Raw genomic sequence first — 109,434 nt, forward strand, 5'->3', positions numbered from 1 at the left:
AACGATGCAGGCGGTCTTTTACCTCATCCCATAGGGCTGCTGAGGTCAGCGCCCACTCGATAATGTCATCGCGTTGCCGCTTGGGTAGGCGATGCTGTAAACGCAAGCCAAAAGCGACGTTTTCATAGATCGACATGGGAAACGGATTGGGCGTTTGAAACACCATGCCTACCCGGCGGCGTAGCTCGGTCACGTTCATCTGCGCGGCGTAAATATCCTGCCCTTCAAGCTGAATATGCCCACTGTGTTCCACGCTCTCGTTAAGATCATGTAACCGGTTAATGGCACGTAGCAGTGTTGACTTGCCACAGCCAGAAGGCCCAATAAAGGCCGTTACCCGGTGGCGTGGCACACTCAACGTTAAATTACGCAACGCCGATTTCCCCGCATAGGCGAGGTTAAATTGGTCGATACTCAAGGCGCAGTGCTCGGATGAAAAGTGCGTCACCGGCGCCTGTGGGGCATTGGCTATATCTAATGACGCTAGCATTCGCTTCCTCGTTGGCGCCTAAAATAATGACGCAGAAATATGGCAGTTAGGTTAAGCACCAAAATAATAACCACTAAAAGAAGCGCCGTGGCGTAAACCAGAGGCATAGCGGCCTGTACATCTTCGCCATGAAAAGCAGTATCAAATAGATGATAGCCAAGATGCATAAATTTGCGCTCCAGGTGCACATAAGGAAACTCACCGTCGACCGGCATTTGCGGAGCTAACTTGGCAACCCCCACCAGCATAAGCGGAGCGACTTCGCCTGCGGCGCGGGCGATAGCGAGAATAACGCCAGTTAGCATGGCAGGAGTAGCCATGGGCAGGACAATACGCGTTAGCATTTCCAGACGGGTGGCCCCCAGCGCTACTGCCCCCTCACGCTGGGCATCGGGAATGCGAGCAAGCCCTTCCTCGGTGGCCACAATCACGACAGGAAGCGTCAATAGCGCGAGCGTTAAAGAGGCCCATAAAAGACCGCCGGTGCCGAACGTTGGCGAAGGCAGTGTATCGCTGAAGAACCAGCTATCCAGCGTGCCGCCAATGCCGTAAACGAATACGCCAAGGCCGAATACGCCGTACACAATGGAGGGAACGCCCGCCAAATTGCGTACGCCAATGCGCACTAACCGGGTAAGTCGGTTTTGATGAGCAATTTCATTAAGATAAATAGCGGCCAGTACGCCAAAGGGGGTGACGATTACGGACATTAAAATGACCATCAGTACAGTACCGAAAATAGCCGGCCATACGCCGCCACTGGTATTGGCCGCACGCGGGCCCTCGCTTAAAAACTGCCAAACGTTAGTGCCCCAAGTGTGCGTTTTTTGCCACCAGGACATGGCATTAGGCGCCAGTGCCTGGCTGACGCTGTCCAGAGGTTGGCGTAACGTCTCGCCCTGTGCCGTGACCAGCAGCAGCTGCCCCGGCGGGCGCTGATTAGCCGGTAGGGTAAGTGCATTGTTTAAATAGTCCCACGCTTCGCGGCCATGCAGCGATTGCTGGTCAGTTTCTACTGCGGCCAAGCGACCAATAAAACTGCCCCACGGAGCACGTTCCAGGCGGATCAGGTCGTGCGGTGTTGTACGTGAGGTAATATCGTCGATATCTACCCAGTGCCAGCTGACGCCGTCTACATCACGGTTACCTTTAAAATAGAGGCGCTCAACCCCGGCTTCCTGAGGCAGCGGCGTTTCGCGAATAGCTTGCCCTGCAACAACGCTACCCGAGCGTAGTGTTATCTCTTCAAGCGTGGCGGGCCAAAAATGGCCTAACCCACGAACAAGCAATAGTGTAAGTAACGCGCTTAACATTAAAAGTGATAAGGCAACGCTAGCGGCGCATAGCCACGGCCATAGTTTATCGAGCCGATGCCTGGGAGCGGCGGCGAATAGGCGGCTCATTAGTAATGCCCTGCTTTATGGTAGCGGCGGCGCATACGTAAGCGCACTGCCTCGGCTAGGGTATTTACCAAAAACGTAAATAGAAACAGCACCAGCGCCGCTAGAATCAGGTGATGATAGGTAAACCCGCCGTGGGAGGCTTCAGGGAGCTCAATCGCAATGGCGGAGGCCATTGAGCGCATGCCTTCAAAGGGGCTGGCGCTCAGCAGAGCGGTATTGCCGCTGGCCATTAACACAATCATGGTTTCACCTACCGCACGACCCATGCCTATCATCACTGCAGAAAAGATGCCCGGTCCCGCCGCCGGTAGCGCGACTTTCCATAGCGCCTGCCAGCGGCTGGCCCCGAGCGCTTGGGCGCCTTCCATCATGGAGAGCGGGACGTCGGCAAGGGCATCTTCGGCAAGAGAGTAAATGCTGGGTATTACTGCAAAACCCATGGCGATGCCTACAATCAGCGCATTGCGAGTGGCATAGTCCATGCCCCAGCGCTGTTCTAACCAGCGGCGCAGATCGCCGCCCAGAAAGAGTTGCTCCAGCAAGGGCGTAAACCACACTGCCAGCGCCACCATGCCGACAAGCCAGGGTACAAGCCATAGCCCGGCCCAGGAAAACGGCAGCCGCCGATGCCAGCGAGACGAGGCCATGTGCCAGAGTACGCCCGCAAGCCCCGCGCTGATTGGTAGCCATACCAGCAGCACCAGCGTACTGGCCAGGTTTCGCTCCACCCATGGAGCAAGTACTAAACCGGCAATAAATCCCACTACCACGCCGGGCATTGCCTCCATCATCTCAAGAGTCGGCTTAATCCGGCTGCGCAAGCGTGCTGACATGAATAACGCCGAGTACATGGCGGCGCCTAAGGCGATAGGTAGCGCGAAGAGCATCGCCGCCAAGGCCGCTTTAAGCGTTCCCCATACCAGTGGCGAGAGCTTATCGAAGGCAAAGGTCTTATCCAATGCCAACAGCGGCAGCGTTTCCCAAAATAGAAACACGCCAATCGCCAGAATCGCGAGCAGCACCGCGATGCCTCCCGCCGTAATAAGGCCGGTGGCGACACGATTTTTAAACTGGCGTAGCGGCTGATAAGAAGCAGGAACGCGAGGTGGGATCATATCAACATCATAGGGAAGGCATGGCCGTCGCGAAGATGGGTTGCATGGTGAGTTCTCCTTACTCTAAGACACTTTTATGACAATTGGATGATAGTGAGCTACCAGTGTTGCTGATTTGCGAGTTCATCATCGGGCAGCGGTACAAAACCCGCCGCGCGGGCAATTTGCTGGCCTTCTTCCGATAAAATAAACGCTAAAAATGCCTGCTCGGCGGCGGGTAGTGACTCATCTGGCGGTAAATTAACGTAGAGGTAAAGATCGCGTGATAGCGGGTACTCGTTACGCTGAACAGCCTGCTCGCTGGGCGCGATTTCTTCCCCCTCCTCGGTAACAAAGTGCAGCGCATGTACCATCGGTGTCAGGTGATTATATCCGGCATATCCCATGGCGTTGGGCGACTCACCCACGGCCGCGACAACAGCAGAAGAGCCCGGGTGCTCGCTGATGTCGCGGCGGAAGTGGCCATCACACAGCACCTCGTCCTGAAACAACCCATAGGTGCCCGATGCCAGGTTGCGCCCATGTAGGGCGATATTTCCATAGGGCCACTCGTGTGTGGCGGCTAATTCGCTCCAGCGTCTTATCGGCTTATCGGCGCCGCACGCTTGGCCGGTGGAAAAAATGGCATCGGCCTGTTGGCGCGTAATGGCCCGCAAGGGGTTATGACGATGAACGACCAGAATAAGCGCATCTCTGGCCACCTTAAGCTCTAGCGGTGGATAACCGTAGCGATCGATAAACGCTTGTCGCTCTTGGTCATTCATGGGGCGTGACATGGGGCCAAGCCGTGCAGTGCCCGCCGTAAGCGCTGGCGGTACGCTGGCCGAGCCAGTAGCCTGAAACTGCACATTAATCTCTGGATAGCGCACGGCTAGCGCCTCGCCCCAGCGCAATATGAGTCCGGCCATGGTGTCGGAGCCAATCGCACTCAGGGTGCCGCTAACCGGTTGTGGTTGCCCCCAGGCAACTGATGCGAATAGCATTAGTACCGTGGTAAGCGTAAAACACAGGCGATTTTTCTTCCCTGACGACCAACCAATGCGCTTCAAACGTATGCCCTCGTATGATTAACTAATGCCTTATATTGCCATGCAGCAACCACACAACAATAACCCTATTAAGCGACCGACTTATGACACTTTTAGAAACCGACCTGGATGATGCTCCGGCCCCTCAAGGTCTGCTCACACTCAAATTACTGGCTTCTCGACAGGATACCAACCTTTACGGCGATATTTCGGGCGGGTGGCTGGTTAATCACATGGATCAGGCGGCAGAACTGGCAGCCGGTCGTGAGGCCGGCGGGCGTACTGCGACAGTGGCCATCGAATCGATGGATTTCTTAAGCCCTGTGCGCGTGGGTTCCATGGTGAGTGTTTACACTCATGTACAGGAAATTGGCCGCAGCTCTCTTAAGATCGATGTCGAAGTATGGGTGCGTATCCCTCATGGGCGGCGCCTTGAAGAGCGCCAAAAAGTCACTGAGGCGCGTTTCGTCATGGTCGCTCTGGACGATAATGGTCGTATCCGTGCCGTGCATGGTTAAGGCCTGCTGACCCTTCATAAGATGGCACAATGGTTTGCAAAAAAAGGGCGCCTGGGCGCCCTTTTTATCAACCGTGGGTAGCGATTAACCGCCAACGGCATCACGACCTTTCAGGTAGGCATACTCGCCGATATCACTAAACGGGCGGATAAGATTCTGGAAGTTAGCGTACGACTCATAAATGCGCCGTGAGTCTTCATCGCCCTCGACCTGGTTTTGGATCACGGTTTGCGAGGATTCGTAGAGTGCCTGAACAACATCGTCGGGGAATTCGCGTAGCTGAACGTTATGTTCATCAACCAGAGTCTCTAGCGCCTGCGCGTTGCGGTAAGCGAACTCTGTGTACATGGCCAGGTTGGATGCGCGTGCTGCTTCGCGAATAACGTCCTGCAGATCTTCTGGCAAGGCATTCCAGGCATCCAGATTGATCATCGTCTCGACGGTTGCGGTCGGCTCGTTCCACACCGTGGTGTAGTAGTAGTCGGCCACTTGATGCAGACCAAACGCCATATCATTGTAAGGGCCTACCCAGTCGGCGGCATCCAGAACACCCGTTTGCATCGAGGTGAAAATCTCAGAGCCTGGCATATTCACGGTGCTGACACCGATGCCGTTCATGGCTTCACCGGCAAGTCCTGGCAAACGCAGTTTAAGGCCCTGCATGTCATCCAGCGAGTTGATCTCTTTCTTGAACCAGCCCGCCATTTGAGGGCCAGTGTTACCCACTGCGAACGGCTTAAGATTATGCTTGGCGTAAACCTCGTCCCACAGCTCCTGACCACCGCCGTGATACAGCCACGCATTCATCTCAGTCGTTGACATACCAAAGGGCACGGCGGTAAAGAACTGGGCAGCCGGGAGCTTGCCACGCCAGTAATAGGGCGTGGAGTGGCCCATCTCTGCCGTTCCAGCCGATACCGCATCAAACACTTCCAATGCAGGTACCAGCTCGCCTGCGCCGTGTACGCGGATTTTCATACGGCCGTTGGAAAGCTGCTCAACGCGGCGAGCGAAGTCGTTGGCGCCCGTGCCTAACGCCGGGAAGTTCTTCGGCCAAGAGGTCACCATGTCCCAGGTATACGTTTCATCTGCATGCGCGGTCGCTACAAAGGGGGCGGCAGCGACACCGGCAGCACCTAAGCCAGCGGTTTTTAAGAATTGGCGGCGTTGCATGGCGGCTATAACTCCGAATAAATACGATTATTATTGCGTTACGCGTGAGCGTACGTGTCCGCTCGCCAGTATGCGCTAACCCGGTTTTATTGGGCAACCTGTTAAGACACTTCCCCTTAACATAGGCGTTACAGCGGGATTAGCTTGGCAAACCCCAGCACTAGCCACTTAACGCCCTCGCCTTCAAAGCTCACTTGTACTCTGGCGCGTGCGCCTTCGCCTTCGGCATTAAGAATAATGCCTTCACCGAAGACGGCGTGGCCAACACGTTGGCCCACATGCAGGGCAGGTAAGTCGCCATCGCTTTCAACACGCTGCTGCGCAAAGCTTGTGCGGGCGGCGGTTACCGGGCGTGAGATATGGCCGCGCAGGCGAACCTCTTCAAGCAGGTGCGGCGGTAATTCACGCAAGAAGCGCGAGGGGCGAGGAAACACCTCTTTGCCGTGTAAGCGGCGAGTTTCTGCGTGGGTCAGGTAGAGTTTTTGCATGGCGCGGGTAACGCCCACGTAGCAGAGCCTGCGCTCTTCTTCCAAACGCCCCGGCTCTTCGAGCGACATTTTATGCGGGAACAGACCCTCTTCCACACCGGCAATAAATACCACCGGAAACTCGAGGCCTTTGGCAGAGTGAAGCGTCATTAACTGTACGCTATCTTCAAACTCTTCAGCTTCATGGTCGCCCGCGTTAAGCGCCGCCTCGGAAAGAAATGCCTCTAGAGCGGCCATGCCTTCGCCCGCCTCGGGCGTTTCAAACGCATCACCCTGGGTAAAGGCTCGGGCAGCGGTGACCAGTTCTTCGAGGTTTTCGACCCGCGCCTGGCCTTTCTCTCCGCGCTCACTCTTATGGTGCTCAATCAGGCCCGTGTGCTCGGTGACGTGATCGATAATTTCGTAAAGGGTTAAGCCTGCCGCGTCGTTATCCAACTGCTCTATCAGGTTGGCAAACGTTTGTACCGCGTTGGCCGCACGGCCCTTTAACGTACCGTCCTGAAGGGCATCATGCAGCGCCTGCCAAAGTGAAATACTCTGTTCGCGTGCACGCAGGCGCAGAATTTCCACGGTACGCGTGCCAATGCCGCGGGTCGGCACGTTGATCACGCGTTCAAGCGAGGCATCGTCATCGCGATTAAGCAGTAAACGTAAATAGGCGAGGGCGTTCTTGATTTCCAGGCGCTCGTAGAAGCGATGGCCGCCGTAAATGCGATAAGGCATGCCTTGACGAATCAGCGTCTCTTCCAACAGTCGCGACTGAGCATTGGAGCGGTAGAGAATCGCAATATCACGGCGGTTAACGCCTTCATCGACCTTCTCTTTGATAGTGTCGACGATATAGCGCGCCTCTTCCAGGTCGTTAAACCCGGCATAGACGGAAATAGGCTCGCCCTCGATACCATCGGTCCACAGGTTCTTGCCCAGCCGGTCACTGTTATGACTGATCAGCGCATTGGCAGCATCCAGAATGGCACTGGTTGAACGGTAGTTCTGCTCAAGGCGCACCGTCTGCGTTTGTGGGAACTCCTCCTCAAACCGGCGAATATTCTCGACCTTGGCGCCGCGCCAGCCATAAATGGATTGGTCGTCATCGCCCACTGCAGTCATGGGGGTTTGCATGCCGCTCAGCAGCTTTAGCCAGGCATACTGCAAGGTGTTGGTGTCCTGAAACTCATCCACCAATATGTGCCCAAAGCGCTCACGATAATGATTTAAAAGCGCCGGGTTATCCCGCAGCAGTTCCAGACTTCTAAGCAGTAGTTCACCGAAATCCACCAGCCCGCCGCGTTCACAGGTCAATTGATAGCGCTCGTAAAGCTCGACCATTTGCGCCATATAGGCATCGCCGTCCACGTTCACCTGGTGCGGGCGCAAGCCCTCTTCCTTGCAGCTTGAGATGAACCCCTGGACCTGACGCGGCGGAAAGCGCTCATCGTCAATGGCGTAATCTTTGAGCAGCCGCTTCACCAGCCGGAGCTGGTCATCGGAGTCAATGATCTGGAAGTTTTGCGGTAGCCGAGCGTCTTGCCAGTGGGTTCGAAGCAAGCGGTGAGCAATAGAGTGGAACGTGCCTACCCAAACATGGCGCAAGGAGATTCCCTGCAGGGCTTCAAGGCGCGTGCGCATCTCGCGGGCAGCCTTGTTGGTAAAGGTAACTGCCAGTAGCGCATAGGGTGACAGGCCCTCTGCCTGCATCAGCCAGGCAATCCGGTGAACCAGTACCCGGGTTTTACCGGAGCCTGCACCGGCCAGCACGAGAAGATTGCCCTGAGGAGCGCTGACTGCCTCACGCTGGGCTGTGTTGAGCTGATCGAGTATCGCCGTGACGTCGTCCATAAAAGCCGCTGCCGGATCGAAAAGGGGCGGCTAGTTTAGCACAGCAGGCAAACTGGCTGTGCATACAGGCGTTAGTGTACGACGATTTAGTTGTCTTCAGGGTAGCGCAGGGTATTCAGGCTTTTCTTCACCGATTTAAGCTGCTCAGCCAGTTTGGGGCCGCGGGTTTTGGCAACGCCCACGGCGAGCACATCAATCAATACCAGGTGGGCAATGCGAGAGCTGAGTGGCGTGTAAATCTCGGTATCTTCGTGAACATCAATATACAGCGGCAGGCTGACCTCTTCTGCCAAGGGGGAACCGCTGGGGCACAGGCCAATCACTGTAGCGCCCGCTTCACGGGCCAAGCGCACGCTGGCGACCAATGCTTTGGTCCGACCCGTTTGAGAAATCGCCACCACCACATCGCCCTCTTTAAGGGTCACCGCCGACATGTTCTGCATGTGCGGGTCCGCATAGGCCGATGTAGATATCTGTAAACGGAAAAATTTGTGCTGCGCATCAAACGCGACAGCGCCTGAGGCGCCAAAGCCGTAAAACTCAACCCGATTGGCCATCGTCAGCGCATTAACCGCTTGGCCTAGCGCGTCGTTATCGAGCCGGTCACGTACCGAAAGCAGGGTGCCGACCGTGGAGTCAAAAATACTGTGTGAGAACTCAGCAACGGAGTCACTGTCGTTCATTGAGAACTGCGCGAATTGGCTGCCAGACGCCAGCATTTGCGCTAACTGCAGTTTAAAATCCTGAAAGCCATTGCAGCCCAGGGCGCGACAGAAGCGCACCACGGTAGGCTCGCTAACGTTGGCTTCGGTGGCGAGGTCAACGATCCGCATGTGGATAACCTCGTCAGGATTACGCAGTACAAAGCGTGCCACTTTTTGTTCGGAGCGGCGAAAGTGCTCCATGCGGCGTCTCATCTCATCGAACAGGGCGCGACTCACGTTCAGCTCCTCGATTATCCAGTGCGCGCGTTTTGCACTGCGCGCTTTGCTGTATTTGTCAGCATTTGCCACAGTATGCCTGAGTGATGGCATAAAAGGGCAGCGAAACGATGTTTAGGCATGCGTTTAAAAGGCGTTAACGCATTTCGCCAGGTTTCGTCATCATACTGTCAAGTAAGGTATAGTAAGAAGTGAAGTGTCGCACTGCATCATTCAACAGTCGCCACAGATGCAGGTGGACGAAGACATATTCACCTGGAGGCACGTCGATCATGAAAAACGTCGAACGAATTACCTCGGTCAAAAGCGAGTTGCTGGATATTTTTATGGGCATGGAAGTGGATGAGCATGCTCAGCGCCAGCGTAGCGCCGCACAACGCAATTTACGGGCTCGCCGAGGAATTGAGCTGCATCGGGAGTTTCAGAAGTTATACCGGGATATCGCCCCCCTGCCAGACGATGACGAACGGCAAGAGAGCGAGTTGCACTAACGGCATGTAGCTCGGTGTTTAAGCAGTACCCACATGGTGCTGCCCTGCCAAGCGGCAGGGCGTAGGCATCGCTAGATCAAGCCGGTCAGGAATACGATAATCACACCGAGTGGCGCCACGTACTTGGCGAGTAGATTCCACAAGGTGAAATCGTAGATATCTAACCGCAGCTCCTTGCGCGCTTCTTCTTTGTCCAAACATAGCGAGAAGAAGATAATCGCGCCCAGACCCGTCAGCGGCAGCAAAATCTTGCTGGTGAAGGTGTCGAGGAAGTCAAAAATGTTGAGGCCGAATAACAGTACGTCGGACCACACATTAAATGACAGCAGCGCCGCCACACCGAGTACCCACACCGCAATACCGCTCGCCAGTGTCGATCCTACCCGGCTCAAGGGCGTGCGCTCTTCGATTGTTTCAACGACCGGTTCCAGCAGCGAGATAGCCGACGTAATTGCGGCAAACGTCAGCAGCAGGAAGAACATCAAACCGAGAATAGTGCCGCCCGCCATGTTGCCAAAGGCCAGAGGCAGCGTTACGAAGATGAGTCCTGGACCTTCGCCTGCGCTTAGCCCGTTGGCGAACACAATGGGGAAAATCGCAAGACCTGCAAGCAGGGCAATGACCGTATCCAGGATGATAACGGTACGCGCTGTGCTAATCAGGTTGACGTCTTCGCCCAGATAAGAGCCATACGCCATCATGATGCCCATACCCAATGATAGGGTGAAGAAGGCTTGGCCCATCGCCGCTAGTACGACACCACCGTCGAGCGCACCCCAGTCAGGGCTGAACATGAACGCAAGTGCTTCACCGAAGGAGCCGCTTGTTACGCCATAGCCGACCAGAATCAAAAGAAGCACGACCAGCGCAGGCATCAGAAGTCGTGAAGCGGCTTCAAGCCCCTTGGTCACACCACGCGCCACGATACCAATAACCAGCACCATGAACGCAGTGTGCCAAATCAGAAGCGTTGTAGGGCTACCCAGCAGGTCGCCAAAAATAGCCCCGACGGCATCAGCATCCTGGCCATTAAACGTCCCGATCACCGACCCCAGCGTGTAATTGAGTGACCAGCCGCCGATAACACTATAAAAAGATAGAATTAAAAAGGCCGCCAGAACGCCACTAATACCGATAGTTGCCCAAGCCCTGGAGCGTCCGTGACGCGTGGCAAGGTCGGACATGGTGTTAATCGGGTTTTTCTGGCCCCGGCGACCAATCATCCATTCCGCCACCAGAATGGGCAGGCCAACCAGCGTTACGCATGCAAGATAGACCAGAACAAAAGCAGCGCCGCCGCTTTCACCGGTCATATATGAGAAGCGCCAGATATTCCCTAAGCCTACCGCTGAACCGGCAGCGGCAAGCACAAAGCCCATACGCGAGGACCATTGTGCATGTGCAAGTTTTGCCATACATCACCTACTGTTAGTTGAATTGTAATAAGCCGCTATGCGCCCCATTTACGCATGTTCGAAAAGCACAGACGGCTCTGCACTTTTCAAAGAGTATGCGCAATTTATCCGATCAAGAGGCCCCGTGCCAGTTAGGTTAAATTAATATTAGCTTAAAACAACAGGTTTTGTGCCTCACCTGGAAAGTCGCTAAGCGGGGGTAGGTCGGCAAGTTCGCCAAGCGCATTGTATAGCTGACGTGCCATCTCGGGAGACTCGCGATTATCAGCAGTATGCACAAATAAGAAAGGGGTTTTCCCCTGACTTATCCACAGGTTGAGACGGGCTTTCCAAGGGGCGAAGTAGTGCGTATTAATCGTTTTGTCAATATGGCCAATAAAGCGAATGACCGGAAAATTACCTGTGGAAAGCACGTGTAACGGGAGTTTCGGCTTTTCCTGCTGAGCATGGGCAAGCCCCGCGTGGCCCTCGGCAGGGGTTGAAAAGACAGGGCGTACATCCAGCATTACACGGTTGGCACAATAAGTTATCAACAATTGGTTAAGCGCTTTTTCAGCTGCGCCTTTGTGGAAAAAAACAGGATGACGAACTTCAACCGCGCATGGTAAGTGAGCGGGCCAAGCAGCCAGTAAGGCCTCTAGCTTTGGTAGCTCCTCGGGACCAAAGTCGCGCGGTAGTTGGACCATGGTAGGGCCGAGACGATCATGCAGTGGTTCAAGTGCGGCTAAAAAGGACCAGACATCATCCAAATGGGTAAGCCGCTGGTCATGGGTGATACTGGCAGGTAATTTAAAACAGAAGCGAAAATGAGCAGGTGCCTGGCGTGCCCAGGCGGCAACGGTCTCTGCTTTTGGCGCACCGCTATAAAAGGTCGTATTGCCTTCCACGCTTGAAAATACGCTGGCATAGTCGCTGAGCAGATCTGTCTTGGCGTGGCGGGCATACAGGCTGCCTTGCCAATCCTGGTTGGCCCACATGGGGAGGCCTAGGTAGAGGGGGAGGGTCATACGCCAACGAGCCTGCTGCATTTATAAAGCGTACTAATGTAGCATGAATAGATGTTTTAACGCCGCCGTATAACGGGTCGATAGCCCTCAATAACAGACAAGGAAATCCAATGCCGACTACGCCACGTGTCCTGGTGCTCCATGGCCCTAATCTTAATTTGCTGGGTGCTCGGCAACCGGAAATCTACGGTGCTGCAACGCTTGATGACGTCAACAGTCTGTTACTTGAAAAGGCGACGACTGCGGGGTGGAAAATTGACTGCCTGCAGAGCAATCATGAAGGCGTGCTGATTGATGCCATTCATGCGGCAAGGCTGGATGGAACCCTAGCGATCATTATCAATCCAGCCGCCTATACGCATACCTCAGTAGCCATTCTGGATGCGCTCAACGCTTTCGATGGGCGGGTCATTGAAGTGCATATTTCCAATGTGCATAAGCGCGAGAGTTTCCGGCATCACTCCTATATTTCGCTGCGCGCGGACGGTGTGATTGCGGGGCTAGGCATACAGGGATACTTGGCGGCAATGGATGCTGTCGTGAATGGCGTTTGTTAAGCGAGCTTGTTGGCTGGTGCTATCGCAGCCAGTCTTGGGTGGGCAAGATTATAAAAAGGTAGGCGTTTTAACTGGGAATGTGTGCATGCTTTGGAGGGTCGTGGTCAGTGTAAAAACAGATAACGTTCCCTGTCATACCGCTAGGTATGACAGGGAACGTTATTGATCCTACCAAAATGATCTGCAGACACACGTCTTCTCTTGTTGGCCAGCTTTTACCTAACACTCAATCGCATTAACCGCCAAACCACCCTTGGACGTTTCCTTATATTTGTCCAGCATGTCTTTGCCGGTATCACGCATGGTGCGGATAACTTTATCTAAAGAGATAAAGTGAGTACCGTCGCCGCGCAGGGCCATTTGGGCGGCGTTGATCGCCTTGACGGTGGCAATCGCGTTGCGCTCGATGCAGGGCACCTGAACCAGCCCGCCTACTGGGTCGCAGGTCAAACCGAGGTTATGCTCAAGACCTATTTCAGCCGCGTTTTCGACCTGCTCAGGCGTGGCGCCCATCACTTCCGCCAAGCCAGCGGCAGCCATGGCGCACGCTGAGCCCACCTCGCCCTGGCAGCCCACTTCGGCGCCGGATATGGACGCATTTTTCTTGCACAGAATACCGATGGCACCGGCGGCAAGCAGGAAGTCCACCACATTGCGGTCATTGGCACCCGCCTGGAACTTCATGTAGTAGTGCAGCACGGCGGGAATAATACCCGCCGCCCCGTTGGTTGGGGCGGTGACCATGCGCCCGCCAGCAGCGTTCTCTTCGTTCACCGCTAGGGCAAAGATGTTGACCCACTCCATGGCGGAAAAGGTTGTGGCGATCAGGCAGTCGTTCTGCTCGGCCGCCTGCAAGCGCTGATGCAGCTGCCTTGCCCGGCGTTTGACGTTAAGCCCACCGGGCAGCACGCCTTCGTGGGTCAGGCCGTTATCGATGCACTCGCACATGGCCTGCCAGATGCGCCACAGCTCGTCTCTCACTTCCTGCTCGCCGCGCCAGGTTTTCTCGTTCTCCATCATCAGGCGGCTGATGCTCATGCCTTCGCGCTTACAGATGGCGAGTAGTTCTTCGGCGGAGTTGAAGTCGAAGGGGATCTCGGCGGTGTCCATGTCTTCAAGCTTGGCATCTACCTGGTTTTGGTCAACCACAAAACCGCCGCCTACCGAGTAGTACGTGTTGGCGGTCAGCAGGCTGCCATCTTCGGCAAAGGCGCAAAGTTTCATGGCGTTAGGGTGATGGGGCAGGCTCTCTTCATGAAAGATAATGTCCTGGTCCCATTCAAACGTGACATCTTTCTGGCGCCCCAGCGATAGGCAACGCGTCTCTTTCAACGCCGCAATCGTGGTGTTGATAATCGAAGGATCGATGGTGTCCGGGCGTTCGCCCAACAAGCCCATGATAATGGCATGGTCGGTTCCATGGCCGATACCCGTGGCGGAAAGCGAGCCATACAGATGCACTTCCAGGCGGCTCACCTGGTCGAGCAACTGGCTATCGCGCAGAACGGCCGAAAACTTGAAGGCCGCCATCATGGGGCCGACCGTGTGTGAGCTGGAGGGGCCGACGCCAATTTTGAAAAGGTCGAAGACACTAATAGGCATGGAAGACCTCTGAATGGGAAATAAAAAGTCGACTCACCCAACGTTGGACAGGGGAATCGCGAATTAATGCCGCGTAACCTGGTCCTGGCGTCGATTAATGAGCAGACTTGATGATTGTTCTGTGGATGAAAGGAGTAGCGTCAAGCAAGCGCGGCTAGTTGCCAAATACCACCGTGCGCCCATTGTGCAGAAAGACTCGCCGCTCAAGGTGATAGCCAATAGCGCGGGCGAGCGTCAGACACTCTATATCGCGCCCTTTGGCGACCAGGTCCTCAGGGTAGTGTGCATGATCAACTGGCTCCACTCCTTGAGCAATAATCGGCCCCTCGTCGAGGTCGTTATTGATGTAGTGCGCCGTAGCGCCTACCAGCTTAACGCCTTTTTCGTAGGCCTGGTGGTAGGGCTTGGCACCTTTGAAACCCGGTAGTAGTGAATGATGAATGTTGATGGCTCGCCCGCTCAAAAGCTCGCACATGCTCGGTGACAATACCTGCATGTAGCGCGCCAGAATTACTAGCTCCGCCCCGGTATTCTCAATAATCTCGAGTACCTGGGACTCCTGCTCGGTCTTGGTCTCGGGCGTGATAGGCAGATGATAGTAAGGCAGATCATGCCAGCTCGCTAAGGGCTCAAGATCCGGGTGATTGGAGATAATCGCCTTGATATCCAGTGGCAGTTGCCCGGTACGGTAGCGATAGAGCAGGTCGTTTAAGCAGTGATCTGCCTTGGATACCAGAATGACCGCACCCGTGCGCTTGGCGGGAGGGGTCAGCTCAAACGTCATGCCGAAGTCGGTGGCGCGTGGCAGAAAATTCTCCTGAAACGCCTGCTCATCAAACGCTTCTCGCTCGGGACGAAACTCCGCTCGAATAAAAAAGCGTTCACCCAGCCGATCATCAAATGAGCTTAGCTCGGTGATATAGCAGTGCTGCTCTTTTAAAAAGCGGGTCACCACATCGACCGTGCCCAGAATGCTGGGGCATTGGGCGGCAAGTATCCAGGTATCCGTCATTCGGCTCATGGCGCTTCTCTTTCATCAGCTTGATCAGCAGTCAGGGCAGGCCGGTGGTACCGGCCTGCCGGCTTATTATTGTGTGTCGATACCATATTCCGCCGAGGCGTCGAGCAACCAGCGGTAGCAGTAGTCGGCAAAACTGCGGCGCACCACCAATTCCCAGTGTGTCTCGGAAGGGCGGCGCAAAACCACGGTGGCCTTGGCAAACATGGTGGTTACCCCCTTGCCCACGGTAAATGTGCTGGGATGTACGTCATAGGAGACCGACTTCATCAGCACCTCGCGGGCGTTGTCGCCGCTTAGCGTTAGCACTGTCTGGCCGCCGCTTGCATTGACGATGCTCACGTGGGCATCGCCCAAGGCCTGGCGCAGCGCACTTTCTAGCGCGCCCTCTTCGCCGCCCGGCACAATCACTAGCCACTCGTCGGGTGAGAGCCACTGGATAGTGCGCTCGCCGCTATCGTCGTGTTCCAGAGCATTGGGCTTGGCTGGTAAGCTCATGCCCAGCGTGGCGCGAACCGCTTCATCGAGCACGATGGCCCCGCCGCGCAGCACCAGGTGGCCCAGCAGTGCTTTTTCACGCAGGACAACGCCTGCCTGACCGTTAGTGCGGGGCGCCGGGTGCTGCTGGTAGCTCCACGCCAGAGGAGATTCGACCTGCGGATTGCCGTCGGGCACGGTGTTGAACTCGCAAACGTTAGGTACACTCGCGTTAGACATGCTGGCGCTCTCCTTTTGGATCGATGAAGACAGGGCTTACGATTTCAGCTTCATGCACTGTGCCATCGGTCATGGGAATATAGACGGTCTGCCCCATCCGCTCGTGACCACCCATTACCACGGCAAGGGCGAAGCCGTGTTTGAGCGAGGCGCTGTAGTAACTCGACGTTACGTGCCCCTTCATGTCCATAGGGATCGACTGCTTGCCGTCAAAGACGACCTGGGCGCCTTCCTCCAGTACCACGCTTGGGTCTTTGGGTTTCAGGCCGACAAACTGCTTGCGGTCCGTACGGCGGGTATCGGGGCGTGACAGGGCTCGCTTGCCGATCCACGGGAAGGGCTTGTCGTAGCCGATCGCCCAGCGCATTCCAAGATCTTCCGGCGTCACCGAACCGTCGGTATCCTGGCCGACAATGATCAGGCCTTTTTCCGCACGCAGGACGTGCATGGTTTCGGTGCCGTAAGGCGTCAGGTTGTACTTTTTACCGTGCTCGAAAAGCTTCTTCCAGACGTGCATGGCGTAGTTGGCTTGCACGTTGATCTCGAACGCTAGCTCGCCGGTGAACGAAATGCGGAAGATGCGCGCGGGCACCTCGGCGACCGTGGCATCGCGCCAATCCATGAACTTGAAGTTCTCTTTATCAAGATTCATGTCGGTCAGCTCGGACAAAAGCTTGCGGGCGTCCGGGCCGGTCACGGTCATGGTTGCCCAGTGGTCGGTCACCGAGTTGAAGTAGACCTGAAGCTCCGGCCACTCGGTCTGGTGCCACAATTCTAGCCACTCGAGCACGCCTGCCGCGCCGCCGGTGGTGGTGGTCATCAGGAAGTGGTTATCACCCAGGCAACTGGTGGTGCCGTCGTCCATCAGCATGCCGTCGTCTTTACACATCAGGCCGTAACGCACGCGGCCAGGGGCGAGCTGGGCCCACTTGTTGGTATAGACGCGACCCAGGAACTCGCGGGCATCCGGGCCTTGAATATCAATCTTGCCAAGCGTCGAGGCATCCAGAATACCCACGCCTTCGCGCACCGCCAGGCACTCGCGGTTGACTGCATCGTGCATGGTTTCTTTCTTGCCATTCACGGTGCGGGGGAAGTACCACGGGCGTTTCCACTGGCCGACATCCTCGAACTCGGCGCCGTTTTCCACGTGCCACTGGTGCAGCGCGGTGTAGCGCTCAGGGTCAAACAGCTCGCCGCAGTGACGGCCAACGATGGCGCCAAAGGTCACCGGCGTATAGTTGGGCCGGAACACGGTGGTGCCTACTTCGGGAATCGAGCGTTTCAGACAGCGTGCAGCAATCGCCATGCCGTTGATGTTGCCAAGCTTGCCTTGGTCGGTACCAAAGCCCAGCGCCGTGTAGCGCTTGACGTGCTCAATGGATTCAAAGCCTTCGCGGGTGGCAAGCTCAATACCCGCCGCGGTGACATCGTTTTGCAGGTCAACAAACTGCTTGGGCGCGCGTAGGGCGCTCTTTTCATGCGGCACTTGATAAAGCGCGCAGGAAGGCGCATCACGCCGCGCTCGAGTGGCGGGCAGGGCAGCTTCCTCGGCGCTGTTAAAGCCGCACTCCAGCGCTGCCTGACACCCAATGCGAGCGCCATCAGCAAGCGTTTCGCCGAGGGCATAATAGCCCGCCACGCCGCCAGCCGACTGCATGCCCTTGACCGTGCCGGGCACAAAACCTAATAACTCTTCGTTCCATGCCGGGCGTGTGCCGGTGTGTGAGGAGAGGTGGATCACCGGGCTATAGCCGCCGGAGGTGGCGATGGTATCGCACTCAAGCTCTTCGGCTTTGCCGGTCACCACGAAACGCTCAAGATCAATGGCCGAGACGCGTGCGCCGGTAACACGCTGATTACCGCGTGCTTCGATGACGGCACTGCCGGTGATCACGCGAATACTGCTGTCGCGTGCCTGGCGAACCAGGTCGCCATCGGGGTTGGCGCGGGCATCGACAATGGCGACGACCTTACGTCCGGCTTCTTTCCAATCGAGGGCTGCGCGGTAAGCGTGGTCGTTGCTGGTGGAAAGTACCAGGCTGTTGCCGGGCACCACCGCGTAGCGGCGAATATAGTTGGATACGGCGCCTGCGAGCATGGTGCCCGGCAAGTCGTTGTTGGCGTACACCAAGGGGCGTTCGTGGGCGCCGCTGGCCAGCACCACTTGGCGGGCGCGCACGCGGTGAAGACGCGCACGTGATTCACCGGGGAAGCCCGCTTCACGGGCGGTATCGGCCATATGCTCGGTACGCCGCTCGTGCAGCGTGACAAAGTTGTGGTCGTGATAGCCGTTGGCGGTGGTGCGTGGCAGCAGCGTCACGTTATCCATCGCGCCAAGCTCTTTTACTGTTTGCTCAACCCAGCGCGTCGCTGAAACGCCATCCAGGGTTTCGCGGCTATCCAGTAGCGAGCCGCCCATCTCTTCATGTTCATCACACAGGATCACACGCGCACCGGAACGCGCGGCAGAAAGCGCCGCGGCAAGCCCCGCTGGGCCCGCGCCAATCACCATCACATCGCAGTGGTGATGCATGTGATCATAAATGTCCGGATCGGACTCGGTCGGTGCACGACCCAGCCCCGCGCCCATGCGGATGTACTTCTCATAGGTCATCCACATCGAGGCAGGGGCCATAAAGGTCTTGTAGTAGAACCCTGGCGGCATAAAACCACCGCCCAGCTTGCCTACCCAGCTCATTACGTCACGCTGAACGTTGGGCCAACCATTGGTACTGCGCGCCACCAGGCCGTTGTACAGGCCCTGCTGGGTAGCGCGGACGTTGGGCACCTGGGTGTCATTCTTGGCGCCCAGCTGAACGACGCCATTGGGCTCTTCGGCACCGGCGGCGACAATGCCGCGAGCGCGTGAATACTTGAAGCTACGGTTGACGATATTCACGCCGTTGGCGAGCAGTGCCGAAGCGAGCGTGTCGCCTTTCAGACCCTGGTAACGCTGACCGTTAAAGGTGAATTCAAGCACTTGGGAACGATCGACACGCCCACCGGCATCAATACGATTTTTCTGGGTCATGACGAGGCCTCCTCATTCAGTGCTTTGTTTTCAGGCCGTGCGCCCACGGTCTGCCAGCCGCCATCGGCCACCTGACCACCTTGTTCGTGACGAGCATCGGGCGTTGCCGCCGTAATGCTTGGCTGCTCACCCATGGGGTAGGTTTCGAGAATTTCGTAGGTCACCGTATTGCGGGTGATATTGAAGAACTTGCGACAGCCCACCGAGTGCACCCACATTTCGTGGTGAATGCCGCGCGGGTTGTTGCGGAAGAACAGGTAGTCACCCCACTCCTCGTCGCTGGTGTTGTCCGGGTCGGAAGGGCGCATCAAGTGGGCCTGGCCGCGAGGGTGGAACTCCTCTTCCTCGCGGTGCTCCTTGCAGTAGGGGCAGAAGATATAAAACATGATGGGCTCTCCTCAGTGCGCCACGCCAGCGGCGCCGTGTTCATCAATCAGCGCACCGGTATTGAAACGGTCGATGGAAAAAGGCGCAGCGATGGGGTGCATTTCACCCTTGGCCAGGCTTGCGGCGAAAACATGCCCGGAGCCGGGGGTCGCCTTGAAGCCACCGGTGCCCCAGCCACAGTTGAAATACAGACCTTTAACCTTCGTTTTGGACAGGATCGGGCAAGCATCCGGGCAGGTATCGACGATGCCGCCCCACTGGCGGTTCATACGCACCCGAGAGAACATCGGGAACATCTCGACGATGGCCTGAAGGGTGTGCTCGATGGTCGAGTAGCTGCCGCGCTGGCCGTAACCGACGTAGCCGTTGATGCCCGCCCCGATGACCAGGTCGCCCTTGTCGGACTGGCTGATGTAGCCGTGAACGTGGTTGGACATGGTGACGGTATTGAGGACCGGCTTGAGCGGCTCGGACACTAATGCCTGCAGCGGATGGGATTCCAGCGGCAGCTTGATGCCCGCCATGTTAGCCAATACGCCGGAGTTGCCCGCCGCCACGCAGCCCACGGTATTGGCTTCGATATCACCGCGGTTGGTGTGGACGCCCAGCACCTTGCCATCGCGAATCTTGAAGCCGGTGACCTCGGTATTCTGCAGAAGATCCACGCCGAGAGCATCGGCACCACGCGCATAGCCCCAGGCCACCGCATCGTGGCGCGCCACGCCGGCACTCTTCTGCCAGGAAGCGCCCATGATCGGGTAGCGGGCGCGGCTGGAAATATCCAGTTGAGGCTCGATCTCCTTGATCTGTTGCGGAGTGACTACCTCGCTGTCGATACCGTTCAAACGGTTAGCGTGAACGCGGCGCTGAATATCACGCATGTCCTGCAGGGTGTGGCCCAGATTGAGTACACCGCGCTGGGAAAACATCACGTTGTAGTTCAAATCCTGGGAGAGGCCCTTCCACAGGTCCAGCGAGTGGTTGTAAAGCCGCCCTGATTCATCCCATAGATAGTTAGAGCGTACGATGGTGGTATTACGTGCGGTGTTGCCGCCGCCCAGCCAGCCCTTTTCAACCACGGCGACATTCTTGATGCCGAACTCTTTCGCCAGGTAGTAAGCAGTGGCTAGTCCGTGACCGCCACCACCGACAATGATGACGTCGTAGCGCTTCTTGGGCTCAGGGTTGCGCCACTGGCGCTCCCAGTTCTCATGATGTCCAAGCGCATGTTTGACCAGTCCGAAGCCGGAATAACGTTGCATAAAGTTTCTCCTTGATCGGCTCCGCGGAGCCGGCTGGCGGCTATCGTCAGGCGATTGAGGCGCTATCGGCTACGTGCTCACTGGTGGTTTGGGCTTGGCCATATACCGGGTAGTGGGCACACAGGTCGGCGACGTTTTCACGTACCTGGTTTTCTACGTCAGTGGTGTCCTGCTGGTCGGCCAGTACGTCAAGAATGTCGCAAATCCAGCCTGCCAGGTGCTCACAGTCTGCCTCAACCATTCCGCGGGTGGTTACCGCCGGAGTGCCAATGCGCAGGCCCGAGGTAACGAAGGGGCTTTGCGGGTCGTTGGGCACGGTGTTCTTGTTGACCGTGATATGCGCGCGCCCAAGGGCTGCGTCGGCATCTTTACCGGTAATGCCCTGTTTGATCAGCGAGACCAGGAACAGGTGATCGTCGGTACCGCCGGAAACCACATCAAAACCACGCTCAACGAAGATGCGCGCCATCGCACGGGCGTTGGCGATAACCTGACGCTGGTAGTTAACGAAGTCCTGGTTCATGGCCTCTTTGAATGCCACCGCTTTGGCCGCGATCACATGCATCAGCGGGCCGCCCTGCTGGCCGGGGAATACCGCGCCATTGAGCTTCTTGTAAAGCGTCTCGTCGCCATCGGCGGAGAGAATCAGGCCGCCGCGCGGGCCGCGCAGTGTCTTGTGGGTCGTGGTCGTCACGACATGGGCATAGGGCAGCGGGCTCGGGTAGAGACCAGCAGCTACCAGGCCCGCTACGTGGGCCATATCGACCATCAGATAGGCGCCGACTTCATCGGCGATGTTACGGAAACGGCGCCAGTCGACCACGCGTGAATAGGCCGAGAAACCCGCAATGATCATTTTCGGCTTATGCTCTCGCGCCAGCCGCTCTACTTCGTCGTAGTCGATTTCGCCGGTGCCTTCGACCAGGCCGTACTGGATAGCGTTGTAGTGCTTGCCCGAGAAGTTGGGGGCTGCACCGTGGGTCAGGTGGCCGCCGTGGGCCAGGCTCATGCCCAGAATAGTGTCGCCAGGACTTACCAGCGCCATGAATACCGCCGCATTGGCCTGAGCGCCGGAATGGGGCTGCACGTTGGCATAGTTGGCACCAAACAGGCTGCAAGCCCGCTCGATAGCCAGCGCTTCCACCTTGTCGACGAATTCACAGCCGCCGTAATAGCGCTTGCCGGGATAGCCTTCGGCGTACTTGTTAGTCAACTGGGTGCCTTGCGCTTCCATCACCAGCTTGCTGGTGTAGTTCTCAGAGGCGATCAGTTCGATGTGGGCTTCTTGACGCGCTGTCTCTTCAGCGATTGCCGAGGCAAGGGCCGTGTCGTAGTTGGCCAAGCGGGCTTCGGGAGAAAAGTTATTGTGAGTCATCTGGGTCTCCAGGCTAGTCGCTTATATTCGGTCTGGGAGTTTGTTAGCGTCAGGAATGGCATCACCATTCACGCTATCGTGCCGCGATAGTATCGCTGGGCTTGCCCCCCAAGATGCTTACCGACGTCACCGCTCGGCGTATTTGCGACATTGACGTGAATTTTTTATGGGCCTTTATAAGGCGTCGCTCATTTATTGCTCGACGTCGTTTATAAGTAATTGCGGGTAGGCCGGGTGCGTCATGCTGCGGCAACAGGCTAATCTTTAATTGGCCTGCTGATCAGGAAGCGTTTCTCGAAAGCGCTTCACATACGCCAGCTCGATTTAAAATAATGATGCCAGCGCAGTTGTTGGAGTGGCCCTTGATAGCGTCCTTGAGACCGCTCTCTGAGAAAACCTCTTGAGACTGCGCCAGCACCCGGAAGAGAGGATTTCGCATGTCCAACAATCGTGGTGTTGTTTATATCGGCGACGGTAAAGTCGAAGTTCAGGATATCGCCTACCCGAAAATGGAAACCCCCCATGGCAAGCCCATTGATCACGGTGTCATTCTGAAAGTAGTGTCCACGAATATTTGCGGCTCCGACCAGCACATGGTACGCGGACGCACCACGGCGCCTACCGGTATGGTGCTGGGGCACGAGATCACTGGTGAGGTGATCGAAAAAGGCAAGGGCGTCGAGTTTCTAAACATTGGCGATATTGTATCCGTTCCCTTCAACGTCGCTTGCGGCCGCTGTCGCACCTGTAAAGAGGGCCACACCGGTCTTTGTCTACATGTTAACGATGACCGAGCGGGCGGTGCCTACGGCTATGTTGATATGGGTGGCTGGGTGGGCGGTCAGGCGCACTACGTAATGGTGCCCTACGCTGACTTCAACCTGCTCAAGTTCCCGGACCGTGATCAGGCCATGAGCCAGATTCGCGATCTAACCATGTTGAGCGATATTCTTCCGACCGGTTTCCACGGCGCCTTGAAAGCGGGCGTTGGTGCGGGTTCCACCGTGTACGTAGCGGGCGCAGGCCCTGTAGGGCTGGCTGCTGCCGCCTCGGCACGCCTGTTAGGCGCAGCGGTAGTGATGATTGGCGATTTCAACAAGGATCGCCTGGAGCACGCCCGCAAGATGGGCTTTGTACCGATTGATCTAAGCAAGCATGACCGTTTGGGCGAGATGATTGCCGCAGTGGTCGGCGAGCCTAGTGTGGACAGCGCCATTGATGCGGTGGGCTTTGAAGCGATCGGGCATGGCGGTAAAGAGCAGCCGGCAGTGGTGCTTAACCAGATGATGGAAGTCGCTCGCGAAGGCGGTTCTATCGGCATTCCTGGTCTATACGTAACGGAAGATCCGGGGGCGACCGAGAAAGCTGCACAAACTGGTAGCCTGAGCCTGCGCTTTGGCCAGGGCTGGGCCAAGGGGCTCTCGTTCCATACCGGCCAGACGCCGGTAGTGCAGTACAACCGCCAGCTGATGCAGGCCATTCTGCACGGGCGTTTGAACATTGCCGAGATCGTTAACGCCCAGGTTATCTCGTTGGAAGATGCGCCAACAGGTTACGAGCAGTTCGATGCAGGCGTGGCCAGCAAGTTCGTTCTTGATCCGCATGGATTGCTTGGCGTTGCCTGATTAAGCGCTAAAAAAAGCGGGTAACCAACGCTAATAACGCTCATGGCTACGTGCCATGGGCGTTTTTTTGTGTCCGCTTAGGGCGAGTGTAGGGCACAAAAAACGGATACCGAGGAGCTCAGTATCCGTTTTGGGTCGGGCTAGTGGTGAGTGAAGGGCTACCGCATTAGAAGTCGACTACCAGGTCACCTTTCGGTTTGCTGCAGCAGGACAGGATGTAGCCCTCTTCAATATCTTCGTCGGTGATACCGCCGTTATGCTCCATTTCCACCTCGCCAGATTTCAGCTCCACTCGGCAGGTGCCGCAGATGCCCATACCGCACGCCTTGGGAATATGCAGCCCCAGCTTGGCGGCTGCGGCGTGAACCGTTTCGCCTGCTTGTATACGTACACTTTTGCCCGACTGGGCAAATTCGATGTTGATCAGGTCCTCAGGCTCTGCTAGCTCGGCTTCCACTTCGGCCTGCTCGGCAAGCTCCAGGACGTCTTCCTGAACGTCAACCGGCGTCTCGCCAAACAGCTCTTCATGGTAGTGGTCCATGTTGTAGTTGTTGGCGCGCAAAATCGCTTTGATGGCATTCATATACGGTACGGGGCCGCAACAGAAGATCTCCCGCTCAAGGAAGTCCGGTGCCATCAGCTCAAGCATGGGCTGGGTTAGAAAACCGCGGTAGCCAGCCCATGCCTCACCGATATCTTCTTTCTTCTCGCACACGATATGGAGCTTGAATTCGGGGATGCGCGAGAACATGTGCACCAGCTCGCGATGGAAAATGACATCGCGCGGGGCACGGGCGCTGTGGATGAACTCCACATCGACGTTGGCGTTGGTATCGAAGAGCCAGCGCGTCATCGACATTAGCGGTGTGATGCCTACACCGCCTGAGAGAAGCAGCACCTTCTCGGCAGGAAAGTCGATGGAGTTGAAGTTGCCCACCGGGCCATGGACCACTAGCTCGTCGCCGACCTTTAAATTGGCATGCAGCCAGTTGGAGACCTGGCCCCCCGGCACCTGCTTGACCGTGATTGAGAAGCTGTAAGGCACAGAGGGAGAGCTTGAAATCGTATAGGAGCGCATAACGGGCTGATTATCGATTTCGAGCTCTAGTGTCACAAATTGGCCCGGCTTGAAGAAGAACATTACCGGCTGTTCAGCCATAAAGCAGAACGTGCGAACGTCCCAGGTTTCCTGAATGATCTTGACGCACCGCACATGGTGGCGGCCGTTGGTCCAGGTTTGGGTCGTGACGGGATTAAAGAAGTTCGTTGTCATCGTCGTCTCAATATGGCCGTGCTATCGCGTTGCCTTCACCGGCCCGTCCTGTCTGCACGGTCCAGCACCATTAACCTGCATTCTGGGTACGCGCTTTATGACCAGCTTGCCTGTTAGCGACACGCACTTACCTTGCGGCACCTTCTGCCTATCAAAAATCTCCGCCCACGTCGTCGCCACGCCACATAGTGTCGTGGGCAGACAATTGAAAGCAAATGGCGTGGACCACAATCCATCAACAAGTAGCAAGCGCTGCGCGCTTCACACAATCGCCAGGTTCAGCAACTTAACAACAACACAATTACGTTTGGTTAATGACTCTGTCGCCACCCTGGGTAAGGGAGGCGGTATTTAAAAGGATATCTGGTATGAACAAGACAATGGATGACACACTCAACGACCCTCTGGCTGCCATGCGTGAAGCGACGGTTGATATGCTACAGTCCCGCGCGCACGCGTTTTCTCTACCCCAACCGTTCTATAACGACGCCCGCTTGTTTGCGCTCGACATGCAGGAAGTCTTTGAAAAAGAGTGGCTATTCGCAGGGATGACCTGCGAGATCCCGGCCAAGGGCAACTTTATGACCTTGGAAATCGGTGATAATCCCGTTGTGATTGTGCGTGGCGGTGAAGGCCAGATTCATGCTTTTCATAACGTATGTCGCCATCGTGGCTCACGGCTGTGCACCAAGGACAAAGGAAAAGTCGCTAAACTGGTATGCCCCTACCATCAGTGGACTTACGAGCTTGACGGCCGCTTGCTGTTTGCCGGAAGCGACATGGGTACGGACTTCGACCTTAACCAGTTCGGGCTGAAGCCGGTTAGCGTGCGCACGGCGGGGGGCTTTGTATTTATTAATCTGAGCGATAACCCGCCCGCCATCGACGACCTCCTGGAGACGCTTGAGCACTACCTTGAGCCGTACCAGATGGATAACGTCAAGGTCGCTGTAGAGTCGAGTATTATTGAGCAGGCCAACTGGAAGCTGGTCATCGAGAATAACCGCGAGTGTTATCACTGTAATGGTGCGCACCCAGAGCTTTTGAACTCGCTAATCGAGTTTGACGATACCGAAGACCCGCGCGCGACGGACAAATATAAAGACCTGGTGACCCGCAAGCAGGCCGATTGGAACGGCGAGCAGGTGCCTTGGCAGCTCAAGCGCTTTGGCAAGCGTAACCGCGTGACGCGTACACCGCTACTCGATGGCGTGGTGTCCATGACCATGGATGGCAAGCCGGCCTGCAACAAGTTGATGGGCCGGTTGACCAGCCCGGACATGGGTTCGCTACGCATTCTGCACCTGCCCAACTCCTGGAACCACTTCATGGGCGACCATGCCGTCGTGTTCCGTGTATTGCCGCTTGGCCCGCAGAAAACCATGGTCACGACCAAGTGGCTGGTGCACAAGGACGCGGTAGAGGGCGTGGATTACGACCCGGAAAACATGCGTCGCGTGTGGGATGCCACCAACGATCAGGATCGCCAGCTGGCAGAAGAGAATCAGCGCGGTATCAACTCCAAGGCCTACCAGCCCGGCCCCTATTCACCAACCTACGAGTTTGGCGTCATCGACTTTATTGATTGGTACTCCGAGCACATGCTCAGCAATCTGGGAAGCGATAGCGTATCGCTGCAGTTGGCGCAGGGCTAACTGCACGCTGATGATGGGCTGGCCCGCGTTGGCGGGCCAGCCTGCGTTTAGCAATTGCCAATCCGTTCATCAACGCATTAATCAATCAGCTCATGCCCTTACTCAAAGGGCAGAAAACGCTCAATAGCGTGGCGCACCGAAGGCAGCAGAATGTCCTTTTGATCGATAAGCTTGCGCACCAACGTTGGCAGCTCGGTAACCGCCTGCTTGCGATGGGCCTCAGCGGCGATTTGAGCACATGTATCGGGGTCGGCGTTCTCTGGAATATCGATACCCAGCGCGGTCAGCTGTGCCCGAAAATCATCACCATCAATCAGTTCGACAATCATCATGACGGCATCCTCTCTTGTGTTGGTTGTTGGTCTGTCAGTGTACCTATAAATCGGCTGGCAATAGCGCTGGCAACGCGGCAATAGCTATGCCGGGGTCGGTTTTGAATAACTGGGCAAGTGAGTATCGCCTAAAAATTTAAACGCCCTATCCGCCACCTCGGCGGTTAGCGTACAGAAAAAAATAACAACGAGGATAACCTATGGACCATGATGATCCTGTTTTGACCCCCGGTCAGGATAACAAGCAGGTGATGGGGCTGGATTTCCATAACCCCGTCTTTCCGCTCTCCGCACTCGCCATTCTGCTGTTTATTCTTTATGCGCTGATCTATCCCGATGCTGCGAATACCCAGCTTGGCCTTGCCAAGAACTGGTCGATTGAGCATTTCGACTGGCTGTTCATGATTGCGGGTAATATTTTTGTAGTGTTCTGTCTGGCGCTTATCTGTCTTCCGGTTGGGCGGATACGCTTGGGCGGAAGTGATGCCAAGCCGGAATACTCGCGCACCTCCTGGTTCGCCATGCTGTTTGCGGCGGGTATGGGTATCGGGCTGATGTTCTGGAGTGTTGCTGAACCAGTGGCCTACTACACCGATTGGTACGGTACACCCTTGAATATTCCCCCAGGTACACCGGAGGGCGCTAGCGCCGCTATGGGCGCCACCATGTTTCATTGGGGGCTTCATCCATGGGCGATCTATGGCGTTGTCGCGCTATCCTTGGCTTTTTTTACCTACAATAAAGGCTTGCCGCTAACCCTGCGCTCTGCTTTTTACCCGATTTTGGGTGAGCGAACACGCGGCTGGGCAGGCCATGCCATTGATATTCTTGCCGTATTGGCAACCATCTTTGGCTTGGCAACGTCGCTTGGCTTTGGCGCTACCCAAGCGGCTGGCGGGCTTGCCTATCTTTTCGGCATACCCAATACCCTTGGAACACAGATGGCAATCATCCTGGTGGTTACGGTGATTGCACTGTTTTCGGTATGGCGGGGAATCGACGGCGGCGTCAAGCTGTTCTCGAACATCAATATGGTGGTCGCGGCAGTGCTGCTGCTGTTTGTGGTAATCGCCGGACCGACGCTGATGATTATAACGGGAATTGGCACCACAGCAGTGGACTATGTCAGCCATATCCTGCCGCTTTCGAACTGGATTGGCCGCGATGATGACGTCTGGTATCACGGCTGGACCATCTTCTACTGGGCGTGGTGGATCTCCTGGTCGCCGTTTGTGGGGATGTTTATTGCCCGCGTATCCCGGGGCGCACGGTACGCGAGTTCCTGATTGCGGTGCTGTTGGTGCCGACGCTGGTCACGCTGGTATGGATGAGCACCTTTGGCGGCGCGGCACTGTTTCAGGCCGAAAATAGCATGGGCGAATTAGCCAACGGCATCAGCGACGTTTCGCTTGCCATGTTCCACATGCTGGAGCTACTGCCGTTCACTGGCATCACCTCGACGCTGGCGATTGTGCTGGTGCTGGTCTTTTTCATTACCTCGGCGGATTCTGGCTCCCTCGTCATCGACAATATCACCGCGGGCGGGAAAACCGATGCGCCCAAGGGGCAGCGGGTGTTCTGGGCCGCGCTTGAAGGTGTCATCGCTGGTGTGCTGCTTTACGGTGGCGGTAGCGCGGCGCTTAGCGCGCTGCAAGCAGGCGCGGTGGCGACAGGGTTACCCTTTACGCTGGTGCTTCTGCTGATGTGTTTCAGCCTTTATAAAGGGCTTCACAAGGAGTGGCGCGAGCTCAATGCGGTGCCCAAAATAGCGCGATAGTCAGATTTTGTTGCTGTACTTTGTTGTTGCCAATAGGGGCGCCATTTCAATGGCGCCCCTATTGGTTAGCGGATATCGTGTCGTGATTCCTGCATGCGTTGCCGCTAATAGCAAAGAGTAGACAGCCAAAGCATTGCACCATGGCTAAACAATATTAATAACCTGACGGCTATTCTCATGATTTACACCATCGCAATACTGCTCAGCCTGGTGGGCTACTTTGTTATCGGGCATCTCGCCGGACGGCGCGTCAAAGGTCTGGATGATTATCTGGTTGCTGGCCGCAATGCCCCCACGTTTTTTATCCTGGGCACGCTGGTAGCAAGCTATCTCAGCACCAGCGCGTTTCTCGGTGAAACGGGTTTTGCCTATCAGGGCTATCCGTTTGTGATGCTGATCTTCGCGGCCGTCAGCACCTCGGGATGCCTGCTGGGTGCGCTGGTGTTTGGGCGTTACCTTCGGCGTAGCGGGGCACGTACCGTGCCGGAATTTTTTGGCAAGCGCTTTGCCTCACGCCGTGTTCAGGTGATTGCCGGGCTGACCACAATTATCGGCCTGGGCGCGTATCTGTTAGGCGTTATGCAGGGCGCGGGCATCATGTTCTCTGAGCTGACCGGTATGCCGTACTGGGTCGGGTTGGTATTGGTGTGGGCAACGTATACGGGTTTTATTCTCTATTCGGGATCGCCCGGTGTCATGCTCACCGACACCATCATGTTTGTGATCTTCTCGCTGGCAGCCTTGGGCGGTTCGATCTATGTGATTCAAGATTTGGGCGGGTGGAACGGTGTGGTGGAAGGCCTGCTTACCCAAACCGACAAGCCCGGCATTGCGCTATGGCACGGCGTGCTGGAAGGGCCTGAGGCCAGCTTCTCTTCGCCTGGCGAGGCGCTTACCTGGGGACTAACACTCGGCCTTGTGTGGGCGGCGGTGCTGGCGGCGAGCCCTTGGCAATCCAGCCGTTACTTGATGGCCCGCAATGAGCACGTGGTGATGCGTTCGGCCATGTTGACGGCGGTGGCGCTGGCCATCTTCTACGCATTGATGATGATGACCGGGGCGGCCATCAATCTTTACGATGCTGGGCTGGACCCGGAGCGCTCCATGATTTGGGTGGCGCTCAACGTGCTGCCAACCTGGCTTGGCGTGGTCATTCTAACGGGCGTCTTTGCGGCGGGGCTATCGTCTTGCTCGACGTTTCTGTCGATCATCGGCTTTAGCCTCTCCAACGATATCCTCTCAGCCTCGCAAGATGAGACGTCGGCCATGCGTAAAAGCCGTATTGCGGTGCTCGCTGCGGGCTTGATAGCACTGCTGCTGGCGCTGTTTCAACCGCCTGCGGTTATGTCAGTGGTATGGTTTGCCGCCACGCTATTTGCCTCTTCCTGGGGGCCGGTTGCCTTGATGAGCATCTGGAGCAAGCGGATTACCGCCGCAGGCGCGGGCTGGGGCTTAGCGGTGGGCTTTGTGGGTAACGTCGCGCTGTCGATGATGATTCAGGCCGAGTGGCTTAGCCTGCCGGTATATTTGCACCCGGTACTGCTAAGCACCTTGATGGCGCTGGTGGCGATTACGCTGGCTTCCAGGTTTACCCATGTCAGCCAGGCCGAGAAAGAGTACCAGACGTTTCTGCATACATTTGATGCTCAGGCCGTCAGTGGCTGGGTGACAGGCACCCGTGTGATTGCGCTGTGCACCATGCTTTCCGGTGGCGCCATCGGGGTATTTCTCTGGCAACAGTACGCGGTCACGCTGGCCGGGTTCGCCGAGCAGTTTAGTGTGCCTGGCAGTGCCGTGCAGGGCGGCTATATGCTGGCGGTCGGCTGCGGGAGCATGTTGCTGATGGCGGGAGCCGTAGGGTTCTGGGTAGTTCGCCCTCGCCAGCAGAAGGCTTCAACTGCGCCGGTGGCCGTGTCACCTGGTCGTTAACACGGCCTGGGCCGTGAGCCTGCGCTCAACTGTTACGCTTAACCGCTCACCCATGGGTGAGCGGTTGTCTTTTTCTGCCAACCGGGAGTCAATATCATGCAGTTAAGTGGTTATCAGCGCGGTCTGTTGATGGTGGTACTGGGGGTGGTGTTTCTCAGTTTCGACGGCCTGCTGATCCGCCTTGCCGATACCGAGGGTTGGACCATCGTCTTCTGGCGCGGCTTTTTGATGTTCTGTGTGCTGGGGCTTGCGTGTTGTCGAGGCAACCGACTGGCCACGCTACGCGTGAACCCTTTTTCATCGCTGGTTTCGGCAATACTGTTGGGGCTGATTTCGGCGTTTTTCGTACTCGCGGTGATGAACGCCAACGTAGCCAACGTGGTGGTGATCCTTAGCACTGCGCCGTTGTTCGCTGCCCTGTTTTCACGGGTGTTTCTCAAAGAGCGTGTCGCTTTGCGCACGCTGGTTGCGATCGCCGTCTGCATGCTGGGCATGAGTTTGGTCTTTATGGGCGAGGGCGCTCACGGCATGCTGGTAGGCAATCTTTATGCGCTGGCGGCGGCAGCGGCGATTGGCGGTAATTTGACGGTGCTGCGCCGCTTTCCGAGCATTGATCGCATCGTGGTGATTGCTGGCGGGGGCTTGCTTTCTGCGGCAATCGCGCTGCCTTTGGCTTCGCCGTTTGCGCTGGATGCCCCACGCTATGGCGTCCTCGCGGTGATGGGGCTTATTCAGATGCCGCTGGCCACCGTGCTGATCAACAGCGCTACCCGCTATCTGCCGTCGACGGAAGTGGCGTTGTTCTATCTGGTTGAAACCGCGCTGGGTACGCTTTGGGTATGGTGGTTGTTGGGCGAACAGCCCACAGCCTCAACGCTTGCGGGCGGGGCAGTGGTGATCAGCGTGCTGATGGTACATGCGGGGATTGGCCTGCATTTGGAAAGGCAGCGCCTGCGGCTATACCCGGGCTTTATGGGGAAGTAGTACGTTTGACGTTTGCCGCTTGTGAACCTGGACTAAAAAGCCCGCCGAGAAGGCGGGCTGACAGTATCGTTATCATGAAGCAGTGCGCCTAACGCAGTACTCCTTCCTCCTTGAGCAGTTTGAAGATCGCTTCGGCACCCTGTTCTGGGGTGACGTCGTTAAGCGTCTGCCCACCACCACCGCCGGACTTGGCAGCGGCGGCTTTGAAACGGTCACGCGCCGATGATGACTTAACGATCTTAAGCCGCTTGGGACGCTTGCGCGCTGGCTGGAACTGCCAAGTGCTTAGTGCTTCATCAAGCTCGCTGGCCGCTTTTTGATGGGCTAACTCGCCGCGCCTGGCGGGGCCAAAGGCACTTTGGCGGGCAGCGGGCGCGCTGCTGTCCACCGTGGCAAGCGCCGGTAGACGAATGCGCAGGCGCCGCCGCTTGCCGCGCGGCAATGCTTGCAGCACCGTGATCACCCCCTGCTCGACCTTTTCTACCGCCGCTAGACCGGTAATGATCGGCCAGCCAAGCGCCTCGGCCAGTAGGTAGGGCGTTACACCCGAGGCTTCGCCGGTTTCGGCGCGAGTACCGGTCAGCACCAACTGCGGGGCGCTGGCGCGTAACGCGTTGGCCAGCGCGGGGATTACATCGGCGTGGGGTTGCTGCTCGATCAAGCCAACAGAGTTGATGCCCATGCCGAGATAGCCGCGGATGGCCTCTTCATGATCGCTATTTTGCTGGCCGGCATGTAGCAGGCTGACCGAGGCGTTTTCCAGCGTCAGGGCCATTTCTACCGCTCGGGCATCCTGGTCGGCGCGGCGTGCGCGCGCGGTCAGTGGGTGTTGGCCTACCGAAACCAGTACAGCGACGTTCAGCGCGTTGGCGGCTGATTGCTTGGCACTTTTGTTACTGACATCATGCGGCATCGCGATTCTCCTGCTGTTCAGCGCGGTACTGCTCAACCCGTGTAACAAGGGCAGCGAGTATCTGGCTGGCATCGCCGATCACTGCCAGGTCGGCACGTTTGACCATATCGCAGCCTTCATCGAGGTTGATCGCCACCACCTTCTCGCAGCTCTGAATGCCCTGAAGATGCTGGATAGCGCCGGAAATTCCTACCGCTACATAAACACGGGCAGAGACCCAGGTGCCGGTGGCGCCCACTTGGCGGTCGCGCGGCATAAAGCCGTCATCCACCACCACCCGTGAGGCGCCTTTGGTGGCGCCGAGTACCTCGGCAGCGTGATGATAGCTATCCCAGCTTTTCACGCCATTGCCAGCGGAAAGGATAAATTCTGCTTCCGCGAGCGATACGCTGGCCGGGTCCACCGCGACTTCGCCCATGTCCTCAATGCGGCCGAGTATTTCGGGAAGCCCGTTAGAAAGTGTGATCGGCTCAGCCGCGTGGCGGGTTTCGCTGACCGGGTCGGCGCACTCGGCCAAGGCCAGTACGATACGGGGCAGGGCGCGGGTAATGTCGTTTCTACCTGCCGCACCACGTGCGGTACAGCGCCAGCCGGTTGCGCTTTCAGCATCTGCCTCGACCTGCCATACCTGCGCGGCCGGGCGCTCGCCAAGCCTTGTGGCGAGGCGCCTGCCGAGCTCACCGCCAACACTTGAGTCGGGTAGCAGCCAGTAGCGGGGCGTCATTTCACGATCTACGCTCTGTAGGGTGGCGACGCTAAGCTCCGGCAGGTAGCCCGAGAAACATTCGCCTTCCAAGTGTAGTAGCCGGTCAATACCCGCCTCGTCAAAGGTGGTTTCTTTATGCTCGCCAAACACCACGGCCAGTACGGCACCAGGCTGGGCCGGGTCGGCATCAGCTAGCTGGCGGGCAAGCCCTAACAGATCACGGTCGTGGGAGGAAAGGCGCCCACCAGCCATATCCGGTACGACCGCCACCATAAAGGCGGGGGTATCGACAGTGACCGGCGTCCTCGTATCCTTGGCCTCAACGCTGCGCCCTGGCGCCTGTGCCGCCTGCTGGACGCCGCTACGATCAATGCGCCGAATGCCGTTGGGACCGATGAAGCCGACCGCATGGGGGTTGCGGCGCATCACGCCGTTAGGCCCCATCCATTCGCTGGCTACTGCGCCGCCACCCAGTTCGGCGAGCATCTCAAGATGTTGCGGGTGCAGGCGGTTGCGGGCGATCCACTCTTTACGAGGGTCACGACGAACAAGCTCGCTCATGGCATTACCTCCAGGGTGGCGCGCGGTGATGCTGGCGCGGGCTTACTTTGGGTCGCCTTTTCGTCAGGCGTTGTGATGATCAACGCGTCGGCGACCAGTTCGGCGATATCCTTGATGTCAGCGCGGGGTTCTACCACGCCTTCAAGCATCGCAGTGCACTGTGGGCAGCCTACCGCGACCAGGTCAGCACCGGTTTCGCGAACATCTTCCATACGCATATCGGGAATCCGCTGCTTGCCGGGAATATCGGTGATCGGTGCACCGCCGCCGCCGCCGCAGCAGCGCGAGCGATAGCCAGAGCGGGCCATCTCCTTAACCTCAATCCCTAGCGCCTTGAGCACCGCGCGTGGGGCTTCGTATTCGCCGTTATAGCGGCCCAGGTAGCAGGGGTCGTGATAAGTCACGTTGCCGCCTTTCCAGGCTTTGAACGTGAGCTTGCCGTCAGTGACGAGCTGGTTGATATAGGTGCTGTGATGGAAAACCTCATACCGGGAAGGCATGTCGGCGGTGCTGAGATCGGCGTACTCGTTTTTCAGAACGTGGAAACTGTGCGGGTCACAGGTAACGATGCGTGCGAAGCGGTACTGGCTCAGCGTCTTAATGTTGCGCCGCGCCAAACTCTGGAAAGTAGCCTCATCGCCCAGACGGCGGGCGACATCGCCGCTATCACGCTCTTCATTACCCAGTACGGCGAAATCGATCTCGGCAGCACGCAGCACACTGATAAACGCGCGTAGCGTGCGCTGGTTGCGCATGTCAAACACGCCGTCGCCCAGCCACAGCAGCACCTCGGCTTCGCGCTTGTCGGCCATCAGCGGCAGATTGAGGTCTGCCGCCCAGTGCAGGCGTGAGTCAGGTTCGAAGCCGCCGGGGTTGTCGGTCGCAATCAGGTTGTCTAGCACTTCGGCGCCCTTATTGGGCGTATTACCGTGCTCCAGGGTCAGAAAGCGGCGCATATCGACGATGGCATCAACGTGCTCAATCATCATGGGGCACTCTTCAACGCAGGCGCGGCAGGTCGTGCAGGACCACAACGTTTCGGCATCCACCAATGCGCTACCCGTGCGGGCAACAATCGGGTCGTGGGGGCTGCCGCCATACTCACCGACCGGCTTGCCGGGGTAGGGCGAGCCTGCATAGTGGGCGTCGGTGCCGCCTGCCATGCCGACCACCATGTCCTGAATCAGCTTCTTGGGGTTGAGCGGCTGGCCGGCGGCAAAGGCCGGGCAGACGGCTTCACAGCGCCCACACTGAACGCAGGCATCAAAGCCTAACAGCTGGTTCCAGGTGAAGTCAGCCGGTACCTCAACGCCGAGCTTGGCACTTTCGTCATCCAGCGCCAACGGTTTGAGCCCGGTTGAGCGGTGCTCTCCGCCAGCGCGCTTGGAAAAACGCTCGGGGCGGCGATGAAAGGCCAGGTGCAGGGCGCCGGCAAAAGCGTGTTTCATCGGCCCGCCCCAGGTCATGCCGAAGAACATCTCGCCAAGGCCCCAAGTGATGACACCGGCCAGCACCAGTGCAGCCAGCCAGCCTGCTCCGCTTTGGAAAAAGCCTTCTGGCAGAATACCGGCAGTGGGCAGCGTCACCACGAACATGCCGATGGAGAACGCCATTAGGCTCTTGGGCAGGCGCATCCACGGCCCTTTGGAAAGCCGTGAGGGTGGCGGGCTGCGCCGCTTGGCAACCACTAAACTACCCAGGAACATGCTCACCGTGGCGGCCAGCAATACCCAGGCCAAGATAGTGCTATCAAGCCCAAAGCCATGCACCACAATTGCCAGTAATGCGGCCAGCACAAAGCCGCCCGCGGTGGCCACGTGGGTATGGGAGATGAGTTTATCCCGCTCGACAACGTGGTGTAGATCCACCAGGTAGCGCCTGGGTACCTGCATCAGGCCGCGGATAATCGGTGCAGGAGAGGGCCGCCCCTGGCGCCACAGACGCACACGGCGCACAGCACCAATGGCAGCCAGTAACAGCGCAGAAAACAGCAGTATCGGTAGGAGGGTATCAAGCATGGCGTCTCTCCTCTCAGAGACACCGTAAGTACGAAATGTCATGAGCCTGATGGCCCATGACATTCAGCTTACAGCGTTAGTGGGTCAGAAGTCCTTGCATAACCGCAGCGCGTCATAAATGGCGGCATGCGTGTTGCGTGGCGCGGTGCAGTCACCCAGACGGAACAGCACGAAGCCATCGCCGCTTTCAGACAGACAGGGCTGAGGCTTGATCGCGTAGAGCGCTTCGATATCGGTCTGGCCCTTGTTACGCGACTGCTCCTTGAGGCTGTAGTAGAGGGCTTCATCCGGGCGCACGCCGTTTTCCACCACCACCTGATCCACCACCCGCTCTTCTAGCGCGCCGGAGTACTCGTTTTCAAGCACCGCCACCAGTGAGTCGCCTTCGCGATATACCTTATGCAGGGCGAGATCCGAGGTCATGATCACCTCTTTCTCGTACAGGCTGCGGTAGTAGGTCGGGAAGGTGGTGCCACCCACCGCGGCACCCGGCTTGATATCGTCGGTAACGATCTCGACCTTTGATCCCTTGTCTGCCAGGTAGTCGGCCGCTGAAACGCCGGAGAACTCGCAGATAGTGTCGTAGACCAGTACATTCTTGCCCGGCGCTACGCTGCCGCTAAGAATGTCCCAAGTGCTGACCACCAGGCTCTTGCCCAGGTCGCTGTCGTAACCCCACTCCGGTACCTGGGAGAGGAACGGCTGCCCACCGGTAGCCAGAATTACTATGTCCGGGCGCAGATCAGCAATGGTCGCTTCGTCGGCACGGGTATTCAGGCGCAGGTCGATCTCAAGGCGTGCCAGCTCCAGCTGGTACCAGCGAGTGATGCCAGCAATCTGATCGCGCTGGGGGGCTTTCGAGGCCAGAGTGATCTGACCACCGAGCTGATCCTGGGCTTCAAACAGGGTGACATCATGACCGCGCTTGGCGCATACGTGTGCCGCTTCCATGCCCCCTGGGCCACCGCCCACGATGACTATCTTGCGTTTGGGGCCTTCGCTTTTCTCGACAATATGCGGCAGCCCCATGTATTCACGTGCGGTCGCGGCGTTCTGAATACACAGCACGTCGAGTCCTTGGTACTGCCGGTCGATGCAGTAGTTGGCACCCACGCACTGCTTAATCTGGTCGATCTGGCCCATCTTGATTTTGGCGATGATGTGCGGGTCGGCAATATGAGCACGGGTCATACCCACCAGGTCCACGTAGCCACCTTCAAGAATACGCTGGGCCTGATTGGGGTCCTTGATGTTCTGGGCATGGATGACCGGCACATTGACCACTTCCTTGATGCCCGAGGCCAGGTGCAGGAAGGGCTCGGGCGGAAACGACATGTTCGGAATGACGTTGGCCAGGGTGTTGTGGGTATCACAGCCAGAGCCTATCACGCCGAAGTAGTCGATCATGCCGGTGGCGTCATGGTAGGCCGCGATGCGCTTCATTTCCTCGTGGTCGAGGCCATCGGGGTGGAACTCGTCCCCGGTAATGCGCAGGCCCACCACAAAGTCATTGCCCACCTCGGCGCGCACCGCCTTGATCACTTCCATGCCAAAACGCATGCGATTTTCGAAGCTGCCGCCCCACTCATCGGTGCGCTTGTTGACGCGCGGGCTCCAGAACTGATCAATCAGGTGCTGGTGTACGGCAGAGAGCTCAACGCCGTCGAGACCGCCTTCCTTCGCCCGGCGCGCGGCCTGGGCGAAGTCACCGATAATGCGCCAGATCTCTTCTACTTCGATCGTCTTGCAGGTCGAGCGATGCACTGGCTCGCGAATGCCCGACGGCGATACCAGCGTCGACCAGTCGAAGCCATCCCAGCGTGAGCGACGGCCCATGTGGGTGATCTGGATCATGATCTTGCCGCCATGCTTGTGCACGGCATCGGCCAGGTTCTGAAAGTACGGGATGATGCGGTCGGTCGAGAGATTGACCGAACTCCACCAGCCCTGGGGGCTGTCGATGGAAACAATCGACGAGCCGCCACAGATGCACAGGCCGCAGCCGCCCTTGGCCTTCTCTTCGTAGTATTTGACGTAGCGGTCCGTGGTCATGCCGCCGTCGGTGGCGTGCACCTCGGCGTGGGCCGTACTGACCACACGGTTACGAATGGTTTGGTTGCCGATCTGGATCGGCTTGAACAGTGCCTCAAATGCCATGGCAGCGATCCTCAGTTCTTGGGCGTGACAACAAACAGGCCGTACTCACAGCCCTTTTCGGCGCCGCTTTGGGTCTGTTCGGCAACCGTGCGCAGCGAGCTTCCACGCGCACTCAGAATCTGGTCCATGGCACCGGCAAACCAGCCGGTGAACATGTACTCGATTTTACGGTCCACTTTGCCCATCTGATACACGAAGGCGCTGTGTTCAAGGCGCACACGGGCCGTGCCTGCATTCAGGTCAATCTCTTCAGTCACGAAGATGCCCCAGCCGCGCTGCGAAAGACGCTTCATGTAGTGCTCGAACACGTCCACGCCTTCCATACCGTGGAGTTCGGCCTCTTTTTCACACCAGTGCCAAGCGCTTTTATAGCCCGCTTGGTAGAGGATGTCGGCGTATTTTTCAGCACCCAGGGCCTCTTCAATGGCGACGTGGTTGTTGACGAAGAAGTGGCGCGGGACATACAGCATCGGCAGCGCGTCGGTTGTCCAGATACCGGTTTCGCTGTCGACGTCAATCGGGAGCTCGGGGGCGGTTTTGGTCACGGTTGTATTCCTTACACTTATATTTATTCAAAAGACATTGAGTTATTCAGTGGCTTCCAGGGTCTCGTCGAACGGCAGTACAGGCTGTGCATGTACTTATTCGCCCCACACATCCTTCAAGGTTCTAACCCAGTTCTCGCCCATGATTTTTCTGACCTGAGATTCGCTCAGGCCGCGCTTGAGAAGCGCCTCTGTCAAGTTGGGGAATTCGCCGATAGTACGGATACCTTCGGGATTAATGATCTTGCCGAAGCTGGTCAGGCGGCGGGCATAGCCCTTGTCGTGGGTCAGCCACTCAAAGAAGTTCTGGTCATGGCCTTGGGTGAAATCGGTGCCGATACCGATGGCGTCTTCACCCACGATGTTCATGATGTACTCAATCGCTTCGCAGTAGTCGTCGATGGTCGAATCAACGCCCTTCTTGAGGAACGGGGTGAACATGGTGACGCCGACAAAGCCGCCGTGGTCGGCGATGAACTTGAGCTCTGCATCCGACTTGTTGCGCGGGTGTTCCTTGAGTCCGGAGGGCAGGCAGTGGGAGTAGCACACCGGCTTTTTGGACTCAAGAATGACTTCTTCAGAGGTCTTGGCGCCTACGTGGGAAAGATCGCACAGCATACCCACACGGTTCATTTCGGCAACGATCTCGCGGCCAAAGCCGGACAGCCCGCCGTCACGCTCGTAGCAGCCGGTGCCGACCAGGTTTTGGGTGTTGTAGCACATCTGCACAATGCCCACACCGAGCTGTTTGAAGATCTCGACGTAGCCGATCTGATCTTCAAAGGCGTGCGCATTCTGGAACCCAAAGATGATCCCGGTCTTGCCCTCTTCCTTGGCGCGCATGATGTCGGCGGTGGTACGCACCGGGCGAACCAGGTCGCTGCACTCTTCCATCAGTTTGTTGGAGGCGACAATATTGTCCACCGTTGCTTTGAACCCCTCCCAAACCGAGACAGTGCAGTTGGCTGCCGTCAGGCCGCCACGGCGCATGTCTTCCAGCAGTTCGCGATTCCATTTGGCAATGATTAGGCCGTCAATGATGATGGCGTCCTGGTGTAATTCGGCAGGGTTCATAACGTGGCTCCTGAATTGTTTATGTAGGGAGCATAGCGCTGAGGTGGTGCCTATCTGCTCTTGGAAACGACGATGGAAATTCCAAAAGCGTCATCATGAGAAATGCAGGCGCAGGAAGCCTGGTGAATAAACAGAAAACACGGTACAAAAAAAAGAGCCGCCTTGCGGCAGCTCTAGTTCAGCGGTGGTACACCCGTTTAGCCAAGAGGAACGCTGGCAAAGGTGGGTTCGCCTTGGGCATAGGCTAGAGCCAGCAGCGCGCTTGATGCCGGCTCGTTGCTGACAGGTTCTGCTCCCCAGCGCTTCAGCAGCGGAGGAATCTTTTCCGGCGCTTTTTGGCGTGTATGGATGCCCAAGCGCTCATCGCGTGGCGGAATACCAAAACATTCCCGATAGCACTTGGAAAAATGCGGGGTAGAAACAAAGCCACATACCGAGGCAATCTCAATGATCGAGAGAGGCGTTTGCTTGAGCAGTTGTCGCGCCCTGACCAGGCGCAGCTTTAGGTAATACCTGGAAGGCGAACAGTGTAAGTAACGCTGGAACAGTCGCTCCAGCTGGCGGCGGGAAACATCGACATAGCTTGCCAGCTCATCAAGCTCAAGTGGCTCTTCAAGGTTGGATTCCATCAACGCGACGATTTCCAGCAACTTGGGCTGCGTCGTACCCAGCACGTGTTTTAACGGCACGCGCTGCTGATCCTGCTCGTTGCGCATACGCTCATAGACGAACATTTCGGAAATACCGGCGGAAAGCTCCTTGCCGTGATCGTGAGCGATCAGGTTGAGCATCATATCCAGCGGCGCCGTGCCGCCCGAGGCAGTGAAACGGTCACGGTCAATGGAAAACAGCCGCGTCGTCAGGACGATTTTCGGAAAGGCTTCCTGAAGAGAGGCCAGGCACTCCCAATGAATGCTGATTTCATAATGATCCAGTAAACCCGCCTGACCCAGCGCCCAGCTACCGGTACAGATAGCACCCAAGCGTCGCAGCTGGCGCGACTGAGCCTGTAGCCATTGAATATGCTCGCGGCTAACGCTGTGCTGAGGAGCGACCCCGCCACATACGACTACCCAATCAAGTGAGAGCGGCGCATGGATAGAGGCGTCCGGCGTCACATTAAGGCCGTCGCTGGCGCGCACCGGTGCACCGTCCTGAGTCAAGGTATACCAGCGGTAAAGCTCTCGCCCCGCCAACTGGTTTGCCATACGCAGTGGTTCAATCGCTGACGCCAGCGAAATGAGGGTGAAGTTGTCCAGCAGCAGAAAACCGAGCGTTTGCGGTATGTGCGAGTGACCTATTGGCATGGTTTTTTTGGATTGATCGGTGGTCATGGTCTTTACCTCTATCACCTAACATCATTGATGTTCTTTTTATTATCGTTCTATGTCGCTGGTGTCTTGTTGTGAGCCCCTGCGCTAGATACGTGCTGCTTGCCTGCATATTGGCACGAATGACGCTTATACTGACAAAGCAATCTGAAAGGCAACTCAACGGGTGTCGCAAATAGAATGCTTGAGGTCGTTTTAAAGGCGGTAAATACCGATACTAAGCGGGTGTCAGTGATTAGCGAAACGTTTTTTCAACATTCAGCGTCTTTTTAATAAGTCATTGAACCCAAAGGCTTTGCACACAAAAACGCTATAAGCTCATAATCTGAATGCGTAAGGAGGCATCAATGGCCAGGTTTTTCAAGGAGTTCCGCGAGTTTGCCGTTAAAGGCAATGTGGTAGACATGGCGGTGGGCATCATTATCGGCGGCGCGTTTACACTGATTGTGCAAAGCCTGGTAAAAGATGTCATGAATCCGGTGATCGGCCTGTTGGTCGGCGGTATCGATTTCTCTAACCTGTTTGTCGTGCTCCGAGAGGGAGCAACGTCAGCATCGTACCCCACACTTGCGGCGGCTCAGGCAGATGGTGCGGTGACCCTCAACCTTGGCCTGTTTATCAATGCGGTCGTCAGTTTTACGATTGTTGCCTTTGTGGTCTTCATGCTGGTGAGAACCATCAACCGCTTAAAGCGTGAAGAGGTAGAAGCGCCCAAAAGTCCGGTCGAAAAACCCTGCCCCTACTGCTTTATGACGGTGCCTATCAAAGCGACCCGCTGCGGACACTGTACGTCAGAGCTGCCCGTACCCACGCAAGCTGAAGAGCAGTCTCTAAAGGCGGCAACGCCTCCACCGCAGGCGTGACGGGAAACGCTATTCAGGACGGATCAACGGCATAAAAAAGGGGCGCCTAGTAGGACGCCCCTTTTTTCGTAGTGTACCTTAAGCGCGTTTTTTGGTCGCTTGCGTATCCGATTTTTGGCTGTCGCTGGCATCGCTGGGCTGGGGGAGCGAAGGCAGTGACTGCGCTAGCATTTCTACGCTGTGACGGTAGTAAAGCTGGCTTTTATTGTGTTCGCCAAGGCTTGCGTAGAGACGCGCAAGCTCGGCACACACCTCACCATTGGGGCGCTGGCGCTGGCTGGCCTCAAAGTACTCCAGAGCTTTTTCCCACTTGCCGGTACGCAGGGAGAGGCGGCCACAGGTTAGCAGTAGCTCGGGGTCATTGGGGCGCTCTTGCAGCCACTTTTCAGTTTTTGTCAGTTGGCGCGCCGCATGCACGTTAAGCAGGCCATAACGCTTCACCAACCGGGCATCCCAGTGATGATCCAGCGAGTGGTTTAGCAGACGCTCGGCGATGCTCTCTTCGTTCGACTGGACCAGCGCATCGGTATACAGCACGACCAGTTCGGTGTTGCCGCGCAGGTACTCGGGCATGTCTGCCCAGAGGCCGCGAACACGCTCGATATTACCGGGATTTTTAGCTTCAAACAGAATCAGCTCACGGTACGCCTTGAATTCAAGCTGCTCGCGCTCCTGCTGGGCAATCAGCTTTTGGGCAGCCAGGCGTGGCAGCAGCCAGCGCAAGCCCTCCCAGTCGTTGACGCTCAGGTGTACCTGCTTGAGCAGTTTCAGTACCTGCGGGTGGTCGCTTAGTTTTCTGTCCAGGCGATTCAGAATTGCCAGCGCCTCTTCAGGCTGCTGTCGATCAATCATCAGCTGCGCCTGCATCAAGCCAATGGCCGTGTCGGCGCCTTCGGTGGTGAGCTGGGCCTGGTTCAGGTGCTCTTGAGATTTAGTGTGGTTACCCTGGTAGTGTGCTGCCAGGGCGGCCGACAGGTAGTTAACTAGCGGCGTGCTGGAGTCATTGGCGGCGTGGACCAGGGTTTTTTCGGCTTTTTTCCAGCGGCCTTCCGTCAAGGCGACCAAACCACGCACGGTACGCTTCATGGCACGGCGATTACGCGCACGGCTGTTCCAGGTACGGAAACGGCCCACAGGACGAAGGATGCCGGTCAGCAGCCGCAGTGCAAAATGCACCACAATAAATGCGGCCAGCAGCAGAATCAGGCCAAACCAGAACGAGGTCTGGACCGAGGTTTCACCTACCCGAATTAACCAATAACCAGGTACTGACATCATCAGGTGCCCAAACAGGGCACCGACGGCTAGGCCCGCGACCAGCAGGAGAATAAGTTTTCTCATGCATCACCTCCCTCTTCGCCATTTTGCTGGCGCGTCCTGAAGCGGTTTTCAATAAAGTGGGTCATGGCCTGCTGGGAGGCGCTGATATCCGGCAGTTCGGGCTCAATATCCGCTTGCTTAAGCTCCTGAAGGCTTGAGATCACGCTTTGCGTGGCCTCGCTGTCCAGGTCGTAGTAGCCGTTAAGTAATTCCAGCGCTTTATCGATACTGGCTTCATACAGCGGCTGCTCCTCTTTCAACAGGGCAAGCTGGGCCTGCTCAAGAATCAAGCGCAGGCTTTGGCGCAGGTACGACTCTTGCTCGGGAGTGACCAGCATTTCCATCGGTTCGTCGTGATGACGAATCACGACCAGGTCTTTAAGCTCTTCACCAAAACGTGCCAGTTGACGCTGGAAGTTGCCGGTAGGCGGCTGCTCAATGCCGGAGGTGACGGCGCTTTCTTCCACTTCCTGCGAAAGACGCAGGCTGGAAACGCGTTCTTGCAGCGCATTAAGCGCTAGATAGAGTCCCGTACGATCCACACGCGGCACGCCATCCAGTTCGGCAAGCTCGTTAGCAATATCACGACGCACGGCGGTTAGCGCTGGGTTGTCAGCATCCGCCAGGCGGGCGTCGGCGGTACGCAGCAGCGCAGCAGCACCGTCAACATCGCCTTCAAGCTGGAGGCGCTGATTTGCCAGGCGCAGCAGATAGGCCGCTTCTGCATGTAGCCAATCGCGGTCGTCGGTGTCTTGCGTCTGGGAAAGCTGGTTCAGCACGTCATCCAGCGTGCTGTTGACGTCGCTGCGGTAGCTATCAAGCTCGCTGCGTAACTCTTCCAGCGTGCCATCAAGGGCCTGGGTACGTTCGCGTTCGCTGCTTTCAATGCGTGATTCAAGCTCGCTCACGGATTGCTGCGTCGCGCTGCTGTCAGTCTGTTGGCTTAACGCATTGATGCGCTGTTGCTGGCTATTAAGGCGTTGCCAGCCTTGCCAGGCCACCACAATAAGCGCCACGCCCAGCACCAGTACCAACACCAAGGCTAACAGGCCGCCTTTGCGGCCTTTATGCTGCTCACCTCCACTTGGGGGAGGCGGCGTTGTGCCTTTTCCACCGTTACCGGAGGGGCGATTGGGCGTTGCCGTATTGCCATCGGGCTCTTTTTTAGCCGTGGCAGGTTCTGTAACGCTGGCTGTCGGTTTTTCGCTGTTAGGCGTCGTACTGGGAGGGGGGGCGGTGGCAGAGGCCGCGTCAGGTTTGCCGCTGTTTTTGCCACGCCGACGAGAGCTAGCATTTTTAGGCGCGTTGCTTGATGGTTCGGCAGCCGAGCTTGCGGGTGGGCTGCTTTCAACCGCGCTTGATGGCGAGGGAGTTGAGGTAGACGCGGCAGTTTCGCCCGGCGTGGCGCTTTTTTGAGGCGCGTCGGCGGACGCTTTTTGTACGTCTTCCTGGTCGTTTGGTTGTTTGCTCATCTGTCGCTAGCCCTTAATTAAGTTCCTTGATCGACATCGGCACCCATAGGATTACAGGACCTGCCCAACGCAGCTGCAAGGGCAGCTGGCGTTGCTCCCGACGCCACCTTGAGGTCACAAAAACCCAGTGTACCGGCCAGTGTAGCTAAACGCTGACTGGAAACGATTAGCGGTTGGTTCAACGCTGTTTGATCACACCATTTTGCCAGATGTTCGAGCAGTTCGCTGCTGGTGACGATGAGTGCTCGAAAATCTCCCGTAGCAAGGCGGGCCTGGAGTGAGGCCGAAGGCGGCTGAAAAATGCGCCGATACACAGCGACCCGGGTCATCTGAGCACCGCGTTCTGTCAGCGTCTCGGCCAGTAGCGTTCGGCCACCTTCTCCCGCCACCAGTAATATCCGCTGATGTGCGACATTCTTCAGTGAGGCGAGCGCTAAAAGTGCCTCGCTGGTGTTATCGCCGCGCTCATTTCCAGCCTTTTGTTGGTCAGCACCGGGTCTGTCAGCCGCTGCTGATGGGATGCGTACCCGTACGCCCAACTGGTCAAACAGTGCCTCTGCCGTAGCGCTCCCCACGCCATAATAAGCAATGCCAGTGGGCAGCTGTGGCCAGTAGCGGTCCAACGCGTTACCTAAACACAGGGCTGCGAAGGGGCTAACCACTATTATCTTGTCGTACTGGTCAATATCCAGCCAGACACGGCGCATCAGCGGGTCTTCTGGTAGCGCTTGAAGGCTCATCACCGCCATTGGCTCTACCCAAGCGCCCGTTGCGCGCAGCGTATTGGCAAGCATTTCACCGCGCTTGCCTGGTCGGCAGATCAGCACTGGCTGTGTCATACGTGGTTGCCGTAGACCTCGGCCAAAATATCGCCTGCACCCTGGTCAAGCAGCTCTTCGGCAATACGGATGCCCAGTGCTTCAGGCTCGTACATTGAGCCGCGGCCTTCAGCACGCAATACTTCGGTGCCCTCAGGATTGCCCACTAGCCCACGCAGCCACATCGTCTCATTGGTCTTGTCGAGCACCGCGAAACCGGCAATCGGTACTTGGCAGCCGCCTTCCAGGCGCGTGTTCATGGCGCGTTCGGCACGTACGCGGGTGGCGGTGTCCGGGTCATCCAGCGGAGCCAGCAGGCCGATCAGTTCCGGGTCATGCAGGCGGCACTCAATGCCCAGCGCGCCTTGGCCGCAGGCGGGCAGGCACACTTCTGGCGGCAGTGCCTGGGCAATACGCTCTTCAAGGCCCAAGCGTTTTAAGCCAGAGGTCGCCAGGATAATGGCATCGAATTCACCATCGTCCAGTTTGGCCAGTCGGGTTTGCACGTTGCCGCGCAGGCTGAGAATTTGCAGGTCAGGGCGAGCTTCACGAAGTTGGAGTCCGCGACGCAGGCTGGCGGTGCCTATTTTGGCCCCTTCAGGCAATTCATCGATGCTTTTATAATGGTTGGATACAAACGCATCAGTAGGATCTGAACCCTCTAAAATAACCGAAAGCCCTAAGCCTTCGGGGAAAAGCATGGGGACATCCTTCATCGAGTGGACGGCAATATCCGCGCGGCCATCCAGCATGGCGTCTTCCAGCTCTTTAACAAATAGCCCCTTGCCGCCAATTTTAGACAGAGGGGTGTCGAGAATTTTGTCGCCTTTAGTAGAGAGCGCGACCAGCTCAACCTCAAGGCCCTCATGGGCAGCCATCAAGCGGTCACGGACGTGCTCGGCTTGCCACATGGCCAACTGACTTTTCCGCGTAGCAATACGCAGTTTGGTGATGGATGACACGTTATTCTCCCTTTGCCGCTGACGCGGCGCGTCAAGCTATGATGTGTCTCATCATAAAGCACCCGGGCGCACAGTAAAAATAACTGGCTGTTTTTAAGAAGCTGTTTTAAGCCACTGTCTTCAAAAGCTGTCTCCAAGAGCAGTCTTAAAGAATTGCCTTAAAGATAAGTGCTCGGCGGGCCAAACGCCATTATTCTGCAAATGTGGGCGGCCCGAACTCAAGCCATAAGCGCAATGACTCTGTTACACTTTCCGCCATCGACTCTTTTGTTTTGTCAGCAGGATATACCTCCGATGAGCCAAGCTACGAATCAGTCCTGGGGCGGTCGCTTCAGCGAGCCCACCGATGCCTTTGTGGCGCGTTTTACCGCGTCTGTCACCTTTGACCAGCGCCTTGCGCGCCAGGATATTCAGGGCTCTATTGCCCACGCTACCATGCTTAGTCGCGTAGGCGTGCTGACCGACGAAGAACGCGACGCGATTATTAACGGTTTGACCGAAATTCAAGGTGAAATCGAGCGCGGCGAATTTAACTGGTCGGTGCCGCTTGAAGACGTCCACATGAATATCGAAGCACGCCTGACCGACAAGATCGGTATCACTGGCAAGAAGCTTCACACCGGTCGTTCGCGTAATGATCAGGTAGCGACCGACATCCGCCTGTTTATGCGCGACGAGATTGACGTCATTGAGGTGGAATTAAAGCGCCTGCGCGAAGGTATGATCGAGCTTGCCGACCGCGAAGCCGATACCATCATGCCCGGCTTTACGCACCTGCAAACCGCCCAGCCGGTCACCTTTGGTCATCATCTGCTGGCTTGGCAGGAAATGCTCGCCCGTGACCATGAGCGCCTGCTGGATTGCCGTAAACGCGTTAACGTACTGCCGCTGGGCGCCGCTGCGCTGGCGGGTACTACGTACCCGATTGACCGCCACGTCACCGCAGAGCTGCTGGGCTTTGATCGCCCGGCGGAAAACTCGCTGGATGCCGTATCGGATCGCGACTTCGCGATTGAATTCACCAGCTTTGCCAGCATCTTGATGATGCACCTGTCGCGCATGAGCGAAGAGTTGGTGCTGTGGACCAGCGCCCAGTTTGACTTTATCGACCTGCCTGACCGCTTCTGCACCGGCTCTTCCATTATGCCGCAGAAGAAAAACCCTGACGTGCCGGAGCTGGTACGCGGTAAAACAGGCCGCGTATATGGTCATTTGATGGGCCTGCTGACGCTGATGAAGTCGCAGCCGCTGGCCTACAACAAGGATAATCAGGAAGATAAGGAGCCGCTGTTTGACGCGGTGGATACGGTGCGCGACTGCTTGAAAGCGTTCGCGGATATGGTGCCTGCCATTGAGCCGAAAAAAGACAGCATGTATGAAGCGGCGCGGCGTGGGTTCTCTACCGCCACCGACCTTGCCGACTACCTGGTCCGTAAAGGTGTTGCCTTCCGCGATGCCCATGAAATCGTCGGTCAGTCGGTTGCTTACGGCCTGAAAACCCAAAAAGATCTCTCGGAAATGAGTCTGGAAGAGCTTCAACAGTTCTCCTCTATCATCGAGCAGGATGTTTTTGACGTACTGACGCTGGAAGGCTCGGTGGCCGCGCGTAATCACATTGGCGGTACGGCGCCCAATCAGGTGCGTGCCGCAGCACAGCGTGCCCGCGAGGCGCTCTCGTTACTGCAGGGTCAGGCATGAAAACATTAGCGCTTATCGCGATCATCGCTTTATTCGTCGCGGGTTGCGGTCAGAAGGGACCGCTTTACCTGCCCGACGATAACTCACCCGATAACGGTGTGGCCGAACAGGCTGGGTAAGCGGCTGCAGGAGAGACGACATTATGGATCATTTTAACTACCGCGACGGCGTGCTTTACGCCGAAGATGTGCCGCTTTCGCAGATTGCCGCAGAGCACGGCACGCCCTGTTACGTTTATTCCAAGGCAACATTTGAGCGCCACTTTCGCGCTTACACCGAAGCGCTTGGTGGTCACCCGCATCTGATCTGCTACGCCGTTAAAGCCAACTCTAACCTGGCGGTACTGGGCCTGCTTGCAAGGCTAGGCGCCGGGTTTGATATTGTCTCCATTGGTGAGCTTGAGCGCGTGCTGGCAGCCGGAGGAGACCCTGCGAAAGTGGTGTTCTCGGGTGTTGCCAAGCAGCCCCACGAAATGGCCCGCGCGCTTGAGGTGGGCATCAAGTGCTTTAACGTTGAATCCCGTCCTGAGTTGGAGCGCTTAAACGCTGTAGCAGGGGAGCTGGGTAACGTTGCCCCGGTTTCGCTGCGCGTTAATCCGGACGTGGACGCGGGCACTCATCCGTATATCTCCACCGGGCTCAAGGACAACAAGTTTGGCATCGCGGTCGATGACGCGCTAGAGGTTTACGAGCTGGCGGCCAGCCTGCCGAATCTTCAGGTGAAGGGGCTGGATTGCCATATTGGTTCGCAGTTGACCGAAACCGCTCCGTTTTTGGACGCGCTGGATCGGCTATTGATGCTGATGGAGCGCCTGCGCGAACGGGGTATCGAGATTGATCATTTGGACCTGGGCGGCGGTTTGGGCGTGCCTTACCGGGATGAAACGCCCCCGCAGCCGTTTGATTACGCAAGCCAGCTACTCGCTCGCCTGTCGCGCTGGGAAGGCGGCGAAAATCTGACGCTGCTGTTTGAACCAGGCCGCTCTATTGCCGCCAATGCAGGCGTCATGCTGACGCGGGTTGAATTCCTGAAGCCCGGCGAAACCAAGAACTTCGCCATTGTTGATGCGGCCATGAACGACCTGATTCGCCCGGCGCTGTATCAGGCGTGGCAGGCTATCGTGCCGGTGGACACTCGTGAAGCTCGCCCAAGTGCGGTGTATGACGTGGTCGGCCCGGTGTGCGAAACCGGCGACTTTCTGGGTAAAGAGCGTGAGCTTGCGATTGCTGAAGGCGATCTTCTCGCGGTGCGTTCAGCGGGCGCTTACGGCTTTGTTATGGCGTCCAACTATAACAGCCGCCCGCGCCCGGCCGAGCTAATGGTCGATGGCGATACGTGTCACGTGGTACGGCGTCGGGAAACGGTCGAAAGCCTTTGGGCGGGCGAAGCGCTGCTGCCTGAAGGAGCGCGCTAATGCTTCTGCATTTCACCAAAATGCACGGCCTGGGCAACGACTTTATGGTCGTTGACCTGGTAACCCAGCGTGCCCGGCTGCGTGAAGAGCATATCCAACAGCTGGCTGATCGTCGCTTTGGGATTGGTTTTGATCAGCTGCTGGTGGTTGAGCCGCCCCGCAATCCCGAGATGGACTTTCGCTACCGTATTTTCAATGCCGACGGAAGTGAAGTGGAGAACTGTGGCAACGGCGCTCGCTGCTTTGCGCGCTTTGTGCGCGACCAGCGCTTGACCCACAAGCATGAGATTCACGTAGAAACAGCCGGTGGCCCGCTGGTTTTGCACGTACAGCACGATGGCCTTGTGCGTGTCGATATGGGGCGGCCGCGCTTTAGCCCGGCAGCACTGCCCTTTGAGGCCCCAGGTGACCAACCATTACACGAACTTGAGGTCGACGGTGAAACGCTTCACATTGGTGTGGTATCCATGGGTAATCCCCACGCGGTATTGCAAGTGGAAAGCGTTGAGCGCGCCCAGGTTGAGCGTTTTGGGCCGTTGATGGAAGCGCACCCTCGCTTCCCCAAGCGTGTTAACGTGGGCTTTATGCAGGTTCTTTCGGCTAACCAGATTCGTCTGCGGGTATTTGAGCGGGGCAGTGGCGAAACGCTTGCTTGTGGTACCGGTGCGTGCGCCGCCGTTGCTAGCGGAATCCGCCAAGGCATCCTGAAAAGCCCGGTGAGCGTTCACCTGCCCGGCGGCGAGCTGACGATCGAGTGGCCCGACCCGGAAGCGTCGCTGATTATGGTCGGTCCGGCTACACGCGTTTTTGATGGTCGCGTAGCACTTAATTGATAGTGACGCGTAACGGATACAAGGAGAACGGTGATGTCTCAAGCCCCTGAACCGCGCAAGACGCTCGATCCAGACCAGGTAGCATTTTGGCTTGCCCGGCATCCCGATTTTTTTGTAGGCCGTGAAGGGTTGTTGCAGCAGCTTAAAGTACCGCACCCACATATTGATGGTGCGGTATCGCTGCTTGAGAGGCTGGTGCTGGACTTGCGTCAGCGGGCGGAAAAGGCCGAAGATCGCCTGGAGCACTTACTGGAAACTGCTCGGCACAACGAAGCTCAGTATCGGCGCCTACGGGAAACCCTGATGGCGCTGGTCGAAGCGGATAGCCGTGACGCCTTGGCGCAAGCTCTGGCGACTCAGCTTAACGAGCGCTTTGATACGCCCGCGATGGCACTTTGGTGCCCGGCGTCGTTAAGCGATAGCGAACCCACCATGCCCCAGCCTCCGCGCCATGTGCTGGACCAGCACGCCAGTACACGTTTGGCCGCGTTACTGGACGGTAAAACCAGCCGCTGTGCCAAGTTAAGCGTTAGCGACTGGAAGTGCCTATTGCCGCACACTAAAGCGCCACGTAAAGCGGGCTCCTGCGCTATCTCGCGCCTCTCGGCGGGCGAGTCGCTGGGATACCTGCTACTGGCAAGCCCCAACCCTGACTGCTATCGCGCCAGCATGGATACGCTGTTTACCGAGTATCTTGGGGATATCGTGGCACGGCTTTTAATTCGCTTGGAAACGTATGGCTGAGTCGCTTCTTGCCGCAGCGGTGGCACGCTATATCGGCGCGCTAGGCCAACATGCAAGCCCGGCAACCGTCGCCGCCTATCAGCAGGATTTAAGCGCCCTGTGCCGGTTTGCCGAGCAGCGCGAAATACAGGACCCAGCGCTGCTGGATACGGCGCTGCTGCGCACTTTTCTAGGCACAGAGCGCAGCCGTGGGCTTGGCGCACGCAGCCTTGCACGACGCCGAGCGGCGCTTTCGCGCTTTGCCGATGACCTGGTCAAGCAGGGAATTCTTGCCGATAACCCGGTCGCGCTACTGCGCACGCCTAAACAACCCAGCCACTTGCCGCGCCCGGTCGATGTGGATGCATTGGCCCATTTTCTGGATAGCCCGCATGATGGCTCACCCTTGGCCGTACGCGACCAGGCCATGTTGGAGCTTTTTTACTCCAGTGGTTTGCGCCTGGCAGAACTTGCCGCGCTGGACCTTCACGATCTGCAGACCAGCCGGGTACGTGTGATAGGCAAAGGCAGTAAACCACGCCAGGTGCCTGTGGGGCAGCGCGCCCAGCACACCCTGGCGGAGTGGATTGCCTGCCGGGCAACCATGGCACCAGAGGGTGAAACGGCGCTTTTTGTGGGCCAGCGTGGGGCGCGGCTGGGGCATCGAGCCATTCAAAAACGCCTTGCCCAACTCTCTGTTAGCCGGGGCTTGCCCGAGCACTTGCATCCTCACCGGTTGCGCCACTCGTTTGCCAGCCATTTGCTTGAATCAAGCCAGGATCTGCGTGCGGTTCAGGAGCTGTTAGGCCACGCAAACCTCTCCACCACCCAGGTATATACTCGGCTCGACTGGCAGCATTTGGCGACCAGCTATGACGCCGCCCACCCACGCGCCAAGCGCCGCCCTTCTGGAAACACACCATGACCGCACTAGCAGCTATCACGTTTGATTTAGACGATACGCTTTGGGATAACCAGGGCGTGATGCTACGCACGGAGGAGGGGCATTACGGCTGGTTACTTGAGGCGCTGAGTATCTGGCGCGCTACGCGTCAAGAGGCGCCGCTGTCGCTGGATTATGAGGCGGGCGTGGAGGACTATTTACAGCGCCGCCAGCAGTTCGCTAAAGATGTGCCCGAGCGGCGCGGCGACTTTACCTGGCTACGCCTGCGCGCTCTGGAAGCGCAGCTGGAAGCCGAGGGCCTGCCCCGGAGTGCGGCCATTTTGTGGGCGGCAGCGGCCATGAACGAGTTTCATCGCCTGCGTATCCAGGTTTCTCCGCATCCGGAAGCGGCGGGCCTGCTTTCCGCGTTAGGCGAACGCTACCAGCTGGCGGCCATTACCAACGGCAATATTCATTTAAAGCGTCAGCCGTTGGCGGCGTATTTTCCGGTGGCGATTGCTGCAGGCGAGCTTCTGGCCCCTAAGCCGGAACACACGCCCTTTCTAACGGCGCTTTCAAGGCTTAATGTCACGCCCGAGTGCGCCATGCACGTCGGCGACTCGTGGGAAGAGGATATTTTACCGGCTCAGCAGCTGGGCATGCATGCGGTGTGGGTCTCAAGCGACCAGAGCCAGGCGCTGCCGCCCAGGGTACACCGCATCGCACATATTAAAGAGCTGCCGGGTATATTGGATAAGCTGGACGGTTCAGTGGCCTGAGGTGTCTTCCGGTGGCGTATGCAGCCACTGGTCAAGCTTTTGCGAAAGTGTATCGACGCCCTGGCGCTTGAGTGATGAGAAAAGCTGAACTGACACCAGGTCTTCCCACTCTTTTAAGCGAGAACGGACTTTTTGCAGCGAGGCACTTGCCGGGCCTTTTTTCAGCTTGTCGGCCTTGGTTAGCAGAATATGTACCGGCATATTGCGCTGGTCGGCATAGCTCAGCATCATCTGGTCAAACTCGGTCAGCGGATGACGAACGTCCATCAACAGCACCAGCCCGCGTAGGCTAAAACGACCCCGCAGGTAGTCAGACAAATGCTGTTGCCACTCGATTTTGACGGCTTCTGGCACTTTCGCATAACCGTAGCCTGGAAGGTCAACCAGACGCCGTGCCTCGTCGTTCATGACGCTGAAAAAGTTGATCAATTGTGTGCGCCCTGGCGTGCGCGAAGTGCGGGCGAGGCCGTTCTGTTGCGTGAGCGCGTTGATGGCGCTCGATTTGCCCGCGTTAGAGCGTCCTGCAAACGCCACTTCAGCACCCGTATCGTCAGGGCAGGTAGCCAGTGTTGGGGCGCTGATAACAAATTTGGCGGTAGGGTAGTTCAACCGAGCGACGGGGCTATCTTGAGGGGTGGACATGGAATGAATCCTGAAAATCGAACCTATAAAACAGTCTGCGTTAACCACGCGTATAATGACATGGCACGCCGCACTGCGACGAATTGCCCCGTCAGTCAGGTCAAGCATTGTGCTAAAAAGCGGTGATACCTGTGACCTGGGGCGTTAGTGTACCACTGGGCTTAAGCCAACAGCGACTAATCGGTAGGTTGAGCACCCTATTTGACATGCCAGATAGCGCCCACCGTTATGAATAGCGTAGCCCTTGAATCGCATAGTGAGTCGTTATTAGAACCGTCCTTAGAGTCATCATGAGCGTCGTTATGAACGTCTTTACGAAAATCTGTGTGAAAGCAACGCTGGCAAGCCTGGCGGCTGCTTTAAGTGCCCCCGTTATTGTTTCTGCGCAGCCTGCTGACCCGCAAGCAACGGATATCACCGCCGGTCAACAGCGCGCGCAAACGTGTGCGGCTTGTCATGGGCAAACGGGCATCAGTCCGGCCAGTGCGTTTCCGCATTTAGCGGGGCAGCAAGCCTCTTACCTGGCCAAACAGATTAGAGATATTCGTGATGGCGAGCGGGTGGTTGTGCAAATGACAGGCATGGTTGACGACTTTTCTGACCAGGATGCGTGGAACGTTGCCGCCTATTATGCCGCCCAGGAGGCTAATCTGGGCCATGCCAATGCGGAAGACGAGGCGCTATTGGCACGGGGAGAAGAGATTTATCGTGCAGGGGTGCGCTCGCGTGGTGTGCCTGCCTGCAGCGCATGCCATACGCCCACGGGTGGCGGTATTGGCAGCGCCGTTTACCCGGCGATTGCTGGTCAGTACCCCGCCTATACGATGACGGCGTTACACGCGTTTGCTAGCGGTGAACGAACGAACGACCCAAGCGGTAGCATGCACGATATTGCGACTCGGCTAAGCGAGGAGGATATGCAGGCCGTAGCTAACTACCTCTTTGGTTTACACTAAGCTGTATCCTAAGAATGAATGCTCTTTCCTATCGGTGAGGGAACCTGATAGCGTTAGAGATAGTCCTATCTTCGCTTATCCCTTGGAGAATTGTCGCATGTTCAAAACGTTATTGGTTGCCCTGACCGGTTTAGGCCTTTCAGCAGCTGTCAGCGCTCAGGAATTGGTGGAAGGTAAAGACTATACGCTGCTTGATTCACCGGTCGCGACTCAGGTCGATGAGGATCACATCGAAGTGACCGAAGTGTTCTGGTTTGGCTGCCCTCACTGCAACCGTCTTCAAGCACCCATCACTGAATGGTACGAAACACTGGATGATGACGTCAGTATTGTGCATATGCCCGCTGTCATGGGCGGAGACTCCAATGTTCACGCGACGGCTTTTTATGCTGCCGAGTCGCTAGGCATTGAAGACGACTTGCATGCTGATTTCTTTACGGCGATTCACCAGGATGACCGTGCGTTAACGGATGCGGACGATATTGCCGACTTTTTTGCCGATTATGGTGTCAGTGAAGACGATGCCAAAAAAGCCTTAACTTCGTTTAGCGTACGCGGCGAAGTTAACAACGCCCATGGTCGTATTCGTGAAATGCGCTTGATGGGTGTGCCCGCGCTGGTGGTTGATGGCCGTTACGTTATTACCCCCAGCACCGCAGGTAGCCTTGAGAATATGCCACAAGTGGCAGAAGCGCTCATCGAACGCGTGCGTACTGAACGCGCGCAGTAAGGTGTAAGGGCATGGGGTGATAAGCAGATGGTCAATCTGACAACAGTGAATCAGCCGGGCAAATTATCGTCTCTGTTTGAAACGGGGCACCTTCGCTTGCTGACGTTTAATTTGCAGGTGGGCATCCAAACGTCTGCTTATCATCACTACTTTACCCGCAGTTGGCAGCACTTCTTGCCGAACCCTCAGCGCGTTAAACGTCTGGATATTATGGGCGATGTGTTGAGCCAGTTTGATGTGGTGGGGCTCCAGGAGGCCGATGGCGGCAGTTTTCGCTCCAGTCGTATCAATCAGGTGGAATACCTGGCCGCCCAGGCCGGGTTTCCGCATCACTTTAAACAATTAAACCGTAATCTGGGGCGTATCGCCCAGCACAGTAACGGTCTGCTTTCGCGTCTGACACCTACGAAAATTGAAGAGCACCGTTTGCCCGGTACGTTACCTGGTCGCGGGGCCATTCACGTACGTTTTGGCAACGGGCCGGATGCGTTACATATTTTTATTGCCCACTTGGCGCTTAGCCAGCGTGGGCGTGGGCGTCAGCTTGACTACTTGAGTGAAATTATTGAGCCGCTACATCACGTGGTGGTGATGGGCGACCTCAACTGCACGCCGGATCAGTTGCACGCCCATCAGCGGTTTAGCGCCTCGCTGCCGCTTCATCCGGTTAAACCGCTATTGAGCTATCCCTCGTGGCAGCCACGACGTGCGCTGGACCATATTCTGCTCTCGCAAACACTGGAGGCCGCCGAGGTGCGGGTAATGGATCATCTGTTCTCTGATCATCTGCCCATTGCCGTTGATCTACCGTTACCTAACGCCTGTCTATTGGCTATTGAAAACGCCAACTAACGCTTAAGTCCGTCAAACGGGTGAATATGTGCGTTTTAAGCCGCTTTAACCGGTAGATAATTGCCTGTTTAGGGATGACGTTCGGCCTAGAATCAGCGATGATTCCAGGCCGTTTCTTTGTGTAGGACATTTAACATGCACGCCAATGCTCATGAGCCGCGGTTGCTCCGCTGGCTCGACTGCGTGACGGAGAGAGTCGGCCGGGCCATTGCCTGGCTGGTTGTGATCATGATGCTGGTTCAGTTCGCCATCGTTGTCATGCGTTACGCCTTCGGTATGAACAGTATTGTGATGGAAGAGTCGGTAATGTATATGCATGCCGCCGTGTTTATGCTGTGCGCTGGCTGGACGCTGCGTCACGAGGGCCATGTGCGGGTGGATATCTTTTATCGGCGCATGTCCGACCGCGGCCGTGCCTGGATCGATCTTCTCGGTACGCTGTTTTTACTGATCCCGGTGATGCTATTTATTGCGATCACTAGCTTTCACTACGTTTACAGCAGCTGGTCGATCATGGAACGCTCCGCCAATGGCGGTATTCCTGCCGTATTTCTACTCAAGTCAATGATCCTGGCGATGGTGGCGCTGATGCTTCTCCAGGCGGCGGCCCAGTTAATCCGCAAAATACTCATTATACGCGGCAAACTGCCTGCGCCTATTCCTGAGCATGAGGAGATCATCTAGTGCTGGCGACTCTATTGGAAGGTATGCCGCTGATACTATTCGCCACGGTTTGCGTTGTTTTAATGCTGGGGTATCCGGTGGCGCTGTCGCTGGCGGGCACTGCGCTGGCATTTGCCGGGTTGGGATGGTTGCTTCAGTCGATGGGCGTTGCGGTGCCGTTTGAAGCGCGCTGGATGAGCTCCATGCCCAACCGAATTTACGGCATCATGACCAATAGCACCCTGCTGGCGGTGCCTTTATTTGTGCTGATGGGCGTGCTGCTTGAGAAGTCCAAGGTCGCTGAAACACTGTTAGACGCGATGACCATGGCGTTTGGCGCTCTACGTGGGGGGCTGGGCATTGCCGTGGTGTTGGTCGGTATGCTGCTGGCCGCGTCTACCGGTATTGTGGGGGCCACGGTGGTCACCATGGGCCTGCTCTCGCTACCTACGATGCTAAAGCGTGGCTACTCGCCTGCGCTTGCGACCGGCACTATTTGTGCGACCGGAACGCTTGGTCAGATTATTCCACCGTCCATTGCGCTGGTGTTACTGGGCGACGTGCTCAACAACGCCTACCAACAGGCCCAGCTTGCCATGGGCGCCTGGAGCCCGAAAACGCTTTCCGTAGGGGATCTGTTTGTTGGCGCGCTGGTGCCCGGCCTGATACTGGTGGTCGCATATATTATCTACTTACTGATGGTGGCGTGGCTTAAGCCGGGCGCCGCTCCTGCCGCTGATCGTCAGGCGTTGATGCAAGAGCTTGGGCACACCGGCAGTATCTGGCCGTTACTCATAAAAGGGCTTTTACCCCCGATACTGCTGATCGTTGCCGTGCTGGGGTCTATTTTGGGTGGCATTGCGACGCCCACCGAGGCATCCGCCGTTGGCGCGTTTGGTGCCTTGCTACTGGCCGCTTTTAATCGCCAACTGAGTGTTCCCATGCTGCGTGAGGTGGTGTATTCCACCGCTAAAGTCACCAGCATGGTGTTTTTAATCCTGATTGGGGCGGCGCTGTTTTCGCTGGTTTTCCGTGCCTTCGGCGGTGAAGAACTGGTGACCCACCTGTTTGAAGCGATGCCGGGGGGCGTTGTAGGCGCCACAATCGTGGTTATGCTGGTGATCTTCCTGCTTGGGTTTATCCTCGACTTTATCGAAATTACCTTTGTTGTGGTGCCGATTGTCGGCCCGGTTCTGCTGGCCATGGGCGTTGACCCCATTTGGCTCGGTATTATGATCGCCGTTAACCTGCAAACCTCGTTTTTAACGCCGCCGTTTGGGTTTGCGCTCTTTTACCTGCGGGGCGTAACGCCACAAAGTGTGCCGACCTCCGCCATCTACCGAGGCGTCATTCCGTTTATTCTCCTGCAACTGGGAATGCTATTGGCGCTGGCACTGTTCCCTGAGCTTGCCACGTGGCTACCGTCGGTTATTTAGGAAACCCCATGACACGAAATGTAAATGTACTGACGATTGCAGGCTCTGATCCCTCCGGTGGCGCAGGGCTGCAGGGTGATTTAAAGACGTTCTCGGCGCTGGGCGTCTATGGCACCAATGTGATTACGGCGGTGATTGCGCAAAATACTTGCGGCGTTTCCTCGGTCTATCCGGTATCCCCCCAGGCGATCCGTGAGCAGTTGGAAACCCTGTTGGACGATGTGGAGCTGGATGCCGTCAAGATTGGAATGGTCGCAAGCAAGGATGTCGCTGACGTGATTGCTGATGTACTGCGCAAGCGCCGCCCACGCTGGATCGTGCTTGATCCGGTGATGGTCGCCAAAAGTGGCGATATCCTGGTGGACGATGTGGGAATTCGGGCGGTACGCGACATTCTGGTGCCGCTAGCCGATGTGATCACACCTAACCTGCCAGAAGCCGCCGTGCTGCTGGATACCGCCTCACCTACGAGCCTGGACGCCATGGAAGCCATGCTGCCAGGCTTGGCCCAACTGGGCGCGCCTTATGTCGTGTTAAAGGGGGGGCATCTGCGTGGCGAGACATGCCCTGATTTGCTGGCAACGCCGGATGGTCACGAGTGGCTACCTGCGTCACGTATCCAAACAGAGAATTTACACGGCACTGGCTGCGCCTTGTCATCCGCTATTGCGGCCTGCCTGGCAAAGCTGCCTATGGATGCGCCTGCCCAGGCCCCTGCAGCGGCTATTAGCGATGCTAAACGGTGGCTGCATGCTGCTCTTGAGGCCAGCGTTCAACTAAGCGTTGGCAAAGGGCGCGGGCCGGTGCACCATTTTCATGCCTGGTGGTAACGCGCTACACGCTAAAATGAATCGTTAGCTTGCGGGATATGGCTTCGCCCACCATGCTGAAAGGTGTCTGTGAAACGACTGCCTGGATGCTTGTCTGAGGAGCGTTATGCCATGACCCGCACGTTTGTGTTTGCCACTGACCTCTCTGCTGAAAATCGCGCTGGCTTTGCGCGCGCCTTGCGCCTTGCTTATACGCACAACGCCCATCTGGATGTTCTGCATGTGCTGGACCCCCATCTGCCGCATCGGCTACTGCAAGCAGTAGAGCAAGCGATCAATGAAGATATCGGCGCCACGTTGACCGATATCCGCGAAGACTATGCGTTGGAAGCCCCCAAGACCGTGGTGCAAACCGTTACCGGCGAACCCCATGTTGAAATTGCACGCAAGGCCCATGAAGAGCAGGCCAGGCTGATTGTACTGGGGATGCACCGCAAGCGTGGCCAGAAAGCGCTGTTGGCGGGCACCACGCTAATGCGCGTCGTACGCAATGCGCCGTGTCCTGTGGTGATTACCCAGTACACGCCCACCCAGCCCTGGCAGCATATTGTGATACCCGTTGATGCCTGTTTGAGCGCTCGCCACATGCTAAAACAGACGCTAAGCCACTTTCCCGATGCAAAACTAACACTGCTGCATGCCTGGACAGTGCCCGGTGAAGAGGCACTGGGTTCTGAGGTCACTTTCGCTCAGTGGCGTGAGCAGGAAGTGGCGCGCCTGCGGGAGGCATTAAAACACCAGATTGATGAGCTGGTGCGCGAGCTCGACGATGCCCCCGATATTGAGCTGGTGCTTGAACCCGGCACGCCGTGCGAGGTGACCCAGGACTATATCAGGTACCACTCGCCTGACCTGGCGGTGATGAGTAGCCGTAGCCAGCCTTTTCACTCCAGCCAGCTAACGCAAGCGCTGCTCAGCGAGCCCCACTGCGACCTGATGTTATGCCGCGCCTGGTGACGTGAATAGGTACACTAGGCGCTGATATCGTCAGGAGAAGCGCAAGTGAAAGTACTGATACAGCGTGTGAGCCAGGCAAGCGTCAGTGTCGAGGGGCAAACGGTGGGTGCTATTGAGCAAGGGTTATTGGCACTGGTGGGCGTTGAGAAGGGCGACACTGACGCCGCCGTTGAGAAAATACTTCACCGACTTTTGCACTACCGTGTCTTTAGCGACGCCGAGGGCAAAATGAACCTCAATCTTCAGCAGATAGACGGTGGCTTGCTGCTGGTATCGCAGTTTACCCTGGCCGCTGAAACCCATAAGGGCCTGCGCCCGGGCTTTTCCAGCGCCGCACCCCCTGCCGAAGGTGAACGGCTGTTTAATGCGCTGGTCAGCCAGGCCCAGTCGGCTTGGCCGAAGGTGGCCACCGGCCAGTTTGGTGCCGATATGCAGGTGGCGCTGATTAACGATGGCCCGGTGACGTTCCTGCTGGAAAGCTAACTATTTGGTTTCGCAGAGTACAAACATCCTGGTACTAAGCGTTTTCGCTGGCCAACAGTTCGGCTTCCATGGCTTCCAGCGACTCTTCCGCTGCTAGCCACTGCTGCTCGGAACTGTCCAGGCGGGCCTTGATGGTGGCTTGCTGGGACAGCGCCTCGGTAAGCTCGGCCTTGCGGCTGTTGTCGGTATAAAGCTCGGGGTCGGCCAGCACAGACTCTACGTCTTCCAGCTCGGCCTGGGCTTTTTCCATGGCTTTTTCAGCCTGGTCGCGCTCTTTTTTCAGCGGACGCAGCTTTTCACGCAGCTCGGCAGCGGCCTTACGGGCTGCCTTGCGCGCGTCGCGGCTATCCCCGCTGGGTTGCTGGTTCTGACGTTCGTTTTTCTCGCTGCGCGAATCGCGGCGGCTCTCCTCAAGGCGTGCCTTCAACCAGGCGCGATAATCCTCAAGGTCGCCATCAAACGGCTCTACACGGTTGTCCGCCACGCACCAGAACTCATCGACCGTAGCACGCAGCAGGTGGCGGTCGTGGGATACCAGAATTACCGTGCCTTCAAAACCGGCCAGCGCCTCGGTAAGCGCTTCGCGCATTTCCAGATCCAGGTGGTTGGTCGGCTCATCCAGCAGTAGTAAATTGGGCTTTTGCCAGGCGACCAGCGCCAGTGCCAAACGCGCTTTTTCACCGCCTGAAAAAGTAGCCACTTTGCCAAAGGCGTCATCGCCTTTAAAACCAAAGCCGCCCAGAAAGTTGCGAATCTCCTGGTCGCTGGCTCTAGGTGAAAGACGCTGGACATGCACAAACGGGGTAGAGGTGACATCCAACCCTTCCAACTGGTGCTGGGCAAAGTAACCAATTGCCAAGTGTTCACCGGGAACGCGCTTGCCGTTTAGCAGCTCAAGCTCGCCGGTCAAGGACTTGATCAGCGTTGATTTACCCGCCCCGTTAGGCCCCAGCAGGCCAATACGGCTGCCCGGCAGCAGGGTGATATTGACCTTGTCGAGCTGAACGGTGTCACGCTCTTTACCCCGATAGCCCAGCTGGGCCTGATCAAGTACCAGCAGCGGGTGCGAGGTTTTATCGGCGGCCGGCAGCGTGAAGTGAAAGGGCGAATCGACGTGGGCAATGGCAATATCTTCCATACGCTCCAGCATTTTTACCCGGCTTTGCGCCTGCTTCGCTTTGGTTGCCTGAGCTTTGAAGCGTGCAATAAAGCGCTCAATCTCTTCGCGGCGGGCCTGCTGCTTGGCGGCTTCGGCTTGTTGCAAGGCTAGCTTCTCGGCTCGCGTTCGCTCAAAGAGGGAGTAGTTGCCCCGATAAAGTTCAAGCGTCTGGTGGTGCATGTGTACAATGTGGTCACATACTGCATCCAGAAAATCGCGGTCGTGGGAAATCAGCAGCAGGGTGCCCGGGTAGCGGCTTAGCCACTGCTCCAGCCACAGCAGCGCGTCAAGGTCCAGGTGGTTGGTGGGCTCATCCAGCAGCAATAAGTCAGAGGGCATAAACAGCGTACGCGCCAGGTTAACGCGCATTCGCCAGCCGCCTGAAAAGTCGGAAAGCGGACGGGAAAGATCTGGCTGGAAAAAGCCAAGCCCAACCAGTAACTGGGCGGCGCGAGACTCTGCACGGTAGCCATCCAGGGTTTCGATTAGCCCGTGAAGCTCGGCTTCGCGGTGCGCTTCGCCCGCCTCCTGGGCGGCGAGCAGTTCGGCTTCAGCTTGGCGCAGGGCCTTATCGCCATCCAGCACATATTCGATAATTGGCCGATCAAGCGCTTCAACTTCCTGGGCCATATGCGCGATGCGTTGCCCTCCGCTCATTTCAACATCGCCCTGGTCGGGGCCTAATTCACCCAGCAGGAGCTTGAAAAGGCTCGATTTACCAGCGCCGTTTGCCCCGATAATACCCGCCTTGATACCGTCGTGCAGGGTCAAGTCGGCGTTCTCGAGTAGCGTTTGCGTGCCGCGTTGCAGGGCGGCTTGGCGCAGTGCGATCATGCTCTCTCCCAATGAAAAGTGGGTAAACCAATGCTCGATTCTAACCGATTGCGCCGCCTGGAGCAGATGCCATTATGGGATTTTGCCCTCTCGTTTTATAAAGCCCCCGGCGTTGAAGACGCCTGCCTGACGCTGCAGGACACATTAGGCGTCGATGTGTGCGAGCTGTTATTTCACGGCTGGCTGTTTGTGAATGGGCTTGAAGCACGCCCAGAAGCGCTGGCGCCACAGCGTGAGCAGCGTCAGCTATGGCAGCGTGAGACCACAGAAGTGCTGCGTCATTTACGCCGCACGTTAAAGCCCCAGGCACTACACAGCGCCTCTGTTTCCGCTCTGCGTAAAACGATTCAGCAGGCTGAGCTGCAGGCCGAGCGTGAAAACCTTCAACGTTGGCAAAGGTGGGCGATCGAAAATTCTGACAGCGACCAGCGATTAACAAACTGCGCGTTGTTTTCGAACGATAGCGAAAAATGGCTGCAAGATAAGCTGTTTTTTGCCGAACTTGACAAGGGTTGCCAGGGTAAGCCAAGCGCGCGCGAAAGCGTGGTTAACGCTTGGCAAACCCTGGCAGCCCGGCTTGACCACTTCGAGTCACCGCGCTAGCCTGAAAATAAGCTGCTTTTGAATAATCTTTCGTTATGCGTCCGCTGACCCACAGCAATGGATAACGTTTTTGCGTGTCAGCGAATGTTAAAAAGCGAATGTAAAAAAACAAAGGCAGAATTTTTGCGCACTCGTACGGCGCGCTAACCACTGCAAGGGGAACATCGCATGAAGGCAAGCAAGTTAGTAACGACGGCTAGCGTTGGCGCACTGTTGCTGGGCATGACCGCGGCTGCCCAGGCAGACAACTGGCGCTACGCTCACGAAGAGTACGAAGGTGATGTACAGGATGTGTTCGCCTACGCATTCAAAGAGTATATCGAAGATAATTCCGACCACACCGTTCAGGTTTATCGCTTTGGCGAACTGGGCGAGTCTGACGACATCATGGAGCAGACTCAAAACGGCATTCTCCAGTTTGTTAACCAGTCACCGGGCTTTACCGGCGCGCTGATTCCAGAAGCTCAGATTTTCTTTATTCCTTACCTTCTGCCTACCGATCAAGATACGGTGCTAACGTTCTTCGACGAAAGCGAAGCGATTAACGAGATGTTCCCCGAGCTTTACGCTGAGCAGGGTCTTGAACTTCTTAAGATGTACCCAGAAGGCGAAATGGTGATTACCACCGATGAGCCGGTCAGCTCGCCCGAGGATCTGCAGAACAAGAAAATCCGTACCATGACCAACCCGCTGTTGTCAGAAACCTACAGCGCGTTTGGTGCAACACCCACGCCGCTGCCGTGGGGTGAAGTGTACGGTGGTCTGCAAACCGGGATTTTGGACGGCCAGGAAAACCCGATCTTCTGGATCGAGTCGGGCGGTCTCTATGAAGTCTCTCCGCACCTGACGTTTACCGGCCATGGCTGGTTCACCACCGCCATGATGGCGAACCAGGACTTCTATTCAGATCTTTCTGAAGAAGACCAGCAGCTGGTTCAAGATGCCTCTGAAGCTGCTTATGACCAAACCATGGAGCACATCCAGGGCTTGGCCGACGAAGCGCTGGAGAAAATCCAGGCGGCTTCTAGCGATGTGACCGTTACGCGTCTGAACGAAGAGCAGATTCAGATGTTCCGTGAACGGGCGCCACAAGTGGAAGAAGCCTTCCTCGAAATGACGGGTGAGGGTGGCGCTGAGCTGCTGGAGCAGTTCAAAGCCGACCTGGAAGCCACAAACCAGTAATGTTGAGTTGCCGTTTAAGGCAGAAAGGGTGACTCATATCAGGGGCAGCCACGGCTGCCCCTTTTCTATTGTTTATCGATACCTTTAAGGGGAGCAACGTGGTGGATAGTAGCCCCATACAAAAGGCGAAAAGCTTGAGTACCCCCTACGCTAAACGTATGTCGGTACTGCTCTCTCACCCTTCAACTTTGAACGTGGAATAACCTTGATGACTAGCATGTTATTGGCCGTTGCTAGCCATCGTCATGCCGCTAAACATGCCGTTAAAAAAGGAGCCCGGCCATGACCGATGAAGAATCCGAAAAGAGCTATCATTCTGGTTTACCCGGCGTGTTGGGAGTGATCGACACTGCAATTAGCAAAATCGAGTCAGTGATATTGGCGCTAGGGGTTTTGCTAATGGCGCTGAATACGGTCACCAATGTGATTGCCCGCTTTGTATTTGGCAATAGCATCATGTTCTCCGGTGAATTAAACCGCATTTTGATCATCATGATTACGTTTGCTGGTATTGGCTATGCGGCGCGCCATGGGCGGCATATACGCATGTCGGCAATTTACGACGCTTTACCGGTGGGTGGGCGTAAAGCGTTGATGATCTGTATTTCGCTCGTCACCTCTTTCATTATGTTCTTCCTGTTTTACTACTCGATCGTTTATATCCTCGACTTGTATAGCAAAGGACGCGTGCTGCCTTCGTTAAGTTTGCCGGTCTGGATAATTTACCTATGGGTGCCGATGGGCTTTTTCATCACTGGTATTCAGTACCTGCTAACCGCCATTAAAAACCTCACGAGTCGGGATGTGTATCTCTCAACGGGTGTGGTCGATGGTTATAAAGATACCGAAACTGAAGTTTGACGCAGGGCATCGTATCCTGAGGAAAGAGCTATGACGACAATAATGATAGTCACCATGATTGCCCTGCTACTGCTGGGCTTTCCCATGATGGTGCCGCTCATTGCAGCGGCGATCATCGGTTTTTACATGATGTTTAACGGCTTCGGCCAGATGGATACGCTGATTCAGCAAATGATGGCAGGCATACGGCCAGCCTCACTGATCGCGGTACCCATGTTTATTTTAGCGGCCGATATTATGACCCGCGGCCAATCGGCTAACCGTTTGATCGCGATGGTAATGTCGTTTATCGGCCATATTAAAGGCGGGCTTGCGGTCAGTACGGCGGCCTCTTGTACGTTGTTTGGCGCTGTTTCAGGTTCAACCCAGGCAACCGTGGTCGCGGTGGGTTCGCCGTTGCGGCCCAAAATGCTTAAAGCCGGCTACTCCGACTCCTTTACGCTGGCGCTGATTATTAATGCCAGCGATATCGCTTTTTTGATTCCGCCGAGTATTGGCATGATCATCTACGGGGTCGTGTCAGGCACATCGATTGGTGAGTTGTTTATCGCCGGTATTGGCCCCGGCCTTCTGATTCTGTTGATGTTTTCAGCCTACTGTATTACCTACGCCATCGTTAAGGATGTACCGACTGAGGCGAAAGCCAACTGGAGAGAGCGTGGCGTTGCGGTTCAAAAAGCGCTTTGGCCGCTGGGTTTCCCGGTTATTATTGTCGGCGGTATTTATGGCGGTATTTTTAGCCCTACGGAGGCTGCCGCAGCGTGTGTGCTGTATGCGGTGCTGCTGGAATTTGTGGTGTTTCGGTCCCTCAAGATGGTCGATATCTACACGATTGCCAAATCTACCGGCTTGATTACTGCTGTGGTGTTTATCCTGGTAGCCGTCGGTAATAGCTTCTCCTGGATTATTTCCTTCGCTCAAATTCCCCAAACGATCCTGGAAGCCGTAGGCGTGAATGATGCCGGGCCGACCGGCGTCTTGATCGCGATTTGTATCTCCTTCTTTATCGCCTGCATGTTCGTTGACCCTATCGTGGTTATCCTCGTGCTTACGCCTATCTTTGCCCCTGCCATTGCCACAACAGGACTCGACCCGGTACTGGTCGGCATCTTGATTACCCTGCAGGTGGCGATTGGCTCGGCCACACCACCGTTTGGCTGCGACATCTTTACCGCGATTGCGATCTTTAAGCGGCCTTACTGGGAAGTTATTAAAGGCACGCCGCCGTTTATCTTTATGCTCATTCTGGCGGCCGCGCTTCTAATCATGTTCCCGCAGATTGCGCTGTTTCTACGCGACCTGGCGTTCCGCTAGCCATCCATTAAGGAGAATTGCATGTTTAACCGCATTTTAGTCCCAGTGGATGGCTCGAAAGGTGCCATTAAGGCGCTCGATAAAGCAGTAGGGTTACATCTGCTAACGGGCGCTGAGCTCTATTTCTTGTGCGTATTCAAGCACCACAGCCTGCTTGAGGCGTCACTTTCCATGGTACGCCCCAATCAGTTGGATATTCCCGACGATGCGTTAAAAGAGTACGCCACCGAGATCGCTATACACGCGAAAAACCATGCCATTGAGCAAGGCGCGGACAGCACAAGCGTGCGTGCTTTTGTTAAAGGTGGTCGGCCTTCACGTACCATTGCACGCTTCGCCTGGAAGCGAGAGTGCGATTTGATCGTGATTGGTGCTCAAGGCACTAACGGCGAAAAGAGCATGCTGCTGGGCAGTGTATCTCAACGGGTGGCCGGTGCGGCGCATTGTCCCACCTTGGTGGTGTAGCTTCGTTGTAGGCACCACGATTGACGTAAGCATTGCTTCACAAGGTTAAACCTCTTGGTAAAAGCGAGGTCGTAACAGGCGTAGCTACAGTCTTAACTACGGTTTTAACTACAGTCGTAACAACAGCGCCCGTTTCAGGTAGATACACCCTGAAGCGGGTGTTAGGCTTTGAAGCACTTAATATCTGGCGTATTGCGCCGTCGAATAAGGTTACTTTTTTATGAAAACACTGCTCTCCTCAACGGCTCTGACAGGTCTGCTTTTAGTGGCACCGTTTGTTGCTGCGGCCCCTGAAACTGACGATCAGCGCCTTGCCTACAGCCTTGGGGTTACGCTGGGTGAAAGCATGAAAGCGGATATCGGCGACCTTGACCTGGATGCGTTTAACGACGGCATGCGCGATGTGTTCGAGGACAATGAGTTGGCGCTCGACGAAGAGCAAATGGTTGAGGCCATTATGGCCTTCCAGGAGCGCTCGTTGGAGGCGCGTGAACAGGAAGCCGCTGAGATCGGCCAGGCAAACCTCGAGGAAGGCGAAGAGTTCCTGGCAGAAAACGCCGAGCGTGAGGGCGTAGAGGTGACGGATTCTGGCCTGCAGTACGAAGTGCTTGAGTCGGGCGATGGCGCAACGCCCGGGCCTGAGGACACTGTTGAGGTGAATTACGAAGGCATGCTGCTGGATGGTACGATATTCGACAGCTCGTTTGAGCGCGGCGAGTCGGTTAGCTTCCAGGTCAATCAAGTTATTGAAGGCTGGCAGGAAGGCCTGCAGATGATGAGCGTTGGCGATAGCTGGATGCTGTATATCCCTGCTGACCTGGCTTACGGCGAAAACGGCCAAGGCCCAATTGGCCCCAATGAAATGCTCACGTTCCGGGTTGAACTGTTAGGCGTTGAATAATCCATGCCTATGGCCCTGCGGGTAGCTCACACGCTAAGTGCGTTGTTGTTGCTAAGCGGCCCGCTGGCAGCCAGTGCAATGGCTGAAACGCCTGAGCGCTTGCCCGCGCTAAATGCCATGTCAGAGCAGGCAAGCGTCGTCGGCGTTTCATCAGGCGGTTATATGGCAACCCAGCTAGCGGTTGCTTGGCCTGAGCGCTTTAGCGGTGTAGGCGTGCTGGCGGCAGGGCCTTGGGGCTGTTCGGAGGGCTCCTTAAATCTTGCGCTTAATCAATGCATGCAAACCCGTGTAGGCCAGCCAGCCTTGGACAGGCTAGACGCACGTTGGGCGGGTTATGAAAGGCATGACCGGGTCGGTGCTCGTGAAGACCTGGCTCAGCTCCGTGCCTTTATCTGGTATGGCGATGCCGATGATGTCGTACAGCCCGAGCTGGCTGAGCTATTGGCCAAGCAGTGGTTGGGCTGGCTGACATCGCCTGAGCAGCTGCAACGGGTACGTAGTCAGGCAGCGGGGCATGGCTGGCCAGTCCAGCTACGCGAGGAGGAAGCTGTTGGTCCGCAGGAGTTGGGCAACTGCCGCCAGGGCGGTGGTAGCCATGTGCTGGCCTGTGATGAAGATGTTGCGCAAGAAATGCTTGCCTGGTTATATCCCGAACGCGACGCTTCTACTTCCGCAACGGGAGAGCTGGTTGCTTTCGATCAGTCGGAGTTTGCGGTTAAAGGGCTCGCGGACACGGGGTATGTATTTATTCCCGCAGCATGTGAAGAGGGAGCATGCCCGGTCACTATTGCACTGCACGGCTGCCAAATGAGCGCTAGCGCTATTGGTGATACCTTTGTTAGCCATAGCGGTTTGAATCGTTGGGCCGCCAGCCACCAGCAGATAGTGCTTTACCCACAAGCTGACAGCAGCTTGTCGAACCCGCAAGGGTGCTGGGATTGGTGGGGGTATGCAGAAAGCCTCTGGCAGAAAAATCCGCTGCACGATACCCGTGAAGGCGTCCAGGCGAGCGCGCTCATGCGTATGCTTGACCGTTTGGAAGCCGCGCCGGTTATGCCGGTTCTGTCTGACTAGTTCTGCCTGGCTAGCTCTTCTTTACCACTTCAAAGTCAAACCAGCTCCCCACATCTCCCTCCGGTGTTTCAAGAATCACGCGTGCCCGCCAGGGCGTAGCAGTTTGCACCTCTTTATCCACTTGACCTTGACCACGAAAACGGCTTGGCGTGATGGCATCCAGCACAAAGCGCTCAATCCTCGAATCTCGATAGCGGTCAACCAAATCCACGTTGACCTGATGGGCTGGAATGCCTTGAATATCGACTTCCAACGGTAAAGCAGCGTGCGCTTCTATAGGGCCGTTGACATCAATATGAAAGGTCAACTGGCGCCCACTGCCCAGTGCGACTGAACAAGGGTGAGCATGGACATCGCAACTGGCGGCGGAAGGGAACCAGGTAACGTGGCTGTTATCGTGATATTGATGAAAAAATACGTACCATGTAGACATCGCCAGTGCTAAACCGGTGACTAAAATCAGCACCTTGAGTCCCTGTAAACCTGAAAAACCAGCAGTTTTAGGTAGTATCTTCATGGCAGAATACCGCTACGCAGGCCGTGAGGCGGGGTGTCGTTTCATGGTAACAGTAAACGTGTCGATGTCGTTGTGCTGTGATGTCGCAGTCACTAAGGAAAACCCATGGAGAGTATTACCACTGCGTTAGGGCCCCTGTTCCTACTAATTCTATTAGGAGCGGGCATGGGCTACTGGCGCTGGCCCGGTGCAGATTTTTGGCCGCAAATGGAGCGGCTAATTTACTTTGTGCTTTTCCCGGCCATGCTGGTGGGAACGCTGGCCACCGCCGATGTCAGCCAGGTACCGGTAGGGCGCTTGGCCCTGGTGCTATTAGGCGCCATTGCGTTTTTTGGGCTGCTGATCTGGTGGTTTCGCCATTGGCTACAGCTAACGCCAGCAGCGTTTACCTCGGTGTTTCAAGGCGCGGTGCGCTTTAACACCTATGTAGGCGTAGCGGGGGCCGCGGCATTGCATGGTGAGTTAGGTGCAACCACGGCAGCGGTTGCCGTAGCGCTGATGGTGCCCGTGGTGAACATCATGTGTGTGGCAAGTTTTGTGGCTGCCGGCACATTAGGCAGTGCGAGCATGGGGAAAAGCGTCATGGCGTTGGTGAAAAACCCGCTGATCCTCGCCTGCCTGGCAGGAATAGGATTAAACCTGAGCGGCATTGGCCTGCCAGGGTGGAGTGAGGACACCGTCGGCCTGCTAGGGCGTGCCGCGCTACCACTAGGGCTGGTTGCCGTGGGGGTGGCACTACGCCCGGCCGCGCTGTTACGCATTGACCGTGGCCTGTTAGCGACCAACAGCGTCAAATTGTTACTAATGCCAGCGCTGGTATTGGTGCTGGCGTGGGCGCTAGGCCTGGATACCGTTAGCCGGGACGTGGCGCTGCTGTTTGCAGCACTTCCCACGGCAACCTCGGCCTATATTCTGGCCCGCCAGTTAGGTGGTGACGCTGAGCTAATGGCAGCCATTATCACCGGTCAAACGCTACTCGCCATGCTCACGCTTCCGCTCTGGTTACAGCTTGCAGGGTAAGATGTAAAAATAAATAAAAAGTATTCGCATTTGTATTGACGGGTTAAATGATAATGATTATATTGTGCTTGTAGCGTTTAATGAGTCGCTACAGACCACGACAGCGAGCCGCCAGTTCGTTGTCATGGTTTCTCCCTCTCATTGCTAGTCACGGTCTTTTGCCACTCCTTTGGAGTGGCTTTCTTTTTTTGTGCACCTTTAAAAGACTGAGCCCACTGTGAATGACCGCCAGCGAGAGCTTTACGCTGACGGCCTTTGCTTGAAAGTGGTGGTAACTTACGCCTCGCGCCGATAAATCAGATCCCACACGCCGTGGCCCAACTTCTCGCCACGGGCTTCAAACTTGGTCAGCGGGCGGAAGGCGGGGCGGGGTACATAGGGCGCCGTGTCGGCATCGGCTGTGTTGGCGTAGCCGGAGGCGGCTTCCATTACCTCGGCCATCCACTCGGCATAGGCTTCCCAGTCGGTCGCCATGTGGAAGGTGCCGCCGGGTTTCAGGCGTGTGCGAATCAGCTCGACAAACGCGGGCTGTACAATGCGCCGTTTGTGGTGCTTTTTCTTCGGCCAGGGGTCGGGGAAAAATAGCTGCACGGTGTCGATTGAGCCTTCCGGCAGGCACTTCTCCAGTACGGCCAGGGCGTCTTCCTTGTAGATGCGCAGGTTGGTGAGGCCACGCTTGTCCACTTCATCCAGCAGCTTGCCGACGCCCGGCGAATGCACTTCAATGCCGATAAAATCGGTGTCTGGGTGGGTTTCGGCCTGCTCGATCAGCGAATTGCCCATACCAAAACCGATTTCAACCACGCGGGGGGCTTCCCGGCCAAACAGCGCGGTCAGGTCCTGCAGGCCGTCATCAATCGTCAGGCCAAAGCGCGGCCATACGTCTTCAAGGCCCCGGTTCTGGGCTTGAGTCATGCGCCCAGCACGGATTACATAGCTTTTAATACCGCGACGATGCAGCGGCGCTTCAGCGCTTACTGGCCCGGTTGAGGACTCATCGGTATTTTTAATATCAGTCATAAAATCTCTTAACCGTTAATGCGGCCAGCAAAAGGTGATGAAGGGTCTGCCGTTTGGCGGCGCGGCATGCGCCCGGCCAGGAAAGCATCGCGCCCGGCTTCTACGGCGCTCTTCATGGCGCGTGCCATGCGTAGCGGTTCACGAGCGTGGGCAATGGCGGTATTCAAAAGCACGCCATCGCAACCCAGCTCCATGGCCATGGCCGCGTCGGATGCCGTGCCGATACCGGCATCCACCAGCACCGGTACGCTGCTTTGTTCCACAATCAGGCGCACGTTGTGTGGGTTCTGAATGCCGTGGCCTGATCCAATCAGCGAGCCCAGCGGCATGATGGCGCAGCAACCCATGGCTTCAAGCTCACGTGCCACAATGGGGTCGTCGCTGGTGTACACCATGACGTCAAAGCCATCGGCCAACAGCGTCTCGGCGGCCTTTAACGTTTCGACCACATTGGGGTAAAGCGTGGTCTCATCGCCCAGTACTTCCAGTTTGACCAACTTGTGGCCATCCAGCAGTTCGCGGGCCAGGCGACAAGTGCGCACGGCGTCTTTGGCGGTGTAGCAGCCTGCCGTGTTGGGCAGTAGTGTATAGCGCGACGGCGATATCACGTCGAGCAGGTTGGGTCCGGCTTCCTGGCCCAGATTGGTACGGCGTACGGCAAAGGTAACAATCTCGGCGCCACTTTCGGCAATCGCCGCGCCGGTCTCGTTGAAGTCTTTATATTTGCCGGTGCCGACTAGCAGGCGAGAACTAAAATTACGTCCGGCGATAGTAAACGGCGCATCGTTTTGAAGTGTCATAGCGAATCCTGGTTAAAGCGCAAGAAATAGGGCGTAGCCAGTGGAAGGATCATGAGAGCTGCGGGCTAGCCACCGCCAATGGCGTGCACCACTTCGACCTGGTCATCCTCGGCCAAGGGAGTGATGGCTAGCTGGCTGCGTGGCACAATCTCTTCGTTGATCTCTACCGCGACCCGCCGACCCGTAAGCGCCAATTGATCGATTAGATCCGCAGCCGTCAGGCCCGCTTCCAGCGTGTAAGGCTCGCCATTGAGTTGAATTTGCATAAGGGCGTCTCGTCTATCGAGGCATAGGGTCTATAAGAGTTAGGGCTAACCCTAGCGAAATACCAAAAAGTGCCTCTATTGTAGCGGTTTCCTGCGGCGCAAGGTATGCCGAGTCGTACGCGCGCTTATACAGGCGCGCTAACACCTTGAAAGGAGCAGTAATGCAACGTAGCGAACGAATCATTTGGTGCCTGGTAGCGCTCTCTGGAGCTATCACGGTCATGGTGGGCGCGTATGCTGCTCATGGCCTGGCCGCGCGAGTATCGGCGGAGTTGGTGCACGCTGCTGAAACCGGAGTGCGCTACCAGGCTTGGCACACACTGGCGATAATGGCGGTACTGGTCGGTCAGCGTGTGTTTGGCTTCAAGGGCTGGCAGTGGCCAGTTGCGCTGTGGGGCTTGGGCATGGTGGGTTTCTCCGGCTCGCTTTATGCCATGGCGATGGCCGATTTAAATGCAGGCATCGTCACGCCGATAGGTGGCGCTCTGCTGATTGCCGGGTGGCTGATGCTAGCCGTGGCGGTGATCAGAAGCCCTTAACCAAGAAGCCCTGGTAGACTTTTTACGGTTGACCTTTAAGCCGCCCGGTGCTTTTACGCACGATCAGATGGCTACTTAGCGTCTGATGCCGAATGGGCTGCTCGCCGCGCAAAAGGTGGAGCAGCAACTGCATGGCCTGCTGGCCGATTTCATTGCGCGGCTGGCTAATGGTCGTCAGTTCCGGGTCGCAGTATTCGCTCAGGCCGATATTATCAAAGCCGACAACCGACAACTGGTCGGGCACGCTTATGCCTAACTGGCGGGCGGCTTTCAGCACGCCAATCGCCATTTCGTCACTATGACAAAAAATCGCGGTAGGCCGGGGCGTTTTCCCCTCCAGCAGTGCTAGCCCCTGCTGATAGCCGGAGCGAAAGCCAAAGTTACCCTCTGCAATACGCGCTTCATTGCTCAATTGATGCACCGCGAGCGTATCGCGGTAGCCGCGATTTCTTTCCTGGCAAATAGGATTGTTCGCCGGGCCGGAAAGCGTGGCAATACGTCGGTGGCCGAGCGACACCAGGTAATCAATCGCCTGACAGCTGGCTTGATGGTTGTCGATAGCAATTAACGGCAGGTCGATATCGCTAAAAAATTCACACGCCATGACCAACGGAAAGTCCGCTTGATTATCCGCTTGCTTGACCAGCGCCTTGGGAATCTCGGAGGTCAACAGCACAATGCCATCGGCCTGATTGGTGGAAAGCAGCCGAAAGTAGGCCTCTGCGCGCGCAGGGTCGTGTTCGCAGTCGCCAATCAGTATCTGGTAGCCCGCCTGATGGGCAACATCCTCCATGCCGCTAATAATTTCGGAGAAGAACGGATTCGAAATATCCGGCAAGAGCGCCACGATGGTTTTGGACTCCGCGCGGCGCAAGTTGCGCGCGGCAATGTTGGGCGAATAGCCCACCTGAGCAATTGCTTGATTCACCCGCTTGCGAGTGGCATCGCTGACTTTTTCAGGCGTTGCCAGGGCGCGTGACACGGTCGCTGTCGAACAGCCCGCGGCTTTCGCCACGTCTTTAATCGTCGGCACGCTATGCGGCTGTTTGCTCGTTACCTGGGTGTTAAGCATTGAACGATGGTCCTGAAAAACGCGCCTGAAGGCGGGCGGTTAAAGACAATGTTGGCGCGCTACTAACCAAAATGTAAATGTTTACATCCAAATTTTAGCAGTGTTAGCCACAACATTTAAACGCATCCTTACTATTAGCGCGTTAATTATGCGGCTATTTATTCCCTCTTTTTATTTATTCTTTAGTCTAAAATATAAGCGCTTACCGAGAGGTTTAAGATTTAAAGCCCTTTTACAGCAGTGCGTTATCCATTTTATACCCCCTTTTTGACGCGCTTGACCGATGTACGTTGCTCTGCTGAAATGTAATCCATTACATTGTGTCTTTCAGCACTGATTGCTGACGCTAAAACAACAAAACAAATGAGGTCGATGATGAAGACCCTTAAAGGGCCCGCGCTCTTTCTAGCCCAGTACATTGGTGACGAGCCGCCTTTCGATAGCCTGGAGAATATTGCTCGCTGGGCATCGGAGCTGGGCTTTAAAGCGCTGCAAATGCCCACGCTGGATAAGCGGTTTTTTGATCTGGAGCGAGCAGCAGAAAGCCAAGCGTATTGCCAGGAAGTCCAGGCGCTTCTAGCGCAATATGACTTGGAAATTTGCGAGCTTTCGACGCATTTGCAGGGCCAATTGGTGGCCGTGCATCCGGTTTATGACAGCCTGTTTGATGGCTTCGCCCCGGCTGAACTGCACGGCGACCCGGTCGCGCGCCAAGCCTGGGCTGTCGAACAGCTAAAGCTTGCTGCCCAGGCCAGCGCCAATCTGGGTTTGAAGGCCCATGCCACGTTCTCCGGCTCGCTGCTTTGGCCGTTTCTTTACCCTTGGCCGCAGCGCCCCGCAGGGCTGGTTGAAGAGGGTTTTGCCGAGCTTGCCAAACGCTGGCGCCCTATTCTGGATGCCTTCGATGCGGCGGGTGTGGACTTATGTTTTGAGATACATCCCGGTGAAGACCTGCACGATGGCGCGACCTTTGAGCGTTTTTTAGCCGCAGTGGACCATCACCCGCGCTGCTGCATGCTGTATGACCCTTCGCATTTGGTGCTCCAGCAGCTTGATCACCTTGCCTTTCTTGACCGCTATCACCCCTATATCCGCATGTTTCATGTCAAGGATGCCGAGTTTCATCCTACCGCCCAGCAGGGCGTTTACGGCGGCTACACTTCTTGGGTCGAGCGGGCAGGCCGCTTTCGCTCCTTGGGCGACGGGCAGGTGGATTTCAAAGCGGTGTTCTCGAAACTGGCGCAGTACGATTTTGATGGCTGGGCAGTCATCGAGTGGGAGTGCGCGATCAAACATCCTGAGCAGGGCGCGGCGGAAGGCGTCACGTTCGTGAACGAGCACATCATTCAGGTGACCGACCGCGCGTTTGATGATTTTGCCGATGCCGGAACGGATCGCCAGGCCAACCGCACGCTGCTGGGCCTCGGTTAAATTAACGCTCAGGGATTACTTCATGACAATAATCAATAACACGCCGCGCAGACTTCGCCTCGCCATGATAGGCGGCGGCCAGGGGGCTTTTATCGGCGGTGTGCACCGTATGGCGGCGCGCCTGGACGACCGCTTTGAGCTGGTGGCCGGGGCTTTTTCATCTCAGGCCGAGCGCAACCTGGCGACCGCCAACGAGTTAGGTATTGATGAGCAGCGCTGCTATGCCGACTACGCAGCACTGTTGGCAGGCGAAGCCGCTCGCGAAGATGGCGCGCAGGTCGTGGCGATAGTCACACCTAACCACCTGCATTACCCGGCGGCGCTGGCAAGCCTGGAAGCGGGCTTTCACGTGGTGTGTGAAAAACCCATGACGCTCAGTGTTGAGGAAGCCGAGCAGCTGGCGCAGGCGGCTGAGAAAAGCGCTCGCCACTTTGTATTAATGCACAACTATGCGGGTTATCCACTGGTTCAGCATGCCCGTGAACTGATTGCCGAAGGCGCGCTGGGGCAGCTTCGCCATGTACAGGTCGAATATATTCAAGAGTGGTTAAGCGAACCCCCTGAAGCCGATAACCGCCAGGCTGCCTGGCGGTTGGACCCCGCTCAGGCGGGGGCGGCGGGCTGCCTGGGAGATATCGGCGTGCACGCATTTCAGCTGGCCCAGTTTATTAGCGGCCAGCGAGTCAGTGAAGTAAGCGCTGAGCTGGTGACAGCGGTGCCGGGGCGGGCGCTTGATGATAACGTTCAGGCGTTGTTGCGTTTCGATGGCGGCGCGCGAGGCATGCTGTGGGCAAGCCAGACGGCCGCCGGTTATGAAAACGCGTTAACCATCCGCATCATCGGCGAGAAGGCCAGCCTGCAATGGGCCCAGGAGCAGCCCAACGAGCTGTGGCTGAAACCGCTTAATGGGCCAAGCCAGCGCTTAACGCGGCGCGATGACTGGCTAAGCGCGAATATCGCTCAAGGCGTTCGCGTGCCGGGCGGGCATCCGGAAGGCTACATTGAAGCCTTTGCCAACCTGTATCAGGCGCTGGCCGATGGGTACACGTCAGGCGAGTATCCGTCTTGGTTGCCCGGCATTGAAGACGGTGTGGATGGCATGCGCTTTATTGCCGCCGCGATTACCTCACACGAGGCGGAGGGTAGCTGGACGCCGCTGCATCTGAGTAAAGCGTCAGGCGCTTCTGGGGGCGCCCCATGAGTGAGCCTATTTTAAAGCTTGAAGGGATCGGTAAAGCGTTCGGCCCCGTTCAAGTACTGAATGATATTTCCCTTTCCGTTATGCCGGGCGAAGTGCTGGGTATTCTGGGGGAAAATGGCGCCGGAAAATCCACGCTGTTAAAGATCATCAGCGGTATTTACACGCCAACGGTGGGTACGATTCACCTGAATGGCCAGATATTCAGCGCATTGGACCCGATTACGGCGCGTTCTCACGGCGTGGCGATGATCCCCCAGGAATTCAATTTAATCCCCACGCTGCGTGTCTATGAAAATGTCTTTTTGGGCCAGGAAGTACGCCGTAATGGTTTTCTTGATCACTCAGGCATGCGTAAGCGCACCCAGCAACTGCTCAGCTCGCTAGAAGTGGACTTGGACCCTGAACTTCCCATCGAGCGGCTAAGCGTTGCCCAAAAGCAGATGGTAGAAGTGGCCAGGGTGCTGGTTAACGACGCGCGTCTGCTGATTCTGGATGAACCCACCACGGTGCTGACCGACCGCGAAGTTGCAGTGCTGTTTAACGTGGTGCGCGCGCTGGTCGCCAAGGGCGTCACGATTCTGTTTATTTCTCACAAGCTAAAAGAGGTCAAAGATCTCTGTGATCGGCTGCTGATTTTACGCGACGGCCAGCAAGTAGAGCTGTGCGAGACCGCGACGCTTAATGAAGAGGACATGGCGCGCAAAATGGTCGGGCGTGAGCTGTCACAAATTTACCCTGAGAAGATCGCACAACGTGCTGATAACACGCCGCCCGCGCTGCGGGTGCGGGGCTTGAGCCTTAAAGGCAAGCTCAAGGACATCAACCTTGAAGTACGCCGTGGCGAAGTGTTGGGGCTGGCCGGGCTGGTAGGTGCGGGGCGCACCGAAATTGCTGAAACCATCATGGGGCTGCACCGCAAAGAGCAGGGCGAGATATTTATCGATGGCGAGCTTGTTGATCTTCGGTCACCCAACGAAGCCCACGCCCACGGCTTGGCGTATCTGTCGGAAGACCGCCAGGGCAAGGGGCTGATTCTCTCGTTTAACGTCATGCAGAACATTACCGCCCTTAGCCTGAAGCGCTATGTGCGCGGGTTTATCAAACATCGCGCTGAACGGCGTCAAGCTGAACATTACCAGCAGCGCTTGGCCATCAAGGCATCCAACCTCGCGGCGCCGGTGAGCCTGTTGAGCGGTGGTAACCAACAGAAGGTTTACTTCTCGAAGCTACTCGATATCGAGCCCGAGATCCTGATGCTCGATGAGCCCACCCGCGGCATCGACATCAGCGCTAAACAGCAGATTTACCGGTTGATTCGCGACTTTACCGAACAAAATAAAGCTGTTGTCGTGATCTCCTCTGAGCTTGAAGAGGTCATTGGTATTGCGGATCGGGTGTTAGTGATTCGCGAGGGACAAATAGCCGTTGAGCTTAACGGTGACGAGATCAATGAAGAACAAATAATGCTGTATGCCGCTGGCGCACGGCAGCACGCCAACCGTGAACAAGTGGGGAATCAAGATGGCTCAACCGCCTAATACCAAGACAATGGGGAGCGTTGCACGCCAAGGCCTGCGCAGGCTGCCCCTTAACGCGACGATTCTGGCCCCGCTGGTGGCGCTGATTTTGCTGTTCGTGGTGTCGTCCATCGCCAGCGAATATTTTCTTAATACGCGCAATATTTCCAACGTAATGCGCCAGGTCTCCTATACCGGCATTATCGCTATCGGCATGACCTTTGTGATTATCGCCGGCGGGATCGATCTGTCGGTGGGGTCGATGGTGGCGCTGGTGGGCGTGGTTATCCTGTATATCGTCAATAGCATTAGTGACCCCATTCAGGCGGTGCTTCTCGGCCTGTTGGCCGCTATCGCTGCGGGCGGGTTGTTAGGGCTATTCAACGGCCTGTTAGTCACCCGAGGGCGCATAGCGGCCTTTGTGGTAACGCTTGCCAGTATGTCGATTTTTCGTTCGCTGGCGCTCTACTTCACCGATGCAGCAGTGGTTTCTACCCCCAATCCGCACTTCTCAAGCGTGGGCGGCGGCTTTTTGCTGGGCATTCCGGTTCCGGTGATCGTGTTCTTTGGTTTGGCGATCATCGCTCATGTGTTGCTGTTTCATACCCCTTACGGGCGGCATGTGTGCGCGGTGGGCGCTAATCCTCAGGTAGCACGCTATTCGGGCATCCGGGTTGAGCGCATTGTGCTCTCCACCTTTGTGATTGCGGGCATTTGCGTGGGGCTTTCGGCCATCATGCTGACCTCGCGGCTCAACTCGGTAAGCCCGAGTGATGCGGGCTACTTTTATGAGTTGGATGCTATTGCCGCCGTTGTCATAGGAGGCACGGCGCTTTCCGGTGGGCGCGGCTCGATATGGGGCACGGTCATCGGCGCGCTGATTCTAGGCATTATCAACAATATGCTTAACCTGACCGGCGTTTCCCCTTATTTGCAGGGGCTGGTCAAGGGCGGCGTCATTTTGCTGGCGGTACTGCTGCAGTACAAGCGTGCCTGACTTGTAAAAGCGGACGTTAAAAACGGTCTTTTCGGTCGCTATGCCCAAACAGGGCCGACGATCACACTGGGCGGGGTTGGCTCGCCCATCCACGATGTACGTTAGAAAGGGAGCAATAACAATGACACTATCACGCCTTTTCAAGACTGCCGCGCTGGCAACGGCCATAGCGAGTACGTCCAGCCTGGCGCTGGCCGATGACTACCATATTGGCGTCACCGTGCCGTCCGCTGACCATGGCTGGACCGCAGGCCTTTTATGGTGGGCACAGCAAGCCGCCAACGACCTAAGTGAGGAGTATCCGGATGTCAGTTTTACGGTACTTTCCGCCAACTCCGGCACGGCCCAGGTCTCTAACGTGGAAGATTTGATGATCCGCAACCTGGATGCGCTGGTCATTCTTCCCCACGACCCGGCAACGCTTCAGGCGGTTATTTCTGAAGCCTACGATGAAGGCATCTATACCGTTGTGGTGGACCGCGAGCTTGAAACGCCTGCGCAAAACGTCTTTATTGCGGGCGATAACTCAGGCTTAGGCGAGCACGCCGCGCGTTATATCGCTGAAGAGTTGGGCGGCGAGGGCAATATTCTGGTGCTGGAAGGCCCGCCCATCCCCATCAACAGCCAGCGTGTCGATGCCTTTAACCGGGTGATGGAAAACTACCCCAACATCAATATCCTGGCCTCTCAAACGACCAACTGGAACCCACAGCAGGCGCTTAGCGTAACGGAAGACCTGCTGGGCAGTAACCCGGAAGTAGATGCCATTTGGGCGGGTGACGATGACGTATTGATCTCGGCGCTTCAGGCGGTTGATGAAAACAACCGCGACGATATCCAACTGATTGTGGGCGGTGGCGGTTCTCAGCGCGTGATTGAAATGATCCGTGACGAGCACCCGATGGTCAAAGGCACCGTTACCTATCCGCCGAACATGATTGCCTCTGCCATGGCGCTAGCGGTACACGGCGTTAAAGGCGAGCATCTGGGCGATATGTACCACGGCGTGCCTTCACGGCTCATCCTTAACGCTGATCTAATCACCCTCGACAATGTAGAAGAGTACTACGAGCCAGAAGCCGCTTACTAAGCTACCTGGCCGCTAAACGCCCCGGGCCCTGGCTTCTTGATAGCCAGGGCCCGGGGCGTTTTTTTGCAAGCCATTCTCTACGATCGCTGCTTACCCTGTTTGTCGGCTGCTACGTAGCGGGCAAGGCATAGCTTGCGGTGACGTGCACAACTGGGCGGTGTTCATCGGCTGCGGAGAATATCTGTACTTCACCCACCGCTAAACGGCGGCCCAGCTTGATCAGTTTGGCGCGGGCGATAATGTCGTGTTCGCCTGAAGCGGCGCGCAGGAAGTGGCAGTTTAAGTCACTGGTCACCGCCATGGGTTCAGGGCCGATTTGGGCCAGAATCGCCACATACAGCGCCACATCGGCAAAGCCCATCATCGTCGGGCCAGAAACCCGGGGGCCGGGGCGTAGATGTTCATACCCTACCGTTAAGCGCATCGTGGCACACATCTCGCCTACGCTCTCAACTCTGCCCATTCGCTGGGGAAACACCTCATCCAGAAAGTGCTCGATCTGTTCGACAGTCATGACGGTCATTGTTGTTATCCTGTATAAAAAAGCCCCAAGGCATATGCCTTGGGGCTAGTTGTACCATAAAACGAATTTACTTCGCCTTATGCACCTGACGCCATTCGTGAAGTAGCGGTTCGGTGTAGCCTGACGGCTGCACGCGACCCTTGAAGATCAAATCTGAGGCGGCCTTGAACGCGGTGGAGTCCTCAAAGTGACTGCTCATCGCGGTGTAAGTGGGGTCGCCTGCGTTTTGCTCATCGACCACTTTCGCCATGCGTTTGAGGGTTTCCTCTACGCGCGGCGCATCGACAATGCCGTGATGCAGCCAGTTGGCAATATGCTGGCTGGAAATACGCAGCGTGGCGCGGTCTTCCATCAGGCCTACATCGTGAATATCCGGCACTTTGGAGCAGCCCACGCCGTGCTCTACCCAGCGCACCACGTAACCCAGAATGCCTTGGCAGTTGTTATCCAGCTCCTGCTGAATCTCGTCATCTGACCAGTTAGGGTTTTCCGCCACTGGGACGCTGAGTAAGTCGTCGAGGAAGTCGGGCTCGCCCAGTGCTTCAAGCTCGCGCTGAACGTCGGTGACATTCACCTGATGATAGTGCAACGCATGTAGGGTAGCGGCCGTGGGCGAAGGTACCCAAGCGGTGTTGGCACCGGCTTTTGGATGGCCGATTTTCTGTTCCAGCATGTTGTGCATTAAATCGGGCATGGCCCACATGCCTTTACCGATCTGGGCGCGATCGCGTAGACCGCAAGCAAGGCCTACTTGTACGTTGCTCTTCTCGTAGGCGGTAATCCACGCGGCGGATTTCATGTCGCCTTTGCGGACCATGGGGCCTGCTTCCATGGCGGTGTGCATCTCATCGCCGGTGCGGTCCAGGAAGCCGGTGTTGATGAACGCCACGCGTGAAGAAGCCTCGGCAATACACGCCTTGAGGTTGACCGTGGTGCGGCGCTCTTCGTCCATGATGCCCATCTTTAAGGTGTCGCGGCTCATGCCAAGGATGTCTTCCACGCGGCCAAACAGCTCGTTGGCGAACGCGGCTTCGGCAGGGCCGTGCATCTTCGGTTTGACGATATATACCGAGCCGGTGCGCGAGTTGCGTGGCTGGTCGGCATCTTTTTTAAGATCGTGCAGGGCCAGTAGCGAGGTCACCACAGCATCGAGAATACCTTCCGGCAACTCGTTGCCCTCCTCATCCAGAATCGCTGGCGTGGTCATCAAGTGGCCCACGTTACGCACGAACATCAGCGAACGACCGGGTAGGGTCACCTTGCCGCCTTCGGTGGTGTTCCAGGTGCGGTCAGCGTGCAGCTTACGGGCGAAGGTTTTACCGCCCTTGTCGATGTTCTCTTCCAGATCACCCTTCATCAGACCGAGCCAGTTGCTATAAACGCCTACCTTGTCTTCGGCATCCACGGCGGCTACGGAGTCTTCGCAGTCCATAATGGTGGTGAGTGCGGCTTCAACGACGACGTCTTTTACGCCCGCCGGGTCGGTTTTACCAATGGCGTGACTGGCATCGATCTGGATTTCCAGGTGCAGGCCATTATTGGCTAGCAGAATCGTCTCAGGAGCGGACGTTTCACCGGTAAAGCCAATCAGCTTGCCGGAATCTTTTAGGCCAGTTTCCCGGCCGCCTTCCAGCGTAACGACCAAATGGCCGTCACGAATTGTGTAGTTAACCGCGTCGCGGTGGGAGCCTGTGGCCAGCGGCGCGGCACGGTCCAGAACGCCTCGCGCATAGGCAATGACTTTAGCGCCGCGCTTGGGGTTAAAGCTTGTGCCTTTTTCCGCGCCGTCTTCCTCGGAAATAGCGTCGGTGCCATAGAGCGCGTCATAAAGACTGCCCCAGCGCGCATTCGCCGCATTCAGGGCGTAGCGGGCGTTACTTACCGGCACCACCAACTGTGGACCTGCCTGTATGGCAACTTCGCGGTCGACATTGGCGGTGGTCGCCTTTACGTTGGAAGGCAGGTCGGCCAGGTAGCCGATCTCTTTCAAAAAGGCCCGGTAGGCTGGCATGTCGCTAACGGGGCCGGGGTTCTCACGATGCCATGCATCAATTTTTTCTTGCAGCGCATTACGCTCTGCTAGCAATTGTTTATTTTTTGGGGTCAGATCATGGAACAGGGCATCGACACCGGCCCAGAAGGCGCTTTCATCAACGCCCGTGCCAGGTAGTGCCTGCTCGTTAATAAAGCGGTCCAGCTCGGTGGCCACCTGCAAACGGTGGCGCGTGATACGCTCGCTCATGGGGTTTCTCCTGTGAAGGTGCCCGTGGGTGGTGAATGGCCACGGCCAGAGTAAAATAAGCGCAAAATACATTTATGGAAAATACTTCCACAACTGTGCAGGCATGTAAACAGCGTAGACGTTAAAGCGGCACAATGCTCGACCAAATGATAAGAAAGCAGGGCGCTCATAGAGAGGTTTGGATGCAGGATTTCCAACAGATGGAAAGTTTGTTTCGGCAAACGGCAGGCGAATCAGTCTTTTCCCGATTAGTGCCGGGTGAAGCGCTGTGGGACGTCGTGAAGGGCTATTTTCTGCATTATGGTCTGGAAGCACTCTTTGAAAGCACCGATGAGGTACATGCAGGCTTTATCGATACCGGCCGCTTTGCCTTGTGGTGCCAGGTATGGAGCCCACCCAATCCATCAGGCACAGCCTTTGTGGTGCACGGTTACTTTGACCATTTAGGCCTTTATCGTCACCTGTTAACGCACCTGTTGGCCAAGGGCTGGCGGGTAGTGCTATGGGACCTGCCGGGTCATGGGCTTTCGAGTGGCCCGCGCGCAGAGATTGAAGATTTTGACGACTATCAGCACTGCCTCACCTACATGCAAAACACCCTGATCACGCTAGGCATAGCTTCCAGGCCGTGGTTGGGTGTTGGGCAGAGTACCGGGGGGGCGATTCTTGCAACCGACGCACTCACCCGGCGCGAAGAGGCCGGTTGGGATGGCCTGGTGCTGCTCGCGCCGTTGGTACGCCCTTGGCGGTGGACTCAGGCGAGTTGGATGCACCTTATCGCTAGCCCGTTCTTGAAGGATATTCCGCGTAAATTTCGGCCCAACTCAACCGACGAAGCGTTTACCGAATTTCTGCGTGATCACGACCCACTGCAGCCCGAGCGCTTAAGTGTGGCGTGGGTAAGTGCCATGCGGCGCTGGATGCCACGCCTGCTCGCGCTTGAGCCTGTCGACGTGCCAACATTGATTTTGCAGGGTGAGCAGGATTTAACGGTTGATTGGCAGTGGAACCTGACCGTTTTAGCACAAAAATTTACCGCCGCCGAGATTCACTACCATCCGGAAGCACGCCACCATTTAGTTAACGAAGCAGAACCGATTCGCGAGACCTTGTTTAGCGCTATCAACACGTTTATTGACCAGATGCCTGGCGGGCCGCATGAGCCTGTCGAACCCTAAATAGCCTGTTATTAAGGAGTCCAATCGAATGAGCGTAGTACCCAAGGTATTAGGGCGTGTCCTCATTTTGAAAGAGAGGCTGTCCCTCATTGATTTTCTGTGGGGTTATGCGACTCTTCTCAACGGAAGGGGAGTACTGCCATGACACGATATGTTTTGACCGATGACATTTGGGAACAGCTTCAAGTCACCATGAACGCAAAGGGTTGCCACCGCTGGCCCAATGATCGAAATGTGATGGAAGCAATACTCTGGAAACTCCGAACCGGCGCTCCCTGGCGCGACATTCCGAGTGAGTTTTGCCCCTGGAAAACGGCCTATAATCGCTTCAACCGCTGGGCCATCAAGGGACTGTGGGAGCAATTTTTTTGAGCTACGAGGCGAAATTGATACAGATGGGTATTCGCCGACGGAAGTTACCTCCGCGCTCACCAGCATGCGAGTGGAGCTCGGCATGGAGAAGAGCGGGCCATTGGAAAATCACGAGGAGGAGCTACCACCAAACTTCATATGCTCGCCGATGCGCATGGAAATCCGGTCGATTTTGAAGTCACTGGGGGTAACGTCCACGACGCTACGGTTGCAGAGCACCTCATAAAGAAGGTCGATCAAGCCGACCACTTCATTGCTGACAAGGGCTATGATTCAGAGGCCATCCGTGACCATGCCAGGGTGAGGGGCATCAACCCGATCATTCCCAAAAGATCAAACAACAAGACGCCAAATCCGGGGTTTGATGCCTTTCTCTACAGGCATCGCCATTTGGTAGAAAACCTCTTTGCCCGGCTGAAACACTTTCGCAGTATTGCCACTCGCTTTGAAAAACTGGCACGAAATTTCAAATCCATGTTTTACCTGGCGCGCACCTTCATTTGGTTGAAAATGAAATGAGGACACGCCCTAGTATTTGCCGGAAGCAGCCGCCAAGATTCACACAACAAACAGTTGGCGCGGCTGGTTGCCAAGCGCATTGAGGCGTTAGGCGGCGTGGCCACGTTTGTGGATTTGAAAGACTACCCGTGCCCTCTGTTTGATGAAGATATTGAAACCCAAGGTGTTCCGGAGAACGTGCTTAAACTGCGCGAACTGCTGGCTGATCACCAGGCGCTGTTTATCGCCTCGCCGGAATACAACGGCTTTATCACCCCGCTTTTGAAGAACACGCTGGACTGGTTATCACGCCCTTATGACGACACGCCGGGCCTGGCGCTTTACTCAGGCAAATGGGCTGCGCTGGTGTCGGCTTCCCCTGGTGGGTTAGGCGGTATTCGCGCGATGCCGCTGGCCCAACAGTTGCTCGCCAATCTAGGCTTGATCGTACTGCCGCAGCCGATGTCGCTCTCCAAAGCGCACACCGCTTTTGATGAAGCAGGCACGTTTATCGAAGAAGCCAATAGCAAAAAACTGGATGCGCTCTGCCAGCGGCTGGTGGATATGCTGGCGTGTACGCGTCTTTAAAACTGCATCGCGAAGCGCCTTAAGGGACACTTTGATGGCGGGGCCTGGCGTGAGGCCGTTGCGTCACGCCAGGCCCCATCTGTGCTACATTGCCCGTGTATTCCTATACTCGACTGATATTGTTTGAACGGATATTAATGCGATATGGTGCAGGGCTTCTTTTTATTGAAAGCGACTGTTAACCATAGTAATAGTGCCAATATTAAGGCGTGAACCATCATAATAGCGATTGTTACCCCCGCCCAGCCCCCGGCGCTATAAAGCGTCGCGGAACATATTGCCCCTAGCGTTCCTCCTCCGTAGTAAAAGAAAAGGTATACACCGCTGGCAAAGTTGACCGGTACTTTACGCACTTGGCTTAGCATTGCCGTCGTTAAAGCTTGCAATAGATAGGTAGCAATTGAGAAGAGAAGTACACTAAAAATGACCAGGTAATAATTCTTCGTCATTAGAAGCATAGAACCCCAAAGCAATGCCAGTAAAATGATGAAGAGCAGCGGTTCGTTTTTAGATGTATACATCGTTGGTACGGTGATAACTGCAATTATTGCAGGTAAACAGGCTAGATAGATAAGCCCTATTTCTCCAGCCGTTTTACTGTAGGGGGGGTAAGATAGTGCGATGCCTAAAGCAGTAAAGACCGAGCTTTGTGTAAATAAAATCCCGAAGCCTATGCTGTAGATCATTATAAGCGTTTTATCAGACAGTGCGTGCCTAAGTTGTGTTAAATAAAATATTTTTTCGTCATCATTGTTAGTCGTTGCGGTAATGGTGTTAACGTGTTTTTCATGCGCCATGATGAGCAAGGCTAAAAGTAGTAGCCCTGCACAGGATATAAAGCCCCACTGCCAGCCCATAGTGTCGATAGCGAAGGCAGGATAAAATCGGCTCAATGTGCTGCCCATGATTGTTCCAGTAACATAGCAGCCAATCCACTTAGTGCGCTTTTCCTTACATTGCGCCTGACCTATTATCGTCATTCCAGACGTCAGAATGCAGGGCAATATGATACCTTGGAAAAAGCGTATGAGAAAAAGAGTTTCCAGCGTTGTACTTATAGCTATACATGTATTAAGGGTTATTAATGTATAGAGTCCAAAGATGATTGTTTTTCTGGGAGGCAACTTATAGGTTAGTTTGCTGGCAAAGGGGGCGCATAGCATCATGCCAAAGAGACTAGCCATGCTTAGCCATCCCGCTTGGGATATTTCTACAGCATATCGAGCTGCCAGCCAAGGATAAATAGCTTGAGTTTGGTATAAGTTAAAGAATGCGCTAAATGATGCTAATGTTATAAAAATGCGCATAATTTAAAGCTCTGTTTAGGAGTTCTATTAAGCTATATAAGTTTTTGTTTAGATGGAATGTCTTTTTTTATCTCACGGTGAGTGGTTTTATGTTTGAGCTTAAACAGTTACGTTATTTTGTGGCAGTAGCAGAGGAGCTTAACTTTAGACGGGCGGCCGAGCGTTTACACATAACTCAGTCGCCACTTAGTCAAACAATAAAAAATTTAGAAGAGGTGCTAGATGTAAAGCTATTTTTAAGAAATACGCATGGGGTACAGCTAACGCGTGCAGGTGAGGTTTTCTTGATAGAGGCGATTAATCTTTTATCATCGGCAAGGCAAAGCCTGAGCCTTGTTCGACAAGCTGATGCCGGTGAAGCCGGTTCTCTCCACATAGGTTACTCTGCGAGCGCTATTTTTTCGCCAGTGTTTACCACAGCGCTGGCCACAGTGCTTGAAAAAAGGCCTCATCTTACACTTCAGCTTCATTACGGAAATGCGCTTGACCACCTTTCCTCGCTGCGTTCGGGCCATCTGGATGCGGCTGTTTTAAGAGCAGATATACCTGAAACTGCTACCAAGGGCTTGAGAAAACATCTCTTGGGAGAAGAGCCACTTTATGTCCTCATCCATCCAGACCACCATCTTGCCCAAACCCATCGACTCTTTCTTAAAGACTTGAGTAACGAGCGATTACTTTTACAACCTGCCACCCAGCAAACCTTTCTTCGACGTCAGATCGAATGCTTGTCAGAGAGTGCCGGGCTATCATTGGCGAATGCTTTAGAGGTGCCTGATATTTCAAGCATGCTTTGCTTCGCCATGGCCAGGATTGGCATAGCCGTGCTGCCTAAGAGTGTGGCTGAAATTTCGCCCAGTTTAGTCGCAGTCCCCTTGGCAGATATTGCATCCAATTGCCCGCTTATCCTTGTTACCGCTTCTGAAAGCCCTGTTGTAGTAGCACTGGAAACGTTGATTGATAAGAAGTGCCCGGATTTTTCGCTGCCAGGTAAGCAATGACATACCTATAATTTGATGACCTGACAGGTAATGCCTAATTCAGAGAACTATATACGCTGCTCAGCCACTTCATTAAGCACCTTTCAACAGCCTATCCAGCTGTCGATAGCCAATGGCCTCGATCAGGTGCGGTTGGGTCGGCTTGGGTTTGCCTTCCAGATCAGCCAGCGTCAGCGCTACGCGCAGCACGCGGTGGTAGGCGCGGGCGGAGAGCTTGAGCTTTTCCAGAACGCTGGCAAGCCAGGCGCGCTCCTCATCGTCAAGTGCGCAGGCGGCTTCCAGGGCTTTACCGCTTAACTGGCTGTTGAGTGCGCCGCGCGCCATTTGGCGCTCTCTTGCGGCCATCACGCGCTCGCGCACTGCTTCTGATGATTCGCCCTGGGTCTGGGCGGTGAGTTGTTCGGGCGGTAGCGCGGGAACTTCGACCTGTAGATCAATACGATCCAACAGCGGGCCGGAAAGCCGCGCTTGGTAGCGCTGAATCTGGCTGGCGGTGCATTGGCAACGCTGGCGAGGGTCGCCCAAATGCCCGCAAGGGCAAGGATTCATAGCGGCTACCAGTTGAAACTGAGATGGGTATCGGCGTTCGTGGCTGGCCCGGGCCAGATGTATTTCGCCTGTTTCCAGCGGCTGGCGCAGAACTTCTAGCACGTTGCGGGAGAACTCCGGCAGCTCGTCCAAAAACAGCACACCGTGATGGGCAAGCGAGATTTCTCCTGGTTTGGGTTTTGAGCCGCTGTGAATTCCACTAAAAACAGCTACTAATGCTATACTGGAACAATATCTTACGTTATTTTCGACAAGTAAATACGCTACTAATTGACACCAATATAAGCGACTGGGTGTTAAAATCACAAATATATAGGCGACTGAATATGAATCGGCCTGTTAGAGTTATTGGAACTAACCGAAGGAGCCTTACTGGGCAGGTTTCTTTCTTACGAGGAAGCACTTGCAATTTTGAGTCATCATTAGAGCGCGATTTCCTGATGATCCTCGATTTTGATCCGTTGGTCGCTACGGTTTGTGAGCAGCCGCTAACCCTTAAGTATCAAGATGATGATCGAAAAAGGCGTCAGTACACGCCCGATATGCTCGTGACTTACTCGGATGAAGCGGCGCCGATTCTGTATGAGGTTAAGTATCGCGAAGATTTGAGAGAAAATTGGCACATTATGAAGCCTAAATTTCAGGCAGCTATACGCTATTGCAAGCAGCAAGGTTGGGGCTTTCGCATTGTGACTGAGCGAGAGATTAGAGGCACTGGCCTATTGAACAATGCACGATTTCTAAGGGCCTATAGGGACTTGGCAGAGGACTCGGCTACCGCTACTCACTTGGCTAGAACCCTTGCCGTGCTCGGTGAAACAACACCTGAAATTCTACTTACAGCTGCTTATGCGAATGAGGAAAAGCGTATGTGTGCGCTTAGTTGTTTATGGCAAATGATCGCTATAGGCCGTGTTCATGCTGACCTCATACGCCCATTAAACATGTCCAGCCCCATATGGATTACTAACGGAGAAGGTTTCTTATGGCTACAGAGCCCGCTTTTCTATCGGTAACTACTGGGTCTGTGATAACAGCCAATGGTCGTACCTATAGAGTTTCGCACTTGTTGGATACAGCAACCCTCCTTGCTAAAGATACCGACACTGGAGAGGTGCACCGTCTGTCTGCGCATCAGCTTCGTCCCGTAACGGATATAGAGCTTGGAGAAGGTGGTGTTGCTGAAGGAAAGGATTTATCCGAGATCGAAGACGAAGACTGGCAAGTTGCTCAGCAGCGGTTTGCAGCAATCCGTCCTCTACTTGACGATCCATTTCGTACTCGTGCAAAGGCAGAGCAGTTAGCAGAAGAAGCCGGTGTTCACGTTGCCACTTTATACCAATGGGTTAAGGACTATCACGAGGCTGGCCATATTTCAGCATTGATACCAGCCCCGCGAGGCCGCAAGCCAGGTACGAAAAAGCTCGATAAGAAAGTCGAGGCAATAATCGAAGGGGCGATCAATGACTTATATCTAAGTCGTCAACGATATAAGCCCAGTGACGTAATTATCACTGTCAAAGCTCATTGCAAACAGGCCGGTTTACTTCCTCCTCACTCCAATACAATCCGTAACCGCATAAAACAGATTTCGACACGTGAAACGATGAGACGCCGCGGGCTACGAGATAAGGCGCGTGACACCTTTGCTCCTATCAGGGGAGAGTTTCCAAATGCGGATTTCCCTCTTGCTGTTGTTCAAATAGATCATACGCCTGCTGACGTCATCTTAGTTGATGAAGAGCATCGTCTGGCGCTTGGCCGACCGTGGATAACTCTGGCTATTGATGTCTTTTCACGAATGGTGGTGGGGATTGCGGTTAGCATGGAAAAGCCCAGTGCTATCTCAGTGGGTTTGTGTGTCTCCAATGCCATGTTGCCTAAGCATGAATATCTTGCAAACCTGGGGGTGGGGCAAGAGTGGCCAGTCTGGGGGAAAATGCGTGTTCTGCATGCTGATAACGCGAAAGAATTCCGGGGGAAAATGCTGCGCCGGGCTTGTGAACAATACGGTATCGACCTGCAATTACGTCCGGTAAAGCTTCCCCACTACGGCGGACATATAGAGCGTTATATGGGTACTGCTGCAAATGAGATACACACCTTACCTGGCACAACATTTTCCAACGTTGAGCAACGGAAAGGATATGACTCAGAAAAAGAATCAGCGCTCACCCTTCGTGAGTTTGAGCAGCATTTAGTTGAATTTATTGTTGGGGTGTATCACCGTCGCAAGCATTCTGAATTGAACATGCCACCAATGCGCAAGTGGCAACTCGGTATATTAGGAGACTCAACACAGCCGGGCTTGGGGATGCCGCCTATACCAACTGACCCCACGCGTTTGAAGTTAGACTTCCTTCCTCTTTATTCACGCACTGTGCAGCGCTACGGCGTCCAGCTGGATGAAATTAATTACTACCATGAAGTGTTGAACCCTTGGATTGGTTCAAAAGACCCCGAAAATCAAACGAAGGCTCGTTCATTTACTATCCGTCGTGATCCACGCGATATCAGTAAAGTCTATTTCTACGACCCTGAAAGTGAGATCTATTACATGGTTCCTTATCGGAATCCTACTCGACCAGCGATTAGTGTGTGGGAGTTACGGGAAGCAACTCGCCGCATTCGAGAGGAAGGACTGCGGCATGTTGATGAGGATGTGATTTTTGAGACCATTCTCAAGATGCGTCATCGTGTTGAACAGGCCGTCACGAAAACGAAGCAAGCAAGACGTCAGATGGCTCGTATCAATACGACGAAGAAACTCGCCAAGAAAACGGAATCTGTTGAAACACAAGCGCCTGCTAAGAGTGTTTTTCCTGCTCCACCTCAAACAGAGGTGCAAAGTGAGATTGATATATTCGCACTGCCTATAGAACCATTCGATGACGATGCCTAGGGAATGAATATGGCCCATTTTGATCACCTCAAGCCAGAGATTGCTGAGACACTCACCTGGACGACGGAAGACCGCATTTATTTCGCTCAGCAAAACCATTGGATTTCCTATCCTAGGGCCAAAGAAATCATGACCCGGCTTGAGGATCAATTAGCACATCCCCGTGTACAGCGGATGCCCAACACGTTGCTGGTCGGAGAAAGCGGGAATGGAAAAAGTACATTAATCGACCGTTTCAGAGAAAAGCATCCTGTGAAGATTCTTCCCTCTGGAGAGCCATTAGCACCTGTCATTGTTATGGAAATGCCCTCCGAACCAAATGAGGGGCGTTTTTGGACTGAGTTACTTCTGTCATTAAAGATAGCCCACAGAGATACGGATCCCGTGCAGCGTAAGGAGAACCAAGCTATTTCGGTATTAACTTACGTACAAGCCAGGATGCTCATTATTGATGAAATCCACAATGTGCTACATGGAAGTGCAAGACAACAGAGGCATTTTCTAGGAATGCTTAAAAGATTGAGCAATAAGCTACAGCTTCCGCTTGTAGCCGTCGGTACGCGTGACTCCATTCTCGCGCTGCACACCGATACTCAACTCTCAAGTCGCTTTGAGCCGCTGGCACTACCTCGATGGCAGTTAGATGTTAGCTTCTTGCGCCTCTTGGCCAGCTTTGAACGCTTACTGCCATTAGCTGAGCCCTCTCAGCTGTCTAGTCAGGATATCGCGATAAAGCTACATAGTATGAGTGGGGGCACCATCGGCGGCGTAGCGACCGTGCTTAAAAGAGCGACCGTTAAAGCGATCCGAGATGGTAAAGAGCATATAGACGCTAAGCTTCTTGATAACATCGGCTGGGTTAAACTCTCTGATTATGGCAAGGAGGCGCTTAAACTGTGATCAGAGGAAGCTGGGCGATCATGCTATCACCAGCTAAGAATGAGCTGTTTACTTCGTGGTTGATGCGTAGCGCCTTTGCTCACGGCCTGACCCCCTATCGGTTTGCTAATTACTGGGCTCCATCTATTCCTATCTGGAGCCGTGACATTGATCGTAGTGCCAGTGATGAGCTGCTCTATACCGTGTCGCGCCACTCAGGTTTTGATGTTGCGTCAGTCGAAAGGATGACATTACGTTCAATTGAGCAGAGTTTGGTAAAAATTCATCGTCAGGGAAATGTCCCCTTTCTTCTGTCAGCGGGGATATCTAACAAGGTACGTACCCAGCACGGCCTCCAATATTGTTCCGAATGCTTCAAGGATTATGGGGCCATCTATTATCGTGACTGGCGTTTAGGGTTTATGGTTGTTTGTCCTTACCATGGCGCCATGATGAGCGATGCTTGCCCACGTTGTGATGCGCCATTGATGCCACATCTAAGTACCGTGCAAAGAATGGATCGCTGTACGGTATGTGGGGTGTCGCTTCTTTCTCGCAAGTTACCAACCTTGTGCTGTTCTCCATTAGTGTTAGCTCTTCAATCCCAGCTACTGAAATTAGCGAATGGAACTCCGACTAACTTGCTCCCACAAGCGTCCACCAGTCCGGAAGCTCTGAGTGTCATTCGGGTAATGGCAGGCGTGCTCGCTAATTCGCTACAGCATGATCGACTGAGGCATCATTACGACTTGAAACCCTTCCATCGTCCTTCAAATCAGCGTTGCTTGTATGAGCATCAGCGTGTTGCCTATAGGACTGCAATTTTGGAAACCTTGGCATATTGGCTTCTTGATTGGCCATCGTCATTCCAAGAAGGTTCAAGTGTGCTTGGTCTAACTCAGAGGACATTCATAAAATCTATAATGCCTGCTTTTTTTGCTGAGCAGTTGTCATATCTGCCTGTGGGGGTACGAAGAACGCGCAGCACGAATCAGCAGCCAAAAGGCCCTTGTCTAAATCGGTGCCGACGAACTGAGCTTGTACAGTTCCGCCAGGAAAGAGCTCGACATATATTAAGTTTTTTAGGATACCCATTTTTGTGAGTCATAAGCCCCACTTGCAGTGTGATGACTGTGGTCGATCCATGCTTAAGGCGCAAAGGCGCTACAAAGGGAGCGCTTACTGCTCGACATGTTATGCCCGTGAGTTTAAGAAGAAGACTTGCACTAAATGCGGCGAGTCAGTGCGAGCCCATAAGTATGAAGAGAACCCGGTCTGCGGTGAGTGCCTCAGGCTGCACCGTGTCTGCGCGCGCTGCGATAAGCCGCTGCCGAGAGCCGGTTATCTTATTGGTCACGCTGCGTTTTGCAAAAGCTGCGCTCCGCATGGGCGAGAGGAACATACCTGTTCCCGTTGTGGATGTCTTTCTAGCAGATATTCACGCATCACTAATGGTGAACTTTCAGAGATTATCTGCCAGGCATGCGAAAGGAAGGCCTGCGCATTTGTAACCTGCTCGGTTTGTCGGAAATATCGTCAGCTCCATCAATATGATGTTGAAGGACGAGCTGTTTGTAGAGATTGCAGCGGGCCATATCCAAAAACTCACTCATGTCCTGACTGTGGAGCAGATACTCCCGGTGGTGGCAACGCCCCTTGCCAAGACTGTTCTTTAAAACGCCGTTTAGACCGACGAATAATGCTGAACCTTGAGTTATTTGAAGCTTCTTGGTGTAGAGCGCTATTTCTTGAGTTTTGCTCTTGGGAAAGGCTTCCTAGGCAAGCGGGAAATATGACGACGCGAATAGATAGTTATGCGCGTTTTTTGGTCATACTCGAACGGAATACTTTGTCCGTCAGAGATATTGATCAGCAACACTTATTCAATTTATTTGGAGCTGAAAAGCTTCGCCGTTCTTTTCATGTGGTGAATTTCTTAGTAGAAAAACTAGGCATAGAGTGGGATAACGAAGAGAAAGAGCAAGCGATTGAAAATAAGAGGATTAATGATATTTTGCAATGTTATGAGAAGCAGCCTTGGCATCGTGAGGTCGTCGACTATGCAAAAGAATTGAGTGAGAGAGTTACTTACAAAGAGACACCAATCAAACCTTTGACTGTTAGGAACTATCTGCGAGCAGCTATAGAGCTATTGATGTCAGCCAAGGTATCTTCCATTCAGGAACTTCCCGAAGAAGCTATCGTATCTCATGCTAAGAAAAAGCCAGGGCATTGTGCTTCCTTAGCTGTTTTCAGAACCTTTGCCAAAGATAAATACGCCGTTAATCTCGTGTTACCTGAGAAAAAAAATAAAGGGATAAGCAATAAGCAACACGTTAAAAAAATTAAGGCAGTAATGGAAAAGCTTGTTTCAACACCGAACGAGCGCGAAGCTAAAGCTTTAATGCCTGCAGCAATTTCAATGCTTTATCAGTTGCCATTAAAAAAGGTACTTATGCTTCGCTGTGCACACGTTGTGCAATCCAGCCGAAAGGTGTTCATTACTGTGGATGATGAGCGCTACGAGCTCCTCGGGCCGCTGCCTCATTTAATGAAGGTAGATCAGTTGGGAATCGACCCTGAGGCTTTTATCTTTGCTGGCAGAAGCCGTATGCAGCCTATGAGCACGGGAACTGTGCGGTACCATGTAAAAAAGCTTGAAGCGCAAATAGGAATGTAAGGTGTAGAGCTTGGCCAATGTGAGCCCTATGATAATTCGCATGATAACCATTTGTTATCGCTGACAGGCTGCCACACCTTTGCCATTTTTTTATTCGCATCAAATTGGCTATTCGCTCTAGTGGTCAATACTGATGCCTGTGATTGTTAAATCCGACCTCGCGCTCCACCACCTGAGGAACCGGGACCTTCTACATATTCGAGGTTCAGATCAACTTCAATCCGAACAGGAGGAATACCATAAACCTCATCTTCCAATCTCGACTTTGCATAGTTATTAAGTGCAAATCGCTCGCACAGGTGTCCACCTTCTCGCCATTCTGATTTTGAAAGTCCAAGTACAGTGACTAATCCCAAGCCAGCATGGTAGATTTTGTAAGGCATTGAATTTTGGCTTTCCCTTGTGCCATGAATTATCGGCTCTTGCCAAAAAAGCTCCAAAAAATTTCGCTGCGGTTCAGTAAGATTAGAAATCGTTTGATTCACCATCCCCTTAAAACGATTTTTTTCGAACTCAATAAAAAGTGGACGTACTACAGGGCTCAGCTGGAAAAAAAACTCAGCAGCGGGTGCTTGATGTATTTTTGTGATCCAACCCGATTTGCTCAGCCAGCTAACTTCCTTTTCCCGGATATCCATGCGCTGCTCTGATTCAACCAATTCCCGAAGAACTCTGAGTTCTTTGGGATTGAGGTGTGGCAGGGTCATTCTCACCTTTTTTTTAAAGTTGGCCAGATCTCTCTCTTTTCTTAAACTAGCCTTTCGATCATTCTGCAAACTTAAGATCTTGAGACATCCAATTTCAAGCAACCTGACTACAAGGTATGAAACGGAGAACGCTCCAACTGTCAGGAAAAGAATTATGTAATCATCGGGAAAGCCAATATTAGAGAATAGTTTTGAGGCTGGCCTCCAGAGCAATAGAACAAGCAAAACCGTACCTAGTGCTCTAGCTGCTGATGTTACAGATGAGATCGAATCAAAGAATCTAATAGCCCATTCAGGCACAAAACCCCCTAAATTTAACGGTTTATGAGTGCGCATGCGTGCCTTTCTGGCAACAAGCACCTAACTATCTATCTGTAATGCTTCGTTAACTTAGGTGTCCAACATATCCCATTCGTCACCTAGAACCCAACGCAGCGCTGATAACTTCCCGTTGATTATTCCCCACTCAAAGTCACTCCATGGGCCTGTATCTTCATATTTCTCTTCAATGCGTTCAGCTGATTTAATAGCACCTTGGAGGATATGATCATGAATTACATCTGAGCCATAGCGCTCAGTTCCTTCAGGAACGATTTCAATTTCACCGTTTTCGATGAGCCATATACGGTTTTGATGACGGTTGTACCAGACCTTATCGACAAGCTCATCCATGGAGTCTAATATTTCTCTCAACCCTCTGGTTTCTTCTGAAAAATCATGTTCAAACTCGACTTCGGCAAGCAAATCAGGATCAATGTGGTCAATAGCTGGAGTTAGATTATTGAAATATAAAGAATTAGAAAATGAAAATATCTCGTCAAAATCCGAGTGCGGTTTTCGATGATCTTTCGAGGAAAAGTCGTTATGGTTATGGGTAACAAAAATACAAGTATCACAGCTACGATTTAGGCTACTCATAAACTCAAAAAACTGCTCAATGATAACAGCATCTGCGACAGAGTTTTTGTTTATATGAAAAGGCGCTCTTTTTTCTAGTCCACGTTGAATGGCAGCGATTTTTGAACGCTCACTAACTGGAGTTACCACTGCCGATTCAATTAGTCTTTCAACTCTATGGATAGTTGCGTAATTTGCCTCGGTTAAAAGGGGCAGTCTTGCATTGATATCATTCAGAACGTCTATGGTCGCTCCTTGCTTTTCACCAGCAAACTCATTTACCACAGCCTTGACCTGCTTAAATTCTTGAGACAGTCGTTGCGCAGTTTTCTTCGCCACACTCTCCTTATTTCGCTCATACTCATCAATAACCAGGTCAGCCAAGACTAATTTTACGCTGTTCGAACTCACCAGCTCCTCTAGTGCAGACACAAGAGGGAGATCACTTCTTTTCGTAGAAACATCTAGCAAAACACATGTATCGAGAAAGATGTAATTCATATGATCCTTATTCTCCCTTGTCATTGGTTCTGGCTCAAGTTAACGCCCGCATAAAGCGCGCGGGGTACGAGCGTCGGCTTCGATGCATTTTTTAGCCAATTTGATTCTCGGAATTCCAAAACCCATTCCATCCCCGGCTGGGACAAACCAAAGGAGTTAGCACCATGTTCTATGTCATGAGCGTAACCGAGACGGTCGTAACCCACGCCCGCACCCCGAAGACCTACCAATCCGCCGAGGTGGTGTCCGGCCACAAGGCTGATCATGCCGCTACCGACGCAGCGCACCGCTTGAATCGTCAGGCCGAGACGCTGGAGGCGTTCGTGGTGGTCGAGAACGAGAACAAGCTAGATAAGGGCGAGCGTTACCCGCAAGTTCTGGCGGCTGCCCTGGAGCAACGCCAGGAGTCGGAAGCTGTGGCGCTGCTGGTAGCGATCTGGGAGCCGGGACTGTACAACCCCGAGCGCGCAGCTCATGCCGAGGCTCAGGGCGACCGGGTAGAGCGTCACGCTGGGCGCCTAGCGGCGCTGGGCTTGTCCTTCGATGAGCTGGTGGAGCGCTATGGTGCCCAGGCCCGATCCGAGATCGAGCGTGTCGAGGCCGAGCGCCAAGAGCGCGCCGAAGCGGCGGCTCGCCGGGAGGCAGCGGCCAGCGAAATCACCGAGGCCGCCCAGGAACACACCTACTCGTTCCCGGCCGTGCGCGGCATCCAGGCGGGCAAGGAATACTACATAGCCCAAATTCCCTATGGGGTTCTGGTCAAGCTGTTCGTCTTCGATGAAGAGGACGTGCCGCCCGAGCTGCGCGCCCAGCGCAGCCTCAACGAGAAGCGTGCCCGCGACATTGGCCAGTACCTTTTTTGGCGTTTTCCTGGTGATGATTTTAGGTATCTATTTTGGTGCCTTTACGCCGACGGAAGGCGCTAGCGTTGGGGCATTCGCTACGCTGCTCTACGCCTTAGCGAAAGGCATGCGCGGCGCGCAGCTATGGCATAGCGTACAAGAGACATTGGCGCTCTCCGCGGTAGTGTTCTTTATGCTGGTAGGGGCCGAAACGCTGGGTTACTTCATTTCGGTGTCGCGCATTTCGTTCTCCATCACTGACCTACTCTACGGTATGGATCTAACGCCCATCGTCGTCGTGCTGTGCATCCTGGCGCTCTACTTCGTGCTGGGCATGTTCATGGACTCCATCGCGATGCTGGTGATCACCGTGCCGGTGGTTTACCCGATTATTCAGGCGATGGGCATCGACCCGGTGTGGTTCGGTATTTTGACCGTACTGACCGTTGAGCTGGGACTAATGACCCCGCCGGTGGGGATGAACGTGTTTGTGATTAAAGCGATGGCGCCACATGTCGGGCTAGGGGAGATATTTAAAGGGGTGGCGCCTTTTGTGGTTTCTGACTTAATACGACTAGCGCTATTAATCGCCTTCCCCATTTTGAGCACGCTGTTTCTGCTCTAGTTGGTGAGTACGCTTGCCTGTACCCAAGCCAGCGCTATGTCTCTGTGGTGTGCGGTAATACCTTCATCATGAAGGTTTCCGGGCAGTACCCGGCTGTGCACCATCTAATTGCCCACCCCGACATGCGGCGGATCAATTTCACCAGCTCCACCGGCGTTGCGCTTGATTTTTGAGGCTATCGAGATTTAAACCCCGAAGGTCGAACTGGGAGTTCAACTTTCGGGGTGCTGTGTAGACCTGTATTAATGGGCTCTGTGAAACTTAGAAATCGTATCGAACCCCTAAAGCCCACCAATCCTTATCAATCGCATTGATCTCCCTATCTGTACTGCTAGCATATTCTAAATATACAAACATTGGATCACTAAGCCGGTAGCTGCCACCCGCAACGTATTGGACGTCACTCAAATTCATGTCACTATTTTCCATATAGCTGACGTTCCCGTATATTTTGCCTTCTGAGTAACTAAAAACGGGTGCTATACCATAATGACGAATATCTCCCTGCTCTTCAAATAACGCACCGACACTTAGCTGTGGAGATATTTTGTAGGTTACGCTTGCCCCGAGTAGAGCATCATCATCACCTTCTGCTTCATCATAGCCAGCGGCAAAACGTACCGGGCCTGTTTCATAGGCTACATATCCCATTAGGTTAAGTGTTTCTTCTTCACCTGCATCTTCATCTTCTGGATCGAGCTTTCCAGCGACACCCAGGCTGAAGCCATCGAAACTTTGGGATTCAAAAGAGATAGAGTTTCCACGGGCGCGGGCACCACCTTTTGCCAAGGCTCGCCAATCCACAGTATTTCTTACATTGATAACCTTGGATATGTTCTGATAATAGATGGAGTCAAAGTTACCAACCTTTACGGCTCCGACGTCTTCAAATCGTAGCCCTACATATGTGTTCCTTATATCATCAATGACGTTAGGCCGTGCCTCGTCACGATCATTAGCGGTGAATCTAAACTCGGCTCTTATAAAACCCTCTAGCTTAGGATTTATCCTATGTCCAGCTTTAAAGCCAAGGCGTGAACCTTCTTCACTAATATAGTCGTTACCGTCATCGTTGTTTAACGTCAAGTGTATACGGCCATATAGGTCAAAGTAAGTTTCTCCGTCTTCATACACATTGAATGCCTGTGTGGTTCCTGAAAACCCTAAACCTGCTACTAGTGCCAATGTAGAAATGCCATGGCATTTTTTGTTGTTCAACAACATGTTTACTCCCTGATTTATCTTTTTGAGTTTTTTTTTACACTGCCGTGAGATTTTTTTTCTTTTTGGCCCTCCTCTTTTTTATTAAATGTTGTATGGCGTAGGCATTAATAAGCCGCTCACTCAGCCAAAGCGGGAGACTTTTTCATTGAATTTCCTTTGCGAGAAATTCTACTTTAAAGCACTACGGTTTGGTGGGGGGATTACCAGTGTGACTGAGGTATCGGCATGAACGAAGTTTAGGCAACCTACACTCAACGCAGATCCCAATAAAATTTTTTTCATTATGAGTACTTTTCCAGGTTAAATTAAATGTAGACGGTTTAACCGTCTAAAGAGATTGACTGATCCACCCAACTGGCACTCGTATGACTGGTGTAAATAACCAGTTTCTGAGCGGCTTTAGCCTGTAATAAAAGCGTGCTCACCTGATGACTACGCTCTGGATCCAATCCTGTACAGGGCTCATCTAAAAGTAAGATTGGAGGAGAAGAAAAATAAGCGTGAAGCAACATAAAACGCTGTAGTTCACCACCAGAGACATCACAGGCATAGCGAGAGAGTAAGCTAGGAGAGAGGTCCAGCAGTCTTAGTCCGTCGAGTACTGTCTTTGTGGGGACTAGAGCAAACCAATCCACAAGTTTTTCGCGAGGTAGTACGGTAGGATGTTGCCCTACGTACGACATTAATCGTGAGCGTAGAAATGCAAAGTGGGCGGGTGTCATTGTGCTTGGTGTGAACTGCTGATCGTGGGTTCGTATGCACAAGTGTGCCGTTCCTAAGCTTCGACTTCCCCAAATTCGTGAGAGCAAAGTCGATTTTCCTGAGCCTGACGCTCCCCAGATCTGTACGATCTGCCCTGTTTGTGCCGTTATGCGAAGTGGCCCATGATGTATGCCATTGCCTTCATACTGCAAAATCACAGTTGGTTTATTCATTAAATCATTGCCTTAACAAGAGCTTGGGCGATGAGATGCTCAGGCTCAGTAAGCAAACGATCCATAATGGATTCGCTGACGATGCGGCCTTGATCCATCACGATGGCCCGATCAGCAATGAGTCGAGCTAGACGTAAGTCATGAGTCACAAACACCATGGCAGTCTGTGTTTGGTTTCTCAAATTAGAGAGCACATCTAAAAAATCTGCTTGAGCGACTGAGTCGAGACCAGCAGTGGGTTCATCTAAAAATAAAATGCTCGGCTGATGGATCATGGCCGCAGCGATTTGTACGCGTTGGCGCATCCCTCCCGAAAAGTTCTTCACTGGCTCATGTAATCGTTCTGGACATAAACCAAGTCGCTGGCCCCATTTTTGTGCTTGTTTGAGTGCATCAACCGCACGGTTGTCACCTAAATCAAAAAGACGACGTACGATATTAGTGGCGGCACTTTGTCTCAGGTTTAGGGTTGTGCTGGCATCCTGAGCCACATAGCCACACGCCCGCCGACGTAAAAGGTTAGTTTGATAAAGACTGGTACGTAGTAAATCCTGGCCTAAAAGGGAAAGAGCCTGACAGTTGTTAGATAGCTGTCGTCCAGCAAGTATATTCAGAAGACTTGATTTTCCAGCACCTGAGGGGCCGACTAAAGCGAGAACCTCGGAAGGATAAAGCTTGAGGTGACAATCCGACAAAATACGGTGCCCAGCTATTTCAAGTGAGATAGCCTGTGCTGTCAGCACGGGATCTGGCAAGCTAAACATGAGCGCGCTCCTTGCATGCTTCGGAGTCGGAACATACCCAATGGGGGGTGTTTGACGTACCAATATTATCCAAATAATGAATAGATGAGCCGCAGATACAACATGCTGTATCGACTTTTTTCAGGCTAGCAGGCAGGTCAACAAAAGCTAAGTTTGCTAAGGGTGTATAGGCAGGCAATGCATAAATTCGTCGCTCGCGTGCGGCGCCAAAAATCTGAATAGCAGGCATCATCGCCATGCGGGGGTTATCCATAGCAGGAATAGGCGACGGTGACATTAAGACCCCATCATTAACAATCACAGGGTGGTCGTATCCTAAGCACGCCTCATCTTGTTGCAACCATGTTTCAAATAGAGCGCTTAACACGACACCGTAATCATGATGTGCGTGCCGTGTCAGTGCTTCGGCCGCATCATTAATAAATCCACGTAGAGGGTCAGGTCGAGGAACTTGGTACACCACAATTTGCTCTTCCCGCAACGGGCTTTCAGGGACTCGCTGACGCGTTTGAATGAGAGTAGCCTTTGAGCTTGTTGTCGTAATTGATATGTTTGCCGTTTTAGTAAAAAAATCCGCGATATTCAGGGCATTAACGGTATCATCCGAACCATGATCGACTACCTTTAACGTGTCATTCGGTTCTAATAAGGCAGCGGTAATAGCCATGCCTCCTACCCCCCAACCATAGGCAATGGGTAGCTCAGGAGCTGAGAAAGGTATTTGACGTCCAGGTAGACAGAGTGCTTTTAGGGTTTTACGACGTATTTCTTGTTTGGACGGTAGATCAAGGTAGGCATAATTCATATTTCCTCCTTAGCCTGAACTCGGCGTAAACGCGCTAAATCAGCATCAAAGTCAGAGTAATGAGGTAATTTCAAATGGCTGACATAGCCGGATGCAGCGACTCCGTCGGTATGCATGAGTGCATCACTGGTAGCACCCTCAATTTTAAAGTGCTGATCTACGATTGCCATGGCGACGGCTTTACGCTCGTTAGCTCCAAAAGCAATACCAAAACCCGCTTCTAAATGTGGAGATGAGCTAAAATTTGGAGCCACAGTAGTGCAGGCAGTTAACTCAACCTCACCAATGGATACGGTTAAATTGAGGTCTTCCAGCTCTACGAATATTTCAACGCTCCCTCTCATTAATTGCGCTACATAGGGATGACTCGTTGAGGCTTTACGCAAACTCTCGTAAGCTAATCCAGTTAAGTAGCCTTCTTCGCCACGAGCGAGATGAGCGAGACGCTCGCAAGGATCAGGTAAAGAAGGCAAAACAGTTCGCGTAATGTCTATCGGAGCTTTAGATATTTCGGTGCGGATAAGATCTGCGTACAGTGGCTCAGAGCTAGAGGGCGATGAGGGAGCTGTTATCACTGATTTAGGTAACTCGCACTGAGGGCGAGAGTGTTCTAAATCCATATTCAGTAAGCGGTGGGTGTAGTCGTAAGTGGCGCCTAAAATTTGCCCTCCAGCCAACTCTTTTTGCGTGGCGGAAATGTGGCGACTGTAATGCATTGTTTTTAGATCTATGTTTTGGCTTGAGCCAAAATTGGCTAATTGCGCGCGATGAGCACGTACGAGAAATACCGCTTCGGCAATGTCTCCCTGAGCTTGCTTAAAGGCAATAGCAGCAAAACGTCGATCGTATAAGCCCCCCTCACTCATGATCCGATTAAGAGCTAACGACATTTGTGCCATGATTTGATTAATTTCAATCTCGGGGATTGTGTCGTCGCCTCGGCGACTCCGTTCTACGGCTATACGGGAAGCAGCAATTGCTTGTTCACCACCCTTTACTGGTACGTACATTAAATGATCTCCAAAGTTAAGTGACGTGGTAATACAACCAGCTGCGTGTCAGCGCATAGTAGTAGGTCCACTCCACGCGGGTAATCGGCACGAAAAGCAATATGATCAATGACTACATTTTGATGTAACCCTGAAAAATATAAAGTGTGTGGTTTGTTGAGTCCTGCACCGGTGGCTCGTATAGCAAGCCCCCCGTTTGTAGGTGATATGGCGGCTATTTCCATGACAAGGGTTGCCCCACTTTCAGGCGCCTCACGGCTTCCTGCTGGAATATGTTGTAAGTGATGCCGTTGAGAACCTGCAAAAACCCATTCGGGAGTTTGGCTCAAGGTTGCGCCTGTATTCAAAATACGGCTTGTTAATTCCTTATTTTCCACCTCAATAGCTACCGTCGTTTGGCTGTCTAGAAGGCAGTCAACGATGCAATGAATAGCACGCTCTTCTAGTTGCTGTATGCGCATTGGGTAACCAAAGGCATGCAGTAGTCGCCGATAAGTACGCGTCTGCCGATGTAACTCATCGTCATGTCTGTGCTCAGATCGTAAAGGTATTTTCATGATTCTAAGTTTTTTGTGTGGTGTAGAAACGTACAGAAGTAGCAGCCGTCAGCTGCTCCCTCTCAGCCTTTTTTAGCTCTAACTGTTGGCGTATAGGGTGCAGCACCAGCTCACGTTGGTGGGAGGGGGCCGTTTGTAGAAAGGCGTCTAGATAGGCCGCTAACTCCGCTTTGCGTAGATCGGAGCCCAAATGTACTGCGTAACCTTGAATTTTCCCAATAGCGATTACGCAGCGAGTACAAGAAGCCTCACCAAACTGAAATGACACTGAGGCCTTACAAGCTTGTGTATTGAGCTGCACCAACCCCGTTTCAGGGCCAGCGAGTTTTTGTATAGGCACACCCGGATTGTAAGTAGCCCAGATATTTTCCAGATAATCTCGGTTAGCTCGGGCAAGTAGCCCGAGCCAAGTTTGACGTTCTTGACTCATGGCTATGACTTATTACGATAATACGGTAGCGTTGTAAATATCTTCTGCGGGCTGGACTAACAAGCGTTCTCCCATTTCGAGCTTCATTTCAGCCAAAATGATCTCTTCTTCTGGTGAGCGGTCTTTCTTGCGTGCTAACTGAATGAACTCGGGGCGTACGTGTCCGGGACGGATGGTGATTTCAACAGCGGTGCCACGGTACTCGAAACGGAAGTAATAACGACCACCGGGGGACTCTTCTTCTTCGAGCCCTACTGAGTTATCAACAATGTAGCGACCCTCAGTAAGACCGCGGGTAACAAACTCAATCGCATCTCTACCCCCTGGGCCTCCAAAGGCTGTGACACAGCGAATTTCACGTCGTTCAGGCAAACGACCATTATCTAGCAAGGGCCAGGCTCGCTGCATAACTTTTAGCCCGTGGGCTACACCACCCGGATAACCGGCACCGTGGTATTTTAATAACTCATCAAAGTGGACTGTAAATTCATGTCCATTTTCCAGATAGGAGATTGTATCGTTACTCATTGTATTTACCTTTGTTTAGAGGATAAGAAATGGGCATATCTTGATCCGGTTCACGTATTCCAAAAACCGGGCAGATTGTGCTTTGAAAATGTTCTCCCGTTTGCACCATTAGACGGCGTAGTCTGACGTTGTATAAACGGGATAACTCAGACTCGGTTAACAGCTCATCAGCTGGACCAAATTTAATCTGATCGTTGGTGTGCATCAGCAGTACTTTGTCTGCGAGATGCAGAGCGTGTTGCGGATGGTGAGTGGTAAAAACGACCGAATGGCTACGTACTCGGCGTAACTCGAATAAGACGTTAAGCAATAAGTCCTGATTAGCTAAATCTAAAGCTGAAGCCGGCTCATCAAGTATGAGTACCTCAGCACCAGTAGCTAAAGCACGAGCAAGCAACACTAATTGGCGCTCGCCGCCGGATAGAGAGCCATATAAACGATAAGCAAAATGCCCTCCGCCTACTTTTTCCAATGCTTCAAGAGCTAGCTTACGATCCCGCTGTGAAGGAAGGCTGAACATGGGAAGCAAGGCGGCTCGTGCCATGAGTACCACATCGAGGCAACAATGGTTTTCACTACCGTATTGGTATTGAGGTACATAGCCGATGAGGTGGGGTACCTGCCGTTGTCCTTGATCTAAACGTTGTGAGCCTAATAGAGCTTTTAGCAACGTAGTCTTACCGCGTCCGTTTGGGCCCAAAATGGCCAACGTTTCGCCCTTTTGTACGTTAAAACTTAAATCCTGAAAAATCACACGTTCACTAAAACGTACGCACGCTCCAGTTAAACTGAGATGAGAGGTAAAGACGGTTTGCATGATTAAGCCCTTTCACGTCGACGAGTGCATAGTAAGTACACAAAGACGGGGGCGCCAACTAGAGCTGTGAGTACGCCTAAAGGAATCTCTGCAGCAGTTAAACTACGAGCCAACGTATCAGTCAAAATCATGAAAGTGGCACCCAGCATAAGACTCGTGAAATAGAGCCGGCGGTGATCTTCGCCTACTAACATACGAGCAAAGTGTGGGATTACGAGTCCTACCCACCCCACTACGCCCGATGCGGTTACGCAGGCGCCGATAATGATAGAAATCAACGCGAAGACGATCATCCGGGAGCGTGCAACATGGATGCCAAACGACTTAGCTTCGTCGTCACCCATAGCGAGTACAGCAATGCGATAGCGCATTCTATTCAGTAGGTAAATGCTGGCAATGAGTATAGGAGCAGTTTGTGCAAATTTTTCCCAACTCGCCGTTGCAAAGCTTCCCATCAGCCAAAAGACGATGGCAGGTAAACTCGTTTCTGGATCCGCGGCATATTGAACTAACGAAATACCTGCTGCAAATAAAGCATCAATAACAATTCCAGCAAGCACAATAGTCATCAAAGTACGACCCGCCATATTTGAAATCAGCACTACTAAAAACAGAGCAGCAAATGCTGATACAAACGTAGCCCCCATCAGTAGCGGCCCCCCTACTCCAGCCAAAATTGCCAGTGATCCTCCTAATGCTGAACCTGAGGATAAACCTAGCACTTTAGGTGAAACGAGAGGGTTACGAAATAAGGTTTGTAAGGCTACCCCGCAGATGGCAAGCCCAGCCCCACATACTCCTGCCAATAATATGCGCGGCAAGCGTACATTCAAGATCACCAACGCATCCATATGCTGTGAGTTATCACCTCGTAAGGCTGCATATAGGATGGCTACAATCTCATCTAGCGCTACGCTGTATCGACCTACTGATAGCCCGATTAGCACAGTCGCTATAAGCAGTAGGGACAAAAGAGGCCAATGACTAGCACGCCAAGTGCTCAGGGTAACTGGCTCAACCATTTCTGAGGACGAGTGAATCGATCGCGTATATGTGTTCATTGTTTACGAAACACTTGATAACCGTGACTGTCGCCGTTCATAGCAATACGCAGAATTCGATCTATCTGCTCATCCGATAGGTCAAAGTTATAAAGTAATTTGAAGCCTTCTTTTAATTCGTGACGTAGGTCAAAAGAGAAAATATCGGGATGAGTAAGATTGGCCAGCCACATCCATGTGTAGGGGCTTTCATGGGAAGCACTATCCCAGATATATCCACCTTGAGGTGTCTTATAAACGCGTTTTTGTACGGCGGCATTTAAGCGAGAAAGTAATGGGTCGTCGTATATCGCTTCTAATCCAGCATCCGTCTCTGCTGCGGAAAGTAAGATAATATCTGGGTTCCATTCAAGAATCTGTTCCACGCTAACAGTGCTTTGTACGCCAGCTCCTTGAGCTACATTTTTAGCGCCAACCAGCTCGATGAAGGTTTGTTGATAACTTTTCTCACCAGTAGCAGTCAACTTGGATTTGGCAGAGCGCAAATGCAAAATGCTTGGTGTTGCATGAAAGCCTACTTGTTTTAAACCAGTAGTAATTTCACTTTGTACACGGTCACGCCAATCAATAAGCTTTGACAGTTTTTCAGTATTACCCGTGATATCAGCCACCATTTTCATATTGGCTCGGGCCAGCTCTTCTGTACCCGCATTGCCACCGCCTACCATTAGAGCAACGGGCAAACCTGCATTGCGAAGTGGAGCTACGATATCATCGCCGCGCTCACCCCACTGGATGACTAAATCCGGTTTAAGTTCTGCGATGGCCTCTACGTTGGGCATCCAACCACCGTTTTCCGACAAAATGTCACTGGAGATATCAACAGCTTCAGGAAACATAACGCTCATCATACCGCTCTCAAAGGCTCGTTTAGAGCCCTCATTCATACCCACTAACAGCTCGGTAGAACCATCTATTGCGATGAAGGTAGCTGCAGCTGGATTGGGCAGAGTAATGATACGTCTAGGAGGGGCTTCTAACTTAATTTCCTGTCCGGTTACATCAGTAAAGTTAAATTCTTGCGCTGACAAGTTACCTGATAACAAAGTTGTCGCTACTAGCACGGCAAAGCAACGGGGTATTGAGGTCATAACCTCTCCAATTAAGAATGAGATTGACTATCATTTTGATTAAAAATATTATAGCCAGTGTTTCATCAATTGGAATCGAAATGTTTATGACGGTGCGTGAAGTAATTTCGAACAAGCTAGCAGCAGTGTCTGTGCGTGACTTGCTTTTAGTTGAGGCCGTCGCAATGAAACGTAGTTTTCGTTATGCGGCCATAGACATGGGTATTTCGACCTCGGGCTTGTCTTATCAAGTAAAAAAAGTAGAGGAAATTCTCGGACAGCCCATTTTTGAAAGGGGGAGTATAATAACACCCACTGCCTTTGGAAAGGAAGTTTTAGACTTAATCGCCGTAATTTTAGAAGGCGTGACTCGGCTTGAGGGGTTACGTGATGATGGCTTAGCTCTTCCCTTTGGGCAAACCTTACGTATTGGAGTGATTTCCTCACTGGCACCGGATAACTTGTTACGGATTATCCAGATTTGTGCTCACCGTTCAGGTAAAACTAAAGTCGAGTTGGTTAGTGGCAAGCATCAAGGTCTGTTACGGCGTTTACAGAACCGTGAAATTGATTTGCTAATTAGTGCAGCACAGTCGGTTCCTGAGGGGATGGCATATACAAGCTTATTCAAGGAACACTTTGTCTTACTAGTGCGAGCCGATAAACTTCAGCCTGAACTCCATCCTCTTATGCTCTGTGAGCCTGGATTACTACCACTTAGCGAGGATGATTTTGTTCCATCGCTAATTACTGAAGGCTTAAGTAAATTATTAAGCTCCGGCTTGACTCGTACATATGGCCTTGGTGTTGAGCATCGAATGGCTTTAGTTGCCGCAGGTTATGGTCATGCATTATTGCCGTATGGCTGGGTAAGAGATGTACATTTACCGGATCATTTAGCAGTGATGGAGCTTCCTCCCGCTTTATCGGCAGAGCGTGAATTAGGTTGCTTTTGGCGTCACTCATACATGATGGGGAGTCAAATTTCTCAGGCTTTTAGTGAAGCATGGATTACCTCTGCTATCAGGTAGTCGCGCCCATTATTCCTATGCTTTTGAGGCGAAATGGCTGATGCTGACATGAGTAGCCTCGCAAATAATGGTTATTAAACCCACGTGAGCATATTCAGACTAACATCAACGCCGGTAAAGGCATGGCCCTATGGGGGTATAGCGGGCGACCCATTGCACATGACATAGCCCCTTTCCACGGATAGCTCTTCATAATAACTTAAGTCACCTTTAGGGGGAGCTCTGATTATCTTTTTTGCTCGTTTGAAGCGTGTCGATTGTTATTGCCACTACCCCATATTGGTCTACTCACTATCCATGTGTGACTCCTCGCACCTCATCTAGAGCGGCATCAATAACGAGATCAGGGTCTGTAGCTATCAGATCCTGGGGCCTTAGCCCGCCAAGATAGCTGTTTATCGACTGAAACCAAAAGGCCATTCCCCATCCGTCTTTATCCTCTTTGAAGATGTCGATGATTTTCGACATGACGCGATACGGTCGGTAGCCAGCATCCTTCTCAAGCCCAAACGCTGGGTAGTAATCGGTGCCGTGGTCATTGATAGTAAAAATATCACCTTGTTGTTTCCACTGAGCAGGATGAACACTATCACCACGTGAGCGGACGCCTGGCAACTGCAATATCTCATCGACAGTTAACCAATCGCCGCTTTCCATCACGGCTCGACGCGCTCTTGCTTCCATCTCAGCTTCGCGCAAACTAGTTGGCGTGGTCATAATCTTAGGCACCCTTATTTTGGGTATGTACTCTGGTCCATTATCCTGGGGGCTATACTAATAAGTTAGCCGTCGCGGAAGTGATCGTCGTGGTACTTGAGGCTAGCCATGCATAAGCGGCCGATGATGGATAACGTCTAACCACCTTACGGTGTTCAACCTACCAGTGAGATAGCTTTGTTGGCTCCTCACTTTGAATTTGTTCTTCCTTCCTATGGCTACAACCTAGCGGATAGATAAAAGCGCTGGAAAACTATCAATCTCAAGATCAGAAACG

At 54.6% G+C, this 109,434-nt stretch carries 99 protein-coding genes and 5 pseudogenes (1 of these 104 only partly in view); 50 read left to right on the forward strand and 54 right to left on the reverse strand.

Annotated features, from left to right (window positions below; all coding sequences use genetic code 11):
• The 4 genes from pstB to ACT3RQ_RS05930 all read right to left on the reverse strand — a co-directional run.
• Positions 1-490: the 5' portion of a phosphate ABC transporter ATP-binding protein PstB gene (pstB, locus tag ACT3RQ_RS05915; RefSeq protein ID WP_192526819.1), read on the reverse strand. Its footprint begins 326 nt before the window's first position; 490 of the gene's 816 nt are visible here — the first part of the coding sequence; the start codon lies at positions 488-490; its stop codon lies beyond the left edge, outside the window.
• Positions 484-1,893, reverse strand: coding sequence for a phosphate ABC transporter permease PstA (gene pstA / locus ACT3RQ_RS05920; RefSeq protein WP_441677714.1), 1,410 nt, complete (start codon positions 1,891-1,893; stop codon positions 484-486). The genes pstB and pstA overlap by 7 nt, the downstream gene beginning before the upstream one ends.
• Positions 1,893-3,008 (reverse strand): ABC transporter permease subunit, encoded by a 1,116-nt coding sequence (locus ACT3RQ_RS05925; protein ID WP_441677715.1) that lies wholly within the window; start codon positions 3,006-3,008, stop codon positions 1,893-1,895. Before ACT3RQ_RS05925 ends, pstA begins: the two co-directional genes overlap by 1 nt.
• A 98-nt stretch (positions 3,009-3,106) precedes the next feature.
• The gene (locus tag ACT3RQ_RS05930; protein WP_444639570.1) at positions 3,107-3,991 is read right to left on the reverse strand and encodes a PstS family phosphate ABC transporter substrate-binding protein; all 885 of its coding nucleotides are present in this window, start codon (positions 3,989-3,991) and stop codon (positions 3,107-3,109) included.
• A gap of 149 nt (positions 3,992-4,140) precedes the next feature.
• On the opposite strand from ACT3RQ_RS05930, the gene ACT3RQ_RS05935 reads away from it, so the two are divergent.
• Positions 4,141-4,554, forward strand: a complete 414-nt coding sequence (locus ACT3RQ_RS05935; RefSeq protein WP_087110319.1) for an acyl-CoA thioesterase — start codon at positions 4,141-4,143, stop codon at positions 4,552-4,554.
• An 84-nt stretch (positions 4,555-4,638) separates the two neighbouring features.
• On the opposite strand, the gene ACT3RQ_RS05940 is transcribed toward ACT3RQ_RS05935, so the two are convergent.
• The 3 genes from ACT3RQ_RS05940 to hexR form a co-directional block, all read right to left on the reverse strand.
• Positions 4,639-5,727: a TRAP transporter substrate-binding protein gene (locus ACT3RQ_RS05940; protein ID WP_172116804.1), complete on the reverse strand. Its 1,089-nt coding sequence runs from the start codon at positions 5,725-5,727 to the stop codon at positions 4,639-4,641.
• Between the two features lie 128 nt (positions 5,728-5,855).
• Positions 5,856-8,054, reverse strand: coding sequence for a DNA helicase II (gene uvrD, locus ACT3RQ_RS05945; RefSeq protein ID WP_441677721.1), 2,199 nt, complete (start codon positions 8,052-8,054; stop codon positions 5,856-5,858).
• A gap of 86 nt (positions 8,055-8,140) precedes the next feature.
• Positions 8,141-8,995, reverse strand: a complete 855-nt coding sequence (gene hexR, locus ACT3RQ_RS05950; protein ID WP_172116806.1) for a transcriptional regulator HexR — start codon at positions 8,993-8,995, stop codon at positions 8,141-8,143.
• 272 nt (positions 8,996-9,267) lie between these two features.
• Here hexR and ACT3RQ_RS05955 point away from each other — a divergent pair, with 272 nt between their 5' ends.
• A complete protein-coding gene (locus tag ACT3RQ_RS05955) occupies positions 9,268-9,486 on the forward strand; it encodes a PA3496 family putative envelope integrity protein (protein WP_087110325.1) in 219 nt (72 codons plus the stop codon).
• A gap of 71 nt (positions 9,487-9,557) precedes the next feature.
• Here ACT3RQ_RS05955 and ACT3RQ_RS05960 read toward each other — a convergent pair whose 3' ends face one another.
• Together ACT3RQ_RS05960 and ACT3RQ_RS05965 are read right to left on the reverse strand one after the other, a co-directional pair.
• On the reverse strand, positions 9,558-10,901 hold the full coding sequence (locus tag ACT3RQ_RS05960) for a sodium-dependent transporter (RefSeq protein WP_444680131.1): 1,344 nt from the start codon (positions 10,899-10,901) through the stop codon (positions 9,558-9,560).
• A gap of 152 nt (positions 10,902-11,053) precedes the next feature.
• Entirely contained in the window at positions 11,054-11,908 is an 855-nt protein-coding gene (locus ACT3RQ_RS05965; protein ID WP_444680132.1) for a DUF72 domain-containing protein, read from the reverse strand.
• A gap of 110 nt (positions 11,909-12,018) precedes the next feature.
• On the opposite strand from ACT3RQ_RS05965, the gene aroQ reads away from it, so the two are divergent.
• Positions 12,019-12,465, forward strand: coding sequence for a type II 3-dehydroquinate dehydratase (aroQ, locus tag ACT3RQ_RS05970; protein WP_172116809.1), 447 nt, complete (start codon positions 12,019-12,021; stop codon positions 12,463-12,465).
• Positions 12,466-12,684: 219 nt separating this feature from the next.
• Here aroQ and ACT3RQ_RS05975 read toward each other — a convergent pair whose 3' ends face one another.
• The 7 genes from ACT3RQ_RS05975 to glyA all read right to left on the reverse strand — a co-directional run bounded on the left by ACT3RQ_RS05975 (position 12,685) and on the right by glyA (position 21,860).
• Positions 12,685-14,067 carry an L-serine ammonia-lyase gene (locus ACT3RQ_RS05975; protein WP_193092602.1) on the reverse strand — a complete coding sequence of 461 codons (1,383 nt, stop codon included), beginning with the start codon at positions 14,065-14,067 and terminating at the stop codon, positions 12,685-12,687.
• A gap of 154 nt (positions 14,068-14,221) precedes the next feature.
• Positions 14,222-15,088, reverse strand: coding sequence for a formyltetrahydrofolate deformylase (gene purU, locus ACT3RQ_RS05980; protein WP_172116811.1), 867 nt, complete (start codon positions 15,086-15,088; stop codon positions 14,222-14,224).
• A 66-nt stretch (positions 15,089-15,154) separates the two neighbouring features.
• Complete coding sequence (locus ACT3RQ_RS05985; RefSeq protein WP_442352853.1) at positions 15,155-15,802, reverse strand: sarcosine oxidase subunit gamma; 648 nt, start codon at positions 15,800-15,802, stop codon at positions 15,155-15,157.
• On the reverse strand, positions 15,795-18,836 hold the full coding sequence (locus ACT3RQ_RS05990; RefSeq protein WP_444639565.1) for a sarcosine oxidase subunit alpha family protein: 3,042 nt from the start codon (positions 18,834-18,836) through the stop codon (positions 15,795-15,797). The genes ACT3RQ_RS05985 and ACT3RQ_RS05990 overlap by 8 nt, the downstream gene beginning before the upstream one ends.
• Entirely contained in the window at positions 18,833-19,222 is a 390-nt protein-coding gene (locus ACT3RQ_RS05995; protein WP_172116814.1) for a sarcosine oxidase subunit delta, read from the reverse strand. The genes ACT3RQ_RS05990 and ACT3RQ_RS05995 overlap by 4 nt, the downstream gene beginning before the upstream one ends.
• Positions 19,223-19,234: 12 nt before the next feature.
• Positions 19,235-20,485 carry a sarcosine oxidase subunit beta family protein gene (locus tag ACT3RQ_RS06000; RefSeq protein ID WP_192526867.1) on the reverse strand — a complete coding sequence of 417 codons (1,251 nt, stop codon included), beginning with the start codon at positions 20,483-20,485 and terminating at the stop codon, positions 19,235-19,237.
• A 46-nt stretch (positions 20,486-20,531) separates the two neighbouring features.
• Entirely contained in the window at positions 20,532-21,860 is a 1,329-nt protein-coding gene (gene glyA, locus ACT3RQ_RS06005; protein ID WP_192526868.1) for a serine hydroxymethyltransferase, read from the reverse strand.
• 437 nt (positions 21,861-22,297) lie between these two features.
• Between glyA and fdhA the strand changes: the two genes are divergently transcribed.
• Positions 22,298-23,485, forward strand: a complete 1,188-nt coding sequence (gene fdhA, locus ACT3RQ_RS06010) for a formaldehyde dehydrogenase, glutathione-independent (protein ID WP_444680133.1) — start codon at positions 22,298-22,300, stop codon at positions 23,483-23,485.
• Between the two features lie 166 nt (positions 23,486-23,651).
• On the opposite strand, the gene ACT3RQ_RS06015 is transcribed toward fdhA, so the two are convergent.
• The gene (locus tag ACT3RQ_RS06015; RefSeq protein WP_192526870.1) at positions 23,652-24,758 is read right to left on the reverse strand and encodes a hybrid-cluster NAD(P)-dependent oxidoreductase; all 1,107 of its coding nucleotides are present in this window, start codon (positions 24,756-24,758) and stop codon (positions 23,652-23,654) included.
• 368 nt (positions 24,759-25,126) lie between these two features.
• Between ACT3RQ_RS06015 and ACT3RQ_RS06020 the strand changes: the two genes are divergently transcribed.
• Positions 25,127-26,413 (forward strand): aromatic ring-hydroxylating oxygenase subunit alpha, encoded by a 1,287-nt coding sequence (locus ACT3RQ_RS06020; RefSeq protein WP_444680134.1) that lies wholly within the window; start codon positions 25,127-25,129, stop codon positions 26,411-26,413.
• Between the two features lie 98 nt (positions 26,414-26,511).
• On the opposite strand, the gene ACT3RQ_RS06025 is transcribed toward ACT3RQ_RS06020, so the two are convergent.
• Positions 26,512-26,745, reverse strand: coding sequence for a hypothetical protein (locus tag ACT3RQ_RS06025; protein WP_444665459.1), 234 nt, complete (start codon positions 26,743-26,745; stop codon positions 26,512-26,514).
• Positions 26,746-26,945: 200 nt separating this feature from the next.
• Between ACT3RQ_RS06025 and ACT3RQ_RS06030 the strand changes: the two are divergent.
• The 3 genes and pseudogenes from ACT3RQ_RS06030 to ACT3RQ_RS06040 all read left to right on the forward strand — a co-directional run bounded on the left by ACT3RQ_RS06030 (position 26,946) and on the right by ACT3RQ_RS06040 (position 31,435).
• Positions 26,946-28,522: pseudogene (locus tag ACT3RQ_RS06030) on the forward strand (BCCT family transporter).
• Between the two features lie 177 nt (positions 28,523-28,699).
• The gene (locus ACT3RQ_RS06035) at positions 28,700-30,451 is read left to right on the forward strand and encodes a sodium:solute symporter family protein (protein WP_444680135.1); all 1,752 of its coding nucleotides are present in this window, start codon (positions 28,700-28,702) and stop codon (positions 30,449-30,451) included.
• A gap of 96 nt (positions 30,452-30,547) precedes the next feature.
• Positions 30,548-31,435: a DMT family transporter gene (locus tag ACT3RQ_RS06040; protein ID WP_444639560.1), complete on the forward strand. Its 888-nt coding sequence runs from the start codon at positions 30,548-30,550 to the stop codon at positions 31,433-31,435.
• Between the two features lie 88 nt (positions 31,436-31,523).
• Here the strand turns inward: ACT3RQ_RS06040 and etfB are convergent, their stop codons facing one another.
• The 7 genes from etfB to ACT3RQ_RS06075 all read right to left on the reverse strand — a co-directional run bounded on the left by etfB (position 31,524) and on the right by ACT3RQ_RS06075 (position 40,743).
• Positions 31,524-32,348, reverse strand: a complete 825-nt coding sequence (etfB, locus tag ACT3RQ_RS06045) for an electron transfer flavoprotein subunit beta (protein ID WP_444680136.1) — start codon at positions 32,346-32,348, stop codon at positions 31,524-31,526.
• Positions 32,338-33,615, reverse strand: coding sequence for an electron transfer flavoprotein subunit alpha (etfA, locus tag ACT3RQ_RS06050; protein ID WP_444680137.1), 1,278 nt, complete (start codon positions 33,613-33,615; stop codon positions 32,338-32,340). Before etfA ends, etfB begins: the two co-directional genes overlap by 11 nt.
• A complete protein-coding gene (locus ACT3RQ_RS06055; RefSeq protein WP_444680138.1) occupies positions 33,612-35,633 on the reverse strand; it encodes a (Fe-S)-binding protein in 2,022 nt (673 codons plus the stop codon). Before ACT3RQ_RS06055 ends, etfA begins: the two co-directional genes overlap by 4 nt.
• Before the next feature lie 84 nt (positions 35,634-35,717).
• Positions 35,718-37,790 (reverse strand): dimethylglycine demethylation protein DgcA, encoded by a 2,073-nt coding sequence (gene dgcA / locus ACT3RQ_RS06060; RefSeq protein ID WP_193054054.1) that lies wholly within the window; start codon positions 37,788-37,790, stop codon positions 35,718-35,720.
• An 11-nt stretch (positions 37,791-37,801) separates the two neighbouring features.
• Entirely contained in the window at positions 37,802-38,335 is a 534-nt protein-coding gene (locus ACT3RQ_RS06065; protein WP_192526879.1) for a DUF5943 domain-containing protein, read from the reverse strand.
• A 96-nt stretch (positions 38,336-38,431) separates the two neighbouring features.
• On the reverse strand, positions 38,432-39,409 hold the full coding sequence (locus ACT3RQ_RS06070) for a dipeptidase (protein WP_193054053.1): 978 nt from the start codon (positions 39,407-39,409) through the stop codon (positions 38,432-38,434).
• A 197-nt stretch (positions 39,410-39,606) separates the two neighbouring features.
• Entirely contained in the window at positions 39,607-40,743 is a 1,137-nt protein-coding gene (locus ACT3RQ_RS06075) for a GlxA family transcriptional regulator (protein ID WP_444680139.1), read from the reverse strand.
• Between the two features lie 344 nt (positions 40,744-41,087).
• On the opposite strand from ACT3RQ_RS06075, the gene mscL reads away from it, so the two are divergent.
• Positions 41,088-41,603, forward strand: coding sequence for a large-conductance mechanosensitive channel protein MscL (mscL, locus tag ACT3RQ_RS06080; protein ID WP_193054051.1), 516 nt, complete (start codon positions 41,088-41,090; stop codon positions 41,601-41,603).
• Positions 41,604-41,681: 78 nt separating this feature from the next.
• Here the strand turns inward: mscL and ACT3RQ_RS06085 are convergent, their stop codons facing one another.
• From ACT3RQ_RS06085 to hemC, 4 genes are read right to left on the reverse strand one after another with little or no spacing between them, the layout of a single operon-like run.
• A complete protein-coding gene (locus ACT3RQ_RS06085; RefSeq protein WP_444680140.1) occupies positions 41,682-42,944 on the reverse strand; it encodes a heme biosynthesis HemY N-terminal domain-containing protein in 1,263 nt (420 codons plus the stop codon).
• Positions 42,941-44,395, reverse strand: a complete 1,455-nt coding sequence (locus tag ACT3RQ_RS06090; protein WP_444680141.1) for a uroporphyrinogen-III C-methyltransferase — start codon at positions 44,393-44,395, stop codon at positions 42,941-42,943. Before ACT3RQ_RS06090 ends, ACT3RQ_RS06085 begins: the two co-directional genes overlap by 4 nt.
• Before the next feature lie 17 nt (positions 44,396-44,412).
• On the reverse strand, positions 44,413-45,234 hold the full coding sequence (locus ACT3RQ_RS06095; RefSeq protein WP_444680142.1) for a uroporphyrinogen-III synthase: 822 nt from the start codon (positions 45,232-45,234) through the stop codon (positions 44,413-44,415).
• Positions 45,231-46,175 carry a hydroxymethylbilane synthase gene (gene hemC / locus ACT3RQ_RS06100; protein WP_444680143.1) on the reverse strand — a complete coding sequence of 315 codons (945 nt, stop codon included), beginning with the start codon at positions 46,173-46,175 and terminating at the stop codon, positions 45,231-45,233. Before hemC ends, ACT3RQ_RS06095 begins: the two co-directional genes overlap by 4 nt.
• A 294-nt stretch (positions 46,176-46,469) precedes the next feature.
• On the opposite strand from hemC, the gene argH reads away from it, so the two are divergent.
• From argH to ACT3RQ_RS06135, 7 genes are read left to right on the forward strand one after another with little or no spacing between them, the layout of a single operon-like run.
• Positions 46,470-47,873 carry an argininosuccinate lyase gene (gene argH / locus ACT3RQ_RS06105; protein ID WP_087110448.1) on the forward strand — a complete coding sequence of 468 codons (1,404 nt, stop codon included), beginning with the start codon at positions 46,470-46,472 and terminating at the stop codon, positions 47,871-47,873.
• Entirely contained in the window at positions 47,870-47,992 is a 123-nt protein-coding gene (gene lptM, locus ACT3RQ_RS06110) for an LPS translocon maturation chaperone LptM (RefSeq protein WP_087110450.1), read from the forward strand. The genes argH and lptM overlap by 4 nt, the downstream gene beginning before the upstream one ends.
• Before the next feature lie 23 nt (positions 47,993-48,015).
• Entirely contained in the window at positions 48,016-49,287 is a 1,272-nt protein-coding gene (lysA, locus tag ACT3RQ_RS06115) for a diaminopimelate decarboxylase (RefSeq protein ID WP_444680144.1), read from the forward strand.
• A complete protein-coding gene (gene dapF / locus ACT3RQ_RS06120) occupies positions 49,287-50,120 on the forward strand; it encodes a diaminopimelate epimerase (RefSeq protein WP_193054045.1) in 834 nt (277 codons plus the stop codon). The genes lysA and dapF overlap by 1 nt, the downstream gene beginning before the upstream one ends.
• Before the next feature lie 33 nt (positions 50,121-50,153).
• The gene (locus tag ACT3RQ_RS06125; protein ID WP_087110456.1) at positions 50,154-50,864 is read left to right on the forward strand and encodes a DUF484 family protein; all 711 of its coding nucleotides are present in this window, start codon (positions 50,154-50,156) and stop codon (positions 50,862-50,864) included.
• Positions 50,857-51,768 (forward strand): tyrosine recombinase XerC, encoded by a 912-nt coding sequence (locus ACT3RQ_RS06130; protein ID WP_087110458.1) that lies wholly within the window; start codon positions 50,857-50,859, stop codon positions 51,766-51,768. The genes ACT3RQ_RS06125 and ACT3RQ_RS06130 overlap by 8 nt, the downstream gene beginning before the upstream one ends.
• The gene (locus ACT3RQ_RS06135; RefSeq protein WP_087110461.1) at positions 51,765-52,505 is read left to right on the forward strand and encodes an HAD family hydrolase; all 741 of its coding nucleotides are present in this window, start codon (positions 51,765-51,767) and stop codon (positions 52,503-52,505) included. Before ACT3RQ_RS06130 ends, ACT3RQ_RS06135 begins: the two co-directional genes overlap by 4 nt.
• Here the strand turns inward: ACT3RQ_RS06135 and yihA are convergent.
• Positions 52,494-53,147: a ribosome biogenesis GTP-binding protein YihA/YsxC gene (gene yihA, locus ACT3RQ_RS06140; protein WP_172116843.1), complete on the reverse strand. Its 654-nt coding sequence runs from the start codon at positions 53,145-53,147 to the stop codon at positions 52,494-52,496. The genes ACT3RQ_RS06135 and yihA overlap by 12 nt on opposite strands.
• A 326-nt stretch (positions 53,148-53,473) precedes the next feature.
• On the opposite strand from yihA, the gene ACT3RQ_RS06145 reads away from it, so the two are divergent.
• The 8 genes from ACT3RQ_RS06145 to dtd all read left to right on the forward strand — a co-directional run bounded on the left by ACT3RQ_RS06145 (position 53,474) and on the right by dtd (position 60,054).
• Positions 53,474-54,103: a c-type cytochrome gene (locus ACT3RQ_RS06145; protein ID WP_406565418.1), complete on the forward strand. Its 630-nt coding sequence runs from the start codon at positions 53,474-53,476 to the stop codon at positions 54,101-54,103.
• A 97-nt stretch (positions 54,104-54,200) separates the two neighbouring features.
• Entirely contained in the window at positions 54,201-54,833 is a 633-nt protein-coding gene (locus ACT3RQ_RS06150) for a thiol:disulfide interchange protein DsbA/DsbL (protein ID WP_444631018.1), read from the forward strand.
• Between the two features lie 27 nt (positions 54,834-54,860).
• Complete coding sequence (locus ACT3RQ_RS06155) at positions 54,861-55,685, forward strand: endonuclease/exonuclease/phosphatase family protein (protein ID WP_444631017.1); 825 nt, start codon at positions 54,861-54,863, stop codon at positions 55,683-55,685.
• Between the two features lie 135 nt (positions 55,686-55,820).
• Complete coding sequence (locus ACT3RQ_RS06160) at positions 55,821-56,369, forward strand: TRAP transporter small permease subunit (RefSeq protein WP_444631016.1); 549 nt, start codon at positions 55,821-55,823, stop codon at positions 56,367-56,369.
• Positions 56,369-57,784: a TRAP transporter large permease gene (locus tag ACT3RQ_RS06165; protein WP_444680145.1), complete on the forward strand. Its 1,416-nt coding sequence runs from the start codon at positions 56,369-56,371 to the stop codon at positions 57,782-57,784. Before ACT3RQ_RS06160 ends, ACT3RQ_RS06165 begins: the two co-directional genes overlap by 1 nt.
• 8 nt (positions 57,785-57,792) lie before the next feature.
• Complete coding sequence (thiD, locus tag ACT3RQ_RS06170) at positions 57,793-58,614, forward strand: bifunctional hydroxymethylpyrimidine kinase/phosphomethylpyrimidine kinase (protein ID WP_444680146.1); 822 nt, start codon at positions 57,793-57,795, stop codon at positions 58,612-58,614.
• 111 nt (positions 58,615-58,725) lie between these two features.
• On the forward strand, positions 58,726-59,571 hold the full coding sequence (locus ACT3RQ_RS06175) for a universal stress protein (RefSeq protein WP_442352935.1): 846 nt from the start codon (positions 58,726-58,728) through the stop codon (positions 59,569-59,571).
• Positions 59,572-59,616: 45 nt separating this feature from the next.
• Entirely contained in the window at positions 59,617-60,054 is a 438-nt protein-coding gene (gene dtd, locus ACT3RQ_RS06180; protein ID WP_442352936.1) for a D-aminoacyl-tRNA deacylase, read from the forward strand.
• A gap of 34 nt (positions 60,055-60,088) precedes the next feature.
• Here dtd and ACT3RQ_RS06185 read toward each other — a convergent pair whose 3' ends face one another.
• Complete coding sequence (locus ACT3RQ_RS06185) at positions 60,089-62,047, reverse strand: ATP-binding cassette domain-containing protein (protein WP_444680147.1); 1,959 nt, start codon at positions 62,045-62,047, stop codon at positions 60,089-60,091.
• Positions 62,048-62,077: 30 nt separating this feature from the next.
• Here ACT3RQ_RS06185 and ACT3RQ_RS06190 point away from each other — a divergent pair, with 30 nt between their 5' ends.
• The 7 genes from ACT3RQ_RS06190 (at position 62,078) to ACT3RQ_RS06220 (ending at position 68,447) form a co-directional block, all read left to right on the forward strand.
• A complete protein-coding gene (locus ACT3RQ_RS06190; RefSeq protein ID WP_444680148.1) occupies positions 62,078-62,650 on the forward strand; it encodes a TIGR02444 family protein in 573 nt (190 codons plus the stop codon).
• Positions 62,651-62,818: 168 nt separating this feature from the next.
• The gene (locus ACT3RQ_RS06195) at positions 62,819-63,832 is read left to right on the forward strand and encodes a TRAP transporter substrate-binding protein (RefSeq protein ID WP_444639546.1); all 1,014 of its coding nucleotides are present in this window, start codon (positions 62,819-62,821) and stop codon (positions 63,830-63,832) included.
• A gap of 282 nt (positions 63,833-64,114) precedes the next feature.
• Complete coding sequence (locus ACT3RQ_RS06200) at positions 64,115-64,693, forward strand: TRAP transporter small permease (RefSeq protein ID WP_192526888.1); 579 nt, start codon at positions 64,115-64,117, stop codon at positions 64,691-64,693.
• A gap of 30 nt (positions 64,694-64,723) precedes the next feature.
• Complete coding sequence (locus ACT3RQ_RS06205; protein ID WP_444680149.1) at positions 64,724-66,007, forward strand: TRAP transporter large permease; 1,284 nt, start codon at positions 64,724-64,726, stop codon at positions 66,005-66,007.
• A 21-nt stretch (positions 66,008-66,028) separates the two neighbouring features.
• On the forward strand, positions 66,029-66,472 hold the full coding sequence (locus ACT3RQ_RS06210) for a universal stress protein (RefSeq protein WP_172116854.1): 444 nt from the start codon (positions 66,029-66,031) through the stop codon (positions 66,470-66,472).
• A gap of 220 nt (positions 66,473-66,692) precedes the next feature.
• Complete coding sequence (locus ACT3RQ_RS06215; protein ID WP_192526890.1) at positions 66,693-67,373, forward strand: FKBP-type peptidyl-prolyl cis-trans isomerase; 681 nt, start codon at positions 66,693-66,695, stop codon at positions 67,371-67,373.
• A gap of 3 nt (positions 67,374-67,376) precedes the next feature.
• Positions 67,377-68,447 carry an alpha/beta hydrolase-fold protein gene (locus ACT3RQ_RS06220; RefSeq protein ID WP_444639544.1) on the forward strand — a complete coding sequence of 357 codons (1,071 nt, stop codon included), beginning with the start codon at positions 67,377-67,379 and terminating at the stop codon, positions 68,445-68,447.
• Between the two features lie 10 nt (positions 68,448-68,457).
• Here ACT3RQ_RS06220 and ACT3RQ_RS06225 read toward each other — a convergent pair whose 3' ends face one another.
• Positions 68,458-68,964, reverse strand: coding sequence for a hypothetical protein (locus tag ACT3RQ_RS06225; RefSeq protein WP_444639543.1), 507 nt, complete (start codon positions 68,962-68,964; stop codon positions 68,458-68,460).
• Positions 68,965-69,069: 105 nt separating this feature from the next.
• Here ACT3RQ_RS06225 and ACT3RQ_RS06230 point away from each other — a divergent pair, with 105 nt between their 5' ends.
• Positions 69,070-69,984, forward strand: a complete 915-nt coding sequence (locus ACT3RQ_RS06230) for an AEC family transporter (RefSeq protein WP_444639542.1) — start codon at positions 69,070-69,072, stop codon at positions 69,982-69,984.
• 276 nt (positions 69,985-70,260) lie between these two features.
• Here the strand turns inward: ACT3RQ_RS06230 and trmB are convergent, their stop codons facing one another.
• From trmB to thiS, 3 genes are all read right to left on the reverse strand, one after another.
• Positions 70,261-71,004, reverse strand: a complete 744-nt coding sequence (gene trmB, locus ACT3RQ_RS06235; protein WP_444680150.1) for a tRNA (guanosine(46)-N7)-methyltransferase TrmB — start codon at positions 71,002-71,004, stop codon at positions 70,261-70,263.
• 8 nt (positions 71,005-71,012) lie between these two features.
• Entirely contained in the window at positions 71,013-71,804 is a 792-nt protein-coding gene (locus tag ACT3RQ_RS06240) for a thiazole synthase (protein WP_444627388.1), read from the reverse strand.
• Between the two features lie 65 nt (positions 71,805-71,869).
• Complete coding sequence (gene thiS / locus ACT3RQ_RS06245) at positions 71,870-72,070, reverse strand: sulfur carrier protein ThiS (RefSeq protein WP_172116865.1); 201 nt, start codon at positions 72,068-72,070, stop codon at positions 71,870-71,872.
• Positions 72,071-72,231: 161 nt separating this feature from the next.
• Between thiS and ACT3RQ_RS06250 the strand changes: the two genes are divergently transcribed.
• Positions 72,232-72,609, forward strand: coding sequence for a DUF423 domain-containing protein (locus tag ACT3RQ_RS06250; RefSeq protein ID WP_444680151.1), 378 nt, complete (start codon positions 72,232-72,234; stop codon positions 72,607-72,609).
• A 22-nt stretch (positions 72,610-72,631) separates the two neighbouring features.
• Here the strand turns inward: ACT3RQ_RS06250 and ACT3RQ_RS06255 are convergent, their stop codons facing one another.
• Complete coding sequence (locus ACT3RQ_RS06255; protein WP_444680152.1) at positions 72,632-73,681, reverse strand: LacI family DNA-binding transcriptional regulator; 1,050 nt, start codon at positions 73,679-73,681, stop codon at positions 72,632-72,634.
• 375 nt (positions 73,682-74,056) lie between these two features.
• Here ACT3RQ_RS06255 and ACT3RQ_RS06260 point away from each other — a divergent pair, with 375 nt between their 5' ends.
• From ACT3RQ_RS06260 to ACT3RQ_RS06280, 5 genes are all read left to right on the forward strand, one after another.
• Positions 74,057-75,112, forward strand: a complete 1,056-nt coding sequence (locus tag ACT3RQ_RS06260) for a sugar phosphate isomerase/epimerase family protein (RefSeq protein WP_444680153.1) — start codon at positions 74,057-74,059, stop codon at positions 75,110-75,112.
• Positions 75,113-75,134: 22 nt separating this feature from the next.
• A complete protein-coding gene (locus ACT3RQ_RS06265; RefSeq protein WP_444630997.1) occupies positions 75,135-76,313 on the forward strand; it encodes a Gfo/Idh/MocA family protein in 1,179 nt (392 codons plus the stop codon).
• A complete protein-coding gene (locus tag ACT3RQ_RS06270; protein ID WP_444630996.1) occupies positions 76,310-77,851 on the forward strand; it encodes a sugar ABC transporter ATP-binding protein in 1,542 nt (513 codons plus the stop codon). The genes ACT3RQ_RS06265 and ACT3RQ_RS06270 overlap by 4 nt, the downstream gene beginning before the upstream one ends.
• Positions 77,835-78,827 carry an ABC transporter permease gene (locus tag ACT3RQ_RS06275; RefSeq protein ID WP_192526899.1) on the forward strand — a complete coding sequence of 331 codons (993 nt, stop codon included), beginning with the start codon at positions 77,835-77,837 and terminating at the stop codon, positions 78,825-78,827. The genes ACT3RQ_RS06270 and ACT3RQ_RS06275 overlap by 17 nt, the downstream gene beginning before the upstream one ends.
• Positions 78,828-78,948: 121 nt before the next feature.
• Positions 78,949-79,917, forward strand: coding sequence for a substrate-binding domain-containing protein (locus tag ACT3RQ_RS06280; protein WP_444680154.1), 969 nt, complete (start codon positions 78,949-78,951; stop codon positions 79,915-79,917).
• Between the two features lie 109 nt (positions 79,918-80,026).
• On the opposite strand, the gene ACT3RQ_RS06285 is transcribed toward ACT3RQ_RS06280, so the two are convergent.
• Both ACT3RQ_RS06285 and ACT3RQ_RS06290 read right to left on the reverse strand, forming a co-directional pair.
• Entirely contained in the window at positions 80,027-80,440 is a 414-nt protein-coding gene (locus ACT3RQ_RS06285; protein WP_444639534.1) for a PaaI family thioesterase, read from the reverse strand.
• A gap of 67 nt (positions 80,441-80,507) precedes the next feature.
• Positions 80,508-82,682, reverse strand: coding sequence for a malate synthase G (locus ACT3RQ_RS06290; RefSeq protein ID WP_444680155.1), 2,175 nt, complete (start codon positions 82,680-82,682; stop codon positions 80,508-80,510).
• Positions 82,683-82,864: 182 nt separating this feature from the next.
• On the opposite strand from ACT3RQ_RS06290, the gene ACT3RQ_RS06295 reads away from it, so the two are divergent.
• The 3 genes and pseudogenes from ACT3RQ_RS06295 to ACT3RQ_RS06305 all read left to right on the forward strand — a co-directional run.
• A complete protein-coding gene (locus tag ACT3RQ_RS06295) occupies positions 82,865-83,860 on the forward strand; it encodes an alpha/beta hydrolase (RefSeq protein WP_444639532.1) in 996 nt (331 codons plus the stop codon).
• A 141-nt stretch (positions 83,861-84,001) separates the two neighbouring features.
• A pseudogene (locus ACT3RQ_RS06300) lies at positions 84,002-84,751 on the forward strand (IS5 family transposase).
• Between the two features lie 21 nt (positions 84,752-84,772).
• Positions 84,773-85,318: pseudogene (locus ACT3RQ_RS06305) on the forward strand (NADPH-dependent FMN reductase); the annotation flags it as partial.
• 134 nt (positions 85,319-85,452) lie between these two features.
• Here ACT3RQ_RS06305 and ACT3RQ_RS06310 read toward each other — a convergent pair.
• Positions 85,453-86,625, reverse strand: coding sequence for an MFS transporter (locus tag ACT3RQ_RS06310; protein ID WP_444639530.1), 1,173 nt, complete (start codon positions 86,623-86,625; stop codon positions 85,453-85,455).
• 89 nt (positions 86,626-86,714) lie between these two features.
• Between ACT3RQ_RS06310 and ACT3RQ_RS06315 the strand changes: the two genes are divergently transcribed.
• Complete coding sequence (locus ACT3RQ_RS06315) at positions 86,715-87,626, forward strand: LysR family transcriptional regulator (protein ID WP_444680156.1); 912 nt, start codon at positions 86,715-86,717, stop codon at positions 87,624-87,626.
• Positions 87,627-87,698: 72 nt separating this feature from the next.
• Here the strand turns inward: ACT3RQ_RS06315 and ACT3RQ_RS06320 are convergent.
• A pseudogene (locus tag ACT3RQ_RS06320) lies at positions 87,699-88,370 on the reverse strand (ATP-binding protein); the annotation flags it as partial.
• 131 nt (positions 88,371-88,501) lie between these two features.
• Between ACT3RQ_RS06320 and ACT3RQ_RS06325 the strand changes: the two are divergent.
• The 5 genes from ACT3RQ_RS06325 to ACT3RQ_RS06345 all read left to right on the forward strand — a co-directional run bounded on the left by ACT3RQ_RS06325 (position 88,502) and on the right by ACT3RQ_RS06345 (position 94,636).
• Positions 88,502-89,191 carry a TnsA endonuclease N-terminal domain-containing protein gene (locus tag ACT3RQ_RS06325; RefSeq protein WP_217990263.1) on the forward strand — a complete coding sequence of 230 codons (690 nt, stop codon included), beginning with the start codon at positions 88,502-88,504 and terminating at the stop codon, positions 89,189-89,191.
• 50 nt (positions 89,192-89,241) lie between these two features.
• Entirely contained in the window at positions 89,242-91,077 is a 1,836-nt protein-coding gene (locus tag ACT3RQ_RS06330; protein WP_192526910.1) for a Mu transposase C-terminal domain-containing protein, read from the forward strand.
• A 9-nt stretch (positions 91,078-91,086) separates the two neighbouring features.
• On the forward strand, positions 91,087-91,977 hold the full coding sequence (locus tag ACT3RQ_RS06335; protein WP_176483352.1) for a TniB family NTP-binding protein: 891 nt from the start codon (positions 91,087-91,089) through the stop codon (positions 91,975-91,977).
• A gap of 20 nt (positions 91,978-91,997) precedes the next feature.
• Positions 91,998-93,059: a TniQ family protein gene (locus ACT3RQ_RS06340; RefSeq protein WP_192524527.1), complete on the forward strand. Its 1,062-nt coding sequence runs from the start codon at positions 91,998-92,000 to the stop codon at positions 93,057-93,059.
• A 689-nt stretch (positions 93,060-93,748) separates the two neighbouring features.
• Complete coding sequence (locus ACT3RQ_RS06345) at positions 93,749-94,636, forward strand: hypothetical protein (protein ID WP_096277095.1); 888 nt, start codon at positions 93,749-93,751, stop codon at positions 94,634-94,636.
• A 146-nt stretch (positions 94,637-94,782) separates the two neighbouring features.
• Here ACT3RQ_RS06345 and ACT3RQ_RS06350 read toward each other — a convergent pair whose 3' ends face one another.
• Together ACT3RQ_RS06350 and ACT3RQ_RS06355 are read right to left on the reverse strand one after the other, a co-directional pair.
• A complete protein-coding gene (locus tag ACT3RQ_RS06350; protein WP_192524526.1) occupies positions 94,783-95,679 on the reverse strand; it encodes a hypothetical protein in 897 nt (298 codons plus the stop codon).
• A gap of 54 nt (positions 95,680-95,733) precedes the next feature.
• Positions 95,734-96,741 carry a PIN domain-containing protein gene (locus ACT3RQ_RS06355; protein ID WP_193092730.1) on the reverse strand — a complete coding sequence of 336 codons (1,008 nt, stop codon included), beginning with the start codon at positions 96,739-96,741 and terminating at the stop codon, positions 95,734-95,736.
• A 176-nt stretch (positions 96,742-96,917) separates the two neighbouring features.
• On the opposite strand from ACT3RQ_RS06355, the gene ACT3RQ_RS06360 reads away from it, so the two are divergent.
• Both ACT3RQ_RS06360 and ACT3RQ_RS06365 read left to right on the forward strand, forming a co-directional pair.
• Positions 96,918-97,667 carry a DNA sulfur modification protein DndB gene (locus tag ACT3RQ_RS06360; protein WP_193057264.1) on the forward strand — a complete coding sequence of 250 codons (750 nt, stop codon included), beginning with the start codon at positions 96,918-96,920 and terminating at the stop codon, positions 97,665-97,667.
• A pseudogene (locus ACT3RQ_RS06365) lies at positions 97,597-98,208 on the forward strand (TRAP transporter large permease subunit); the annotation flags it as partial. The gene ACT3RQ_RS06360 and the pseudogene ACT3RQ_RS06365, both read left to right, overlap by 71 nt.
• 261 nt (positions 98,209-98,469) lie before the next feature.
• On the opposite strand, the gene ACT3RQ_RS06370 reads toward ACT3RQ_RS06365, so the two are convergent.
• The 11 genes from ACT3RQ_RS06370 to ACT3RQ_RS06420 all read right to left on the reverse strand — a co-directional run bounded on the left by ACT3RQ_RS06370 (position 98,470) and on the right by ACT3RQ_RS06420 (position 107,430).
• Positions 98,470-99,432, reverse strand: coding sequence for a porin (locus tag ACT3RQ_RS06370; protein WP_086961201.1), 963 nt, complete (start codon positions 99,430-99,432; stop codon positions 98,470-98,472).
• A gap of 320 nt (positions 99,433-99,752) precedes the next feature.
• Positions 99,753-100,367: an ATP-binding cassette domain-containing protein gene (locus tag ACT3RQ_RS06375; RefSeq protein WP_016239123.1), complete on the reverse strand. Its 615-nt coding sequence runs from the start codon at positions 100,365-100,367 to the stop codon at positions 99,753-99,755.
• Positions 100,367-101,131, reverse strand: a complete 765-nt coding sequence (locus ACT3RQ_RS06380) for an ATP-binding cassette domain-containing protein (protein ID WP_016239122.1) — start codon at positions 101,129-101,131, stop codon at positions 100,367-100,369. Before ACT3RQ_RS06380 ends, ACT3RQ_RS06375 begins: the two co-directional genes overlap by 1 nt.
• Positions 101,124-101,936, reverse strand: a complete 813-nt coding sequence (locus ACT3RQ_RS06385; protein ID WP_048766754.1) for an alpha-D-ribose 1-methylphosphonate 5-phosphate C-P-lyase PhnJ — start codon at positions 101,934-101,936, stop codon at positions 101,124-101,126. Before ACT3RQ_RS06385 ends, ACT3RQ_RS06380 begins: the two co-directional genes overlap by 8 nt.
• On the reverse strand, positions 101,933-102,946 hold the full coding sequence (locus tag ACT3RQ_RS06390) for a carbon-phosphorus lyase complex subunit PhnI (RefSeq protein WP_444680157.1): 1,014 nt from the start codon (positions 102,944-102,946) through the stop codon (positions 101,933-101,935). The genes ACT3RQ_RS06385 and ACT3RQ_RS06390 overlap by 4 nt, the downstream gene beginning before the upstream one ends.
• Entirely contained in the window at positions 102,946-103,503 is a 558-nt protein-coding gene (phnH, locus tag ACT3RQ_RS06395) for a phosphonate C-P lyase system protein PhnH (RefSeq protein ID WP_048766753.1), read from the reverse strand. The genes ACT3RQ_RS06390 and phnH overlap by 1 nt, the downstream gene beginning before the upstream one ends.
• 4 nt (positions 103,504-103,507) lie before the next feature.
• Positions 103,508-103,933 (reverse strand): phosphonate C-P lyase system protein PhnG, encoded by a 426-nt coding sequence (gene phnG / locus ACT3RQ_RS06400; protein WP_081194694.1) that lies wholly within the window; start codon positions 103,931-103,933, stop codon positions 103,508-103,510.
• 12 nt (positions 103,934-103,945) lie between these two features.
• The gene (locus ACT3RQ_RS06405; protein ID WP_019282989.1) at positions 103,946-104,461 is read right to left on the reverse strand and encodes a hypothetical protein; all 516 of its coding nucleotides are present in this window, start codon (positions 104,459-104,461) and stop codon (positions 103,946-103,948) included.
• Entirely contained in the window at positions 104,454-105,278 is an 825-nt protein-coding gene (locus tag ACT3RQ_RS06410) for an ABC transporter ATP-binding protein (RefSeq protein WP_016239116.1), read from the reverse strand. The genes ACT3RQ_RS06405 and ACT3RQ_RS06410 overlap by 8 nt, the downstream gene beginning before the upstream one ends.
• A gap of 2 nt (positions 105,279-105,280) precedes the next feature.
• Positions 105,281-106,339: a FecCD family ABC transporter permease gene (locus tag ACT3RQ_RS06415; protein ID WP_096277100.1), complete on the reverse strand. Its 1,059-nt coding sequence runs from the start codon at positions 106,337-106,339 to the stop codon at positions 105,281-105,283.
• Positions 106,336-107,430 (reverse strand): ABC transporter substrate-binding protein, encoded by a 1,095-nt coding sequence (locus ACT3RQ_RS06420; RefSeq protein WP_096277102.1) that lies wholly within the window; start codon positions 107,428-107,430, stop codon positions 106,336-106,338. Before ACT3RQ_RS06420 ends, ACT3RQ_RS06415 begins: the two co-directional genes overlap by 4 nt.
• Positions 107,431-107,453: 23 nt before the next feature.
• Here ACT3RQ_RS06420 and ACT3RQ_RS06425 point away from each other — a divergent pair, with 23 nt between their 5' ends.
• The gene (locus ACT3RQ_RS06425; RefSeq protein WP_444680158.1) at positions 107,454-108,440 is read left to right on the forward strand and encodes a LysR family transcriptional regulator; all 987 of its coding nucleotides are present in this window, start codon (positions 107,454-107,456) and stop codon (positions 108,438-108,440) included.
• Between the two features lie 291 nt (positions 108,441-108,731).
• Here ACT3RQ_RS06425 and ACT3RQ_RS06430 read toward each other — a convergent pair whose 3' ends face one another.
• Positions 108,732-109,157 carry a hypothetical protein gene (locus tag ACT3RQ_RS06430; protein ID WP_225734539.1) on the reverse strand — a complete coding sequence of 142 codons (426 nt, stop codon included), beginning with the start codon at positions 109,155-109,157 and terminating at the stop codon, positions 108,732-108,734.
• Between the last annotated feature and the right edge of the window lie 277 nt (positions 109,158-109,434).

The organism is Halomonas sp. AOP43-D1-4 (genome assembly GCF_052446175.1).
GTDB classification, from domain to species: domain Bacteria; phylum Pseudomonadota; class Gammaproteobacteria; order Pseudomonadales; family Halomonadaceae; genus Vreelandella; species Vreelandella citrativorans.

Bases quoted from the DNA above. Each gene is read 5' to 3' on its own strand.
- pstA (WP_441677714.1), bottom strand. From the start codon at position 1,893: ATGAGCCGCCTATTCGCCGCCGCTCCCAGGCATCGGCTCGATAAACTA.
- ACT3RQ_RS05925 (WP_441677715.1), bottom strand. From the start codon at position 3,008: ATGATCCCACCTCGCGTTCCTGCTTCTTATCAGCCGCTACGCCAGTTT.
- ACT3RQ_RS05930 (WP_444639570.1), bottom strand. From the start codon at position 3,991: ATGCTATTCGCATCAGTTGCCTGGGGGCAACCACAACCGGTTAGCGGC.
- ACT3RQ_RS05935 (WP_087110319.1), top strand. From the start codon at position 4,141: ATGACACTTTTAGAAACCGACCTGGATGATGCTCCGGCCCCTCAAGGT.
- ACT3RQ_RS05940 (WP_172116804.1), bottom strand. From the start codon at position 5,727: ATGCAACGCCGCCAATTCTTAAAAACCGCTGGCTTAGGTGCTGCCGGT.
- uvrD (WP_441677721.1), bottom strand. From the start codon at position 8,054: ATGGACGACGTCACGGCGATACTCGATCAGCTCAACACAGCCCAGCGT.
- ACT3RQ_RS05955 (WP_087110325.1), top strand. From the start codon at position 9,268: ATGAAAAACGTCGAACGAATTACCTCGGTCAAAAGCGAGTTGCTGGAT.
- ACT3RQ_RS05960 (WP_444680131.1), bottom strand. From the start codon at position 10,901: ATGGCAAAACTTGCACATGCACAATGGTCCTCGCGTATGGGCTTTGTG.
- ACT3RQ_RS05965 (WP_444680132.1), bottom strand. From the start codon at position 11,908: ATGACCCTCCCCCTCTACCTAGGCCTCCCCATGTGGGCCAACCAGGAT.
- aroQ (WP_172116809.1), top strand. From the start codon at position 12,019: ATGCCGACTACGCCACGTGTCCTGGTGCTCCATGGCCCTAATCTTAAT.
- ACT3RQ_RS05975 (WP_193092602.1), bottom strand. From the start codon at position 14,067: ATGCCTATTAGTGTCTTCGACCTTTTCAAAATTGGCGTCGGCCCCTCC.
- purU (WP_172116811.1), bottom strand. From the start codon at position 15,088: ATGAGCCGAATGACGGATACCTGGATACTTGCCGCCCAATGCCCCAGC.
- ACT3RQ_RS05985 (WP_442352853.1), bottom strand. From the start codon at position 15,802: ATGTCTAACGCGAGTGTACCTAACGTTTGCGAGTTCAACACCGTGCCC.
- ACT3RQ_RS05990 (WP_444639565.1), bottom strand. From the start codon at position 18,836: ATGACCCAGAAAAATCGTATTGATGCCGGTGGGCGTGTCGATCGTTCC.
- ACT3RQ_RS05995 (WP_172116814.1), bottom strand. From the start codon at position 19,222: ATGTTTTATATCTTCTGCCCCTACTGCAAGGAGCACCGCGAGGAAGAG.
- ACT3RQ_RS06000 (WP_192526867.1), bottom strand. From the start codon at position 20,485: ATGCAACGTTATTCCGGCTTCGGACTGGTCAAACATGCGCTTGGACAT.
- glyA (WP_192526868.1), bottom strand. From the start codon at position 21,860: ATGACTCACAATAACTTTTCTCCCGAAGCCCGCTTGGCCAACTACGAC.
- fdhA (WP_444680133.1), top strand. From the start codon at position 22,298: ATGTCCAACAATCGTGGTGTTGTTTATATCGGCGACGGTAAAGTCGAA.
- ACT3RQ_RS06015 (WP_192526870.1), bottom strand. From the start codon at position 24,758: ATGACAACGAACTTCTTTAATCCCGTCACGACCCAAACCTGGACCAAC.
- ACT3RQ_RS06020 (WP_444680134.1), top strand. From the start codon at position 25,127: ATGAACAAGACAATGGATGACACACTCAACGACCCTCTGGCTGCCATG.
- ACT3RQ_RS06025 (WP_444665459.1), bottom strand. From the start codon at position 26,745: ATGATGATTGTCGAACTGATTGATGGTGATGATTTTCGGGCACAGCTG.
- ACT3RQ_RS06035 (WP_444680135.1), top strand. From the start codon at position 28,700: ATGATTTACACCATCGCAATACTGCTCAGCCTGGTGGGCTACTTTGTT.
- ACT3RQ_RS06040 (WP_444639560.1), top strand. From the start codon at position 30,548: ATGCAGTTAAGTGGTTATCAGCGCGGTCTGTTGATGGTGGTACTGGGG.
- etfB (WP_444680136.1), bottom strand. From the start codon at position 32,348: ATGCCGCATGATGTCAGTAACAAAAGTGCCAAGCAATCAGCCGCCAAC.
- etfA (WP_444680137.1), bottom strand. From the start codon at position 33,615: ATGAGCGAGCTTGTTCGTCGTGACCCTCGTAAAGAGTGGATCGCCCGC.
- ACT3RQ_RS06055 (WP_444680138.1), bottom strand. From the start codon at position 35,633: ATGCTTGATACCCTCCTACCGATACTGCTGTTTTCTGCGCTGTTACTG.
- dgcA (WP_193054054.1), bottom strand. From the start codon at position 37,790: ATGGCATTTGAGGCACTGTTCAAGCCGATCCAGATCGGCAACCAAACC.
- ACT3RQ_RS06070 (WP_193054053.1), bottom strand. From the start codon at position 39,409: ATGAACCCTGCCGAATTACACCAGGACGCCATCATCATTGACGGCCTA.
- ACT3RQ_RS06075 (WP_444680139.1), bottom strand. From the start codon at position 40,743: ATGACCACCGATCAATCCAAAAAAACCATGCCAATAGGTCACTCGCAC.
- mscL (WP_193054051.1), top strand. From the start codon at position 41,088: ATGGCCAGGTTTTTCAAGGAGTTCCGCGAGTTTGCCGTTAAAGGCAAT.
- ACT3RQ_RS06085 (WP_444680140.1), bottom strand. From the start codon at position 42,944: ATGAGAAAACTTATTCTCCTGCTGGTCGCGGGCCTAGCCGTCGGTGCC.
- ACT3RQ_RS06090 (WP_444680141.1), bottom strand. From the start codon at position 44,395: ATGAGCAAACAACCAAACGACCAGGAAGACGTACAAAAAGCGTCCGCC.
- ACT3RQ_RS06095 (WP_444680142.1), bottom strand. From the start codon at position 45,234: ATGACACAGCCAGTGCTGATCTGCCGACCAGGCAAGCGCGGTGAAATG.
- argH (WP_087110448.1), top strand. From the start codon at position 46,470: ATGAGCCAAGCTACGAATCAGTCCTGGGGCGGTCGCTTCAGCGAGCCC.
- lptM (WP_087110450.1), top strand. From the start codon at position 47,870: ATGAAAACATTAGCGCTTATCGCGATCATCGCTTTATTCGTCGCGGGT.
- lysA (WP_444680144.1), top strand. From the start codon at position 48,016: ATGGATCATTTTAACTACCGCGACGGCGTGCTTTACGCCGAAGATGTG.
- dapF (WP_193054045.1), top strand. From the start codon at position 49,287: ATGCTTCTGCATTTCACCAAAATGCACGGCCTGGGCAACGACTTTATG.
- ACT3RQ_RS06125 (WP_087110456.1), top strand. From the start codon at position 50,154: ATGTCTCAAGCCCCTGAACCGCGCAAGACGCTCGATCCAGACCAGGTA.
- ACT3RQ_RS06130 (WP_087110458.1), top strand. From the start codon at position 50,857: ATGGCTGAGTCGCTTCTTGCCGCAGCGGTGGCACGCTATATCGGCGCG.
- ACT3RQ_RS06135 (WP_087110461.1), top strand. From the start codon at position 51,765: ATGACCGCACTAGCAGCTATCACGTTTGATTTAGACGATACGCTTTGG.
- yihA (WP_172116843.1), bottom strand. From the start codon at position 53,147: ATGTCCACCCCTCAAGATAGCCCCGTCGCTCGGTTGAACTACCCTACC.
- ACT3RQ_RS06150 (WP_444631018.1), top strand. From the start codon at position 54,201: ATGTTCAAAACGTTATTGGTTGCCCTGACCGGTTTAGGCCTTTCAGCA.
- ACT3RQ_RS06155 (WP_444631017.1), top strand. From the start codon at position 54,861: ATGGTCAATCTGACAACAGTGAATCAGCCGGGCAAATTATCGTCTCTG.
- ACT3RQ_RS06160 (WP_444631016.1), top strand. From the start codon at position 55,821: ATGCACGCCAATGCTCATGAGCCGCGGTTGCTCCGCTGGCTCGACTGC.
- thiD (WP_444680146.1), top strand. From the start codon at position 57,793: ATGACACGAAATGTAAATGTACTGACGATTGCAGGCTCTGATCCCTCC.
- ACT3RQ_RS06175 (WP_442352935.1), top strand. From the start codon at position 58,726: ATGACCCGCACGTTTGTGTTTGCCACTGACCTCTCTGCTGAAAATCGC.
- ACT3RQ_RS06185 (WP_444680147.1), bottom strand. From the start codon at position 62,047: ATGATCGCACTGCGCCAAGCCGCCCTGCAACGCGGCACGCAAACGCTA.
- ACT3RQ_RS06190 (WP_444680148.1), top strand. From the start codon at position 62,078: ATGCTCGATTCTAACCGATTGCGCCGCCTGGAGCAGATGCCATTATGG.
- ACT3RQ_RS06195 (WP_444639546.1), top strand. From the start codon at position 62,819: ATGAAGGCAAGCAAGTTAGTAACGACGGCTAGCGTTGGCGCACTGTTG.
- ACT3RQ_RS06200 (WP_192526888.1), top strand. From the start codon at position 64,115: ATGACCGATGAAGAATCCGAAAAGAGCTATCATTCTGGTTTACCCGGC.
- ACT3RQ_RS06205 (WP_444680149.1), top strand. From the start codon at position 64,724: ATGACGACAATAATGATAGTCACCATGATTGCCCTGCTACTGCTGGGC.
- ACT3RQ_RS06210 (WP_172116854.1), top strand. From the start codon at position 66,029: ATGTTTAACCGCATTTTAGTCCCAGTGGATGGCTCGAAAGGTGCCATT.
- ACT3RQ_RS06215 (WP_192526890.1), top strand. From the start codon at position 66,693: ATGAAAACACTGCTCTCCTCAACGGCTCTGACAGGTCTGCTTTTAGTG.
- ACT3RQ_RS06220 (WP_444639544.1), top strand. From the start codon at position 67,377: ATGCCTATGGCCCTGCGGGTAGCTCACACGCTAAGTGCGTTGTTGTTG.
- ACT3RQ_RS06225 (WP_444639543.1), bottom strand. From the start codon at position 68,964: ATGAAGATACTACCTAAAACTGCTGGTTTTTCAGGTTTACAGGGACTC.
- ACT3RQ_RS06230 (WP_444639542.1), top strand. From the start codon at position 69,070: ATGGAGAGTATTACCACTGCGTTAGGGCCCCTGTTCCTACTAATTCTA.
- trmB (WP_444680150.1), bottom strand. From the start codon at position 71,004: ATGACTGATATTAAAAATACCGATGAGTCCTCAACCGGGCCAGTAAGC.
- ACT3RQ_RS06240 (WP_444627388.1), bottom strand. From the start codon at position 71,804: ATGACACTTCAAAACGATGCGCCGTTTACTATCGCCGGACGTAATTTT.
- thiS (WP_172116865.1), bottom strand. From the start codon at position 72,070: ATGCAAATTCAACTCAATGGCGAGCCTTACACGCTGGAAGCGGGCCTG.
- ACT3RQ_RS06250 (WP_444680151.1), top strand. From the start codon at position 72,232: ATGCAACGTAGCGAACGAATCATTTGGTGCCTGGTAGCGCTCTCTGGA.
- ACT3RQ_RS06255 (WP_444680152.1), bottom strand. From the start codon at position 73,681: ATGCTTAACACCCAGGTAACGAGCAAACAGCCGCATAGCGTGCCGACG.
- ACT3RQ_RS06260 (WP_444680153.1), top strand. From the start codon at position 74,057: ATGAAGACCCTTAAAGGGCCCGCGCTCTTTCTAGCCCAGTACATTGGT.
- ACT3RQ_RS06265 (WP_444630997.1), top strand. From the start codon at position 75,135: ATGACAATAATCAATAACACGCCGCGCAGACTTCGCCTCGCCATGATA.
- ACT3RQ_RS06270 (WP_444630996.1), top strand. From the start codon at position 76,310: ATGAGTGAGCCTATTTTAAAGCTTGAAGGGATCGGTAAAGCGTTCGGC.
- ACT3RQ_RS06275 (WP_192526899.1), top strand. From the start codon at position 77,835: ATGGCTCAACCGCCTAATACCAAGACAATGGGGAGCGTTGCACGCCAA.
- ACT3RQ_RS06280 (WP_444680154.1), top strand. From the start codon at position 78,949: ATGACACTATCACGCCTTTTCAAGACTGCCGCGCTGGCAACGGCCATA.
- ACT3RQ_RS06285 (WP_444639534.1), bottom strand. From the start codon at position 80,440: ATGACCGTCATGACTGTCGAACAGATCGAGCACTTTCTGGATGAGGTG.
- ACT3RQ_RS06290 (WP_444680155.1), bottom strand. From the start codon at position 82,682: ATGAGCGAGCGTATCACGCGCCACCGTTTGCAGGTGGCCACCGAGCTG.
- ACT3RQ_RS06295 (WP_444639532.1), top strand. From the start codon at position 82,865: ATGCAGGATTTCCAACAGATGGAAAGTTTGTTTCGGCAAACGGCAGGC.
- ACT3RQ_RS06310 (WP_444639530.1), bottom strand. From the start codon at position 86,625: ATGCGCATTTTTATAACATTAGCATCATTTAGCGCATTCTTTAACTTA.
- ACT3RQ_RS06315 (WP_444680156.1), top strand. From the start codon at position 86,715: ATGTTTGAGCTTAAACAGTTACGTTATTTTGTGGCAGTAGCAGAGGAG.
- ACT3RQ_RS06325 (WP_217990263.1), top strand. From the start codon at position 88,502: ATGAATCGGCCTGTTAGAGTTATTGGAACTAACCGAAGGAGCCTTACT.
- ACT3RQ_RS06335 (WP_176483352.1), top strand. From the start codon at position 91,087: ATGGCCCATTTTGATCACCTCAAGCCAGAGATTGCTGAGACACTCACC.
- ACT3RQ_RS06340 (WP_192524527.1), top strand. From the start codon at position 91,998: ATGCTATCACCAGCTAAGAATGAGCTGTTTACTTCGTGGTTGATGCGT.
- ACT3RQ_RS06345 (WP_096277095.1), top strand. From the start codon at position 93,749: ATGACGACGCGAATAGATAGTTATGCGCGTTTTTTGGTCATACTCGAA.
- ACT3RQ_RS06350 (WP_192524526.1), bottom strand. From the start codon at position 95,679: ATGCGCACTCATAAACCGTTAAATTTAGGGGGTTTTGTGCCTGAATGG.
- ACT3RQ_RS06355 (WP_193092730.1), bottom strand. From the start codon at position 96,741: ATGAATTACATCTTTCTCGATACATGTGTTTTGCTAGATGTTTCTACG.
- ACT3RQ_RS06360 (WP_193057264.1), top strand. From the start codon at position 96,918: ATGAGCGTAACCGAGACGGTCGTAACCCACGCCCGCACCCCGAAGACC.
- ACT3RQ_RS06370 (WP_086961201.1), bottom strand. From the start codon at position 99,432: ATGTTGTTGAACAACAAAAAATGCCATGGCATTTCTACATTGGCACTA.
- ACT3RQ_RS06375 (WP_016239123.1), bottom strand. From the start codon at position 100,367: ATGAATAAACCAACTGTGATTTTGCAGTATGAAGGCAATGGCATACAT.
- ACT3RQ_RS06380 (WP_016239122.1), bottom strand. From the start codon at position 101,131: ATGTTTAGCTTGCCAGATCCCGTGCTGACAGCACAGGCTATCTCACTT.
- ACT3RQ_RS06385 (WP_048766754.1), bottom strand. From the start codon at position 101,936: ATGAATTATGCCTACCTTGATCTACCGTCCAAACAAGAAATACGTCGT.
- ACT3RQ_RS06390 (WP_444680157.1), bottom strand. From the start codon at position 102,946: ATGTACGTACCAGTAAAGGGTGGTGAACAAGCAATTGCTGCTTCCCGT.
- phnH (WP_048766753.1), bottom strand. From the start codon at position 103,503: ATGAAAATACCTTTACGATCTGAGCACAGACATGACGATGAGTTACAT.
- phnG (WP_081194694.1), bottom strand. From the start codon at position 103,933: ATGAGTCAAGAACGTCAAACTTGGCTCGGGCTACTTGCCCGAGCTAAC.
- ACT3RQ_RS06405 (WP_019282989.1), bottom strand. From the start codon at position 104,461: ATGAGTAACGATACAATCTCCTATCTGGAAAATGGACATGAATTTACA.
- ACT3RQ_RS06410 (WP_016239116.1), bottom strand. From the start codon at position 105,278: ATGCAAACCGTCTTTACCTCTCATCTCAGTTTAACTGGAGCGTGCGTA.
- ACT3RQ_RS06415 (WP_096277100.1), bottom strand. From the start codon at position 106,339: ATGAACACATATACGCGATCGATTCACTCGTCCTCAGAAATGGTTGAG.
- ACT3RQ_RS06420 (WP_096277102.1), bottom strand. From the start codon at position 107,430: ATGACCTCAATACCCCGTTGCTTTGCCGTGCTAGTAGCGACAACTTTG.
- ACT3RQ_RS06430 (WP_225734539.1), bottom strand. From the start codon at position 109,157: ATGACCACGCCAACTAGTTTGCGCGAAGCTGAGATGGAAGCAAGAGCG.